128 protein-coding genes and 1 tRNA gene (1 of these 129 cut by a window edge) are annotated in these 107,350 nt (G+C 72.0%); 48 read left to right on the top strand and 81 right to left on the bottom strand.

Features of this window, described 5'->3' with window-relative positions:
• The 33 genes from WFI00_RS09490 to WFI00_RS09330 all read right to left on the bottom strand — a co-directional run.
• Positions 1–280: the 5' portion of a hypothetical protein gene (locus tag WFI00_RS09490; RefSeq protein ID WP_336642317.1), read on the bottom strand. The gene continues 59 nt to the left of window position 1, outside the view; the window shows 280 of its 339 coding nt (coding positions 1–280); its start codon is at positions 278–280; its stop codon lies beyond the left edge, outside the window.
• Entirely contained in the window at positions 277–891 is a 615-nt protein-coding gene (locus WFI00_RS09485; RefSeq protein WP_336642316.1) for a hypothetical protein, read from the bottom strand. Before WFI00_RS09485 ends, WFI00_RS09490 begins: the two co-directional genes overlap by 4 nt.
• On the bottom strand, positions 888–1,304 hold the full coding sequence (locus WFI00_RS09480; RefSeq protein WP_336642315.1) for a hypothetical protein: 417 nt from the start codon (positions 1,302–1,304) through the stop codon (positions 888–890). The genes WFI00_RS09485 and WFI00_RS09480 overlap by 4 nt, the downstream gene beginning before the upstream one ends.
• On the bottom strand, positions 1,301–1,993 hold the full coding sequence (locus WFI00_RS09475) for a hypothetical protein (RefSeq protein WP_336642314.1): 693 nt from the start codon (positions 1,991–1,993) through the stop codon (positions 1,301–1,303). The genes WFI00_RS09480 and WFI00_RS09475 overlap by 4 nt, the downstream gene beginning before the upstream one ends.
• Complete coding sequence (locus WFI00_RS09470; RefSeq protein ID WP_336642313.1) at positions 1,990–2,859, bottom strand: hypothetical protein; 870 nt, start codon at positions 2,857–2,859, stop codon at positions 1,990–1,992. The genes WFI00_RS09475 and WFI00_RS09470 overlap by 4 nt, the downstream gene beginning before the upstream one ends.
• Positions 2,860–3,080: 221 nt before the next feature.
• A complete protein-coding gene (locus WFI00_RS09465) occupies positions 3,081–3,263 on the bottom strand; it encodes a hypothetical protein (RefSeq protein WP_336642312.1) in 183 nt (60 codons plus the stop codon).
• The gene (locus WFI00_RS09460) at positions 3,263–3,481 is read right to left on the bottom strand and encodes a hypothetical protein (RefSeq protein WP_336642311.1); all 219 of its coding nucleotides are present in this window, start codon (positions 3,479–3,481) and stop codon (positions 3,263–3,265) included. Before WFI00_RS09460 ends, WFI00_RS09465 begins: the two co-directional genes overlap by 1 nt.
• Positions 3,478–3,777 carry a hypothetical protein gene (locus tag WFI00_RS09455; RefSeq protein ID WP_336642310.1) on the bottom strand — a complete coding sequence of 100 codons (300 nt, stop codon included), beginning with the start codon at positions 3,775–3,777 and terminating at the stop codon, positions 3,478–3,480. The genes WFI00_RS09460 and WFI00_RS09455 overlap by 4 nt, the downstream gene beginning before the upstream one ends.
• On the bottom strand, positions 3,774–4,046 hold the full coding sequence (locus WFI00_RS09450; RefSeq protein WP_336642309.1) for a glutaredoxin family protein: 273 nt from the start codon (positions 4,044–4,046) through the stop codon (positions 3,774–3,776). Before WFI00_RS09450 ends, WFI00_RS09455 begins: the two co-directional genes overlap by 4 nt.
• Complete coding sequence (locus tag WFI00_RS09445) at positions 4,043–4,678, bottom strand: hypothetical protein (protein ID WP_336642308.1); 636 nt, start codon at positions 4,676–4,678, stop codon at positions 4,043–4,045. Before WFI00_RS09445 ends, WFI00_RS09450 begins: the two co-directional genes overlap by 4 nt.
• Positions 4,675–5,043, bottom strand: coding sequence for a hypothetical protein (locus WFI00_RS09440; protein ID WP_336642307.1), 369 nt, complete (start codon positions 5,041–5,043; stop codon positions 4,675–4,677). Before WFI00_RS09440 ends, WFI00_RS09445 begins: the two co-directional genes overlap by 4 nt.
• The gene (locus WFI00_RS09435) at positions 5,033–5,359 is read right to left on the bottom strand and encodes a hypothetical protein (RefSeq protein ID WP_336642306.1); all 327 of its coding nucleotides are present in this window, start codon (positions 5,357–5,359) and stop codon (positions 5,033–5,035) included. Before WFI00_RS09435 ends, WFI00_RS09440 begins: the two co-directional genes overlap by 11 nt.
• Complete coding sequence (locus tag WFI00_RS09430) at positions 5,352–5,588, bottom strand: DUF4148 domain-containing protein (RefSeq protein ID WP_336642305.1); 237 nt, start codon at positions 5,586–5,588, stop codon at positions 5,352–5,354. Before WFI00_RS09430 ends, WFI00_RS09435 begins: the two co-directional genes overlap by 8 nt.
• 15 nt (positions 5,589–5,603) lie before the next feature.
• The gene (locus WFI00_RS09425) at positions 5,604–6,845 is read right to left on the bottom strand and encodes an AAA family ATPase (protein ID WP_336642304.1); all 1,242 of its coding nucleotides are present in this window, start codon (positions 6,843–6,845) and stop codon (positions 5,604–5,606) included.
• Positions 6,842–7,147 carry a hypothetical protein gene (locus WFI00_RS09420; RefSeq protein WP_336642303.1) on the bottom strand — a complete coding sequence of 102 codons (306 nt, stop codon included), beginning with the start codon at positions 7,145–7,147 and terminating at the stop codon, positions 6,842–6,844. Before WFI00_RS09420 ends, WFI00_RS09425 begins: the two co-directional genes overlap by 4 nt.
• The gene (locus WFI00_RS09415; protein ID WP_336642302.1) at positions 7,144–7,341 is read right to left on the bottom strand and encodes a hypothetical protein; all 198 of its coding nucleotides are present in this window, start codon (positions 7,339–7,341) and stop codon (positions 7,144–7,146) included. Before WFI00_RS09415 ends, WFI00_RS09420 begins: the two co-directional genes overlap by 4 nt.
• Positions 7,338–7,658, bottom strand: a complete 321-nt coding sequence (locus WFI00_RS09410; protein ID WP_336642301.1) for a hypothetical protein — start codon at positions 7,656–7,658, stop codon at positions 7,338–7,340. Before WFI00_RS09410 ends, WFI00_RS09415 begins: the two co-directional genes overlap by 4 nt.
• The gene (locus WFI00_RS09405; protein WP_336642300.1) at positions 7,655–8,413 is read right to left on the bottom strand and encodes a hypothetical protein; all 759 of its coding nucleotides are present in this window, start codon (positions 8,411–8,413) and stop codon (positions 7,655–7,657) included. Before WFI00_RS09405 ends, WFI00_RS09410 begins: the two co-directional genes overlap by 4 nt.
• Entirely contained in the window at positions 8,413–8,814 is a 402-nt protein-coding gene (locus WFI00_RS09400; RefSeq protein WP_336642299.1) for an HNH endonuclease, read from the bottom strand. Before WFI00_RS09400 ends, WFI00_RS09405 begins: the two co-directional genes overlap by 1 nt.
• The gene (locus tag WFI00_RS09395) at positions 8,814–9,158 is read right to left on the bottom strand and encodes a hypothetical protein (protein WP_336642298.1); all 345 of its coding nucleotides are present in this window, start codon (positions 9,156–9,158) and stop codon (positions 8,814–8,816) included. The genes WFI00_RS09400 and WFI00_RS09395 overlap by 1 nt, the downstream gene beginning before the upstream one ends.
• On the bottom strand, positions 9,158–9,643 hold the full coding sequence (locus WFI00_RS09390; RefSeq protein ID WP_336642297.1) for a hypothetical protein: 486 nt from the start codon (positions 9,641–9,643) through the stop codon (positions 9,158–9,160). The genes WFI00_RS09395 and WFI00_RS09390 overlap by 1 nt, the downstream gene beginning before the upstream one ends.
• Complete coding sequence (locus tag WFI00_RS09385; protein WP_336642296.1) at positions 9,640–9,846, bottom strand: hypothetical protein; 207 nt, start codon at positions 9,844–9,846, stop codon at positions 9,640–9,642. Before WFI00_RS09385 ends, WFI00_RS09390 begins: the two co-directional genes overlap by 4 nt.
• Positions 9,843–10,655: a hypothetical protein gene (locus WFI00_RS09380; protein WP_336642295.1), complete on the bottom strand. Its 813-nt coding sequence runs from the start codon at positions 10,653–10,655 to the stop codon at positions 9,843–9,845. Before WFI00_RS09380 ends, WFI00_RS09385 begins: the two co-directional genes overlap by 4 nt.
• Positions 10,652–11,458, bottom strand: a complete 807-nt coding sequence (locus WFI00_RS09375; protein ID WP_336642294.1) for a hypothetical protein — start codon at positions 11,456–11,458, stop codon at positions 10,652–10,654. Before WFI00_RS09375 ends, WFI00_RS09380 begins: the two co-directional genes overlap by 4 nt.
• Complete coding sequence (locus WFI00_RS09370; RefSeq protein ID WP_336642293.1) at positions 11,458–11,673, bottom strand: hypothetical protein; 216 nt, start codon at positions 11,671–11,673, stop codon at positions 11,458–11,460. Before WFI00_RS09370 ends, WFI00_RS09375 begins: the two co-directional genes overlap by 1 nt.
• A 47-nt stretch (positions 11,674–11,720) precedes the next feature.
• A complete protein-coding gene (locus WFI00_RS09365) occupies positions 11,721–12,110 on the bottom strand; it encodes a DUF7432 family protein (protein ID WP_336642292.1) in 390 nt (129 codons plus the stop codon).
• Positions 12,110–12,433 (bottom strand): hypothetical protein, encoded by a 324-nt coding sequence (locus WFI00_RS09360; protein ID WP_336642291.1) that lies wholly within the window; start codon positions 12,431–12,433, stop codon positions 12,110–12,112. The genes WFI00_RS09365 and WFI00_RS09360 overlap by 1 nt, the downstream gene beginning before the upstream one ends.
• A gap of 24 nt (positions 12,434–12,457) precedes the next feature.
• Entirely contained in the window at positions 12,458–13,048 is a 591-nt protein-coding gene (locus WFI00_RS09355; RefSeq protein ID WP_336642290.1) for a hypothetical protein, read from the bottom strand.
• On the bottom strand, positions 13,045–13,170 hold the full coding sequence (locus WFI00_RS09350; protein WP_336642289.1) for a hypothetical protein: 126 nt from the start codon (positions 13,168–13,170) through the stop codon (positions 13,045–13,047). Before WFI00_RS09350 ends, WFI00_RS09355 begins: the two co-directional genes overlap by 4 nt.
• Before the next feature lie 187 nt (positions 13,171–13,357).
• The gene (locus WFI00_RS09345; RefSeq protein ID WP_336642288.1) at positions 13,358–13,660 is read right to left on the bottom strand and encodes a hypothetical protein; all 303 of its coding nucleotides are present in this window, start codon (positions 13,658–13,660) and stop codon (positions 13,358–13,360) included.
• Complete coding sequence (locus WFI00_RS09340) at positions 13,657–13,899, bottom strand: hypothetical protein (RefSeq protein ID WP_336642287.1); 243 nt, start codon at positions 13,897–13,899, stop codon at positions 13,657–13,659. Before WFI00_RS09340 ends, WFI00_RS09345 begins: the two co-directional genes overlap by 4 nt.
• A 1-nt stretch (position 13,900) precedes the next feature.
• The gene (locus tag WFI00_RS09335; RefSeq protein ID WP_336642286.1) at positions 13,901–14,125 is read right to left on the bottom strand and encodes a helix-turn-helix transcriptional regulator; all 225 of its coding nucleotides are present in this window, start codon (positions 14,123–14,125) and stop codon (positions 13,901–13,903) included.
• Entirely contained in the window at positions 14,122–14,379 is a 258-nt protein-coding gene (locus WFI00_RS09330) for a helix-turn-helix domain-containing protein (protein ID WP_336642285.1), read from the bottom strand. The genes WFI00_RS09335 and WFI00_RS09330 overlap by 4 nt, the downstream gene beginning before the upstream one ends.
• A gap of 107 nt (positions 14,380–14,486) precedes the next feature.
• Here WFI00_RS09330 and WFI00_RS09325 point away from each other — a divergent pair, with 107 nt between their 5' ends.
• The 3 genes from WFI00_RS09325 (at position 14,487) to WFI00_RS09315 (ending at position 16,558) form a co-directional block, all read left to right on the top strand.
• Positions 14,487–14,846, top strand: a complete 360-nt coding sequence (locus tag WFI00_RS09325; RefSeq protein WP_336642284.1) for a hypothetical protein — start codon at positions 14,487–14,489, stop codon at positions 14,844–14,846.
• Positions 14,836–15,291 (top strand): ImmA/IrrE family metallo-endopeptidase, encoded by a 456-nt coding sequence (locus WFI00_RS09320; RefSeq protein WP_336642283.1) that lies wholly within the window; start codon positions 14,836–14,838, stop codon positions 15,289–15,291. Before WFI00_RS09325 ends, WFI00_RS09320 begins: the two co-directional genes overlap by 11 nt.
• Before the next feature lie 109 nt (positions 15,292–15,400).
• The gene (locus tag WFI00_RS09315) at positions 15,401–16,558 is read left to right on the top strand and encodes a tyrosine-type recombinase/integrase (RefSeq protein WP_336642282.1); all 1,158 of its coding nucleotides are present in this window, start codon (positions 15,401–15,403) and stop codon (positions 16,556–16,558) included.
• Positions 16,559–16,642: 84 nt separating this feature from the next.
• Here the strand turns inward: WFI00_RS09315 and WFI00_RS09310 are convergent.
• Both WFI00_RS09310 and WFI00_RS09305 read right to left on the bottom strand, forming a co-directional pair.
• Positions 16,643–16,724: transfer RNA gene (locus WFI00_RS09310), tRNA-Tyr, on the bottom strand.
• Between the two features lie 118 nt (positions 16,725–16,842).
• Complete coding sequence (locus WFI00_RS09305; RefSeq protein WP_336632863.1) at positions 16,843–17,328, bottom strand: FBP domain-containing protein; 486 nt, start codon at positions 17,326–17,328, stop codon at positions 16,843–16,845.
• A 73-nt stretch (positions 17,329–17,401) separates the two neighbouring features.
• On the opposite strand from WFI00_RS09305, the gene WFI00_RS09300 reads away from it, so the two are divergent.
• Positions 17,402–18,244, top strand: a complete 843-nt coding sequence (locus tag WFI00_RS09300; RefSeq protein WP_336632864.1) for a GNAT family N-acetyltransferase — start codon at positions 17,402–17,404, stop codon at positions 18,242–18,244.
• A gap of 53 nt (positions 18,245–18,297) precedes the next feature.
• Here WFI00_RS09300 and WFI00_RS09295 read toward each other — a convergent pair whose 3' ends face one another.
• Positions 18,298–18,861 (bottom strand): hypothetical protein, encoded by a 564-nt coding sequence (locus WFI00_RS09295; RefSeq protein WP_336632865.1) that lies wholly within the window; start codon positions 18,859–18,861, stop codon positions 18,298–18,300.
• A gap of 55 nt (positions 18,862–18,916) precedes the next feature.
• On the opposite strand from WFI00_RS09295, the gene WFI00_RS09290 reads away from it, so the two are divergent.
• Positions 18,917–19,408 carry a YajQ family cyclic di-GMP-binding protein gene (locus tag WFI00_RS09290; protein ID WP_336632866.1) on the top strand — a complete coding sequence of 164 codons (492 nt, stop codon included), beginning with the start codon at positions 18,917–18,919 and terminating at the stop codon, positions 19,406–19,408.
• 27 nt (positions 19,409–19,435) lie between these two features.
• On the opposite strand, the gene WFI00_RS09285 is transcribed toward WFI00_RS09290, so the two are convergent.
• A complete protein-coding gene (locus WFI00_RS09285) occupies positions 19,436–20,059 on the bottom strand; it encodes a DUF1684 domain-containing protein (RefSeq protein ID WP_336632867.1) in 624 nt (207 codons plus the stop codon).
• Between the two features lie 71 nt (positions 20,060–20,130).
• On the opposite strand from WFI00_RS09285, the gene WFI00_RS09280 reads away from it, so the two are divergent.
• Positions 20,131–21,468 (top strand): D-alanyl-D-alanine carboxypeptidase family protein, encoded by a 1,338-nt coding sequence (locus tag WFI00_RS09280; RefSeq protein WP_336632868.1) that lies wholly within the window; start codon positions 20,131–20,133, stop codon positions 21,466–21,468.
• A gap of 4 nt (positions 21,469–21,472) precedes the next feature.
• Here WFI00_RS09280 and WFI00_RS09275 read toward each other — a convergent pair whose 3' ends face one another.
• From WFI00_RS09275 to WFI00_RS09265, 3 genes are all read right to left on the bottom strand, one after another.
• Positions 21,473–22,345: a DUF1295 domain-containing protein gene (locus WFI00_RS09275; RefSeq protein ID WP_336632869.1), complete on the bottom strand. Its 873-nt coding sequence runs from the start codon at positions 22,343–22,345 to the stop codon at positions 21,473–21,475.
• 33 nt (positions 22,346–22,378) lie between these two features.
• Positions 22,379–24,133, bottom strand: a complete 1,755-nt coding sequence (locus WFI00_RS09270) for an AMP-dependent synthetase/ligase (RefSeq protein WP_336632870.1) — start codon at positions 24,131–24,133, stop codon at positions 22,379–22,381.
• Positions 24,134–24,316: 183 nt separating this feature from the next.
• A complete protein-coding gene (locus WFI00_RS09265; protein WP_336632871.1) occupies positions 24,317–24,721 on the bottom strand; it encodes a hypothetical protein in 405 nt (134 codons plus the stop codon).
• 71 nt (positions 24,722–24,792) lie between these two features.
• Between WFI00_RS09265 and WFI00_RS09260 the strand changes: the two genes are divergently transcribed.
• Entirely contained in the window at positions 24,793–25,203 is a 411-nt protein-coding gene (locus WFI00_RS09260; protein ID WP_336632872.1) for an SIP domain-containing protein, read from the top strand.
• 32 nt (positions 25,204–25,235) lie between these two features.
• Here the strand turns inward: WFI00_RS09260 and WFI00_RS09255 are convergent, their stop codons facing one another.
• Complete coding sequence (locus WFI00_RS09255) at positions 25,236–25,859, bottom strand: TetR/AcrR family transcriptional regulator (protein ID WP_336632873.1); 624 nt, start codon at positions 25,857–25,859, stop codon at positions 25,236–25,238.
• Between the two features lie 253 nt (positions 25,860–26,112).
• Between WFI00_RS09255 and WFI00_RS09250 the strand changes: the two genes are divergently transcribed.
• Positions 26,113–26,964 carry an oxygenase MpaB family protein gene (locus WFI00_RS09250; RefSeq protein ID WP_336632874.1) on the top strand — a complete coding sequence of 284 codons (852 nt, stop codon included), beginning with the start codon at positions 26,113–26,115 and terminating at the stop codon, positions 26,962–26,964.
• 4 nt (positions 26,965–26,968) lie between these two features.
• On the opposite strand, the gene WFI00_RS09245 is transcribed toward WFI00_RS09250, so the two are convergent.
• The 6 genes from WFI00_RS09245 to WFI00_RS09220 form a co-directional block, all read right to left on the bottom strand.
• Positions 26,969–27,934, bottom strand: coding sequence for an alpha/beta hydrolase (locus WFI00_RS09245; RefSeq protein WP_336632875.1), 966 nt, complete (start codon positions 27,932–27,934; stop codon positions 26,969–26,971).
• A gap of 33 nt (positions 27,935–27,967) precedes the next feature.
• On the bottom strand, positions 27,968–29,338 hold the full coding sequence (locus WFI00_RS09240) for a glutamate decarboxylase (protein WP_336632876.1): 1,371 nt from the start codon (positions 29,336–29,338) through the stop codon (positions 27,968–27,970).
• Between the two features lie 29 nt (positions 29,339–29,367).
• On the bottom strand, positions 29,368–30,738 hold the full coding sequence (locus WFI00_RS09235) for an FAD-dependent oxidoreductase (protein ID WP_336632877.1): 1,371 nt from the start codon (positions 30,736–30,738) through the stop codon (positions 29,368–29,370).
• Between the two features lie 65 nt (positions 30,739–30,803).
• Complete coding sequence (locus tag WFI00_RS09230) at positions 30,804–31,865, bottom strand: polyprenyl synthetase family protein (protein WP_336632878.1); 1,062 nt, start codon at positions 31,863–31,865, stop codon at positions 30,804–30,806.
• Positions 31,866–31,907: 42 nt separating this feature from the next.
• Complete coding sequence (locus WFI00_RS09225; RefSeq protein WP_336632879.1) at positions 31,908–32,690, bottom strand: demethylmenaquinone methyltransferase; 783 nt, start codon at positions 32,688–32,690, stop codon at positions 31,908–31,910.
• Entirely contained in the window at positions 32,687–33,232 is a 546-nt protein-coding gene (locus WFI00_RS09220) for a DUF402 domain-containing protein (RefSeq protein ID WP_336632880.1), read from the bottom strand. The genes WFI00_RS09225 and WFI00_RS09220 overlap by 4 nt, the downstream gene beginning before the upstream one ends.
• Before the next feature lie 39 nt (positions 33,233–33,271).
• Here WFI00_RS09220 and WFI00_RS09215 point away from each other — a divergent pair, with 39 nt between their 5' ends.
• Positions 33,272–34,534 carry an isochorismate synthase gene (locus WFI00_RS09215; protein WP_336632881.1) on the top strand — a complete coding sequence of 421 codons (1,263 nt, stop codon included), beginning with the start codon at positions 33,272–33,274 and terminating at the stop codon, positions 34,532–34,534.
• A gap of 19 nt (positions 34,535–34,553) precedes the next feature.
• Here WFI00_RS09215 and WFI00_RS09210 read toward each other — a convergent pair whose 3' ends face one another.
• Genes WFI00_RS09210 through WFI00_RS09200 form a run of 3 tightly spaced genes read right to left on the bottom strand, consistent with a single transcriptional unit; the run spans position 34,554 to position 37,696 of the window.
• Positions 34,554–35,417 (bottom strand): polyphosphate kinase 2 family protein, encoded by an 864-nt coding sequence (locus tag WFI00_RS09210; RefSeq protein WP_336632882.1) that lies wholly within the window; start codon positions 35,415–35,417, stop codon positions 34,554–34,556.
• A 55-nt stretch (positions 35,418–35,472) separates the two neighbouring features.
• Complete coding sequence (menD, locus tag WFI00_RS09205) at positions 35,473–37,278, bottom strand: 2-succinyl-5-enolpyruvyl-6-hydroxy-3-cyclohexene-1-carboxylic-acid synthase (protein ID WP_336632883.1); 1,806 nt, start codon at positions 37,276–37,278, stop codon at positions 35,473–35,475.
• A 1-nt stretch (position 37,279) separates the two neighbouring features.
• Positions 37,280–37,696, bottom strand: a complete 417-nt coding sequence (locus WFI00_RS09200) for a PLDc N-terminal domain-containing protein (protein WP_336632884.1) — start codon at positions 37,694–37,696, stop codon at positions 37,280–37,282.
• A gap of 86 nt (positions 37,697–37,782) precedes the next feature.
• Here WFI00_RS09200 and WFI00_RS09195 point away from each other — a divergent pair, with 86 nt between their 5' ends.
• The gene (locus WFI00_RS09195) at positions 37,783–38,046 is read left to right on the top strand and encodes a DUF4229 domain-containing protein (RefSeq protein WP_336632885.1); all 264 of its coding nucleotides are present in this window, start codon (positions 37,783–37,785) and stop codon (positions 38,044–38,046) included.
• Between the two features lie 40 nt (positions 38,047–38,086).
• Here WFI00_RS09195 and WFI00_RS09190 read toward each other — a convergent pair whose 3' ends face one another.
• From WFI00_RS09190 to WFI00_RS09180, 3 genes are read right to left on the bottom strand one after another with little or no spacing between them, the layout of a single operon-like run.
• Positions 38,087–39,100 (bottom strand): 1,4-dihydroxy-2-naphthoate polyprenyltransferase, encoded by a 1,014-nt coding sequence (locus tag WFI00_RS09190; RefSeq protein ID WP_336632886.1) that lies wholly within the window; start codon positions 39,098–39,100, stop codon positions 38,087–38,089.
• Between the two features lie 36 nt (positions 39,101–39,136).
• Positions 39,137–40,273 (bottom strand): AMP-binding protein, encoded by a 1,137-nt coding sequence (locus tag WFI00_RS09185; protein ID WP_336632887.1) that lies wholly within the window; start codon positions 40,271–40,273, stop codon positions 39,137–39,139.
• Positions 40,273–41,184, bottom strand: a complete 912-nt coding sequence (locus WFI00_RS09180; RefSeq protein ID WP_336632888.1) for a 1,4-dihydroxy-2-naphthoyl-CoA synthase — start codon at positions 41,182–41,184, stop codon at positions 40,273–40,275. The genes WFI00_RS09185 and WFI00_RS09180 overlap by 1 nt, the downstream gene beginning before the upstream one ends.
• A 66-nt stretch (positions 41,185–41,250) precedes the next feature.
• On the opposite strand from WFI00_RS09180, the gene WFI00_RS09175 reads away from it, so the two are divergent.
• From WFI00_RS09175 to WFI00_RS09150, 6 genes are all read left to right on the top strand, one after another.
• Positions 41,251–41,544, top strand: coding sequence for an antibiotic biosynthesis monooxygenase family protein (locus tag WFI00_RS09175; RefSeq protein WP_336632889.1), 294 nt, complete (start codon positions 41,251–41,253; stop codon positions 41,542–41,544).
• A complete protein-coding gene (locus WFI00_RS09170; RefSeq protein ID WP_336632890.1) occupies positions 41,541–42,008 on the top strand; it encodes a GNAT family N-acetyltransferase in 468 nt (155 codons plus the stop codon). The genes WFI00_RS09175 and WFI00_RS09170 overlap by 4 nt, the downstream gene beginning before the upstream one ends.
• 127 nt (positions 42,009–42,135) lie before the next feature.
• Positions 42,136–42,531, top strand: coding sequence for a glucose-6-phosphate dehydrogenase (locus tag WFI00_RS09165; protein ID WP_336632891.1), 396 nt, complete (start codon positions 42,136–42,138; stop codon positions 42,529–42,531).
• Positions 42,532–42,560: 29 nt separating this feature from the next.
• Positions 42,561–43,322 (top strand): SDR family NAD(P)-dependent oxidoreductase, encoded by a 762-nt coding sequence (locus WFI00_RS09160; protein ID WP_336632892.1) that lies wholly within the window; start codon positions 42,561–42,563, stop codon positions 43,320–43,322.
• A 64-nt stretch (positions 43,323–43,386) separates the two neighbouring features.
• Positions 43,387–43,875, top strand: a complete 489-nt coding sequence (locus tag WFI00_RS09155; RefSeq protein WP_336632893.1) for a hypothetical protein — start codon at positions 43,387–43,389, stop codon at positions 43,873–43,875.
• 150 nt (positions 43,876–44,025) lie between these two features.
• Positions 44,026–45,024, top strand: a complete 999-nt coding sequence (locus WFI00_RS09150) for an o-succinylbenzoate synthase (protein WP_336632894.1) — start codon at positions 44,026–44,028, stop codon at positions 45,022–45,024.
• A gap of 7 nt (positions 45,025–45,031) precedes the next feature.
• On the opposite strand, the gene WFI00_RS09145 is transcribed toward WFI00_RS09150, so the two are convergent.
• Entirely contained in the window at positions 45,032–45,655 is a 624-nt protein-coding gene (locus WFI00_RS09145) for a TetR/AcrR family transcriptional regulator (RefSeq protein ID WP_336632895.1), read from the bottom strand.
• Between the two features lie 128 nt (positions 45,656–45,783).
• Here WFI00_RS09145 and WFI00_RS09140 point away from each other — a divergent pair, with 128 nt between their 5' ends.
• From WFI00_RS09140 to WFI00_RS09130, 3 genes are all read left to right on the top strand, one after another.
• Positions 45,784–48,696: an MMPL family transporter gene (locus WFI00_RS09140; RefSeq protein ID WP_336632896.1), complete on the top strand. Its 2,913-nt coding sequence runs from the start codon at positions 45,784–45,786 to the stop codon at positions 48,694–48,696.
• Positions 48,693–50,669, top strand: a complete 1,977-nt coding sequence (locus WFI00_RS09135; RefSeq protein WP_336632897.1) for a YhgE/Pip family protein — start codon at positions 48,693–48,695, stop codon at positions 50,667–50,669. The genes WFI00_RS09140 and WFI00_RS09135 overlap by 4 nt, the downstream gene beginning before the upstream one ends.
• 468 nt (positions 50,670–51,137) lie before the next feature.
• A complete protein-coding gene (locus WFI00_RS09130; RefSeq protein WP_336632898.1) occupies positions 51,138–52,031 on the top strand; it encodes an endonuclease domain-containing protein in 894 nt (297 codons plus the stop codon).
• A gap of 387 nt (positions 52,032–52,418) precedes the next feature.
• On the opposite strand, the gene ccsB is transcribed toward WFI00_RS09130, so the two are convergent.
• Genes ccsB through WFI00_RS09100 form a run of 6 tightly spaced genes read right to left on the bottom strand, consistent with a single transcriptional unit; the run spans position 52,419 to position 58,053 of the window.
• Positions 52,419–53,552, bottom strand: coding sequence for a c-type cytochrome biogenesis protein CcsB (gene ccsB / locus WFI00_RS09125; RefSeq protein ID WP_336632899.1), 1,134 nt, complete (start codon positions 53,550–53,552; stop codon positions 52,419–52,421).
• 22 nt (positions 53,553–53,574) lie between these two features.
• On the bottom strand, positions 53,575–55,335 hold the full coding sequence (gene resB / locus WFI00_RS09120; RefSeq protein WP_336632900.1) for a cytochrome c biogenesis protein ResB: 1,761 nt from the start codon (positions 55,333–55,335) through the stop codon (positions 53,575–53,577).
• Positions 55,316–56,074 carry a cytochrome c biogenesis CcdA family protein gene (locus WFI00_RS09115; protein WP_336632901.1) on the bottom strand — a complete coding sequence of 253 codons (759 nt, stop codon included), beginning with the start codon at positions 56,072–56,074 and terminating at the stop codon, positions 55,316–55,318. The genes resB and WFI00_RS09115 overlap by 20 nt, the downstream gene beginning before the upstream one ends.
• Positions 56,075–56,096: 22 nt before the next feature.
• Positions 56,097–56,729 (bottom strand): TlpA family protein disulfide reductase, encoded by a 633-nt coding sequence (locus tag WFI00_RS09110; RefSeq protein WP_336632902.1) that lies wholly within the window; start codon positions 56,727–56,729, stop codon positions 56,097–56,099.
• Positions 56,726–57,355 (bottom strand): histidine phosphatase family protein, encoded by a 630-nt coding sequence (locus WFI00_RS09105; RefSeq protein WP_336632903.1) that lies wholly within the window; start codon positions 57,353–57,355, stop codon positions 56,726–56,728. The genes WFI00_RS09110 and WFI00_RS09105 overlap by 4 nt, the downstream gene beginning before the upstream one ends.
• Before the next feature lie 44 nt (positions 57,356–57,399).
• Complete coding sequence (locus WFI00_RS09100) at positions 57,400–58,053, bottom strand: DedA family protein (protein WP_336632904.1); 654 nt, start codon at positions 58,051–58,053, stop codon at positions 57,400–57,402.
• Between the two features lie 243 nt (positions 58,054–58,296).
• On the opposite strand from WFI00_RS09100, the gene WFI00_RS09095 reads away from it, so the two are divergent.
• Positions 58,297–59,235, top strand: a complete 939-nt coding sequence (locus WFI00_RS09095) for an NmrA family NAD(P)-binding protein (protein WP_336632905.1) — start codon at positions 58,297–58,299, stop codon at positions 59,233–59,235.
• 24 nt (positions 59,236–59,259) lie between these two features.
• On the opposite strand, the gene WFI00_RS09090 is transcribed toward WFI00_RS09095, so the two are convergent.
• Positions 59,260–59,748 carry a winged helix-turn-helix transcriptional regulator gene (locus tag WFI00_RS09090; RefSeq protein ID WP_336642281.1) on the bottom strand — a complete coding sequence of 163 codons (489 nt, stop codon included), beginning with the start codon at positions 59,746–59,748 and terminating at the stop codon, positions 59,260–59,262.
• A gap of 58 nt (positions 59,749–59,806) precedes the next feature.
• Between WFI00_RS09090 and aspS the strand changes: the two genes are divergently transcribed.
• The 6 genes from aspS (at position 59,807) to WFI00_RS09060 (ending at position 66,055) form a co-directional block, all read left to right on the top strand.
• Positions 59,807–61,162 carry an aspartate--tRNA(Asn) ligase gene (gene aspS / locus WFI00_RS09085; RefSeq protein WP_336632907.1) on the top strand — a complete coding sequence of 452 codons (1,356 nt, stop codon included), beginning with the start codon at positions 59,807–59,809 and terminating at the stop codon, positions 61,160–61,162.
• 16 nt (positions 61,163–61,178) lie between these two features.
• Complete coding sequence (locus WFI00_RS09080) at positions 61,179–61,973, top strand: tyrosine-protein phosphatase (protein ID WP_336632908.1); 795 nt, start codon at positions 61,179–61,181, stop codon at positions 61,971–61,973.
• Between the two features lie 146 nt (positions 61,974–62,119).
• On the top strand, positions 62,120–63,250 hold the full coding sequence (locus WFI00_RS09075) for an ABC transporter substrate-binding protein (protein WP_336632909.1): 1,131 nt from the start codon (positions 62,120–62,122) through the stop codon (positions 63,248–63,250).
• Positions 63,247–64,167, top strand: a complete 921-nt coding sequence (locus tag WFI00_RS09070; protein WP_336632910.1) for an ABC transporter permease — start codon at positions 63,247–63,249, stop codon at positions 64,165–64,167. The genes WFI00_RS09075 and WFI00_RS09070 overlap by 4 nt, the downstream gene beginning before the upstream one ends.
• Positions 64,164–64,958: an ABC transporter permease gene (locus tag WFI00_RS09065; protein ID WP_336632911.1), complete on the top strand. Its 795-nt coding sequence runs from the start codon at positions 64,164–64,166 to the stop codon at positions 64,956–64,958. Before WFI00_RS09070 ends, WFI00_RS09065 begins: the two co-directional genes overlap by 4 nt.
• The gene (locus tag WFI00_RS09060; protein WP_336632912.1) at positions 64,955–66,055 is read left to right on the top strand and encodes an ABC transporter ATP-binding protein; all 1,101 of its coding nucleotides are present in this window, start codon (positions 64,955–64,957) and stop codon (positions 66,053–66,055) included. Before WFI00_RS09065 ends, WFI00_RS09060 begins: the two co-directional genes overlap by 4 nt.
• Positions 66,056–66,095: 40 nt before the next feature.
• Here the strand turns inward: WFI00_RS09060 and WFI00_RS09055 are convergent, their stop codons facing one another.
• From WFI00_RS09055 to WFI00_RS09035, 5 genes are all read right to left on the bottom strand, one after another.
• On the bottom strand, positions 66,096–66,395 hold the full coding sequence (locus tag WFI00_RS09055; RefSeq protein ID WP_336632913.1) for a Dabb family protein: 300 nt from the start codon (positions 66,393–66,395) through the stop codon (positions 66,096–66,098).
• Positions 66,392–66,670, bottom strand: a complete 279-nt coding sequence (locus WFI00_RS09050; protein WP_336632914.1) for a glutaredoxin family protein — start codon at positions 66,668–66,670, stop codon at positions 66,392–66,394. The genes WFI00_RS09055 and WFI00_RS09050 overlap by 4 nt, the downstream gene beginning before the upstream one ends.
• A gap of 88 nt (positions 66,671–66,758) precedes the next feature.
• A complete protein-coding gene (locus tag WFI00_RS09045; RefSeq protein ID WP_003792170.1) occupies positions 66,759–66,857 on the bottom strand; it encodes a 30S ribosomal protein bS22 in 99 nt (32 codons plus the stop codon).
• An 82-nt stretch (positions 66,858–66,939) separates the two neighbouring features.
• Positions 66,940–67,131, bottom strand: coding sequence for a helix-turn-helix domain-containing protein (locus tag WFI00_RS09040; protein WP_336632915.1), 192 nt, complete (start codon positions 67,129–67,131; stop codon positions 66,940–66,942).
• A 98-nt stretch (positions 67,132–67,229) separates the two neighbouring features.
• Positions 67,230–67,637, bottom strand: a complete 408-nt coding sequence (locus WFI00_RS09035; protein WP_336632916.1) for an ArsR/SmtB family transcription factor — start codon at positions 67,635–67,637, stop codon at positions 67,230–67,232.
• A 78-nt stretch (positions 67,638–67,715) separates the two neighbouring features.
• Between WFI00_RS09035 and WFI00_RS09030 the strand changes: the two genes are divergently transcribed.
• Positions 67,716–69,158, top strand: a complete 1,443-nt coding sequence (locus tag WFI00_RS09030; protein ID WP_442928317.1) for a TrkH family potassium uptake protein — start codon at positions 67,716–67,718, stop codon at positions 69,156–69,158.
• Positions 69,151–69,822, top strand: a complete 672-nt coding sequence (locus WFI00_RS09025) for a potassium channel family protein (protein ID WP_336632917.1) — start codon at positions 69,151–69,153, stop codon at positions 69,820–69,822. The genes WFI00_RS09030 and WFI00_RS09025 overlap by 8 nt, the downstream gene beginning before the upstream one ends.
• 505 nt (positions 69,823–70,327) lie before the next feature.
• On the opposite strand, the gene WFI00_RS09020 is transcribed toward WFI00_RS09025, so the two are convergent.
• Both WFI00_RS09020 and proC read right to left on the bottom strand, forming a co-directional pair.
• Positions 70,328–70,852 (bottom strand): hypothetical protein, encoded by a 525-nt coding sequence (locus tag WFI00_RS09020; RefSeq protein ID WP_336632918.1) that lies wholly within the window; start codon positions 70,850–70,852, stop codon positions 70,328–70,330.
• Positions 70,853–71,110: 258 nt separating this feature from the next.
• Entirely contained in the window at positions 71,111–71,944 is an 834-nt protein-coding gene (proC, locus tag WFI00_RS09015) for a pyrroline-5-carboxylate reductase (RefSeq protein WP_336632919.1), read from the bottom strand.
• A gap of 113 nt (positions 71,945–72,057) precedes the next feature.
• On the opposite strand from proC, the gene WFI00_RS09010 reads away from it, so the two are divergent.
• The 3 genes from WFI00_RS09010 (at position 72,058) to upp (ending at position 74,345) form a co-directional block, all read left to right on the top strand.
• Entirely contained in the window at positions 72,058–73,170 is a 1,113-nt protein-coding gene (locus WFI00_RS09010; protein ID WP_336632920.1) for an alpha/beta hydrolase, read from the top strand.
• Between the two features lie 64 nt (positions 73,171–73,234).
• Positions 73,235–73,666 carry a nucleoside deaminase gene (locus WFI00_RS09005; protein WP_336632952.1) on the top strand — a complete coding sequence of 144 codons (432 nt, stop codon included), beginning with the start codon at positions 73,235–73,237 and terminating at the stop codon, positions 73,664–73,666.
• A gap of 46 nt (positions 73,667–73,712) precedes the next feature.
• Positions 73,713–74,345 (top strand): uracil phosphoribosyltransferase, encoded by a 633-nt coding sequence (gene upp, locus WFI00_RS09000; protein WP_336632921.1) that lies wholly within the window; start codon positions 73,713–73,715, stop codon positions 74,343–74,345.
• A gap of 24 nt (positions 74,346–74,369) precedes the next feature.
• Here the strand turns inward: upp and WFI00_RS08995 are convergent, their stop codons facing one another.
• Complete coding sequence (locus WFI00_RS08995) at positions 74,370–77,915, bottom strand: TM0106 family RecB-like putative nuclease (protein ID WP_336632922.1); 3,546 nt, start codon at positions 77,913–77,915, stop codon at positions 74,370–74,372.
• 91 nt (positions 77,916–78,006) lie between these two features.
• On the opposite strand from WFI00_RS08995, the gene WFI00_RS08990 reads away from it, so the two are divergent.
• Positions 78,007–80,088 carry an NAD(+) synthase gene (locus WFI00_RS08990; RefSeq protein WP_336632923.1) on the top strand — a complete coding sequence of 694 codons (2,082 nt, stop codon included), beginning with the start codon at positions 78,007–78,009 and terminating at the stop codon, positions 80,086–80,088.
• A gap of 9 nt (positions 80,089–80,097) precedes the next feature.
• Here WFI00_RS08990 and WFI00_RS08985 read toward each other — a convergent pair whose 3' ends face one another.
• Positions 80,098–80,685, bottom strand: coding sequence for a hypothetical protein (locus WFI00_RS08985; protein ID WP_336632924.1), 588 nt, complete (start codon positions 80,683–80,685; stop codon positions 80,098–80,100).
• 129 nt (positions 80,686–80,814) lie between these two features.
• Between WFI00_RS08985 and WFI00_RS08980 the strand changes: the two genes are divergently transcribed.
• From WFI00_RS08980 to WFI00_RS08970, 3 genes are read left to right on the top strand one after another with little or no spacing between them, the layout of a single operon-like run.
• The gene (locus WFI00_RS08980) at positions 80,815–81,369 is read left to right on the top strand and encodes a nucleosidase (RefSeq protein ID WP_336632925.1); all 555 of its coding nucleotides are present in this window, start codon (positions 80,815–80,817) and stop codon (positions 81,367–81,369) included.
• Between the two features lie 52 nt (positions 81,370–81,421).
• On the top strand, positions 81,422–82,375 hold the full coding sequence (locus tag WFI00_RS08975; protein WP_336632926.1) for a hypothetical protein: 954 nt from the start codon (positions 81,422–81,424) through the stop codon (positions 82,373–82,375).
• 45 nt (positions 82,376–82,420) lie between these two features.
• The gene (locus WFI00_RS08970) at positions 82,421–83,434 is read left to right on the top strand and encodes an FUSC family protein (RefSeq protein WP_336632927.1); all 1,014 of its coding nucleotides are present in this window, start codon (positions 82,421–82,423) and stop codon (positions 83,432–83,434) included.
• Between the two features lie 25 nt (positions 83,435–83,459).
• On the opposite strand, the gene WFI00_RS08965 is transcribed toward WFI00_RS08970, so the two are convergent.
• From WFI00_RS08965 to WFI00_RS08955, 3 genes are read right to left on the bottom strand one after another with little or no spacing between them, the layout of a single operon-like run.
• On the bottom strand, positions 83,460–86,459 hold the full coding sequence (locus WFI00_RS08965; protein WP_336632928.1) for an SMC family ATPase: 3,000 nt from the start codon (positions 86,457–86,459) through the stop codon (positions 83,460–83,462).
• The gene (locus tag WFI00_RS08960) at positions 86,456–87,619 is read right to left on the bottom strand and encodes an exonuclease SbcCD subunit D (protein WP_336632929.1); all 1,164 of its coding nucleotides are present in this window, start codon (positions 87,617–87,619) and stop codon (positions 86,456–86,458) included. The genes WFI00_RS08965 and WFI00_RS08960 overlap by 4 nt, the downstream gene beginning before the upstream one ends.
• A gap of 35 nt (positions 87,620–87,654) precedes the next feature.
• The gene (locus WFI00_RS08955; protein ID WP_336632930.1) at positions 87,655–89,148 is read right to left on the bottom strand and encodes an MFS transporter; all 1,494 of its coding nucleotides are present in this window, start codon (positions 89,146–89,148) and stop codon (positions 87,655–87,657) included.
• 103 nt (positions 89,149–89,251) lie between these two features.
• Here WFI00_RS08955 and WFI00_RS08950 point away from each other — a divergent pair, with 103 nt between their 5' ends.
• Complete coding sequence (locus WFI00_RS08950) at positions 89,252–90,121, top strand: alpha/beta fold hydrolase (protein WP_336632931.1); 870 nt, start codon at positions 89,252–89,254, stop codon at positions 90,119–90,121.
• Between the two features lie 19 nt (positions 90,122–90,140).
• Here the strand turns inward: WFI00_RS08950 and WFI00_RS08945 are convergent, their stop codons facing one another.
• The 4 genes from WFI00_RS08945 to WFI00_RS08930 all read right to left on the bottom strand — a co-directional run bounded on the left by WFI00_RS08945 (position 90,141) and on the right by WFI00_RS08930 (position 91,622).
• Positions 90,141–90,353, bottom strand: a complete 213-nt coding sequence (locus WFI00_RS08945; RefSeq protein ID WP_336632932.1) for a hypothetical protein — start codon at positions 90,351–90,353, stop codon at positions 90,141–90,143.
• Positions 90,350–90,634, bottom strand: coding sequence for a hypothetical protein (locus tag WFI00_RS08940; protein ID WP_336632933.1), 285 nt, complete (start codon positions 90,632–90,634; stop codon positions 90,350–90,352). The genes WFI00_RS08945 and WFI00_RS08940 overlap by 4 nt, the downstream gene beginning before the upstream one ends.
• Positions 90,635–90,741: 107 nt before the next feature.
• Entirely contained in the window at positions 90,742–91,041 is a 300-nt protein-coding gene (locus tag WFI00_RS08935; RefSeq protein ID WP_336632934.1) for a GNAT family N-acetyltransferase, read from the bottom strand.
• Entirely contained in the window at positions 91,038–91,622 is a 585-nt protein-coding gene (locus WFI00_RS08930) for a toxin (RefSeq protein ID WP_336632935.1), read from the bottom strand. The genes WFI00_RS08935 and WFI00_RS08930 overlap by 4 nt, the downstream gene beginning before the upstream one ends.
• 420 nt (positions 91,623–92,042) lie before the next feature.
• Here WFI00_RS08930 and WFI00_RS08925 point away from each other — a divergent pair, with 420 nt between their 5' ends.
• The 8 genes from WFI00_RS08925 (at position 92,043) to WFI00_RS08890 (ending at position 98,966) form a co-directional block, all read left to right on the top strand.
• Entirely contained in the window at positions 92,043–92,747 is a 705-nt protein-coding gene (locus WFI00_RS08925) for a winged helix-turn-helix domain-containing protein (protein WP_336632936.1), read from the top strand.
• Between the two features lie 139 nt (positions 92,748–92,886).
• The gene (locus tag WFI00_RS08920; RefSeq protein WP_336632937.1) at positions 92,887–93,828 is read left to right on the top strand and encodes a DNA-3-methyladenine glycosylase family protein; all 942 of its coding nucleotides are present in this window, start codon (positions 92,887–92,889) and stop codon (positions 93,826–93,828) included.
• A gap of 20 nt (positions 93,829–93,848) precedes the next feature.
• Positions 93,849–94,079, top strand: coding sequence for a hypothetical protein (locus tag WFI00_RS08915; protein WP_336632938.1), 231 nt, complete (start codon positions 93,849–93,851; stop codon positions 94,077–94,079).
• 138 nt (positions 94,080–94,217) lie between these two features.
• On the top strand, positions 94,218–95,198 hold the full coding sequence (locus tag WFI00_RS08910) for an ABC transporter substrate-binding protein (protein WP_336632939.1): 981 nt from the start codon (positions 94,218–94,220) through the stop codon (positions 95,196–95,198).
• 204 nt (positions 95,199–95,402) lie between these two features.
• Positions 95,403–96,338, top strand: coding sequence for an iron chelate uptake ABC transporter family permease subunit (locus tag WFI00_RS08905; protein ID WP_336632953.1), 936 nt, complete (start codon positions 95,403–95,405; stop codon positions 96,336–96,338).
• Positions 96,328–97,362: an iron chelate uptake ABC transporter family permease subunit gene (locus WFI00_RS08900; protein WP_336632940.1), complete on the top strand. Its 1,035-nt coding sequence runs from the start codon at positions 96,328–96,330 to the stop codon at positions 97,360–97,362. Before WFI00_RS08905 ends, WFI00_RS08900 begins: the two co-directional genes overlap by 11 nt.
• Complete coding sequence (locus WFI00_RS08895) at positions 97,359–98,126, top strand: iron ABC transporter ATP-binding protein (protein WP_336632941.1); 768 nt, start codon at positions 97,359–97,361, stop codon at positions 98,124–98,126. The genes WFI00_RS08900 and WFI00_RS08895 overlap by 4 nt, the downstream gene beginning before the upstream one ends.
• Positions 98,127–98,174: 48 nt before the next feature.
• Positions 98,175–98,966 (top strand): siderophore-interacting protein, encoded by a 792-nt coding sequence (locus WFI00_RS08890; protein WP_336632942.1) that lies wholly within the window; start codon positions 98,175–98,177, stop codon positions 98,964–98,966.
• 81 nt (positions 98,967–99,047) lie between these two features.
• Here the strand turns inward: WFI00_RS08890 and WFI00_RS08885 are convergent, their stop codons facing one another.
• From WFI00_RS08885 to WFI00_RS08875, 3 genes are all read right to left on the bottom strand, one after another.
• Positions 99,048–99,215 (bottom strand): hypothetical protein, encoded by a 168-nt coding sequence (locus WFI00_RS08885; RefSeq protein WP_336632943.1) that lies wholly within the window; start codon positions 99,213–99,215, stop codon positions 99,048–99,050.
• Between the two features lie 116 nt (positions 99,216–99,331).
• The gene (locus WFI00_RS08880) at positions 99,332–100,162 is read right to left on the bottom strand and encodes an aldo/keto reductase (protein WP_336632944.1); all 831 of its coding nucleotides are present in this window, start codon (positions 100,160–100,162) and stop codon (positions 99,332–99,334) included.
• Positions 100,163–100,192: 30 nt separating this feature from the next.
• The gene (locus tag WFI00_RS08875) at positions 100,193–101,005 is read right to left on the bottom strand and encodes a Cof-type HAD-IIB family hydrolase (RefSeq protein WP_336632945.1); all 813 of its coding nucleotides are present in this window, start codon (positions 101,003–101,005) and stop codon (positions 100,193–100,195) included.
• 945 nt (positions 101,006–101,950) lie between these two features.
• Here WFI00_RS08875 and WFI00_RS08870 point away from each other — a divergent pair.
• The 4 genes from WFI00_RS08870 to pgi all read left to right on the top strand — a co-directional run bounded on the left by WFI00_RS08870 (position 101,951) and on the right by pgi (position 106,856).
• Positions 101,951–103,357: a sensor histidine kinase gene (locus WFI00_RS08870; RefSeq protein WP_336632946.1), complete on the top strand. Its 1,407-nt coding sequence runs from the start codon at positions 101,951–101,953 to the stop codon at positions 103,355–103,357.
• A complete protein-coding gene (locus tag WFI00_RS08865) occupies positions 103,345–104,034 on the top strand; it encodes a response regulator transcription factor (protein WP_336632947.1) in 690 nt (229 codons plus the stop codon). Before WFI00_RS08870 ends, WFI00_RS08865 begins: the two co-directional genes overlap by 13 nt.
• A complete protein-coding gene (locus WFI00_RS08860; RefSeq protein ID WP_336632948.1) occupies positions 104,031–104,879 on the top strand; it encodes a hypothetical protein in 849 nt (282 codons plus the stop codon). Before WFI00_RS08865 ends, WFI00_RS08860 begins: the two co-directional genes overlap by 4 nt.
• 300 nt (positions 104,880–105,179) lie before the next feature.
• Complete coding sequence (gene pgi / locus WFI00_RS08855) at positions 105,180–106,856, top strand: glucose-6-phosphate isomerase (RefSeq protein WP_336632949.1); 1,677 nt, start codon at positions 105,180–105,182, stop codon at positions 106,854–106,856.
• A 134-nt stretch (positions 106,857–106,990) separates the two neighbouring features.
• Here pgi and WFI00_RS08850 read toward each other — a convergent pair whose 3' ends face one another.
• On the bottom strand, positions 106,991–107,251 hold the full coding sequence (locus WFI00_RS08850) for a cupin domain-containing protein (RefSeq protein ID WP_336632950.1): 261 nt from the start codon (positions 107,249–107,251) through the stop codon (positions 106,991–106,993).
• Positions 107,252–107,350 lie beyond the last annotated feature (99 nt).

Below are 107,350 nucleotides of genomic sequence, written 5' to 3'. Positions count from 1 at the left end.
TCCCCATCCGCACACCGAGCGCGATCGCCCGGAGCTGCTCCGCTGTGACCTGCGTTGCCGCTAGCTCCAGGAGCGCGGTGAGGCGAGCATGGTCGCAGCGCGCGACCAGTCCAGCCAGTGACTCGATGGTCTGGGGATTCGGTGCGACAGCAAGCAAGCGAGCGACCGCCGTCTCGCGATTGGTCGCGTGGCCCACGAACAGCGCCCGGAGCGTCTCCGCGTCGTCGTAGTCGATCTCCGCCCCAGCCTGCTGCCCCAGGGGCTTGACGATGTCGTTCATGCTGCTTCTCCTTCGCTGTAGACCTGTCCGCAGACCTTGCACACCTTGCTCAGCTGCGCTGTTCCCCCGGGCCCGTCGACCCAGTCGACGAGCACGCCCTCCTGCGCGCACACCACGCACAGCTCTGGCCGCGCCCGGCGCACTGTGCCCGCGTCGACCCGGGCCCGCGCCCGCCTGATGAGCCGGAAGAGCGCTTCCTCGAGCTCGTCGAGGTCTGGCCAGGCGAGGATGTGCGGCGCGATCGCCGCGAGCCATTCGTTCGCTGCGTACGCCCAATCGCGGGCGAGCTGGACATCGTCGGGCAGCACAGGCGGGAGGATCGGACCTTCCATTCCGAGATGGCTGCTCGCCTTCGCGATGTATGCGCGGGTCGCGTCCCACACCGCGCGCGCGTTGCGCGATTCGGGCCCGTCGACGAGAGGCATGTTGTCGACGTAGCCGCCGCCGGTGAGCCGCTCCTGGATCGGCGCGGCGCGGACCCCGCGGGCGGCGACGACGATTGTCCCTGTCGCCTCGACGAGGTTGGGGAGCTGGTCGACATGCCAGAGGAACCGCTGCATCCACGAGCGGTAGCCGGCGTCGGGGTCGATCGCGTCGAGAGGAATCGTCACGCGATCGCCTCCAGCACCCGGATCTCGGTCTCGGCGTCGAGCCTGCGGAGGCCCTGGCCACCCGTGAACGGGATCGGCGTGGGGAGCGCCCGAACGTCCGAGAACACGAGATGCCAGGACTCCGGGTCGGACCAGGGCGTGCACCAGCCCGCGTCGTTCTCGCACGTGTCCGCGTGGTGCACGTCGACGAGCTCCGCGACGCCCGCGATCATCCCGAACACGAGGGGGAGTGACCGCACCGATGTCAGCTCGAAGATCGTCGAGAACCCGACGTGGTCGTGCGGGCCCTTGCTGGCGTGCAGCGCGACCGGGCCGCGGTAGGAGCCGGCGATGTTGCGGCTGCGGTTCTCGACCGGCTTCACGCCGGCGACGAGCGCCCAGAGCCAGGGCTGGCGGATGGTCAGGATCCTCATCGGGTTCCCCTCTCGTACGGTCCCGGGGTCGGGAAGATGCGGCGGAGCATCGGGCGCACCCACCGGAAGGACGCGTCCGACGTCGACAGGAACGGGCCGGCGGGGATGCGGTCGGAGGGTCGGGTCACCTTCACGTCGTCGGCGCGCTCGCCCGTGATGCCGGCGACGGCTCCATAGGCGGTGCGTCGGTGCCACCGCTGCACGCCCTCACCGAGCGCGATCGCGGCCTCCATGAGGCCCTTGTCGACGACGATCGGCAGGTGCAGCTCGAACGACAGCGGTTCGACGCCGAAGTGCTCGAGCAGCCGGCGGCGGGTGTCGACCATCGACGCGACGTACCCGGACGCGGCACCCCTGTCGTGGAACTCGGTGAGCACGTCGACGACGAGGCCGCGGTTCAGAGCCGGCACGGCGGGAATCGGCTCGGTGACGTAGAAGTCGTCGTTGAACAGGATGAACGGGTCGGAGATCTCCGGGTCTGCGCACGCGGCGAGCAGATGCCCCGCGACGGTGTCCGACTTCTGCGTGGCGCGCGGCTGCGGGAACACTCTCACGGCGGAGCGGTCGACCCACGACGGAGCGGCGCCGACGATGTGCACCTGACGGTGGGGGACGTTGATGAGGGAGCGCAGCGCGAACCGCAGTTCCTCGTTCGGGCCCGGCCGGACCGGGATGACGATGTCGATCACGCCGCACCCCGCTCGCGGAGCTCGCTCTGATCGAACGCCTCGAGCCCGAGCTCCTCGCGGATGCGAAGCACGGTGCGGTCTGCGCAGTGGATGGTCTCGGCGATGCGCCCGTCGGACCAACGGGAAGCGTGCAGCCGCCGAACGCACTCGCGTCTCTCGGCCGGGGTGAGACGAACGCGGTCGCCTGAGATCGCGAGCTCGACGGCCATCTCATCGACATCGACGCCTTCCTCGTCGGTCTCTTCGACGGCAACGGGCGGCTCGATGTCGTTATCGATGTCGTCCCAGGCGAGAGGCGGAAGCCAGCGGCGCTGGGTCGCGTAGGCGATCGTCCGGGAGTACGCGATCTTGTCACGCCACTCCTCGTTCGGGGGAAGCTGGTCCCAGAGCTCGTCGAAGAGCTGCGCGACGCGACGGTGGAGGTCCGCGGTGACGTGGTCCCGATTCATCATCAGACCGAAGTTCCCGCGCCCCTGGCCGAGACGATCGGAAAGCTTCGACTGCGACCATCCGCGCGCGACGAGCGCCTGCAGGCGGCGGTGAGCTCCGCGGGCCGGGATCCTGGCACCCCCAGCGAGCAGCGAGATGTCGGGCTTGACCGCGAGGATCGCCTCGGCCGTCTCGCGCTTGATGCGCTTCTGCATCTCGCCCTTCCGCGGGCCGGGATCCTGGCGCCCCCAGATCACGTTCCGGACGGGAGTGATACCGAGGCCGGCGATCGCGGCGACACGCTTGTAGCCGAGACCGAACTCGCCGAGCATGATCAGGTGCTCGCGGACGGGATCCGCGTCGACGAGGCCTGTGTCATATCGGCCGTACGCCTTCAGCTGCAGGCGCCGGTAGTTCCGGCGTGTCTCCGAGCTCACGCAGTCATCGCAGCGGCACTGATGATGCACGTAGCACGTGCCGACCTCTCCATGTCGGTGATCCGGCGGGCAGATCTTCGGGTCCTTCACGCGTGGCGGGAGCTTCGCGTGCTGGTCGAGAGTGCCCGCGACCATCGCGGCTTGGTAATGCTTTCGGCACAGTCGGCGGGCGACGGTCGTGCCGGTGCAGCCGTTCTCGGTGCAGGTCCGGGGCTTGCCGGTCATCGGGTCTCTCCTCTCGTGCAGTGCTTCTCGGGCCCATGCGCCCGGCGCATCTCGTCGACGGCGGCCTTGACGACCTGGGGGCGGCTGCAGACGTCCTGTCCGCAGGTGCGGCAGGTGGCCTGCCACTTCGTCGCGCCGTTCACGACGACGGGCCGGATCGGTGGGAATGAGAGCGGCATCAGCCCACCGCCTCGTCGGCGGCGCGCGCGGCCCGGCAGTCGGCGCACGTGACCGCGACCCACGACGTCGCCCGCGTCGCCTTCGAACGGCCGCAGTACGACCGGCCGAGAGTTCTTCCCGCGGCGGTGCCCGGGGCGCACACCCGGTCCTTCGCGGACGTCGACACCAGCGGCGCCGCGTGCGCCTGACGCTCCTGGCGGATCGGCCCGGCGCTCACAGCCGCACCACGCGAACCAGGTTGGCGAGGTCGCAGTAACGCCAGAGATCGGCGCCGCAGTGGGCACACGTGAGGTTGAACCTCACCGATGCCACGGCGACCTGGGCGCACCACCGCTGGAAGCACGGCTTGCAGAGCAGAGCATCCTCGTTGCAGCAGCGCATCTCGATCCGCAGCTCCGCGGTGGCAGCGCAGACCACGCAGGGCGGGACTTCCTCGAGACGGCTCTCAATCTCCGCGATCACGTCGTCATCGAAGATCGGCGAGTCCAATGGAGTGAGCACGGGAACTGTCATCGCGCTACCTCCTGCCGCTGCGCCGCCCGCCACGCGTCGACGACGTGATCGATCTCCGAGGGCACGAACCCCGGCACGGCGAGCTCGCCGAACTCTGTGATCGGCGCGGACCGGTACCCGAGGCCGACGAAGTGCGCGAGGTCCTTCGCGTTGCGCGGGTCGGTGAGGTCACGCTCCTCGAAGGGCACATCGGCGGCCTGCAGGCGGAACTTCACCATCCGGCACTGCTGGCAAGAAGGCTTCGTCCAGACGACGATCTGCGCACTCACAGCAGGCCCTCCGCCCGCAGCTTCGCCTCAGCGAGCGACACCCGCTGGAACGTCGCCGCATCGCCGCCGAAGTCCGGATGCGTGTCGCGCTGCGCACGACGCAAAGCGCGCGCCGGCGCACTGAGGATGACCTTCATCTCGGCGACACCCAAGCCGATGAACGCCCCGAGGAACGCGAGCGCTTCGTCGGCAGTCGCGAATCCCTCCGGCGCTGCGGTCGCTTCCAGAGCGAGGAACCCGCGGTACTGCTCACCCCGCTTCGTGACGCCGTAGCGGTCGACCTTGCGCAGCGCCTCGAGGGCGAGCGTGATCGCGCGGACGTTGTCCTGCCAGCGGGTGAAGGTGTCGCACGGGTACGAGAGGTGCCCGACCGACGAGTCGAAGCTGAGGATCACGCCCGGGTGCTCCTGTTTCGCGTTCGCGCGCGGCTTGCCATCGCGGCGGAAGTCGTCGGGCCGGACCGCGACGAGCAGCTCCCCGTTCCGCGCGTTCAGGTGTCGCATCTCGCGGGACAGCTCGGCGAGTGTCGCGGACCATGACGCCGAGAAGTTCGACGGCGTGCGCCGCGGCGTGAGCGCACCGGGCCACTCCCGAATCGGCGCGACGGTGAGGTTCGAGGGCCAGTCGCTCATGACCGACCCCGATGCCCGGGCGCGGCGCACTGGCAGTCGACCTCGTCGATGTCGTCGCCACGCTCGACGTGCGCCGAACCGATGCACGCACCGTGCTTCCCCTCCGCGCAGTCCCGGCAGATCACCGCGACACGGTCGAACCCGTGCACGACGACGGGACGCTGCGCCTCGTCCTCCGAGAACGCAGTCACCGCGTCACCCTGCGCCGTGAGCAGCTCGTCAACGAGGTCCTGCGTCTGCGACCAGGAGAGCGACACCGTCGCGAGCTCACCGCTCAGCGAGTCGCGCACGGTCAGCTCGACCTGGTACGCGTCGGAGACCTCGACGGTCGCGAGGGTGATCGTCTGCTGCTGCTCAATCGCCACGGGACACCTCCCGGATGCCAAGCGCCGCCGCAACGTCGTCACGGACCCGCATGTTGCTCTCGGGGGTCTCTCCGTACGACAGCAGAGTCCCGAACCCGCCGGCCTCCCCCGCATAGTTGCCGAACTCGCGACGGGCAAACTCAGCGAGTGCGATCAGATTGGCAATGCGCTGCTGCTCCACGAGCGCCAGAGTCGCGTGCACCTGAGCGGCGATCATCGACAGGATGCCGCCGGCATCGTCGCCGTAGTCCCCGTAGGACAGGGTCTGCTCCATCGTCTTCCGCGATTCGCGGGTGTGGTCGACACGGTCAGCCACGATCCGTCCTCTCCCAGATCTCGATCCCTTCACGGGCCACGCGACGCAGCTCGTTCCGAACCTGTGCGCGCGCCTTCGTCGACTCGGAAGGTGACGCCTCCCCCTTCGCGTCGTGCTCGAGCGCCGCCGCTCCCAGCGCGAGCGCCGCCAGCGCGTTCGCTGTCCGCAGCTCCCTCACGACGTCATCGACCGCGTCGACCAGCCGTCGCCCCTTCGTTGCCTGTGCCATGCCCTCATCCCTCTCTCAGTAGCCAGCCAGTGGTTCCCACGGCCAGATCTGTCCGCGCGTGAACTTCGCAGGGAACGGGCGCGCGTCCCGGTCCCCCCGCCAACGGATCAGCGAGTACTTCGAGAACCCGCCGAACGACGACTTCTCCTGGTCCTTCTGCAGCCCGAGACCGAACTCCGGCCACCCGAGCAGCGCCGACGATCCGCGGGGCCGCAGATTGCGGACACCGTTGCGGGCGGTCTCGTGGCCGGCGTGGGCCTCGATGAGCATCGCGACCCCGCGCTCCCGGATCGTGTCGAGCGCGGCGAGCACCGGCGACGCGTCCTCCTCGTCCTTCATCGCCGGGGCCAGCCGGTACATCGGTCCGATGACGACCAGGTCGGGCTGCACCTCGTCGATGCGCCGGTGGATGTCGCCGAGGACCTGCGCCTGCGTGATGTCCGACTTCGGGAGGAACTCGACGGCCACGTGGTCGCGGGGGTCGCGGGGGCCGCGGATCGCAGCCTGGTCAGCCATGCGCCGGATCGCGCGGCGCCACTGCCGCTCGGAGTTCTCCACGTCGACGACGAGCGCCCGGATCGGCTCGATGACCCCGAACGTGAACGGGTGGATGCCCGCTGCGGGCAGCACGGCGAGCTGCCGGAGCATGACCGACTTGCCCACACCCTCGCCGGCGGTGAGCATCAGGCGGTCCCGACGCTCGACGACATCGGGGATCACCCAGTCGTAGGTGTCTTCCTCCTCCGGCACGGCAAGGATCTCCCGAAGCGTGCGCGCCGGCGTCGACGAGACCGTGTCGCGATCGCGGATCTCGGCGAGCGCGGTGAGCGCGTTCGAGAGCGCCACCGCGGGCTCGGCCGTCCCGACGAGTCCCTGCCCGACCCGCTCCAGCGACCGCGCCAGCGCGCGCTCTCGGACCGCCCGGGCGTAGTAGCCGACGTTCGCCGTCGACGGAACCTCCGAGGACCACGCGGACAGCTGGGAGAGGTCCACACCGCGCACGTCCCACCCGGCCAGGTGGTCGAACACGGACAGGTAGTCGATCGCCTCCTTCGCGACGACCATCCCGCAGATACCGCGGTAGATGCTCCCGAGGCGGAGGTCCTCGAAGTCCCCCGGGACGAGCACGACCTGCACATCGCGGAGCACTCGGGGGTCGGCCATGATCGCGCCGAGCACGTACCGCTCCGCGAGCTGCGCGGGCGAGACGGGCGCGGGACTCCCCTGGTCGGCGTACGCGTCGTCGTAGTCGCTCATGACACCGGCCCCCAAACCCCGTGCGGGAGGCGTCGGCGTTCGACACGCGAACCCCAATCCCCCTCGCCAGCACGGCACCCGAAACGCTCCATGCACCAGGCGTCAGCGGCCCGGCGATCGCCAATCTGCTCGCGCGTCGATCCTGAGTTCCACGCGTACTCCCACGGGTGAGCACCGTCGCGGTGCGCGTCGGCATCGGCCATGGCCTCCGACCTGGTGAACCGCTCCGGCGCCTCCCACTCGCACAAGGGCTCCCAGCACGTCGTGCCGTAGGTCTCGATCTCGTCCAGCAGCGTGCTCACGACACCGCTCCGCACATGCACGCACCCGACACCGACACCTGCGTGAAGCACACCGGGCATGTCTGGCGCTCAGCAGGGCAGCGCGTGTGCTCCCACCCGCCGTCGAGCGTCGGCGAGATCTTCTGCCCAGGCCGGATGCCGAACGCGCAGGCATCGCACTCGCCTGCCCGCTGAGCCTCGATCACGACCGTCATGACGTCACCGCCCGTCGCGTCGCGGCGAGCCGCTGATGCGCAGCGAGCGCCGGCTCGTCGACGTCGAGGACGTTCCCGAACTCGTCTTCGCGCGCACCGAGCCCGGCGAGCAGGATCCGTTCCACGCCCTGCCGCACGTGCGCCGGCACGAGGTACGCGGTCGACTCCCGGAAGTGAAGCTGCACCGCCTCCACCGCGGCCGCGTAGTCGAGATCCCCGACGAGCACATGCCACGCGAGGACCGTCGCTTCCTCGAACCGCCGATTGTCGATGATCTGGATGCGGACCAGGAGGTCCGTGGTCTCCCTGATGTTCACGCGCCGATCCCCCGCTGCGCGTCGTACTCCGCCTGCAGACGATCCCCCATCGCCATGCCCGCGCGGAGCCGGTCGTTGGGACCCATGCGCGCACTGCCAGGAGCCTCCGGCAGCGGGTCGTTCCACCGCTCACCGTTCAGCCACGTCGCCGCGTAGGGAACGAACTGCCGCTCCGGGAGGAACGGGGACGCCGCGTACGCGGATGCAGCCTGCAGCACGACCTCCGGGGCGACCTTCTTGACCGCGCGACCCCATGCGGCGAGCGCCGTCCGCTTCGAGTCCTTGCGCGGCCACACCGCCCAAAAGTCCTCGAACGAGACCGCTGCGATGAGCATGATCTCTTCCTGATGGTCTTCTTCAGGATGGTCTTCTGATGAGATGTTCTTCTTTGTGGCGGATTCACCGTCCACGGCAAATCCGGCCACGGCTGAACCGCGGTCGGCAAACCCGGCCACGGTGGGCGGGTCGCACAGCTCGTACTCGATCTCGCCGAACTTGCCCGCCGCCGCCCGCGACTGCGACCTCTTGACGTACCCGTACTCGAGCAGCTCGTCGATCGCCGACCGGATCGCGTCGCGACCCTCCGGGCCCGCACCGGCGAGCGACCTGGTGGTGATGTGCCAGCCGATGCGGTGCGACATGACCTCGACCAGCAGGCCCCGTGCGCGCCGAGACAGCCGCGCGTCGCGCGCCCACTCGTTCGGCACGGCGGTGAAGTGCTCGTCGATCGACAGCCGCCCTCGTGTGATGCCCATCAGCTCGGCATTCCTTCCTCTACCTCGACGGCGCGGCCGCTCTCTGTGAGCAGCCACCACGTCTTGTCCAGTCGCCGCACCCGCACAGCGGTGGGCGCGAAAGTCTCGGTGGTCGCGTTCGTGGGGATCAGGAGCCCCACCCGCAGCGCGACCTCGCGGTTTCGTTCGATCCGGCCGTGGCACCCGGTGGTGCCCGACCCGCACAGGACGAGGCAGTTCGCGATCGACCCAATGCGGGGGTCCGAGGTGCCGCCGGCTCCCCGCGGCTTCCGGTGGTGCGCGGACCACTCCACGCCGCGGCCCTCCCAGCGCAGTCCCCGCCTGCAGAGGAAGCACGCCTCGCGCTCGCGCTCGAAGAACGCCTTCCGGACGATCGCCGGGGTGAAGTCACCGACGCCCATCACGAGCCCTCCGCTCTCGCGTCGATGATCTGGACCCACTTCGCGGCGACGGCCGCCACCTGGATCAGCTCCTCGCGAAGGCGCGCGTCGTCGCTCTCGGCGAGGGCTTCGAACACCTCCTCGAGCAGCACCCAGGACATACGCGAGGCGCCGAACGGTGCAGCAGCGTCGACGATCGCCTGGATCTCGTCGCGGAGCTCGAGGAAGGTGTCCCCGCCGGGGAACGTCACACCCGGCCCGGTGCCGTTCGGGACCTCGTGCGGCTCGCCCCACTTCTCGTCCTGTCGAGCGCGTTCGCCGACGATCTCCGCGACGATGCTCAGCACACGCGACCGGCCACTCATCACAGCCCCCTCGCGGCGTCGCGGAAGAGGATCTCCACCTGACGCCCCATCGACTGCACGGTCGACTTCCGCTCCGCGACGAGGTCAGCGATGTGACGCGCGTACTCCTCCGCGATCGCTGCCTCGTCGTACTCGGCCTGCTCGTCGACGACGTCCAGATCGACGGCCGCGGTCTGGTCCGTGCCCTTCAGGGTGCGGTGGCGGCCGCGAGATCTGGCGCGAGCATGCTTCAGTGCCCGCGACCGCACCCGCCGCAGCGCGCCCGCGTTCTTCACGACCACGACCATCTGCCCCGCCATGTGCGACACCAGGTCGAGTTCACGAATCACCCAGTCCGGCCCGCGCACCTGACCGTCGTCGGCGAGCTGCGCCGGCGTCACCGACAAGCGAGCGTGCTCCGACCAGGCATCGATCGACTGCACAGTCACGAGATCACCGTTCGGCCAGACGATCTCCGTCTCGTCGAGAACATCGAGGTCGCTCATCGCTCCCTCCACACCGAGACCGGCTCGCCCGGGTCCCGCTCGACGACGACGGGCGCTCCGCCTGCAGTCACGGTCGCGATGTAGATCTGCCGGTTCGCGCCGCGGGTCACGCGAGTGACGAGGGGACGCTCACCCGCCACGGCGTCCAGGCGATCGCCCGCCTGGACAGCCGCTGCGGGCGTGCGAGTCAGGACCGCGGTCACCGCGGCTCCTCCGCCTCGAGCTCGGCGAGCTCCTCAGGTGTTAGCTGCAGCGGGTCATCGTTCTCGGGCTCGATGGGCGCCGGTTCCTCCAGCGCGGGTGCTTCACCGGGGTACTGGGCGCCTGGGCGCGGCTTGCGCGCAGCGGTCCGCGTCGCCCGCGGCTTGGCTTCGGAAGCGGGCTGCGGATCCGGCACCACGCCGTCCTCGAGCTCCTCGATCGAGTACGCCATGCCGAGTAGCGCGTCGGCTGCGATCAGCCGGCCGACCTCGGTCGTCGCGCGAGCGACGAGCATCGCCTCGGGCTGGTTCTGCCAGTTCGTCTTCCCCGTGAGCTTCAACCGGCGCGCGCGGTCCATGTCCCACATCGACGTCTCGACCTTGTCGGAGCCGCGACGCCGGCCCTTCACGATCGCGCGCTGCTGGTTCGACTCCTCGACCCACATCTCGTGCCCCCGTGCCTGCACGAGAGCGCGGATCGTGATCGCGCGGAACGCGGGCGTTCCCTGGATGACGTCCATCGAGCGCAGGGACGCGAGCGGATCCAGGCCGAGGCCTTGACCGGTGACGATCGCCGCCGCGGCCTCGGTCGCCTTGCCCGAGTAGGACTGAGGGACGAACGATGTCGACACGAGCATCTGCGCGGCTTGGTAGGCGAGCTGAAGGTCGCGCACGAAGCGGAGCAGCTCCTCCGACCCGTGCTCGGACCCGCCCGCGGACACCGAAGCGCCCGCCGACATCTGGCCGCCCGGCTGGTGGACCTCGACCGCCGTGCCCGGCTCATCCACGGGAGGCTCCTGCTGCTCGCTCATGCTGCAGCCCCCGGGAGGTACATCGCGTCGCCGCGGAGCGAGCGGATACGATCCGAGTCGCGAGTGTTGCGAGTGTTCTCGATGATCGTCTTCGTGATCGACCAGACCTGCTCGCCACGCTCCATCGGGTACACCGTGTAGGCGTCCGACTGCACGTGGATCGCGACGTGGTCCGTGATCCCGAGCGCAGCCATCGCCTGCTCGTTGCCGTCGGCATCGAGGAAGAAGTCCGACCGCGAGTACGCCTCGAGCTGGAAAGCGACCTCACCGTAGATGTCCTTCGAGGTCTTCCAGTCCGCCAGGAACGTGCGGCCCGGGAACAGCGGCGAGCGGAAGATCAGGTCCAGCGTCCCGCCGAGGCGCTCGCTGATGTTGCAGCACGATGCCTCGGCGACGACGTGCTCCACCTGCCACTCGTCCATGAACCGAACCGCCGCCTCGACGTGCCCGGCGAGCTCGTCGGGAACGGCGACCTCGGCGCCCTGGAGCACGAGCTCCGCCAGGCGGTGGACCTCGGTGCCGCGGCGTGCGGCGGAGTCGCGGACCTCGTACCGCGCCTTCTTCAGCACGTTGAGGCGCTGCGAGAAGGGCATGAGGGCGAGCTCGTCCCAGTGGTCGACCGCGTAGTCGGCGGTCACGTTCCCGGCCCACTCCTCGAGGGCCTTCTTGCGGACGCCGTCGCCGAGCATCGTGGTGACGCCGTCGAGCTTCTCCCCGTCGAGGTAGTACGCGTGGCCGCGCCCGAACTGGCGGCGACGGAACCGGCCGGCGCTGATGCCCTTCATCTCGGTCTGGGTACCCATCAGACGTGCTCTCCCTTGGTGTTGATGACGTTGCGGAATTCGGGTGCCCCGTAGATCGGGACGGTGGACGTGCGGATCACGCCCTTGCTGTCGGGCTTCGCGCCCGGCGGGACGGTCACGCGGGTGCCGATCACCGGGCGGCTTGCGAGCATGCGCTCGACGAGCGGACCGGCGAGGTCACGCGCGGAGGGGCGGAGCTTCGACTCGACCCGCATGCGCTCGACTACCAGCGGTCGGGGCGCGGAGTAGTGGCGTGCGCGCATCACAGCACCGCCCCAAGTTCGGTCGCATCCCAGGCGATCGGGTCCAACCCCTCGCCCTTCGCCCAGTAGTCGATGGCGGTGCGTCGCCATTGCTCGACGGCGGTGACGTCGCCCGCGGCCTTCGCATAGTCGTCGCGGTTGTACTCCCAGATCCGCTGTGCTGAGCGGAGCCGGCTGTCGAGTTCGGCCGGTGTGAGCGGCACCGTGATCAGGAACTGGCCGTCCTCGTCGACTGTGAACACGGGCGACCTGCGCGCGACGTCGATCAGAGTGAGTAGCGCCGCGCCAACCGCGATGTCGGCGGTGATGAACTGCGGGTCGGCCCTCACGAACTCGTGCGCCTTGCGCTCGTGCTCGTGCAGCTCCTCGACCGCCTCGGGGCGGGCCATCAGCTGTCACCCCGCGAGTCGTCGTCGAAGTCGCCGAGGTCGAGCGCGTTCATCCCCGTGCGGGTCTTGTACGCGCTGTCGCGCAGCTTCAGCGCCGCCGCGATGTCCTTCTCGACGTGCAACGGCTCGATGTGCGTGAGCTTCACCACGGGGTACTGCTCCCCCGCGATCTGCTTCTGCACGATCTCGTCGACCGAGTACGTCACCACCGCGACGATCTGCTGACCGCCGGCGCCCTCGATGAGGTCCTGCTCGATCCCGTAGAACCCGTTCCGCTCCTCCGCGGGAACGCCCCGCGCGAAGCTCGTCGGCTTGATGTCCATGTGTGCTCTCATCCCTTCCGGCCGTTACGCGGCGACCGAGTCCGCCGGCCACGCGACCTTCGCGTGAGCCGCTGCTTGCTTCTCGTTCAGCCGCGACGGCATCCCGAGCTGGTGCGCCCCCGCGAGCGCCAGGGCGATCGCGTCGGCGACGTTGTGGTCGGGCACGTGCGCGGTCGGCGCCGCAGCGCGGATCGCGTCCACGACAGCCGTCTTGCGCACGGCGGACTTCGTTCCTCGCGCGAACCCGTGACCGACCGCGAGGAGCTCGCGGGTCGCCGGCGGCACGATCGCCACCGGTCCGCGGGCGAGCAGCTGATCGATCAGCAGCCAGCGCAGCCCGGAGCGTTCGTCAGCGAGCGCCGCGTGCTTCGCGTTCATCGACGGACCCTCGATGACGCTGAGGTCAACGAAGTCGGGGACGAGCGCGAGGATCTCGCGCAGCATCACTCGGATCCGCCGACGCATCCCGTGCACCGTGCCGCCGTCGTTGATGGAGCGGGCACGCCACGTCTCCCAGCGGAGCGCCTCGAGCTGACCCTCCGCACCGACGCAGAGGTCGACGCGGGCGCACCCGGTGACGGTCAGCGACGTGTCGATTCCCAGGACGACGGTCACGACTCGTCACCGCCGTCCGTGATCTCCCCGCCGAGGATCGCCTGGTAGCGCTCGGCCTCGTCCTGCGTCTCGACTCGGACGGCGGCTTCCCCGCGACGCGAGTGCACGATCAGAGCGGCCATGACGTCACCCCGACTCCGACGACAGCGAGTGCCAGAGCGATGAGCCCGGTCACCGAGGCGAGAGCCTGCGCAGCGCGCCCCGACGCCGGAACGCGCACGAGACGCGCCACGGGACCCGACACGGCACGACGAGCCGGCATCGGACGGTTCTGGGACAGCCGGGGCGCACGCACCCGCACGCGGCCGCTCACGACGCCACCGCCGCAGAGAAGTCGAAGCCCCGCTCGCGGCCGTCGAGATCCGCCTTGACGATGCCGCGGAGCCAGTCCAGCCCCCACGGCTGCATCTTCACGGCGTCGACCGCGGCGACGTGCTGCGGGAACGCAAGGGCGAGCAGCGCGCGGTTCTGCAGGTCCGCGCGGGTCATCGCGACCAGCTGGGCCTTCCAGAAGTCGCCGGGCTCGAGGCCGAGGCGTGTGTCGCCGAAGTGCCAGAGCACATGCTGGGCGACTTCGAGGGTGATGGCGGGTCGGGCGATGCTGTCGGTCATCGGTCCTGTCCTTCCTGGTTGGTCCCGTCGAGGCCCCGGCTGGGGATGTCCTGGGGAAGACGGCTCGGAGCCTCGACGGGTGTCTTGGGGCGCCGGGCAACGCACACAGTGAGGAGTGCGAGGGGCGCGAGGATGCAGATCAGGTCTGCGGAGTTGATGCCGGGCGCCTGCGCTGCCGGCATGCAGGCGATCGCGACGCCGACGACGACTGCAGCGGCGAGCAGACGGCGGAGGCTCACGTCAGGCCTCCGGGTCTGTGATGCGCCCGCTGAGCCACGCGTCGAGGTCGGCGGAGTAGAACACGGTCAGCTGGCCGTGCTTGTACGGCTTCGGCGCCGCATCGGCGTCGCCGGCGTGCCGCAGGGACAGCAGGTTGTAGAGCGTCTTCACCGAGATCCCGCAGTACTCCGCAGCGCGCTTCGCGGACAGCACCGGCCCGGTGCGCGCGACGGTCGCGGTGCTCACGACGCCACCGCTTCCTCGACCGCGCTGGGCACCTTCACGGCGTCCGCGGCGGACAGCAGCTCAGCTACGGTCACGCCGAAGACCCGGGCGATCTCGTCGAGCGTGTTCGAATCGAACAGAACGTCGCCCGACATCCGGCGTCCAATCCAGAACACCGAGCGCTTGAGCTTCTCGGCGAGCCACGACTGGTTCTTGTTCCGAGCGGCCAGGTGCAGCCGAATGGCTGTTGTTGCCGCTTCCTGAGTGCTTCGCATATCCGAAGCTTCGCATACCCGAATCGCGACGGTCAAGCGGGATTCGCAATTGCAAAGCGAATAGCGCATATGCCAAGCTCTAAGGCATGGCTGCAGAGTTTCCCCCTATGAGTCCGTTCGCTCTCGCGTTCGCCGCGGAGTACAAGGGCTTCATGCGAACGCACGGCGTTTCGGGCGCCCAGATCGCCGAAGCGCTCGGACGAGGCGAGGGGTACGTCTCGGAGCGGGTCAACGGCAAGAGAGCGATCGACACCAACGACGTCGACGCGCTCGCGTCCCTTGTCCCCCAGTGGGACGGTCTTTCGCTGATGATCGAGCTCTCCCGCCGAGCCGACGCGAACAAGGCCCCGCGCGGCGAACTCATCGAAGCCGCGTTCGGCCGTGATGTCAGCGGCAACGACGAGGATCTCCCTGCGGCCGCGCGCCGCCGCGATGCCGACAGCGGAGAGGACACCGATGCACCCTGAAGCCACGTTGCGCGAGGATCTCGACGCGCTCGGAGTGCGGATCGAGTACGTGCAGCTGCCCGAGGACCGCGACGGCGAGTACGTCCACCAGCGGCGAGTGATCCGGCTCCGCCCTGGGATGACCGCTCGCCTGCACCTATCCGTGCTCGCTCACGAGTGCGCGCACGCAGTCTTCGGTGACGAGCCCTCCGCCTTCGGCCCCGTGAACGCGAAGCAGGAGCGGCGGGCTGACGAGTGGGCAGCGCTGCGGCTGATCAAGCACGACGCGTATCGGCGAGCCGAGGCCATCCACCACGGCCACGCAGGCGCGATCGCGCACGAGCTCGGCGTCGTCCGCAGCATCATCGAGGCGTACCAGCGTGTGCTCCTCCGCGTCGGTGACACCGTCTACGTGAAGCCTCGCCAGGGCGCAGGGCAGTGGCACCACAGGGAGAAGGTCGCATGACCCCGCGGGCGACCACACACGACCACGTGCCGGGCGTTCAGGCCGCGACGGTAGCGCGACACCACCGCGCCGCCCCATCGACGCTCACGGGCGCGGGAAGGGCCCACTGATGGCCCGGCCGCCGCTCGAGCTCGAAACGTGGGGACGGATCCGCCGCACCGTCGTCGACGGCAAGCAGACCGCTGTGGCCCGCTACCGCGACGTCGACGGAGTCACCCGCGCGATGCAGCGACAGGGCCGGACACCCGCCGAAGCGGAGCGGAACCTCATCAAGGCCCTCAAGCAGCGGCTCACGCCCGTGCAGAGCGAGCTCGGCCGCGACACGACGATCGCGCAGCTCTGCGCGCAGTGGCTGACCGAGATCGACGCGTCCGACCTCGCCGACGGCACGAAGAACCAGTACCGGAGCAACGCGAGCATCATCGCTCGCGAGCTCAAGGGCGTGCGGATCTCCGAGGCGACGGTGCCGCGGATGGACCGGTACATCGCCGGCGTCCGCGACAAGCGAGGCCCCGGCGCGGCACGCTCGGCGAGGCTCGTTCTCAAGCTCATGCTGGCGATCCCGGTGCGCCACGGCGTGATCGACGCGAACCCAATCCGCGAGGTGCCGGCTCCCGCTCGCGCGAGGAGCACGGTGACGGCATTGCGTGCACGCGACATCGCGACGATCCGTGAGCTCCTGCACACGTGGGACGCCGGCACCACGAAGTACAACAGGCCCCGCAACGGATCACTCCGCGACATCGCCGACATGTACATCGCGACCGGCGCGCGCACGTCCGAGGTCCTCGCGATCGAATGGCCCGACGTGACCCTCGACACGACGCCCCAGACCGTCGAAGTCACGAAGACTGTCGCGAAGAACACCGCGGGCAAGCTCGTGCTGCAGCCGGTACCGAAGTCTGAGTCCTCGAATCGGCTTCTGCTCCTGCCTCCCGCGGTCGCCGGGATGCTCGTGCGCCGGCGGGTCGAGTCGTACACCTCGCTGGTGTTCCCATCGGGGGTCGGCACGCCGATCTGGCCGGACAACCTGCGCCGGCAGTGGAAGCTCGCGCTCGAGGGAACGGACTACGCGGCGCTCACGCCGAAAGCGTTCCGGAAGGCCGTAGCGACGCACCTGCGCGAGCAGCTCGGCATCGAGGCGGCGTCGGCGCAGCTCGGGCACTCGGACACGATCGTCACCCAGCGGCACTACGCGGAGAAAGTGCATCGCGGCCCTGATGCGGCGGCCGTACTGGACTCGCTTTTCACGCAAAACGGCGAGTAATCGGCGAGTCAACGCAAAAAGCGCCCCTCCCGGACGAATCCGAGAGGGGCGCTTTTGTGTTGCTGGTCTGGGATTTCTCCCGGGTGGCGAGTGAGGGATTCGAACCCCCGAAGTCGAAGACGGCTGATTTACAGTCAGATCCCTTTGGCCGCTTGGGTAACTCGCCAGGCGCACCCGACCGGCTTTTCCAGCCAAGCGGAGGCGCGATCAATCATCTTACCCGTCCGCGGCTCATCCGAAAAACCGAGGGCGCGATCCGCCCGTCCCGGCCGTGCGAAACGGCTCTACTCCGCGGCGACGACGCGTTCGACGAAGGCCTCCACGCGCTGGCGGGTGCCGTCGATCCGGCGGTCGACGCTCGCGCGCACCTCACTGGGAGCGAGCGGGGGAGCCAGGCGCACGTTCTCGTGACAGCCGAGGTCGGCGCACATGTACGTGCCGACGCTGTCTCCGCGATCGCCCGCCGTGCCCGCGCGCCGCGCCGTGAAGAGGGCGACCTGGTTCCCCGGTTGCATCGTGTGGCAGAGGTTGCACATCGCGGCATGCGAACGGGCACCGGATGCCGCGCGCACGACGACCCCGGTCGGCGCTCCCCCGCGCTCGACGACGACATAGCCGCGACCGCGGGTGTCGGGGTCGATCCAGGCGAGGAAGTCGAGGTGGTCCCAGTCGGCCAGGACGAACGAGAGCGGCACTGCGAGCCGGGCGCGCTCGTCCGCCGATGCGTTCACGAGCGCCGCACGGACCTGATCCTCGGTCATCGGCAGCATCGGTCCAGTCTACGAGCGCGCCCCGAACGGAGGGCGTCCGCCGCCCGCCGCCCCCTGTGGCACGGTTGTCGGCATGGCTTACCACCCACTGTCGCAGGATGCCATCGACACCGCCCCCGACTGGATGCGCGAGATCCCGCTCCGCCCGGACGGCTGGCGAGACCGGCATACGAGGTCGCTGATCGACGTCGACGGCGGCGAGGCCCGCGCCGTCGGCATCCTCTGGACCTCCCGCGTGCACGGAGATCGCTACTGGTTCGAGATCGCCGTGGACCCCGCGCACCGCCGGCGGGGGGAGGGTCGACGGATGTTCGCACAGCTCAGCGCGCTACGCCACGACGACCTGCCCTTCATGGCCCGCGGGTACGTCGACGAGGAGCGCACCGCGTTCGTGCGGGCACTCGGGGCGCGGACGATCCAGGTGGTGCCGCCGGCCCTGATAGACACCGGGCGTCGGACCCTCCTCGCGCCGCATCCCTCGGTGGTCGGTGCGGGCAGCCTCGACGACGCGCAGCTGCGCGCCGCGAACGCGTCCACGTACGCGTGGACCCACGCGGACTGGAGCCCCGTCTCGCCGGACTTCGCCGACGCGCTCAACGAGGACCTCGCCGACGAGCTCGATGTGGACGCCAGTTCGGCGGCGCTCCGCGACGGCGAGGTGGTCGCGCTCTGCCTCGTCTACAGCGACACCTCGCCGCCGGTGATCACGGCGGAGACGACGGCGCGGACGACCGCCGACGGCGAGCGGCTCGTCGAGGGATGCATCCGGCGCTCCCTCGACGTCCTCGCCGCCCGTGGAATCACCGAGGTCGAGTTCGACGGCCACGTCAGCGACCCTCATCTGCTCCCGGTGTGGACGCGGCTCGGACCGACGGGGCGGTGGTTCCACCTCTTCGAGGTGCCCGCGGCGTTGTGACCGCGAGGTGATCCCCGAGGGTGCCCGCCCCTCGGGCGGGGGGCGTCGGTGGTTCAGATGCCCGGTGGCCGGTCCCAGGAGACGGTGGACGCGCCGTCCAGCGGCACCGGGCGAGCCGTCAGCACGTGCGGGGTGAGGTTGAACCAGGCGCCGCGGCGCCCGCTCGCCGCGAGACGGCGCAGCCAGGCTCTGTTCGCGTCGGTCGTCCGAGAACTCGCCCGGTAGGCCTCGCGTACGAGCGGGACGACCTCCGCGTCGTGGATCGGGTCGCCGACGGCGCTCGTCGTCCGATCGAACACGACGGCGTCGCGCGGCACGGCATCCAGCGGAATCGCCCAGAAGTCGCGCGGCGGCAACTCCTCTCCGGTGATCTCGCGCCACGCGGACCAGAACGCGTGCGGATGGATCGGAGAGAGGAAGACGACCTCGGTCCAGCGCAGCCCGATCACCGGTACCACGGTGTCGCGCAGCCGGCGGCGCTCCGGCGAGTCGTCGTACGCGGCCATCATCCGCCGATACGCCGCGTCGTCGATGGCCGCGATGGCCGAGGCGGGCAGGAGCGCGTCGGTCCCGGGGAGGAGGGTCGTGGCCGCATGGAAGAGGAACGGTCCCGTCATGCTCCGACGCTAGCGCTCGGGCACACGTCCGCGGGGCGGTGGGTAGATTGAAGGCATGGCAAGTGACAGCTCCTTCGACATCGTCTCCAAGATCGATCGCCAAGAGGCGGACAACGCCCTCAACCAGGCCCGCAAGGAGGTCGAGCAGCGCTACGACTTCAAGGGCACCGGCGCGTCGATCGAATGGTCCGGCGAGTCCATCCTCATCAAGGCGAACACCGAGGAGCGGGCGGCGGCCATCCTCGACGTGTTCCAGTCGAAGCTGATCAAGCGCGGGATCTCGCTGAAGTCCCTCGACTCGGGCGAGCCGCAGGCCTCCGGCAAGGAGTACCGCATCACCTCGACGCTGAAGGAGGGGATCTCGTCGGAGGACGCGAAGAAGATCGGCAAGATCATCCGCGACGAGGGCCCGAAGTCGGTCAAGTCGCAGATCCAGGGCGACGAGCTGCGCGTCCAGTCGAAGTCGCGTGACGACCTGCAGGAGGTTCAGCGCTTGCTGAAGGCGGCCGACCTCGACGTCGACCTCCAGTTCGTCAACTACCGCTGACACGGATCGCCGATCGCCCCGAGGCGACTACCCGTACAGTTCCCCCGCGGGAACCGGCACGTCGAGCACGTTCCCGGCCGGTGCGAGCGGGCACGCCCAGGCCGGGTCGTAGGCGCACGAGGGGTTGTAGGCGAAGTTGAAGTCCAGGACGATCGTGCCGACCGCGGCGTCCGACCCGAGATCGGCGCCCTTGATCGTGTCGATCAGGTAGCGGCCGCCGCCGTACGTGCCGCCGGGGACACCGGCGAGCGCGTCGCGGACGGGAACGAACAGCCCCCCGCCATACGTCGTCAGGCGCCACGCATCGAGGCTTCCGATCCCGGGGATCTCCACGACGGCGACGCGCTCGAACGGCACGACCCCGTCTGTGCCGGTCGGGAACTCGAAGCGCGCGGGATCGGCGGCAGAGAGCGACACCTCGAACCGCCACGCCGGATCGTAGGGAGCGACCGGCAGGCCCGTGAACGTCGGTCGATCCTCGGCGAGCAGGGGGCTCGCCGGATGCCGCAGCATCAGATCGTCGCGCTCCGCGCGCCAGCGCTCGTGGGCGCGCGCGGGATCCGGCGCCTCCCGCACGGCGGCGTAGAGGGCGAACACCCGTCGCCGCCAGTCGACGACCTCCGCCGCGGTCCGGGCCTTCGTCTCGTCCATCCGTTCAGGCTACGCGCGGCTCAGGCTCCGCGGGTGGCGGCGTGGGTGCGGCGGCCGACTACTGTGGGAGCGTGAGCGACCCCGACGAGCCGTCGGGGATCTCGGATCTGTTCGAGGACGGGCCCGAGGACGACGGCGACGATCTCGATCCCGTCGCGCGATCGCGGCGGCGACGTGTGCGGAGGGTGCTGCTCACCGTCGGCGTGGTGCTGCTCGTGGCCACCGCGGCCGTCGTCGGATACGTCGTGTGGGCGCTCAACGCGCCGCTGCCCGCGCCCGTGGCATCCACGCGCAGCCTGGACGCCCCGACTACGCAGGCCGCGACGTTCGCGCTGCCCGGAGACGGCGCCACCTCCGTGTCCGTCTCGGGGGCCGCCGACTATCTCGGCGCGGACGGTCTGCACCTCGTGGCCGGCGACGACGAGCCCCGGTCGATCGCGAGCATCAGCAAGATCATCACCGCGCTCGTCGTCCTCGACGCGCACCCGCTGGCGAACGCCGACGACCCCGGTCCCACGATCACCTTCGGGAAGGCCGACCACGACCTCTACGACGTGTACTACGTGCAGGATGCCGCGGTGGCGACCATGCCGACCGGCAGCCAGATGTCACTGCACGACGCGCTCGCGACGATGCTCATCCCGTCGGCGAGCAACTACGCCGACGCCGTCTCGACATGGGCGTACGGATCGCGGGATGCGTTCCTCGCGGCGACACGGGACTACCTCGCCCGCGAGGGTCTCACCGGAACCAGCATCGTGGAGCCGACGGGGATCAGCCCGCGCAACGTGAGCACACCGACCGACCTGCTCCGCATCGCCCAGCTCGCCGCCGCGGACCCCACGATCGCGCGCATCGCCGCGACGACGGACCTCACCCTGCCCGGCCCCGGACACATCACCAACACGAACATGCTGCTCGGGCAGGACGGAGTGACCGGGCTGAAGACCGGCAACCTCGGTGAGGGCACGTTCAGCCTGCTGTTCACCGCCACCCTCGACGGCGGCGTGGGCGAGCCCGTGACCGTCACGGGTGTCACGCTAGGCGGCGCGTCCCGTGAGGCGCAGGATGCCGGGGTGCTCCGCCTGCTCGACAGCATTCGGGCCGGCTTCCACGACGTGCCCCTGGTGGACGCGAACACGGTCGTCGGTTCCTACACCACGGTGTGGGGCGCGTCGGCGCAGCTCGTCGTCGCCGACTCCGCGTCGATCCGCACCTGGTCGGACACCCCGATCACGGTGTCGACGCAGGTGGGCAACCCCGTCGAGTACCGCGACGGCGAGCGCGTCGGCACCGTCACCTGGACGGCCGGCCCCGCCACCGCGACCGCCGAGCTGCGCGTGCGCGGCACGATCGCTCCGCCGACGGACTGGTGGCGCCTGACGCACCCGAGGGAGCTCCTGGGCTGACCGCTCAGCCGCGACCGATCCCGGGGACCAGCACGGGGGTGCGGGCCTTGTACTCCCGGTAGGCGGGCTCGTCGCCCCATCGCTCATCGGCGCGCTTCTCCAGCAGCGGGATGCCGCTGACCCGCGTGAGCAGGAGCACGACGAACACGGGCGAGATGACCGTCACCCACTGCCATCCGGTCGCCGCGGGCAGAGCGACGATCGCGACGCCGATCCACACCAGGATCTCCCCGAGGTAGTTCGGGTGCCGCGACCACGACCACACGCCCGTGTCGATGAAGCGGCCCCAGTGCGCCGGGTCACGGCGGAAGGCGGCCTTCTGCGCATCGGCGACGATCTCGAGCAGGAGCCCGGCGAGCCACACGACTGCGCCGACGACGACCCACGCGTCGAACCCGCGCCGGTCGAGGGCGGTGATGCCGACCCATGCGGCGGACGAGGTCACCGCGACCCACAGGCCCTGCATGAGCCACACGCGCAGGAAGGCCAGCGGGTTCCCCTTGATGTCGTCGAAACGCCCGTCGGAGCCCTGCGCGCGCACGCGGATGAACAGGAACGCCGAGAGCCGGACGCCCCAGATCACGATCATCGCGGCCAGCACCCATCCGCGCACGCCCGCGGGCGACGCGACCAGCAGCGCCACGGCGACGACGGCGAACGTGAGCCCGCCGGTGAGGTCGAAGAACTTCTCGGTGCGCAGCAGCACGGCCGGGATGTAGGCGACGATCTGGATCGCGAAGGCGGCGACGACGGCCAGCACGAACAGCGGGATGCCGCCGAGCGTGCCGCCGGCCGAGCCGCCGGCGGCGGCGAGACCCGCGGCGAGGGCGAGGACGACGACGATCGTGAGGACGATGGCGCCGGGGCGCTGTGACATGGAGGTCTCCAGGGTGCGGAACGGGACGGAGGGTCAGGCGTACAGGGAGTCGATCGTGCTCGCCTCGCGGTGGAGCAGCTCGCGACGGCGGATCTTCAGCGTGGGGGTCACGAGCTCGCGGTCGTCGCTGTCGGCGACCACGAGGGCGAACCGGCGCACCTGCTCGCTGCGCGAGACGAGCGCGTTCGCCTCGTCGACGGCGCGCTGCACGTCTGCACGCAGCGCCGGGTCCTCCGTCGGCGACGATGCGCGGGGCCGTGCGGCCACCGCATCGGGGTCGAGCACGATGAGCGCGGTGAGATAGGGGCGACCCTCGCCGACGGTCACGGCCGACGAGACGAGCGGATGCTCTTCGATCGCCGCCTCCCACCGCGCGGGGGCCACGGTCTTGCCGTTCGAGGTGGTCACGACGTCCTTCACCCGCCCGTCCAGCACGAGGTGGCCGCGCTCGTCCAGGCGTCCCAGGTCACCGGTGCGGAAGAAGCCGTCGACGAAGGCCGCCGCGTCGTCGACCGGGTCACGATACCCGGCGAAGACGCCGACTCCACGGGCGAGGACCTCGCCGTCGGCGGAGATCCGCACGGTCGACCCCGGCAGCGGGAGCCCGACCGTGCCCGAGCGGATGCGCCCGGGGAGGTTGCCGGTGAGGGGAGCCGTCGTCTCGGTGAGTCCGTATCCCTCGATGACGGGCACGCCCATGCCACGGAACAGCAGCGACAGCCGTGCCGGCAAGGTGGCGCCCCCGGAGAGCACGTACCGCAGGCGACCGCCCAGGAGCCCGCGGATCCGCCGGTAGAACAGGAGATCGAAGATGCGGTGGCGCAGCGCCGCGGCGCCCCGCATCGGCCCGCCGGTGTCGGCGTCCGCCCGCTCGGCGGCCGCTCCGGCATCGATCGCCGTGCGCACGGCCGCCGCCCACAGCCGCCCGAGGTGCTTGTCCGACGCCTTGCCCGCCGCGGCGGACGCGATCTTCTCCAGCACGCGCGGCACGACCACGAGGAACGTCGGCCGCAGCACGGCGAGCGAGGCGACGACCTCGGACGGCGCGGACAGGTGGGCGATGCGCATCCCCCCGGCGAGGCAGATGAGCTGCAGCCCCCGAGCGAGCACGTGGGCGAGCGGCAGGAAGATCACGGTGTTCCCGTCGGGACGCACGATGTCGGAGTACGCGGCCGCGATGTTCAGCACCTGGCCGAGGAAGTTCTCGTGGGTGAGCACGACACCCTTCGGTCTGCCCGTCGTGCCCGAGGTGTACACGATCGTCGCCGGCGACGCGGGCCCGGCGTGCACACGGGCTCGCTCCACATCGGCGTCCGCGACATCGGCTCCCCGCTCGACGAGCCCGGGCAGCCCCTCCGCCAGATCGATCACGACGGGCACGCCGGCCTCGGCGAGCACCGCGCGCGAGCGCTCATCGCCGGCGAAGGCGATCCGGACGCCGGCGTCGGCCACGATCGCCGCCACCTGGCTCGCCGCCGACGATTCGTACACGGGCACGACGACGCCCCCGGCGAACCAGACGCCCAGATCGGCGACGGCCCATTCGTAGCGGGTCGGCGACATGATCGCGACGCTCTGGCCCGGCTCCAGCCCGGCCGCGATCAGGCCGCGAGCGACGCCGCGCACCTGATCGGCGAACTGGGCGGTCGACACCGCACGCCACCCGCCGCTGTCGGCCACATCGAAGGCGACGTGATCCGGCGCCTCGGCGACGCGACGGACCAGCAGATCGGTCACGTTGCGGTAGCCGGCGAGATCGGCCAGCGGCGGCGTGGACACTTCTCTCACGGGCGGAGCTCTCCTTCGTCACGGGGCGGTCACGGGGTCTTCGGAGCCGAGCCCGAATCGGATGTCCGCGCCGGCGCGCGGACTGCTGCGGCGCCATCCTGTCACGGACGGCGAAAGCGGCTCGGAGGCTTGCATTCCGCAGCGGGCATGTGCAACCTGCGTTACACGGCGGGCGGAGGACCCTCAGGCCGTCGGCGATGCGGCGGAGCCCGCGGCGAGGCGGCGCAGCGCGACCGCCTGACTGATCGCGAAGGCGGCGATCTCGACGGCGACGACCACGACCGCGGCGGCGACGATCCCGTTCACGGCGGCGAGGGCGGCCGCGGCGACGACGACGCTCGCGGGGACGTTCGCGCACATCACGATCGAGAGGGCGCGCCGGATCGGCAGCCGCGCGGACATCCAGAGCACGAGCAGCGCCCACGCGACGACCGCGAGGCCGACAACCCTCAGCACGTCGGCGGGGAGCACCACGGCCGTCGCGATCCATGGCGCCGCCAGCGCCACGAAGAGGCCGAGCACCAGGCAGTAGGCGGCGTCCAGGCGCAGGCTCCAGAGGCCGAGCGAGCGGCCGTCGATCCGAGGCATGCCCCCCAGTGTGGCAGACCCGAGGCCGCTCCTCCCTTCTAAGGTTAGGCAATCCTTAGTAGGATGCCATCATGTCGGACGCACCCCTCGCCTCCCCGCCCTCGCACTTCCTCATCGCGGGCGACATCACCGACCTGTCGCTGCTCCATCAGCTGGTCGGCAGGCTGCCCGTCGACGCCTACGGACAGGTGTTCATCGAGGCATCCGACGACGTCCAGATCCGCCCGCTCCCCGCACCCCCGGGGCTGGTGGTGCACTGGCTCGTCGACGACGCCTCGCCGCTCGGCCTCCCCCGCGGCGAGCGTGCGGCGCAGGCGGTCATGGCGTGGGTGTCCGAATGGATGCCGGAGGAGACAGCCACGCACCTCACGCCCTACGTGATGTGGATCGGGTGCTCCACGAGCACGGTGATGGACCAGCTGTACGACCGCCTCGGCGACACCCTCGACGATCTCCACCTGCACCACCGCTCCCACGACTGAGCGTCGCCGCGGGGCGAGCCCACTCGGCGCGCTCAGCCGCCCGCGACGCGCCGGACCGCGTCCACCTGCGCGCGGAACAGCTCTTCCGACAGCTCGACGTCGGTCGTCTCACCGTCCTGCGCGGCGAACAGGGCCGACATCGCGGTCATGCCGACCCCCACGGCCAGCGACGCCTCGTCCTCGGGCGACCGCTCCGGCAGGCGACGCACCGCGGGGTTCTCCCGCAGCCACCCGGCCAGGAAAGTCGTCAGCTGCAGGGTGATCGCGGCGTACTGATGCCGGATCGACTCGATCGCGCCGGGCTGCTCCAACGCCAGCCTCGCCCGCCCCTGCGCCACGGCGGGATTCATCCGCGCGTGGCCGATCGAGGCGAGGAGCAGGTGCAGCACGGCGATCACGGGGTCGACGACGGAGCGGGCGGCCAGCACGGCTCGCGCAGCCTCCTCGCCGACGAGCTCGACGGGGCGCCCGAAGATCGCCGCCTCGCGCGTGGGCATGTAGTTGAAGAACGTGGCGCGCGAGATGTCGGCGCTCTCGCAGATGTCCCGGACGGTGACGGCGGCGTGGCCGCGCTGCAGAGCGAGGCGGACGGCCGACTGCTCGATCGCGTTCTCCGTCTGCCGCTTCTTGCGCGCCCGCATCCCCTCTTCCGGCATGCGACCATCGTACAACTTTGGATATAGTCTAATCTTGGATGGGGTCCGCGGCTCTGAGAGGGTGCGCGGCGCCTCGCCCCACCGCTCGCACGGCCGACGAGCGGTGTCGGGCGTGCGAGGGGGTGCACGTCCGTGCGGGAGGCGCGTGGGGGCGCGCAGCGATCGACGTCGATGCAGGCCCGTCGACTCGATCGCACCCACCGCACGATCTGTCTGCCAGTTCGACCCGAGCATGATTTCCAGGAGCCCCCCCATGACCTCTCCCGCCGCCGAGCACGACGGATACTTCGCCCCCGACAGCGTCTCGTGGCGCGTCTTCGCCGACCCCGCCGCGAAGCTCGGGGGCATGGCCGCGCTGCTCCTGCAGGCGCTCAACCCCTACATGATGCGGGTGTTCTACAACACGACGGTCTCGCACGACGATGCGGCGGGGCGCGACGAGCGTACCGGGAGGTACTTCGACACCGTCGTCTTCGGCGACAGGGCCCACGCCGACACGGCCAGTGCGACCGTCCGCCGGATGCACGCCCATGCCCGGTGGACGGACCCCGAGACAGGCGACGTGCTCGCCGCCGACAACCCGCGCTGGCTGGCCTGGACGCACAACACGTTCGTGTTCGCACTCATCCGTGCGAGCGAGCAGTTCGGCGTCCGCCTGACCGATGCCGACGCGGAGCGCTTCATCGTCGAGCAGCACGTCGCGGCGCGCCTCATCGGCATCGAGGACGACACACTCCTCCCCCGCACACGGGCCGAACTCGATGCGTACATCGACGCGCAGACCGGATGGCTCGCGCTCGGCATCGAGGCGGCCGAGGTCACCCGCACGCTGCGGCGGCCCCGCCTGTCCGGGAACCCCGCGGCGGCGTGGACGACCGTGATCGTCCAGGACGGCGTTCTCAGCCTGCTTCCCGACTGGGCACGACTGCTCTACGGCATCGAGGGCCGCCCGATGAACCTGCGCGCGGCGGCGCGCACGACCGCGTGGCTCATGACGCTCGCCCGGCGCTCGCAGACGGCGTCCGAGCTGGTCGCCGCGGCGTCCCGGCGCGTGCAGGACCATCCGTACCGGCGGGTGCGCGGCGAGGCGACCCGGCGCGGCTGACGCGCTAGGTCAGCGCCCCGCCGCAGGCCCAGTCACGCACGGCCGTGTACGCGACGTGCCGCGCGACCTCCCCGGACAGGAACACGTCGTGGATCGCATCGGGGATGCGGGCGATCGTCACCCGCGTTCCGAGACGGGTGGCCGCGCCGGCGATGTCGTCCACGACGAGCACGCTGTCGGTCGTCGTCATCGCGGGCGCCCACTGCACGGGGGCGGTGGACCCGCGCGAGAGCAGGACGAGCACCGGGGCGTCGATGTCGAGCCCTGCGGCGACGCTCCGATGCCCCGCGATCACGGCGGCCAGCCACCCCGGATGCGTCGGGAATCCGCGCTCCGGCCGCCACCCGTCCGGACTCTCGGGCAGCGTGCCGAGCTCGCGCTGAGCTCGCGTGTAGTAGCCGAGATCGACCACGGGATGCGTCCCCAGGGGGTCGAACCTGGCGCGCGCCGCTATCAGAGGAGCGATCGCCTGCCGCCCGATGGCACCGGTCTGCAGCTCCAGCCAGGGACTGTTCAGCACCACCGCGGCCGCCTCCGCGGGGTGACGAGCGGCCCACAGGCTGAGCGTGAGACCGCCGGTCGAGTGGCCCATCAGCACGAGACGCCGCCGCCGGCCCTCCGCGCGGATGACCTCCAGCGCCGCGGCGATGTCGGCGTCGTACACGTCGAGGGAGGTCACGTAGCCGGGGGTCTGACCGGGTCGCTGACTGCGCCCGTACTTGCGCAGATCGAGGGCGTGGAAACGGGCACCGAGCCCGTTCCAGAACCGGGCGAGGCCGGTCTGGAAGAAGTAGTCCGACCAGCCGTGCACGTACAGCACGTCGACGTCGGCGAGGGGGCGGAGCGCCGCGAGGCGCGGGCGCGAGCGGACGAGCGTCGCGACGACCGGCCCCTCGGTGTCCTCGCCGAGATCGAGCGTGCGCTGCTCGAACGGCGCCCCGAGGATGTCGGGACTCCAACCGGCGGCCATGCCGTCAGCCTAGCCAGCGGGCCGCGCGCACCGTCAGTGGTGGAACCCGGGCGTCTGCCCGACGACGGGCATCGGCGACTCGAGCTCGTCGAGGTACGCCGTGGCCTCACGGATGTCCTCCAGCAGCTGCGCGGCGAGATCCATGCTCAGCCCGTTGCGCACGACGATGCGCTGGACGGTGAGATCGCTCAGATCGTCCGGCATGGGATACGCGGGCACCAGCCAGCCCTTCATCCGCAGGCGGTCGGACAGGTGGTGGAGGTTCCAGGTGCGGGTGTGCCCGGGGCGCAGCTGCCACGCGAACACGGGGATGTCGGTGCCGTCGTTCCAGAGGTCGAAGGCGCCGATCGCGGCGATTCCGCGCGCCAGGAACCGGGCGACGTCCTGCGCGGCCTGCTGCATCTGCACGTAGCCCTCGCGTCCGAGACGCAGGAACAGGTAGTACTGCAGCAGCACCTGGGCACCGGGGCGCGAGAAGTTGAGAGCGAACGTCGGCATCTTCCCGCCCAGGTAGCTCACCTGGAACACGAGATCGTCCGGGAGCCACGCCGCGTCGCGCCACACCACCCATCCCACGCCCGGGTAGACGCCGCCGTACTTGTGCCCCGAGGTCGAGATCGAGTGCACGCGCTCCAGCGCGAAGTCCCACACGAGGTCCGGCTGCAGGAAGGGTGCGACCATCGCGCCGGACGCCCCATCGACGTGGATCGGGATGTCCAGCCCCCGCTCCGCCTGGATCCTGTCGAGGGCCGCCGCGATCTGCGCGACGGGCTCGTACATGCCCGTGTAGGTGACGCCGAGGATCGCGACGACGCCGATCGTGTTCTCGTCGACGTACGCGTCGAGGTCGTGTCCGTCGAGCACCCGACGCTCGTCGGTGATCGGGACGAAGCGGGGCTCGACGTCCCAGTAGTTGCAGAACTTCTCCCAGCACACCTGGACCGCCGAGCTCATCACGAGATTGGGGCGATCCGCCGGCTTGCCCGCCGCCCGGCGGGCGTGCTGCCAGGTGCGCTTGAGGGCGAGTCCGCCGAGCATGCACGCCTCGGACGACCCGGTCGTCGAGGTGCCGACCGCGGCGGAGACGTCCGGCGCGTGCCAGAGGTCGGCGAGCATCCGCCAGCATCGCGACTCGATCGCGGCGGTCCGGGGGTACTCGTCCTTGTCGATCATGTTCTTGTCGTACGACAGCGCGTACAGCCTGTCGGCATGGTCGTCCATCCACGTCGTCACGAACGTCGCGAGGTTGAGGCGCGCGTTGCCGTCGAGCATGATCTCGTCGTGCACGACCTGATAGGCGGTCTCGGGCAGCATCGCCGCGTGCGGGAACGCGCTCCCGGCGACCGGTGACGCCTCGCCGGGCCTGTCGAACAGGGGCGTCCGCTCACCGTTGGTCGTGTCCATGTCACCCACCGGTCCCGACTCCCGCGCCGTCACTCGCCGCGCGAGACGCGCACCATCTCGTCGCGGTCGACGAGCTTGATGCGAGCGCGCTCCTGCGCCGCACCCAGCCCGATCTCGTGCTCGTCCAGGCGGTGCCATCCGTCGAGGTCCGTCCAGCGCACCCCGCGCTCGGCGAGGAGTGTCGGGATCGCCTCGGGCGACGGGTCCTCGGGGGTCCACCACGAGCCCTGGTCGTTGATGAGGTGGCTGATCGTCTCCATCGCGTCCGACTTCGTGTGTCCGATCAGCCCGACCGGCCCGCGCTTGATCCAGCCCGTCGCGTAGACGCCCGGCACGCGCTCGTTGGAGTCCTTGCGCAGCACCTGGCCCTCGTGGTTGGGGATCACGCCGTGCTTCTTGTCGAAGGGGACGCCCGGCAGCGGCGAGCCGAAGTAGCCGACCGCCCGGTACAGCTGCTGCAGGGGCACCTCGCGCAGTTCGCCGGTGCCGACGACGCCGCCCTGTCCATCCGGTCGGGTGCGTTCGTAGACCAGCGCGCTGACGCGTCCGTCCTCGGTCTTCACCTCGACGGGCTTGGCCCAGAAGTGCAGGTGCAGCCGTCGCGACGCCTCACCGCCTGAGTTGTTGACGCTCGGCCGCTGGCGCCAGGACTGCAGCACGCGGTCGATGACCATCACCTGCTTGTTGCTCGCGATCGCCGCCTGGGACGCCTCGTCGTAGTCGAAGTCCTCGTCGTAGACGACCATGTCGACGTCGCGCAGCTCGCCCAGCTCCCGCAGCTCGAGGGGCGTGAACTTCACCTGCGCCGGTCCGCGGCGTCCGAAGACGTGCACGTCGGTGACCTGCGAGGCTTCGAGCCCCGCCTGGACGTTCGCGGGGATCTCGGTGACGAGCAGGTCCTCGGCGTGCTTGGCGAGCACGCGGGCGACGTCGAGCGCGACGTTGCCGACGCCGACGACGCCGACGGAGGCGGCATCCAACGGCCACTCCCTCGGGAAGTCGGGGTGACCGTCGTACCAGCTGACGAAGTCGGCGGCGCCGTACGAGCCGACGGCGTCGATGCCGGGGATGTCGAGGTCCGCGTCGCGGATCGCGCCCGTCGCGAAGATGACGGCGTTGTAGTGGCGCGTCAGGTCATCCATCGTCAGGTCCTCGCCGAAGCGCACGTTCCCGAAGATGCGGATGTCGCCCCGGTCGAGGACGTCCCGGAGCGCGGTGATGATGCCCTTGATCCGGGGGTGATCGGGCGCGACGCCGTAGCGCACGAGGCCGTAGGGGGCGGGGAGGTGGTCGAACAGGTCGATCGAGACGTCGAACTTGCGCTCGGCTTTCAGCAGGATGTCCGCGGCGTAGATGCCGGCGGGTCCCGCGCCGACGATGGCCAGCCTGAGCTTGGTCATGAGTGTTCCTTTGCGTCGCGGGACCGCGTCGTCAGGTCCCTGAGCTTGTCGAGGAGTGGCGGTGGTCAGCTCGACCGGTCGACGACCACGTGCGCGAGCTTCACGAGCGCGTCGCGCACCGCGCCGGCCGGCAGCGGATCGATCGCGGCGATGGCGGCATCGGACCATTCGTAGGCCTGGCGGCGCGTCTCCTGGGTCGCCGGATGGTCCCGAAGCTGCGCGATCGCCTCGTCGAGGATCGCGGGGTCGGCGCCGTCGGCGATCCGCGCGACGCCGTCGTCGATCGTGGCGGTGAGCGCGCGCGAGGCGGGGTCGGCGGCGCGGCCGAGGAGCAGATACGGCATCGTCGGGACGCCCGCGCGCAGGTCGGTCCCGGGGACCTTTCCGGTCTCGCCGGGATCGGCGGACAGATCGATGACGTCGTCCAGGAGCTGGAAGGCGACGCCGACCTTCTCGCCGTATTCGAGGACGGGGCGACGGTACTCCGCGGGGGCGTCCGAGAACAGGATGCCCGCCTGCGCGGAGGCCGCGATCAGCGACCCGGTCTTGTCCGCCAGCACCTGCAGGTAGAACTCCACCGGGTCTTCGCCGCCCTGCGGGCCGACCGTCTCGTGCATCTGTCCGAGGACGAGGCGCTCGAAGGTGTCGGCCTGCAGCCGGATGGCGCGCTCGCCGATCTGCGCCATGAGCTGGCTCGCGCGCGAGAACAGCAGATCGCCCGTCAGGATGGCCACGTTGTTGCCCCAGACGGCATGCGCACTGGGGACGCCCCGGCGGACGTCGGCGCCGTCCATCACATCGTCGTGGTAAAGCGATCCGAGGTGGGTCATCTCGAGCGCGGTGGCCCCCGCGATGACGGTGTCGGTGGTCCCCTCCCCGAGCTGCGCGGTGAGCAGGGTCAGCATCGGACGCACGCGCTTGCCGCCGGCCTCGTAGAGGTAGCGGGTGGTGGCGTCGGCGAGCGAATCGCTCACCTTCAGCTCGAGCGCGAGCGCCTTCTCGACCCGGTCGAGGCCGTCCTCGACCACGCCCAGCAGTCTGCGCAGGCGCGGGCCGGCCAGGACGCGCTCGGTGAGACCCAATCGGGCCGACAGGCGCTCGCCGGAGGCGGGAAGGCTCGCAGTCACCCGTTCAGCCTACCCGGCCGCGCCGGGAGGGCGGTGGGCCGCTCAGGCACCGGGTGCACTGTGCGCGGGCGCCGAGCCCAGGGGCGGCTTGACGGCCCGGTGCAGCGCGACGATGCCGAACGTGAGGTCGCGGTGCGCGACATCCGTCCATCCGGCCCCCCGGATCCACGACGACAGCCGTGCCTGGTCCGGCCAGTCGCGGATCGACTCGTTGAGGTAGTCGTAGGCGTCCGCGTTCGAGCTCACGGCCTTCGCGACGATCGGGAGGACCCGGTCGTTGTAGAACCCGTACAGTCCGGCGAAGGCGGGGCTCTGCGGATGCGAGAACTCGCACACCACGAGGCGTCCCCCGGGGGCGGTGACCCGGAGCATCTCGGCGAGCGCCGCCCGCGGATCGTGGACGTTGCGCAGGCCGAACGAGATCGTGACGGCGTCGAAGGAGTCGTCCTCGAAGGGGAGCGCCATGGCATCCGCCTCGACGAACGTGACGTTGGGCACGTGCCCGTGCCGCCGCCGCCCCTCGGCGATCATTCCGGGCGAGAAGTCGCCCGCGACGACCTCCGCACCGGAGCGCGCCAGGGCGACCGAGCTCGCGCCGGTCCCCGCGGCGAGGTCCAGGATGCGCTGCCCGCGCCGGGGCGCCACGGCGCGCGTCGTCGCGATGCGCCACAGCCTGTCCTGGCCGAGGCTCAGGACCGTGTTGGTGCGGTCGTACGCGGCGGCGACCTCGTCGAACATGCCGCTCACGCGCGACGGGTCCTTGCCGAGGTCCGCCCGGTTCCCGTCGGCGGCGGACGGATCGGTCGGGCCGGGTGCGTCGCTCATCCTTCGATCCTAGGTCGGTGCCCGGCGAGCTCGGCGAGCCAGTGCGCGGCGGTCGCCCCGTCGAAGGGGGCGACCTCGCGGGTGACCTCGTCCTCGAGCTCGACGGCGACCCGTTCGAGCCGGGCGACGACGTCGACCGGGTAGCCGTACCGGACGCGGTGATCGTCCCACTCGTCCCTGTCGTCGATCCAGATCCCCCGGCCGTCCCGCGCGCGGACGACGTCGAGGTCCATGTCGATCCCGACCGGGTCGCCCGCCTGCCATCGCACGTCCCACGCGATGTCGATGTAGATCGCCACGCGCGGGTGGGTGGCGTTGAACGTGGCGGCGTACTCGCCGCCGGGTGGGATCAGCGTCACGTTGTCGCCCTCGGAGGCCAGGTCGCGACCCGGGCGGGCGCTGCGCCAGCCGTCGCGCTGACCGACCCAGTCGCCCCAGCGGTCGCTGCCGAGGAAGACCGCCTCGTGCTCCCAGTGCGCCGATCCGTCCCACTTCCGCCAGCGGAACACGACGGGAGTGCCGGGGGCGGGGCGATCGGTCATGCCGCAGAGCCTAGCGCGGAGCCGGATTAGGCTGGTCGGATGGATTCCCCGACCTCCGGCAGCCCCCGGCTGCGGGTGATCAGTCGCGAGATCGCTCCGGTGGGCGACCTGCTGCCGTACGCCGATCCCGTCGATCCGCTCGTCTGGAGCCGCCGCGGCGCATGGCTGGTCGGCGCCGGCGAGGCGCTCACCCTGACGGCGCCCGGCACCGGATCGGCGCAGCTCGCCGCGCGCTGGCGCGACGCGGTCGCCCACGCCGAGATCGACGACCACGTGGGCGAGACGGGGTCGGGCCTCGTCGCCTTCGGCGCGTTCCCCTTCGACCCCGCGTCGCACGCCCGCGCCCTGCTCACCGTCCCGCGCCTCACGATCGGGCACCGCGGCGATCGCACGTGGGCGACCTGGGTGCTCACGGATGCCGACGACGCCGACCCGGACGAGCCGGCCGCGGTCCCCCTCGGTCCGCACTGGTCGGCCGCGGTCGGCCCCGGAGCGCTCACGCCGGAGGGCTACCAGGATGCGGTGCGCTCGGGCCTGTCCGCCATCGCCGCCGGCGAGGTCAGCAAGGTCGTCCTCGCCAGAGACCTCCGCGGCACGGTCCCCGGCGGTGCGGATCTGCGACGGCTCGTGCGGAGCCTCGCCTCCGGCTATCCCGACACCTGGGTGTACGCCGTCGACGGTCTCATCGGCGCGAGCCCGGAGACCCTCGTCACGGTGTCGGGCGGGACCGTCACCGCGCGCGTGCTCGCGGGCACCGTCGCCCGGGGTGCGGATCCGGACAGCGACCGCGAGGCCGCCCTCACCCTGGCATCGAGCGCCAAGGACCTCGACGAGCACGGCTACGCCGTCCGCAGCCTGGTCGACGCGCTGAGCCCGTACGCGTCGGCACTCGTGGCGGGCGAGCAGCCCTTCACGCTCGCCCTGCCGAACGTCTGGCACCTGGCCACCGACGTCGAGGCGACGACCGCCGGCGACACCTCGGTGCTCGACCTCCTCGCCGCCCTGCACCCCACGGCGGCGGTGGCGGGCACGCCGACGGCAGCCGCCCTCGCGGCCATCTCGCGCATCGAGCCCTTCGACCGCGGGCGCTACGCCGGTCCGGTCGGCTGGGTCGACGCCCACGGCGACGGCGAGTGGGCCATCGCCCTGCGCGGCGCCCAGTTCGACCTCGACGCGCGCACCGACGAGGGCATCCCCTTCACGGCCTACGCCGGAGCGGGCATCGTCGCCGGGAGCGACCCCGAGACGGAGCTCCTGGAGACGCGGGTGAAGTTCCGCCCGATCGTCGACGCTCTCGCCTGAGGCGTCCCGGGCGAACGGATCAGGTCGCGGCGAGCCGGGCCTTCTCGGCGGCCACGTCGTAGTCGGCGGCGGGCCAGCGCGGATCGATGTCCTCGAGGGCGTCGAGCAGCAGCGCCTGGACGGCGATCCGGGCGTACCACTTCGCGTTCGCGGGGATCACGTACCAGGGCGCGTGCGGCGTCGACGTGCGCTCGAACACCGTCTGGTAGGCCGCCATGTAGTCGGGCCACAGCTCGCGCTCGTCGACGTCACCCGGGTTGTACTTCCAGTTCTTGTCGGGTCGGTCGAGCCGCTCCATGAGACGCGCCTTCTGCTCGTCCCGCGAGATGTGGAGCATCACCTTGACGATGCGCGTGCCGGCATCCGTCAGCCGCTTCTCGAAATCGACGATCGCGCCGTAGCGCCGCTCGATCTCGTCCGGGCTCGCGAGACTGCGCACGCGACCGATCAGGACGTCCTCGTAGTGGGACCGGTCGAAGACGCCGATGAACCCGGGCCGCGGCACGTGCTTCTCGATGCGCCAGAGGAAGTCGTGGGCGAGCTCCTCCGGGGTCGGCTTCTTGAATGCGACGAGCGACACGCCCTGCGGGTCGACCGAGCCGACGACGTGGCGGACGATGCCGCCCTTGCCCGCCGAGTCCATCGCCTGCAGGACGAGCAGCACGGCGGGGGTGTCCTCGACGACCCTGCTCTGGGCGTACAGACGCTCCTGCAGCTCATCGAGCTGATCGGCCCCGTCGGCGAGGTCCTGGCGCCCCTGCTTCTTGCCGCCGCCGTAGCCGGGCCTCGCCGCGGGATCGACGTCGGCGAGCCGGAAGCCCGGGCCGACCCGGAGGAGGTCGGCAGGGTCGTCCGTCCAGTGCACCTGGCTCTTCGCGGTCATGGTCTCATCCTGGCGGACGCGCGCGCCGCGCGCGAGCGGCCGGTCGCGGGCCCCCTCACCGCGCGAGCGCGACCTCGATCAGCTGGCGTCCCGCGACCGCTCCCGTCAGGGCCTGGTCGAGCTCGGCGCGCGTCGCCGCCCGCACGTACTCCCAGCCGTAGGCGGCCGCGATCGCGTCCAGCGCAACGTCCTGCGGCGTGTACAGCACCCGCTCCATCGCGGCGGGGGACGCGGTCTCGGCGACCTCGAGGCCGTCGAAGATGGTGCCCCCGCCGTCGTTGCCGACGATGACCTGGATGCGCGGCGCCAGCTCCCCCACGGGCAGCAGCATCGCGCCGACGTCGTGCAGCAGCGCGAGGTCGCCCATCAGCACGCGCGTGACGCCCGCGGCACCGTCCGCCTGGCTCGTGATCGCGACGCCGAGGCCGGTGGCGATCGTCCCGTCGATGCCGGCGAGGCCGCGGTTGGCGTGCACCCGGATCTTCTTGCCCCCGAGCAGCTGATCCGCGACGCGGACGAGGCGCGACGAGGCGAACAGCAGCCGGTCGTGCGGCCACGTCGCCCGCCAGACGGCGTCGACGAGGCCGGCCCGGTCGAGGGGGGCACGCACGATCTCAAGCTCCGCCGCGACGGCGTCCCGCCTTTCCCGCGGCACCGTCGAGGCGAGGCCGTCCGCGTCCGGAGCGGGCGGGGCGAGGTCGACGGCCGCCTCGCGCGACGCCCGCATCCACGCCCCGAACCACGCCCGATCGAACTCGCCGACCGCCGCGATCACGGCGTCGACGGCGGTCGTGGCGCCGTTGAGGTTGAGCGGTTCGCCCGGGCCGCGGACGGCGAGCACCTCGACGTCGGGGGCGGACAGGAGGGCGGTCACCTCACGGCTGAGGGTGGGGTGCCCGAAGACGACGGCGCGTTCGATCCGTCCGCCGAACTCCGGATCCGACAGCAGGCGCCGGTATCCGTGCACGAGGTTGCGGCCGTAGCGCGAGCCCGAGACGATCTCGGCGACGAGAGGCCACCCGCCCGCGTGGGCGAGCGCCTCGGCCGCGGGCCCGGCGTCCGCACCGGCGATCACGATCGTCCGCGGACCCCGCTCCAAAACGTGCGGGTCGACGTCGGGGTCGGTCGGCAGGTTCGACTCGCCGATCCCGCCCCCGCCCTGGTACAGCGCTCCCGACGGATCGGGGCTCGGCGCCGGCGCGACCGGGGCCGCGTCGTCGGGGTCGGGCTCGGTCGCCGCCAGCTCGACGGTCGGCATCCCGAGCCAGTCCGGGAGCGCGCCGGCGAGCGGCTCGCGGTACGGGAGGTTCAGGTGCACGGGCCCCGCCTGACGCGTGCCCGCGCCGAGCGCCGCCGCCACCGCCTCCTCCGCGACCCGGCGCAGCATCTCCGAGGACTCCCCCGTGCCGTCCTCGTCCACCTCTTCGGGCACGGGCAGGTCGGTCTCGAACCGCATGCTGGGGGCGAACAGGCCGGGCTGACGCGTCGTCTGGTTCGCTCCGACGCCGCGCAGCTCCGGCGGACGGTCGGCCGTCAGCAGCACCATGGGGACGCCGGCGTGGTGAGCCTCGAGCGCGGCGGGGAGGAGGTTGGCGACCGCGGTGCCCGACGTGCAGATGACGGCGGCGGGCATTCCGCTCTCACGGCCGATCCCGAGCGCGGTGAACCCCGCGACGCGCTCGTCGATGCGGACGTGCACGGAGGCCGCACCGCGCGCCTCGAGCTCGGCGGCGACGAGCGCGAGGGCCTGCGACCGCGAGCCCGGGCTCACCACCAGGTGCCGCACGCCCAGTTCGACGAGCCGGCCCAGGAGGGCGGCGGCGGCGTCCGTCGCGGGCGCCGCCCGGCGCTGGTCGTCCATGTCAGCCGTGCGCGCGCGGCGGGGTCTCGCCGTCGTCGTCCGCGGACGGGGTGGCCGTGCCCGATCCGCCGTGCCGCGACCGGCCGGGGCCGTCCTGGTCGGGATCCTCGGCGTCCAGGGCGGCGAGCTCGGCCTCGAGGCGGCGGATCCGCTCGTCCTGATCGCTGACCGATCCGATCCTGCCCAGGAAGTCGGGGTTGTCGTCCGGCGCTCGGTACGCGGGCGCGACACGGATGCGGCCGCGACCGACGACGAACCAGAGGATGCCGCCGAGCACCGGCAGCAGCACGACGATGAGCAGCCACACCGGCTTGGAGACGCCGCGGTGGCGCGTGGGCGACAGCAGGGCGCAGTCGACGATGCTGTAGACCCAGAACGCGATCAGCAGCAGCAGCGCCGGAAGGAGGATGCGCACCATCGTCCCATCCTAGGCGCGCGGGCACTGTACGAGCGCTGAGCGCGGGCCCCGTGGGAGGCCGTCCGCCGCGCGCGTAAGCTGGAGACATGCGTGCTCGCTCGGCCCTCGTCTACACGGTGCTTCGCCTGGCGGCGTTCCTCGTGCCGTTCGGATTGATGATGCTGCTGCCGGTCATGCGCGAGTACTACTGGCTGTCGGCGATCTTCGCGGCCCTCATCGGCCTCTCGCTGTCGATGCTGTTCCTGCGACGCCCCCTCGACGCCCTCACCTCCGGCCTCGCCGAGCGCCGTCGGCGCGTCCCGAGCGACGAGCAGGTCGAGGACGTCGCGACGGAGTCCGACGAGCGCTGACGCACGGAGCCGGGGCGGCGCGAGCCGGGTGCGGCGACGCTCAGGCGACGAACGCCCAGCAGAGGAACCCGGCGAGTCCGAGCGACGTCAGCGAGGTCAGGCTGAGCGCGACGACGAGCTCGCGCGGCGCGCGGTAGGTCCAGACGATGAGGATCGCGCACGCGGCGGGGATCAGGGCGAGCAGCGACAGCCACGCGATGGGATAGAACTGCGCGAGGAAGACCGCGATCGCGAAGGGCACGAGCACCAGCACTGAGAACAGCACCTGCGTGGCGCGACGGCCGATCCGCACCGTGAGGGTGCGCTTGCCGGCGAGGCGGTCCTGATCGATGTCGCGGATATTGTTGGCCAGCAGCACGGCGCAGGCGAGGAGCCCCGCGGCGACCCCGCCGAACCACGCCTCCTGGGGGACGGTCCCCGCCTGGACGAACGTCGTCCCGACGGTCGCGACGAGACCGAAGAAGACGAACACGAACAGCTCGCCGAGCCCCGCGTAGCCGTACGGTCGCTTGCCTCCCGTGTAGAACCACGCGGCGACGAGGCACGCCGCACCGATCAGCAGCATCCACCAGTGACCGGTGCGGACGACGATGGCGACGCCCGCGACGGCGGCGATCGCGAAGAAGGCCAGCGCCGCCGTGAGGACGGCGCGGGGCGACGCCTTACGAGAGGCGGTGAGCCGCGCCGGGCCGACCCGGTGGTCGTCGGTGCCGCGGATGCCGTCGCTGTAGTCGTTCGCGTAGTTCACACCGATCTGGATCGCCACCGCGACCACGAGGCAGCACAGCGCGATGACCCCGTGGAACGTGCCGTCGGGCAGCAGCGCCGCACCGGTGCCGATGACCACGGGGGCGACGGCGAGGGGCAGGGTGCGCAGGCGTGCGGCGCCGATCCAGTCGCCGAGGGTCGCCCGCGCGACGTGGCCGGGATCGCCCGAGACGCGGGCCTTCTGCGGGTTGCCCGAGACCGACCGGGGGTTCTGGCGCTGTGCGTGAGCCTTGCGGTTCGCCTTGACGGATCCGGAGTGCTTCTTCTTGCGGGTGCTGCCTGCCACCCGAGCATCCTATTCCGGCGCGGCCGGGGGCTTTCGTCAGGCGCCGGCCGCGCGGGCGCGGATGGCCGTGCGGTCGGGCTTGCCGCTGAGCAGCAGAGGCATCGGGTCGAGGTGCATGATCTCGCGGGGGCGGGCGGGCTTTCCGAGCTCGTCCTCCACGACGGCGCGCACCCGGGCGAGATCGGCCGACCCCGCGGTGACGACGACGGATGCCTGGCCCCAGCGCTCGTCGGGGACGGCGACGACGACGGCGTCCTCGAGCCCTGCGATCGACCGCACGGCCCGCTCGACGCGGTCGAGCGAGACGTTGACGCCGCCCGAGACGAGGACGTTGTCGAGGCGACCGGTCACCCGCACCCGGCCGTCGAACGTGCCCGCGTCGCCCGTGCGGTACCAGCGGGTGCCGTCGGGGTCGCGGATGAACGCGGCGTCCGTGCGCGCGGGGTCGCCCAGGTAGCCGTCGGCGAGAGTCGGGCCGGAGAGCTGCACCTCGGCATGCACGATGCGGACGCCCACGCCCTCGAGGGGCACGCCGTCATAGACGCAACCGCCCGCCGTCTCGCTCGACCCGTAGGTGCGGACGATGCGCACGCCCGCGTCCGCGGCGCGGGCGGCGAGCGCCGGGGCGAGGGCCTGCCCGCCCACGAGCACGGCCGCGAAACCCGCGAGCATCCGCGTCGCGGCGGGATAGTCGAGGACCGTCTGCAGCTGCGCGGGCACCAGCGACGTGAAGGTGGGCACGGGCGTGCCGCCGACGCTCGAGGCCATGGAGGCCGCGGCCGCCGCGAACGCCGACGCCGAGAAAACGCCCGAGAGGATCGCCGGCTCGCGACCGGCGACGAGGGAGCGGACGAGCACCTGGACGCCCGCGATGTAGCCGGGCGGCAGGGCGAGCAGCCACGCGCCCTCCCCGATCCGCTCCGCGGTGGCGAGGGCCGACGCCGTGAGCGCCGAGCGGCTGAGCGCGACCGACTTGGGGTATCCGGTGGAGCCGGAGGTCGTGACGACGACCGCCGTCCCGGCGGGCACCTCGGCGGGCAGCCCGTTCGCCCCGCCGGGCTCACGGTCGTGCGCGGCCCCGAGGGCGAGGGCGGGTCCGGCCCCGAGGACGGCATCGCGCAGTCCGCGCAGGACGGCCCGCGCGTCGGCCGGGTCGACGGTCGCCAGCCGCATCAGTAGTGGTAGGGGTAGGGCGACCAGTCCGGATCGCGCTTCTCGAGGAACGCGTCCCGCCCCTCGACGGCCTCGTCGGTGCCGTAGGCGAGGCGGGTGGCCTCACCCGCGAAGACCTGCTGGCCCATCAGGCCGTCGTCGATCGCGTTGAAGGCGAACTTCAGCATCCGGATCGCCGTCGGCGACTTGCCGAGGATCGTCCGCGCCATCGCGATCGCCTCGCGCTCGAGCTCGGCGTGCGGCACGACCCGGTTGACGGCGCCCATCTCGTACGCGCGCCGGGCCGAGTACTCCTCGGCGAGGAAGAACACCTCGCGGGCCACCTTCTGGCCCACCTGGCGCGCCATGTAGGCCGAGCCGTAGCCGGCGTCGAACGACCCCACGTCGGCGTCGGTCTGCTTGAAGCGGCCGTGCTCGGCGGATGCCACGGAGAGGTCGCACACGATGTGCAGCGAGTGACCGCCGCCCGCCGCCCACCCGGGGACCACGGCGATGACGACCTTCGGCATGAAGCGGATGAGCCGCTGCACCTCGAGGATGTGCAGACGTCCCGCCCGCGCCGTGTCGGGCGCCGTCGCGTCGTCGGCGGCGTAGGTGTAGCCGTCACGCCCACGGATGCGCTGGTCGCCCCCCGAGCAGAACGCCCATCCGCCGTCCTTGGGGCTCGGGCCGTTGCCGGTGAGCAGCACGACGCCGATCCGCGGGTCCTGCCGCGCGATGTCCAGCGCGCGGTGCAGCTCGTCGACGGTGTGCGGGCGGAAGGCGTTGCGCACCTCGGGCCGGTCGAAGGCGATGCGGGCGATCCGTCCGTCGACGGAGACGTGCGCGGTGATGTCGGTGTACTCGCCGCCGCCCGGGGCGAGCACCCACTCGGCCGGATCGAACAGCTCGGAGACGAAGGTGTCGGTCACCCGCCCAGCCTACGCGCGCACCCCGGCCGCGATCGGGGCGCCGCGGCTCGCCGCTAGGGTCGACGGGTGATCCTCGAACACGCGATCCTGCCCGTCCGACCGGGTCGTGACGACGACTTCGAGCGCGCCTTCGCGCGCGCTCGTCCCCTCATCCAGCAGCAGCCCGGATGCCGCTCGGTCGCGCTGCGGCGCAGCCTCGAGACCCCGTCCGCCTATCTCCTGCTCGTCGAGTGGGACAGCGTCGAGGCGCACACGGACGGGTTCCGCCGCTCGCCGGAGTACGAGCGCTGGCGGGAGCTGCTGCATCCGTTCTACGACCCCTTCCCGGTCGTCGAGCACTTCGTGGAGGTGACGGCGTGACGCGGGCCATCCGCACGCTGACGACGGCCGAGATCGGCACGGCCGCCTTCCTCGCCCTGCTGTGGGAGGCCGCCGGCGTCGAGACGGAGGAGCTGCGGCGCATCCGCGACGCCGAGCTGCCGACGCTGCGGGTGATCGGCGCCGTGTCCGCCGAGGTCGACGGCTTCGCGGCCTTCGATGAGCGCGATGGCCACCTCGAGCTGCACTACATCGCGGTGTCCGACACCGCCCGCGGGAGCGGCCTCGGCTCGCAGCTGGTCGACGCGGTCCGCCGCGCCGCGCCGCACCGCGAGCTCCACGCGGGGACGGACGACGACGCCGTCGAGTTCTACCGCCGAATTGGCTTTCGGATCACCCCGGCGCCGCGCGATGCGCGCTGGCCCGACCGGCCCCGCTACCTCTGCGCGGTCGCACCGCGTGGCGATGCGACCGACGAGACGGCGCCGCCCCGGCGCCCCGCCTGAGAAGGCCCGCTCGGCCGGTGCGCTCTGCCGGTGCGCTCGGCCCGGGGGCGTTCCGCGGGTGCGGGCGGCGTGGGACAATGAGGCACGGCGGATCCCACCCGAACGGATCCCGCCGGAAGGGCTCGTCGTGCAGATCAGAAACTCCTCCGACTGGCGGGACGCCCTCCCGTTCGAGCTCGCGGTGGCCGCCGCCGACGCCGTGCCCGGAGACGCGACCCGGTGCGCCGGATGCGGACCCGACAGCGAGCCCTGGCCGCGCGAGGCGCTCTGGGTCGTCAAGCACCGGCATCCGACGAATCCGGCCGGCTTCGTCCGCTTCTACTGCGCCGACCACAAGCCCGTCGCGAAGCTCGCCCCGGCTCCGGCCCCCGAGCGCGCCCGGCGTCCCCGGTCGGCCGTCGCCGCACCGCGCAAGGCCGCCGCGCCCACGATCCCCGAACGCCCGGCCGTGTTCTGCCCCGACTGCTTCGTGCAGGTGCCTGCGACGGGCGTCTGCGGGATGTGCGGCACGCAGGTCGCCTGACCCCCGCATGCCCGCGCTAGCGTGAAGGGATGAGCGCTCTCGAGGGCACCGTCGCACTGATCACCGGAGCATCCAGCGGGATCGGCGCGGCCACCGCCCGGGCCCTGGCTGCAGAGGGCGCCGCCGTGGCCCTCGTCGCACGCCGCGCCGACCGTCTGGACGCCGTCCTGGCCGGGATCGCCGCCGCGGGCGGCAGCGGCACCGCGATCGTCGCAGACATCACGGAGCGCAGCGAGGCCGACGCGGCCGTCGCCCGTGCCGTGGGGGAGCTCGGACGCCTCGACATCCTCGTCAACAACGCCGGCCTCATGCTCGTCGGGCCGATCGAGCAGGCGCCCATCGAGGAGTGGGACCGCATGATCGACCTGAACCTCACGGCGGCGCTGTCGATGACGAAGGCCGCGCTCCCCCACCTGCTGGCATCCGCCGAGGACGATCCGCGCCGCGTCGCCGACGTGGTGAACATCTCGTCGACCGCCGGCCGGCAGGTCAAGCGGGGGTCGGCCGTCTACAACCTCACCAAGCACGGGCTCGGCGCGTTCAGCGAGTCGTTCCGGCAGGAGTTCAGCGCCCGATACGTGCGCATGGCCCTCGTCGAGCCGGGCGCCGTCGACACCGAGCTGCGCGACCACATCCGCGACGGGGTACGCGAGGGCAACCTCGACCGGATGCGCACGCTCGACCCGCTGCAGGCGGACGACATCGCCGAGGCCGTCGGCTACATCGTCACCCGCCCGCGCCGCCAGACGATCAACGAGCTGCTGATCCGCCCCACGCTCCAGAACGACTGATCACCCGACCGGCTTCCGCCGGGGGCGTCCCCGGGGGCGGGTCGCGATCGGCCAGACTGATCCCATGAACGCGCCGAACCCGACCGCCGTGGTCCTCGCCGCCGCCGGAACGCTCCTCGTCGCGGGCTACGCCGCGTGGGCGGCGTTCCAGATCCTCGTGCTCAGCCCCTCCGCGGCAGTGCCCGGGATGCCGATCGAGGCGATCCACGCCGAGATGACCTCCGCCCAGCAGTGGAACGGGCCGCTGAACGTCTACCTGACGCTCGGCGTCGGCGTCCTGCTGGCCGTCGGCGTGTTCCTCGTCGTCGTGTCGACGGGGATGCCGCCCACCGCGACGGTCGTCGCCTACCTGGCGCTTCTCGTGCTCGGCGCTCCCGGCTACTTCTTCGCCTCGTTCGGCGTCCGGATGGGCGTCGCCGACACGTTCGCCACCACCGGCGCCGACCACTCGCCGTGGGCGGTCCCGCTGCACCTCGTGAGCCTCGCCGCGCTCGTCGCACTCCTCGCCGTCGGCGTCTCGAGCCTGGTCCGGGGTCGCCGGCAGCCGGCATAGCCCACGCCGCCCGCCGGGTTACCGGCCCGTCGTCGGAGAGGAGGGGCGGGTGTCGCCTCCGGCGCCGCACGGACCCCACCCGCACCACCGTTCCGACGACCCGCCCGCCTCCGCCGCCCGCCGTCGACTCCGAGCGGGCAGGATGAGGTCATGCCCACCCTCGCCGACTTGTGCGCGTCGGCGCACGTCGTCTCCCTCCCCCTGGTGACCCGCTTCCGCGGCGTGGACCACCGCGAGGCCGTGCTGTGGGAGGGCCCGGAGGGCTGGACCGAGTTCTCCCCCTTCCTCGAGTACGACGACGCCGAGGCTTCGGCATGGCTCGCCGCAGCCCTCGACTTCGGATGGCGACGTCAGCCCGCGCCGGTGCGCAGCGTCGTCCCGGTCAATGCGACGGTGCCCGCCCTCCCCGCCGACGAGGTGCCGGCCGTGCTCTCGCGGTTCGACGGCTGCCGGACGGCGAAGGTCAAGGTCGCCGAGCGCGGCCAGGGCCTCGCCGACGACGTGGCGCGCGTGCGGGCCGTGCGCGAGGCGATGGGGCCGGAGGGCCGCATCCGGCTGGACGCGAACGGCGGGTGGAACGTCGACGAGGCCGAGCACGCCGCGCACGCGCTCGCCGAGTTCGACCTCGAGTACCTGGAGCAGCCGTGCGCCACGGTCGACGAGCTCGCGGAGCTGCGGACCCGGATCGCCGATTGGGACATCCCGATCGCCGCGGACGAGAGCGTGCGCAAGGCGGCGGACCCGCTGGCCGTGGCGCGGGCGGGCGCGGCGGACCTGCTCGTCGTGAAGGCCCAGCCGCTGGGCGGCGCGCGGCGCGCGCTGCGGATCGTCGCCGAGGCCGGGATGCCCGCCGTCGTCTCCAGCGCCCTCGACACGAGCGTGGGCCTCGCCATGGGGCTGACCCTCGCCGCTGCTCTCCCCGACCTGCCGTACGACTGCGGGCTCGGCACCGCCTCGCTCCTCGCGGCGGACGTCACGTCCGAGCCGCTGCGCCCCGAGCGGGGAGCCCTGGCAGTGCGGCGCGTGACGCCCGACCCCGCCCTGCTGGAGGCGCATGCCGCGGGCGGCGACCGACGCGACTGGTGGCTCGCCCGCATCGAGCGGTGCCACGCCCTGCTGCCCCCGGACGGGGACGCCGCGACCGGCTGAGCGCGGCTCAGTCGACGTCGACCAGCGCGACGACGATCCGGGTGATGCGCTCGTTGAACAGCGCGGTGGCCTCCTCCGCCGAGCGCTCCTCGATCGCCGCGCGCACGCACGTCTCGACGTTGATGTCGAGGATCAGCTGGGCGAGCTCCGGCACGCCCACCCGCAGGCGGAATCCGTAGGTCGCGACGACGTGCGCGATGATGTCCTCGACGCGCTGCTGCAGCACGCCCTGCCAGGCCAGGTACGCGGCGCCGAGGCGGGCGTCGCGGAGCGCCTGCGTGCGGATCTCGCTCATGAGCTGAGGCTCCATCTGCTGATCGATCGACGCTCCGACCAGCTGACGCACGAGGGTGGGCGGATCCACGACCTCGCCGGGCCGCAGGTCGCGGACGCGCACCGTGACCTCGTCCAGCTTCTGCTCCGCGAGGTGCGTGATCAGGGCGAGGAACAGCTCGTCCTTGGAGTCGAAGTTCGAGTAGAAGGCGCCGCGCGTGAAGCCGGCACGCTCGCAGATCAGCTCGACGGAGGCGGCATCCATCCCGACCTCGCCGAAGACCTCGTGCGCGGCATCGAGCAGGCGCGCGCGCGTCTGCTCGCGGCGGCGCGAACCCGCGCGCGACGTGGTCTCCATCTCGGCTCCTCCTCGGGCCATGATTCACATCGACTCCCCAGGATGACGGGGAGGATGCCTCTCAGAATACACCCGCGTATCCGATACAGTGTTGTATCGAGACCTTCCCCGACGTTCCCGGAGCACCTGTGTCCACTCTCCTCTCCTCTCTCGGCCGCTGGTCGTACCGTCACCCCTGGCGGGTCCTGGTCGCCTGGCTCCTCCTCCTCGGCGTCGTCGTCGGCACCGTCGCGGGCGGGATCGCCGCCGGCGCCGTGAAGGGCTTCGACAACTCCTTCTCGATCCCCGGCACGGAGGGCGAAGAGGGCATCCAGCTGCTGAACCGCACGTTCCCCCAGGCGAGCGGGACGAGCGCGCAGTTCGTCGTCGTCGCCGCCCCCGGAGACCGCATCGACGCCGAGCCGTACCGCACGGAGATCGGTGACACCGTCACCCATCTCGACACGCTCGACGGCGTCCTCGCGGTGACGGACCCGTTCGACGACCGGGTGTCCGGCATGCTCAGCGACGACGGGCAGGCCGCCCTGATCCGGCTGCAGTTCGCGGGCAACGTCACCGACGTGCCGGCGGCCACGAAGACCGCACTGGAGGATGCCTCGGCGAGCCTCGGCGCACAGCTGCCGGCCGGCTCGACGGTCGTCGTCGGCGGCGACCTGTTCTCGACCTCGCTCCCGGGCCTGTCCCTCGTGGAGATCGCCGGCGTCCTGATCGCCCTGTTCGTCCTGATCGTCACGTTCCGCTCGTTCGCGGTGGCGTGGTTCCCCCTCGTCAGCGCCCTCATCGGCGTGGCGCTGGCCGTCGTCCTCATCTATCTCTCCACGGCCGTGGCGACCGTCTCCTCGACGACGCCGATGCTCGCGATCATGCTGGGCCTCGCCGTCGGCATCGACTACGCACTGTTCATCGTCGCGCGGCATCAGGATCAGGTCCGCAGCGGCATCGAGCCAGAGGAGTCCGCCTCACGGGCCACCGGCACGGCCGGGTCGGCGGTGCTGTTCGCGGGCGTCACCGTCCTCATCGCCCTCATCGGGCTCAGCTTCGCGGGCATCCCCTTCCTCACGACGATGGGCATCGCCGCGGCGGGCGCCGTCGCCGTCGCCGTCCTCGTCGCCGTCACCCTCACCCCCGCCCTGCTCGGCTTCGCGGGGCCGCGTGTCGCGGGCTGGGGCCGCGGTCTCGGCCGCGGCGTCGCGATCCGTCGGCCCCGTCGCGGCGCGCCCTCGGCGTCGGCCGACGCAGCCGACGACGACGCGCCGCGACCGACGGCGGCCTCGACCCCGCGCCAGAACCGCTGGGCGCTGCTCGTGACGCGGCATCCGATCGTGACGACGATCGCCGTCGTGGTGACGCTCGGCGTCGTCGCGATCCCCGCGGCGAGCCTCCAGCTCGCGCTCCCGAACGCGGGGATGCAGCCGACGTCGAGCCAGGCACGCCAGGCGTACGACCTCACCGCCGAACACTTCGGACCCGGCGCCAACGGTCCGCTCATCCTTACCGGGACCATCGTCACCTCGACCGACCCCCTCGGCCTGATGGCCGACCTGAAGACCGCGGTGGAGCGGATCCCCGGCGTCAAGGAGGTGGTCGTCGCGACCCCCAACGAGACCGCCGACACGGGACTCGTGCAGATCGTGCCCACGACCGGGCCGGCCGACCCCGCCACCGCCGACCTCGTCCGCACCCTCCGCGCCCACCACGACGAGTGGCTGAAGACGTACGGCGTGGACCTCAAGGTCACCGGGTACACGGCCATCGCCATCGACATCTCCGACCGTCTCGGCGCCGCCCTGTTCCCGTTCGGCCTGTTCGTCGTCGGTCTGTCGTTCGTGCTCCTCATGATCGTGTTCCGGTCGATCTGGGTGCCGCTGAAGGCGACGCTCGGATACCTGCTGTCGATCCTCGCCGCCTTCGGCGTGGTGGCGGCCGTCTTCGAGTGGGGCTGGATGGCCGACGCCCTGCATGTCACACGCACCGGCCCGGTGATCAGCTTCATGCCGATCATCCTCATGGGCGTCCTGTTCGGCCTGGCGATGGACTACGAGGTCTTCCTCGTCTCGAGGATGCGCGAGGACTTCGTCCACGCCCGGCGCGCCGCGCGGGCATCCGGCGAACGCGTCGCTGCGCGGACGCTCGCGCTCGACGCGATCCGCAGCGGCTTCACCGCCTCGGCCCGCGTCGTGACGGCCGCCGCGGTCATCATGTTCGCCGTGTTCGCCGCGTTCGTCCCCGAGGGCGACACCTCGATCAAGCCGATCGCGCTGGGGCTCGCCGTCGGCATCGCCGTCGACGCCTTCCTCGTGCGGATGACGCTCGGCCCCGCCGTCATGGCGCTCCTCGGCGACAAGGCCTGGTGGATGCCCCGCTGGCTCGACCGGATCCTGCCGCACTTCGACATCGAGGGCGAGGCCGTCGAGCGTGAGCTCGCGCTCGCCGACTGGCCCGAGCCGGGATCTCGCGCGGCGCTGGTCGGCGAGGACGTCGCCGTCCATGTGGAGCGCGGCGGAGCGGGCGATGTCGACCTGTTCTCCGGTGCGGACTTCCGCGCCGAGGAGGGCGACACCCTCGTCGTGACCGCCGCCGACCCGCGGGCATCCCGGGCGTTCGCCCTCATGATCGCGGGCCGGGTGGCTCCGAGCACGGGTCGGCTGCGCGTGGCCGGTCACCTGTTGCCGGGGCGCGCCGCGTGGGTGCGGGCGCACGTCTCGGTCGCGCTGCTGGACGGATCGCCCGATCCGCTGCGCGAGCTGCGGCGAGCGCTGGCGGGGCGCACCCGCCTCGTCGCGATCGACGGGCTCGACACGCTCACGGGCGCGGAACGGGATCAGGCCGCCGCGCTCCTGCGCGACGCCGCCGAGCGACTCTCCCGCCGCTCGTCGGACGCGCTCACTCTGGTCGTCTCCGCACGTCGCGACGGCCCGGCCCTCGAGCTCCTCGCCGAGGCGCACCGTCCGGGTGTCATCGCCCTCTCGCTCGCCCCGGCCCCCGAGAGCCCCCTCTCCGCCCCGGTTCCGCCCTCGTCCCCGACCCAGGTGATCTCATGACCCTTCCCTTCGAGCGCGCACGCTCCCGCCGCCCCGTGACGTGGCTGACCCTCCTCGGCATCCTCCTGCTGCCCGTCGTCATCGGCGGCATCCTCGTCGCCGCGCTGTACAACCCCGTGGACCGGCTCGAGGGGATGCGCGCCGCGATCGTGAACAACGACGAGCCCGTCACCATCAACGGCCAGTACGTCCCGCTGGGGCGCCAGCTCACGGCCGGCCTCGTCGAGGGCTCGGACGATCTGCCGAGCAACCTGGACTGGACGATCTCCAACACCGAGGATGCCGCGCAGGGCCTCGCCGACGGCACGTACGACGCGGTCGTCACGATCCCGGCGAACTTCTCCGCCGCGGCGACCTCGACCGCGGGTGCCTCCGACGGATCCGGCGGCACGCCCGAGAAGGCGACGATCCGGGTGCAGACGCCGCCCGACGGGCGCATCGTGGACGGCGCCATCACGTCGCAGCTGTCGCAGGCCGCGGCATCTGTCATGGGTCAGCAGCTGTCCAGCACGTACCTCGAGAACGTGTTCCTCGGCTTCACGACACTCGGCGACAAGCTGGGCGAGGCCGCCGACGGGGCGCACCAGCTCGCCGACGGCGCGCATCAGGCCGCGACCGGCGCGGCGAAGCTGCCCGACGGGGCGACCCAGCTCGCCTCCGGCGCGACGCAGCTCGGCGACGGAGCATCCCAGCTCTCCTCGGGGCTCGGGCAGCTGGCGGACGGCACGCGCACCGCGGCGGACGGCGCCGGTCAGCTCGCCGGCGGCGCACGCACCGCCCAGGGACAGATGACGTCGACGGCGGACGGCACGCTCGGGGGCGCCGCGGCGACCAGCACGCGCTTCGCGTCGGATGCCGCGGCCGCCACGGTGCGCCTGGCGACGACCTACCAGGGCCTGCTGGCGCAGAACAGCTGCACCGCCCCGACGACGCCGGAACAGGTCGCCACCTGCACCGCGCTCGGCGCCCTCGCCGCCGACGTGCAGAGCGCGGCCACGAACGCGGGATACGCCTCGGGGTACGCCTCCGGCGTCCAGGGCGGGCTCGCCGAGCTCGCGGGCGGCGTCGGCCGACTCGCCGAGGGCGCCGACGGGCTGCAGTCGGGGCTCGGGACGATCGCCGGTCACCTCGACGAGTCGGCGACCGGGGCGACCGGCATCGCGACCGGGGCAGGTCAGCTCGCCGACGGGGCGACCCAGCTCGCGGACGGCTCCCAGACCCTGTCGGACGGCGTGGCCCAGCTAGCGACGGGAACCTCGTCGCTCGCGGACGGCCTCACCCAGGCATCCCGCTCGCTGCCCTCGTACACGCAGCAGCAGGCGACCGACCTCGCGTCGGTGGTCGCCGACCCGGTGACGGCGGAGGGGACGAGCACCAACATCTTCGGTGCGTCGGCCATCCCGCTGCTGGCGATGCTCGCGCTGTGGTTCGGCGGCCTCGCCTCGTTCGTGGCGCTGCAGGCCGTGCCGCGCCACGCCCTGAGCTCGCGCCGCCCGTCGGTGCTGCTCGCGCTGCGCAACCTGGCGCCCGCCGCGGTCATCGGCGCGCTGCAGGGTCTGCTCGTCGCCGTGGTGGTCCAGCTCGCGGCGCAGTACGACCCCGGCGTGTGGGCGGGCTTCGCGGGGCTCGCGGTCGTCGCGGGCGTCTCGTTCGCCGCGGTGAACCAGGCCCTCGTGGCGGTGTTCGCCGGCGCCGGGCGCTGGATCGGGGCGCTGGTCGGCGTCCTCGCGGTGGCGACCGGGATCGTGTCGACCGTGCCGGGCATCCTCTCCGCGATCGCCTCGCTCATGCCGACGACGCCTGCGTACACGGCGATGCTCGCCGTGCTCACCTCGTCGGGCGGGCTCGGCGCCGGCCTCGCCGGGATGATCGTCTGGGCGGCCCTCGCCTTCGTGGTCACCGTCATCGCGGTGGCCCGTCGCCGCACCGCCACGGCCCGCATGCTGCTGGAGCCCGCCCCCGCCCTCGCCTGACCCCCCGGCCGGGTCCGGGGCCGGGGTCCGGGCCCGGGGCCCGGGGGTCGGGCTTCGGGTCCCGCACCTCTGCCGAGTGTCCACGACCCGCGGCGCGACAGGTGGTCGATCCCGCATGTCGTGGACACTCGACCCCGCCCGAGGGTACCCCGCCCGAGGGTGCCCCGCCCGAGGGTGCCCCGCCCGAGGGTGCCCCGCCCGGCGAAGGCAGGCGCGAAGCCCGCCCGGGCGACGATCCCGTCGAATCCCCGCCGCAGGCCATCCCACCAGCCGAGTGTCCACGACCCGCGGCGCGACGGGTGGTCGATCCCGCATGTCGTGGACACTCGACCCCGCTGCACGGAGGGCGAGGCGCGGGCGTTCGCGCGCCGGAAAGAGGGTCCTCCACCTGCGGGGAGATCGGCGTTCTGTCCACAGATCGCGCGGCGGGCGGTCTGCGCGTTGGGCGGATCCGGTCCACTGGATGCCATGCAGCCGACACCGCTTCCCCTCGAGATCCAGGGCGTGCCGTTCCGGGTCCGCGACGCGGAACTCCTCGGCGTGCCCGCGGGACGATTGCGGGCCACGGACCTCTTCGCCCCGTACCGAGGCGTGCGGGCGCCGCACGCGACCCCGATGTCGACCGTCCTCGATCGGTGCGTCGTCCTCGAGCCCCGCCTGAGCGGCGCCCACGTCTTCAGCCACCTCACGGCGGCGGCACTGTGGGGCATGCCGTTGCCCGCCTGGTGCGCACACGAACCGCTCGACCTCTCGGCGTTGCCCGGCACCCGTGAGCCGCGCCTCCCGGGCATCCGAGGACATCGTCTGCGACTACGGCACGATGAGCTGACCCTCGCGCAAGGAATGCCCGTTCCCCACCCGACCGTGGTGTGGGCGCAGTGCGGGCGGATGCTGCGACTGGACGATCTGATCGTGCTCGCCGATCACCTGCTGAACGAGGATCGGACAGCGGATGACCTCGCCCAAGCCATTCGCCCGGGCGTCCGCGGCGCGGTGACCCTGCGGGCCGCCGTGGCCGAGGCGCGGGTGGGGTCCGAGTCGCCGCGCGAGACGCTCACTCGCCTCGCGCTCGTTCGGGGAGGCCTCCCCGAACCCGAGCTCAACATGGAGCTGCGCGGACCCGACGGTCGATTCATCGCCCGACTCGACCTGGCCTATCGACAGTGGCGCGTCTGTGTCGAGTACGACGGTCGCCAGCACGCCGACGGCGACCAGTTCCGTCGCGACGCGGATCGATGGGCCGAGATTGAGGCCAACGGATGGGTGATCGTTCGTGTGCTCGCGCACCACTTCTCGGATCCCGGACGTCTCATCGTCGGGCGGACGCGCGCAGCCCTCGCCGCTCGCGGATATCGCGCCTGACACGCACCGACGGTCCGCTCCCCGCCGCCTCGTGTTCGCGCTCCGCCCCTTCCGGACGCTCTCCCCCTCCTCCCGCCGTCTTCACGCCCGGCTTCCGCCACCGCCGAGTGTCCACGACACGCTGCGGCAGCACCCCGGCGCACCGCGCGTCGTGGACACTCGGCAGATGTGCGCGGGGCGCCGGGCGGGTGCGGCGGACGGGCGCGCGCGAGCGCGGGCACGCCGGAAGGCTACGCGGATGCCCGGCGCCGCGCCCCAGGCCGCACACCCGCCGAGTGTCCACCACACGCCGCCGCAGCACCCCGGCGCGCCGCGCGTCGTGGACACTCGGCAAGCGTGCGCGGGGCGACCCCGACGACCCAGGCGGCGGGGCGACCCGGGCGGGGATCAGGTCAGGCCGCTGTAGACGTGCAGACCCTTGAAGAACATGTTCACGATCGTGAAGTTGAACATCACGGCCGTGAAGCCGATGATCGACAGCCATGCGGAGCGGGTGCCCCGCCAGCCGCGGGTCGCGCGCGCGTGGATGTAGCCGGCGTAGAGCACCCAGATGACGAAGGTCCACACTTCCTTGGTGTCGAAGCCCCAGTAGCGGCCCCATGCGTCGTTCGCCCAGATCGAGCCGGCGATGAGGGTGAAGGTCCAGAAGATGAAGCCGATGATCGCGAAGCGATACGCCAGCGACTCGAGCATGTCGGCGGAGGGCAGGGTCCGCAGGAACCGGGGGCCGGTGCGCACCGGCGCCCCCGACGAGGTCGGCGCACCCGTAGCGACGGCCGCGGCATCCGAGACATCCCTGCGAGCGGCATCGTCGGCGGCGACCGCCAGACGCTCGCGCCGGGCCTGCAGCAGCTGCATCACCGACAGGGCGAACGCGAGGGCGAACAGCGCCGTCGCGAGCGACGCGACGAACACGTGGATGACGAGCCAGACGCTCTTGAGCGGATCGGCGAGCGGCACGACCACGGTGTAGAACCAGATCGCCGTCGCCCCCAGCAGCACCGTGACCAGTCCCGTGATGAACGTCCCGAGGAACCGCAGGTCGTACCGCAGCAGGACGACGAGGTACACCGCGACGATCAGCATCGTCCCCGTGAGGGCGAACTCGTACATGTTCGACCACGGCACGCGGCCGGCCGCGATCCCGCGGGTGATGTCGGCGGCGACGTGGAAGAGGAAGCCCAGGACCGTCAGCGACGTGCCGATGCGCGCCCACAGGTACCGGCGCCGCGCCGCGGGGCGCGCCTCGAGGTCGGTCGCGGCGATCTCCTCCTCGGCGCGGACACGCGAGATCGAGGACCCGCCCGCGGCCTCGCCGGATCCGCCCGCGGACGCTGCCCCGACCCCGACGAGGTGGCGGTCGGCGGATGCCCGCGACGCGGCATCCTTCGCCTTCACGGCCAGGTCGGAGCGCCGGGCCAGGTCGACGGCGTAGGCGACGAACGCCAGGGCGTAGATCGCGATCGTCGTCCAGACCAGGAGGACCGAGACGCTGTCGAGCGAGGGTTCGGCTGCGGGCATGCGGTTCAGTCTACGCGGGGGCTCACGCGCCCGGCCGGTCGGCGTCGGCGGTCGGCGAGCCGACGCCCGCGTCGTCGAGGGCCTTCCCGTGCTCGCGCACGAGCTCGGCGACCGCGACGGCGATGGCGGGGTCCTCGCCGCGGGCGAGACCCGCGTACTCCAGCGCGATGCCGCCCTCGGTCGGGGTCGCCTTGACCCACATCCGCCGCCGCGGCACGAACAGGGCCGCGAGCAGTCCGAGCAGTGCGATCACGGCGAAGACGAGCACGAACGGCGCGCCCACGTCACGGTGCACCGAGAGCGACACGTAGCGCTTCACCTGTTCGGGCGCACCCCCGGCGGTCGCGTCCTCCAGCGTCACGGTGCCCAGGCCGTCGGGCAGGTCGACGGTCTTCCCGGGCTCGAGCTCGAGCGACGCGACGTCGATCGAGCGCCCGGTGAGCTGCGTCATCCCCGAGGTGTCCAGCGCGTAGACGTTGCGCGGCGTGCCGTCGTCGATGCCGAGGTCGCCGATGTACACGTCGAGGGTCAGGAGCGGATTGGCGAGAGCCGGGTAGATCGACGTGAAGGCGCCCGAGTGCAGGGTCGCCGCGGTCGGATAGAAGAATCCGACCAGACCGAGCTGCTCCTTCTGCCCGTCCCGGGTGATCCCGTCGGGGACCTTCACGACGCCGAGCGAGGTCATGCTCGTGTCCTGCGGCAGGAACTCGACGTCCTCGCGGAAGACGACCTCGCCCGCGGCGTTGCGCACCGTGATCGTCGGCGCGTATCCATTGCCCATCAGGTAGACGCGGTCTCCCGCCATATCGATGGGGTGGTTCACACGGATGGTCTTCTGCTCCGGGTCGTGACCGGGTTCGCGCGTCGTCAGGTGCGCGGCGAAGTCGCCCGCCATGCCCTGCCCGGCCTGCCCGACGGGAACGTACGAGACGTCGAACCTGTCGAGGGTCAGGGAGTAGGGCGGGAGGTCCTCGGTGTCGACGAATCGGCCGGGATTGAACGAGGTGTAGCCCAGAGCGAGGGAGTTCACGAAGTTGTCGCCCTCGACGACGACGGTCTGCCCCGTGTAGGTGAGACCGCCGCCGACGCCCACCGACAGCAGCACGCCGACGAGCGCGGCGTGGAAGACGAGGTTGCCCGTCTCGCGCGCGTACCCGCGCTCCGCGGAGACGGATGCCATGCCGGCGGCGCGCCCCGTGGCGGGCCCGTCGTACCGCTCGACGCGGTATCCGCCCTTGCGCAGCTGGGTCTGGGCGAGGTCGATCGCGCGCGCGGCCGCCGACGCCGCGGCGTCCGCGTCGGCGCCCGGGAGCGCCCGGAACGCCTCCGCGTGGTCGTCCAGGCGCGAGAGCCGGACGGGTGTGCGGGGCGGCCGGGCACGCAGCGCCTTCGCGTGGTGGGTCGTGCGCGGGATCACGCAGCCGATCAGCGAGATGAACAGCAGGATGTAGATCGCCGAGAACCAGGCCGACGAGTAGACGTCGAACAACTGCAGATGATCGAGCACCGGGTAGAGGTCCGGGTTGTCGACCTTGAACTGGGAGACCCCGTTCGGGTCCGCGGTGCGCTGCGGGACGATCGAGCCCGGGATCGCGGCGATCGCCAGCAGGAGCAGCAGCACGAGAGCGGTGCGCATGCTGGTGAGCTGCCGCCATCCCCACCGCAGCCAGCCCACGAGGCCGAGCGCGGGCGAGACGGGCCCCGACGGCTCCCCGGCGTCGGCGTGGTCGGTGGGCCGGAGGGGGTCGGTGGCGTCGACCACGTCAGAGCGGGAGCTGGACACTGCCGATCACCCCCTGGAGCTGGGACATCACGGAGGTCCACACCCCGGTCACCATGAGCAGGCCGAGTGCGACGAGCAGCAGTCCGCCCAGGATGTTCACCGTCCGGATATGCCGGCGCAGGAATGCGACGGAGCGGGTCGCCCAGCCGAACCCCAGCGCGAGCAGGAGGAAGGGGATGCCGAGGCCGAGCGAGTACGCGACCGCGAGGACGACGGCCCGTGCCGGGTCGCCCCCCGTCAGCGAGATCGACAGGATCGCGGTGTAGGTCGGGCCGATGCAGGGCGCCCAGCCGATGCCCATCGCGATGCCGAGGAGGGGCGCGCCGACGAGGCCCAGCCCCGAACGCACCTGCGGCTTGACGACCCGCTGGGCGAAGCCGAACACCCCGAGGAACACGAGGCCCATGAGGATGACGACCACGCCCAGCACGCGCGTGATCGCGTCCTGGTACTGGAGGAAGAACCGGCCGACGGACCCCGCGAGCACGCCCATGGCGACGAACACGACGGTGAAGCCGGCGATGAACAGCAGCACGCCGCCGAGGAGCCGACCGCGCCCGCCGCGCGCGGGGCGTCGCCGATTCCGCGCGGACGCATCGACGGCGCCGCCGAGGAAGCCCAGATATCCGGGCACGAGCGGAAGGACGCACGGCGAGAGGAAGGACACGAGCCCGGCCAGGACCGCGATCGGGAGGGCGAGCCAGAGCGCCCCGTCGAAGACGATCGATCCGGCGCTCACGGGGTGCGTCTCCGCGCCGCGCTCACGAGGCCTCCGCCGCGACGCTGGTGACGACGGTGCGCAGGTTCGACTCGCTGTCGACCTGGCCGATGAAGCGCGCCGCGACACGCCCCTCGCGGTCGAGCACGAGCGTGATGGGCACCGACTGCAGCGGGGTCCACGCGGCGAAGGCGAGGCGCAGCTCGGCGTCCTCCTTGGCGAGCAGCGAAGGGTACGTGATCCCGTACGTCTGCTCGAACGCCGTCGCCTGCTCGGGTCCGTCGTAGATGTTCACCCCGAGGAAGTGCGCCCCGAGGTCGGCCGTCGCCTGCGACGTCCCCTCCAGGACGGGGGCCTCCGCGCGGCACGGACCGCACCCCGCGTACCAGAAGTTGAGGACGAGCACCTCGCCGGCATAGTCGGCGCTGCCGACGGTGGAGCCGTCCACCGCGGTTCCGGTGAAGGCCACGGCGTCGCCGCGCTCGGCCGCGGGGATCTCCTGCACGCGTCCGTCGCCGGAGATGAAGCCCTTGTTGCTGCCCTGCTGGTACGAGTCGATGAGGTCGTCGTTCGCGCTCGTGCACGCCGCGAGGCCGAGGACGAGCGCGCCGGCGGCGAGGGATGCGGCGAGCGCGCGGCCGAGTCGGCCGGGCGCCCGCGAGGAGAGCCCGGTCATACCGCCCCCACATCGATGCCGTGGGCGGTCGACGCCGGCTCGACGTAGCCGACCTCGCGCCAGGCCGTGCCCCGCCGCTCGAAGCTGGTGATGCTCGAGAGGGCGCATCGGCGCCGGCGCGGATCGTGCCGGAGGCGTTCGCCGGCCACCGCGAGGTGGGTGATCCAGATCGGCAGCTGGTGCGACACGATCACGACGTCGCCCGAGGGCACGGCGTCCCACGCGTCGCGCATCGCCGCATCCATCCGTTCGACCACCTCGAGGTAGGGCTCGCCCCAGCTCGGGATGTCGGGATCGGTCAGGTACCGCCAGTTCGCCGGGTTGAGCACGGCGCGCTTCATCCGTTTGCCTTCGAAGACGTTGGTCGGCTCGATGACGCGCTCGTCGATCACGGGATCGAGCCCGAACGCGGCGCGGAAGGGCTCCGCGGACTCGCGGGTGCGCTGCAGCGGGGAGGCATGCAGTGCCGTGACGGGCCGGCCCGACGCGCGCAGGTGATCGGCGGCGGCCTGCGCCATCTCGCGCCCGGCGTCGCTCAGGCGGAACGCCGGCAGCCGCCCGTACAGCACGCGGTCGGGGTTGTGGACCTCCCCGTGGCGCACGAGGTGGAGGCGATCGGCGGGCACCCGCCAAGTCTACGGGGGCGGGGTCTGTGGACGGGCTGGGAGGCTCAGGCGACGTCGGTGTCGGCGCGGCGTCCGCGCAGCTGGCGCACGCGTGCCGCGGTGAACCAGACGAGCGCCGCCGCGACCGCCGCAATCACGACGTACTGCAGAACGCCCGCGTACTCCTCGACGATGTGCCACTGCTCACCGAGGAAGAAGCCGGACAGCACGAACACGGCGTTCCAGACGAACGAGCCCGCCAGCGTCAGCAGGCCGAAGCGCCACAGCGGCATCCGGGTCACCCCCGCCGGGATCGAGATGAGACTGCGGAAGATGGGGAGCATCCGGCCGAAGAACACCGCCTTGCCGCCGTGCCGGGCGAACCAGGCGACGGTGCGGTCGACGTCCTCGACGTGCAGGAGCGGCATGCGCCGGGCGAGGGCGCGAAGGCGCGGCAGACCGAGCCACGCGCCGAGCCCGTAGAGCGCGAAGGCGCCGACGACGGAGCCCGCCGTGGTCCACAGAAGCGCCTCGGCGAGGGTGAACGAGCCGCGTGCGGCCGCGAGACCGGCCATCGGCAGGATGGCCTCGCTCGGCAGCGGCGGGAAGAGGTTCTCCAGCGCGATCGCGAGGCCCGCGCCGGGCGCTCCGATGAGGTGCATGAGGCCGACCACGCCGTCGACGAGAGCGGTGAGCCAGGAGCCGTCCGGGGTCGTCATGCCCTCGACGCTACGGGCGGCAGGTGACGGGAACCTGGACGGATGCCGGACGGCGGGCCCCGCCGCCGGTCCGGGGCGGGGCGGCGCGGATGCCCCGCACGGGAGGTCCCGGACCGGTCACCGTCCGGTGCCCGGGCACCGGAAAGTGCCCTCTCGTGTGGTCAGACCACGCTGTCTAGCGTGGAATCGGACGCCAGGTCGGCGACCCGGTCGGCCCGCCGACCGTCCCTCACGGAGAGAACCATGTACGTCATCACCGGCGCCGACGGCCAACTGTCGGGAAAGATCATCGAGAACGTCCTGCGCGAGGACGACGGCGACCAGGTGATCCTCACCTCGCCGGTGCCCGAGCGCATCGCCCCCGAGCGGGTCGAGCGGTGGACGGCGCGGGGAGTCACGATGCGCACGGCCGACTACGCCGACCCGGAGGGCCTGGTCCGCGCGTTCGACGGAGCCGACGTCGGATTCATCGTGTCCGGCATGATCGTCGGCGAGGTGCGCCAGCAGCAGCACCGCAACGCCGTCGACGCCTTCGCGAAGGTCGGCGTCGACCGCATCGTCTACTCCTCCTTCCTCGGTGCGGATGCCGAGGAGACGACCCAGGTCGTGACGGTCGACCACCACGCCACCGAGGAGTACATCCGCGCGTCGGGCCTGACCTGGAACGTCTTCCGCGACAACCTCTACCTCGAGAACTACCTGTATGCGTTCGGCCAGATCGCCCTCGACGAGGGGCGCTGGCGTACCTGCGCCGGCGACACGCAGGCGACCCTCGTGGCCAAGGACGACTGCGCCGCGGTCGCGGCGGCGCTCATCCTCGGCCGCGGCGAGCGCAACCGCGGCTACGACGTGACGGGGCGGGAGCTCATCAGCGTCGGCGAGATCTGCGCACTCGTCGCGGAGCGCTCCGGCATCCCGCTCGTCTACGACTCGATGCCCGAGGACGACCTGTACGCCTACTACGACTCGCTGCACATCCCGCGCACGGCGACGGGCGACTTCTCCCGCTCGCCCTACCCGTGGTGCAGCGAGGACATCGTCACCAACGAGGCCGCCATCCGCGACGGCGTGATGTCGCGCCTCTCCGGCGACGTGGAGCTGCTCACCGGGCGCGCACCGAAGACCGTGCACGACCTGATCGACGCCGCCGCCGCGCAGTGGCGGCTGCCCGCCACCCGCTGATCCGGACCTATGCCGCCGCGCACCTCACCCGTCGAGGTGCGCGGCGGCGTCGTAGCGCGCCCGGGCGCTCTCGACGACCGCCATGTTGTCCCTCGACCACGCGCACAGCACGTCGATGGGCTCGAGGGCTCCCCGGCCCAGGGCGGTGAGGGCGTACTCGACGTGGGTGACCCGCCCCGGATGCACCGTGCGCGAGACCATCCCGTCGCGCTCGATCGAGCGCAGGGTCTGGGTGAGCATCTTGCGCGAGACCCCGGGCAGCTGCCGTTCGAGCCGACCGAAGTGGAGCGGGCCCTGAAGCTGGAGAACCCGCATGACCGCGAGGGTCCAGCGGTCGGAGATGCGCGCGAGGACGTCGCGCGCGGGATCTCGTCGACCTCGCTCTCGCGGGACGACGGCGCGTGGGATACGGACACCCCTCCATCGTCCGCTCCCCGCCCGCCCTCTCGCAACCGCACCCACCGCCTCGTGAGACCGCCCGAATGTGACCTGAACCGCCCGATAAGCGTGCATTCGCGCAGTCTCGGGGGCTCGGCAGCGGGGGCGGTGCCTCCGCGTAGACTGGACCCTCGTGAGTGAACGCACCCTCGTCAGCCAGCTGCAGTCCCGCGAAGACGGCACCGTCCAGGTGTCCGGATGGGTCGAGACCGTCCGCGACCAGAAGAAGGTGCAGTTCGTCATCCTGCGCGACGAGACCGGCGCCGTGCAGCTGGTCAACCCGGCCACCCGCCCCGACCCCGCGCTCGTCGACGGACAGGGCGCCGAGCAGGATGCCGCGGCCCTCGCCCTGACGGCGCTCATCTCCGAGCTGTCGACCGGCACGTTCCTCACCGTCACGGGCGAGCTGAAGCACGACGAGCGCGTGAAGCTCGGCGGCGTCGAGATCAAGGTCTGCACGCTGGAGATCGCCGCTGCGGCCCTCCCCGAGACCCCGATCGCCGCCGACAGCGGCCTCGACAAGCGCATGGACTGGCGCTTCATCGACCTGCGTCAGCGCCGCAACAACCTGGTCTTCCGCATCCAGACGACCCTCGAGCACGCGATGCGCACGTACTGGGTCGAGCGCGACTACGTCGAGATCCACTCCCCCAAGCTCATGTCGACGCCCGCCGAGGGCAACGCCGAGCTGTTCGCCCTCGAGTACTTCGGCGAGCAGACGGCCTACCTCGCGCAGAGCCCGCAGCACTTCAAGCAGATGGCGCAGGCGGCCGGCTTCGGCAAGGTGTTCGAGATCGGCGACGTGTTCCGCGCCGACCCCAGCTTCACGAGCCGTCACGCGACCGAGTTCACCTCGATCGACGCGGAGCTGTCGTGGATCGACTCCTACGAGGACGTCGCCCGGATGCAGGAGGAGCTCCTCGCGTTCGCCTTCCAGGCCGTGGCCGACAAGCACGGCGCCGAGATCAAGGAACTGTTCGACGTCGACGTCGTCGTGCCCGCACTGCCCTTCCCGCGCATCCCGCTGGCGGAGGCCCGCGAGATCGTGAAGGCACGGGGCTACGACATCCCGCGCACCGACGGCGACCTCGACCCCGAGGGCGAGCGCCAGATCTCCGCGCACGTGCAGGAGACCTACGGGCACCAGTTCGTCTTCATCACGGACTACCACCCCGAGATCCGGCCGTTTTACCACATGCGCAATGCGGAGACGGGGCTCACCGCGAGCTACGACCTGCTCTTCCGCGGCACCGAGATCACGACCGGCGCTCAGCGCGAGCACCGCATCGACGTGCTCGAGGCGCAGGCTCTCGAGAAGGGGCTGTCTCTGGAGGGGCTCGAGCACTACCTCGACTTCTTCCGCTACGGGATCCCGCCGCACGGCGGCTTCGGGATGGGCCTCGCGCGCGTGCTGATGCTGATGCTCGGGCAGGACTCGATCCGCGAGGTCACGTTCCTCTTCCGCGGCCCGACGCGCCTCGCGCCCTGACCTCTGGGGGGACGCCATGACGCACGGGGAGATCGACGGACTGCACAACTTCCGCGACACGGGCGGCCTGCCGCTCACCGGCGGCGGCGCGACCCGGCATGGCGTGCTCTACCGTTCCGACGCCCTCAGCGCGATCACGCCCACCGGCCGTGACGCCCTCGCGGCGACCGACATCGGGACGATCGTGGATTTCCGCACGCCCGACGAGCGCCGGATGGCCCCGGACCTCCTGCCGGATGCGCGACCGCTGCACGTCGTGGAGCTGTCGATCCTCGAGGGCGCGATGGCCCAGCTGGCCGAGCGGTTCCTGGCGGCCGGCGGCGCGGCCGATCCCACCCTGATCGCGCAGGCGACCGCCGCGCTTCCGACGCTGGAAGCCCTGTACCTCGGCATGCTGGAGCACGGCGCGACCTCCTTCGCCGAGGTCGCCCGCCTCGTCGCGGCGTCCCACGACGACGAGCCGACCGCCGTGCTGGTGCACTGCACCGCCGGCAAGGATCGCACCGGCGTCGCGACGGCGCTGCTGCTGGATGCCGTCGGCGCCGACCGCGAGGCCGTGATCGCCGACTACGCCGCCTCCGAGGAGAACCTCGCCGGCGCGTGGGCCGACGGCATGCTGCAGATGATCGCAGTGCTCGGGATGCCGATCACCCCGGCGCTTCGCACCCTCGTCACGGGGACCCCGCCCGAGGCCATGCGCACCGCCCTCGCCTGGGTCGACGACCGCTTCGGCGGCGCCGCCGGATACCTGCGCTCGGGCGGCCTCTCGGACGCCGAGCTCGACGCACTGCGATCCCGCCTGCGCGCCTGAGCCATCGCGGCGCGGCCGGTCACGCGCGCGTCGCACGCCGTTCACCGGGGTACCGCCTGCGCGTCATCCGCTGTCCGTACCGTCCCTCTCATCCCCCTCGTCCGGCGCGTCAGCGCGCGCCCCGAGGATGACCCGAGAGGACCAGCATGACCCGCATGTTCCCGCGTCGCGCCGTCGGCGCGACCATCCTGGCGACCGTCGCCGCCCTCGCCCTCGCCGCGTGCAGCGGCACCGCGGAGGCCGGCCAGAGCGGCACGGCGAGCGCGGCCACCGCGACGAGCCTGAGCGATGTCGGCACCCTCGCCGACCTCGAGACCGCCGCCAAGGCCGAAGGCCAGCTGAACGTCATCGCGCTCCCCCGCGACTGGGCGAACTACGGCGAGATCCTGGATCTGTTCGCCCAGCGCTACCCCGAGATCACCGTCAACGAGCAGTCCCCGGATGTCTCGAGCGCCGAGGAGATCCAGGCGGCGAAGACCAACGAGGGCCTCGACACCGCGCCCGACGTCTTCGACCTCGGCCTCGCGGTCGCGCTCAAGAACACCGCCGAGTTCGCCCCGTACCAGGTGCAGACGTGGTCCGACATCCCCGACGCCCTGAAGGAGCCCACGGGCCTGTTCGTGGGCGACTACGGCGGGTACATGTCGATCGGCTACGACTCGTCGAAGTTCCCGGCGCCGAAGACGCTGGACGACCTCCTGACGCCCGCCTACAAGGGCGCGGTCGCCATCAACGGCGACCCGACCCAGGCCGGCGCCGCCTTCGCGGCGGTCGGCATGGCGACCGTCCAGTCCGGCGGCACCCTCGACGACTTCCAGCCCGGCATCGACTTCTTCGGGAAGCTCCAGAAGGCCGGGAACCTCCTCAAGGTCGACGTGACGACAGCGACCGTCGCGAGCGGCGAGACCCCGGTCGTCTTCGACTGGGACTACCTGAACGCGGCGCACCAGAAGGACAACCCCAACTGGAAGGTCGTCGTCTTCGACGGCACCGGCTACGCCGGCTACTACAACCAGGCGATCAACAAGAACGCCCCGCACCCCGCGGCGGCCCGCCTGTGGCAGGAGTTCCTCTACAGCGACGAGGTCCAGAACCTGTGGCTCAAGGGCGGCGCCCGTCCCGTCCGCATGGAGGCGATGACGGACGCCGGCACGATCGACGCCGCGCTCGCCGCCAAGCTCCCGGAGGCACCGGCCGACACGGTCGTCCCGACCGAGAAGCAGTCCACCGCCGCCGGCACGCTCCTCGGCGAGAAGTGGGCGACGGCGGTCCAGTGACCGTCGCGTCTCCGGCGGGGGTGGATGCCACGGCATCCGCCCCCGCCCCCCGCGTGTCGCCGGTGCGGCGCCGTGCCTCCGTCGCCTGGCTCGGTCTCGTTCCGTTCGCCGCCTACGTGCTGCTGTTCCTGGCCCTGCCGACCGTCCTCGCGGTCGGCTCCGGCTTCGTCACGCGCGACGGCTCCTTCACATGGCAGAACCTCACGGCTCTCGGTGATCCCCTCGTGCTGACGACGTTCGCGAACTCGGCCGGGCTGTCGGTCCTCACCGCCGTGATCGGCGCCGTCGCCGGCGCCCTCGTCTGCTACGCCCTGCTCGGTCTTCCGGCCGACGGCATCGTCCGCTCGACGGTGGACGCCGCCTCCGGCGTGCTCGCCCAGTTCGGCGGCGTGATGCTGGCCTTCGCGTTCATCGCGACCATCGGCATCCAGGGCGTCGTCACGCTCCTGCTCAAGGACACGTTCGGCATCGACATCTTCCCCAACGGCACGTGGCTCTACGAGCTGCCGGGCCTCGTCCTGCCGTACATCTACTTCCAGATCCCCCTCATGGTCATCACCTTCATGCCCGCCCTGACGGCGCTCAAGCCCCAGTGGGCCGAGGCGAACCTGACCCTCGGCGGCTCGCCGCGCAGCTTCTGGCTGCGGATCGGCATCCCCGTGCTCGCCCCCTCGTTCCTCGCGAGCCTGCTGCTGCTGTTCGCCAACGCGTTCTCCTCGTACGCGACCGCGGCCGCGCTCGCGAGCCAGGGATCGCAGATCGTCCCGCTGCAGATCCGCACGGCGCTCACGAGCGAGACCATGCTCGGCCGGGAGAACCTGGCGGGAGCGCTCGCGCTCGGGATGATCGTCGTGGTCGGGATCGTGATGGTCGCCTACTCGGCGGTCCAGCGCCGCGCGGCGCGGTGGCAGGCATGACCCGTTTCGGGCCGGGGCGCCCCACCCGCATCCTCATCGGCGTGATCGTCGGGGCCTTCTTCGCGATCCCGCTGGTCTCGACCCTCCTCTACACGCTGCGGATGCCGGACGGGTCCCTGTCGTTCGAGCGGTGGGCGGGTCTGTTCTCCCCCGCCGTCGCGGCCACCGCGAGGCCCATCTGGACGGGCCTCGGCAACTCGCTCGTCCTGTGCGTGGTCACGGTCGCGATCGTGCTCCTGCTGCTGGCCCCCACGATGGTGCTCGTGCACCTGAGGTTCCCGCGGCTGCGCCGGGTGTTCGAGTTCGCCGTGCTGCTGCCGATCTCGATCCCCGCGATCGTCCTCGTCGTGGGACTCGCCCCCATCTACCTCCAGATCGGGCGCGCGGTGGGCACCGGCACGTGGACCCTCGCCTTCGCATACGGGATCACGGTGCTGCCGTTCGCGTACCGCTCGATCCAGGCGTCGATCGAGGCGACCGATCTGCGCACCCTCGCCGAGGCGGCGCGCACGCTCGGGGCGGGCTGGACCGCGATCGCGATCCGGGTACTGGCGCCGAACCTCCGGCAGGGCCTGCTCGCGGCCTCGCTCATCTCGGTGGCGGTCGTCCTCGGCGAGTTCACGATCGCGTCCCTCCTGAACCGGCAGGTCTTCCAGACCGCGATGGTCGTCGTGCAGAAGCAGGACGCCTACCTCCCCGCCATCTTCACGCTGCTCGCCCTGCTCTTCTGCTTCGCGCTGCTCCTGCTCATCGGCCGCCTCGCCCGCGGCACCCGAAAGGCCCGTCCATGACGATCGATCCCCTCCCCCGCACCGCCGACAACCTCCTCCTCACCGGAGCGGGAGAGGGCACCCGCGTCCAGCTGCGTACGATCGAGAAGAGCTTCGGCGCCACGCAGGTCCTCCACGGCGTCGACCTGGACATCGCGCCCGGCGAGTTCGTGTCGCTGCTCGGGCCCTCCGGCTGCGGCAAGACGACCGCCCTGCGCGTGCTGGCCGGGCTCGAGTCCGCCGACGGCGGCACTGTGCTCCTCGGGGGCACCGATGTCTCGCGCGTGCCGACGCACCGGCGCGACATCGGCATGGTGTTCCAGTCCTACTCGCTGTTCCCGCACCTGCGGATCGTCGACAACACCGCCTTCGGCCTGCGGCGCCGCGGGACGGCGCGACGTCCGGCGGAGGCCCGTGCGCTCGACGCGCTCGCCCTCGTGGGGCTGGACCACCTCGCGGACCGCTATCCGCACCAGCTCTCCGGCGGCCAGCAGCAGCGGGTCGCTCTGGCGCGCGCCCTCGTCACCGAGCCGCGCGTGCTGCTCCTCGACGAGCCCCTCTCCGCTCTCGACGCGAAGGTGCGCGTGCAGCTGCGCGACGAGATCCGCCGCCTCCAGCTGCGGCTCGGGATCACGACGGTCTTCGTGACCCACGACCAGGAGGAGGCCCTCGCCGTCTCCGATCGGATCGCCGTCATGGACCGCGGTCGCATCGAGCAGATCGGGACCCCGGAGGACCTCTACCTCCGCCCGCGCACCCCCGGCGTGGCCGCCTTCGTGGGGCTCTCCAGCGCCCTCCCGGGCGTCGCCGCCGGCGAGAGCGTCCGGGTGTGGGGCACGGACCTGCCGATCGAGGGCGCGCCGGCGACGGGGCCCGTCGAGGCGCTCGTGCGTCCCGAGAACATCCGCCTGGTCGCCGTCGAGGGCACGGATGCCGACGGCGTCCTCGGGCAGGTGGAGGAGAGCACGTTCCTCGGCAGCTTCCGGCGGTCGCTGCTGCGCGCCGACGACGGCACCCTCGTGCGGCTGCAGCACGGCGCCGACGAGCGGCTCCAGTACGCGCAGCGCGTGCGGATCGCCCTCGCGCCCGTCGCGGTCGCCGTCCGCCCCCGGGGCTGAGCCGGGCGCTCCGCCCCCGACTCACGTCTCGCGTCCGGGATCAGATCTCGAAGTCCACCGCGACCCGGTCGACCACGACGGACCGGACGAAGCCGACCACGGCCTGGTGGGCGGGATGGGTCTGGTAGGCGTCGAGCGCGGCCGCGTCGGCGAAGTCCGCGACGAGCGCGAGGTCCCAGTTGCCGCCGCCGACGACGTCCGGACCGACCGAGAGCTCGATGATCGACGGGACGACGCCGCGGAGCGCCAGGAGGTCATCCGTGATCCGCTGCGCGTGCGCCGCGCGTTCGACGGCGTCCTCGCTGCCGAGCTTCCAGGCGACGATATGGCGGATGGTCATGCGTTCTCCTCGGGCGAGCGGGTGGGGGCGGGATCGGTCAGCGCCGTGCGCAGGCGGGCGGCGTCGAGCCTCCAGTGGGCGTGCAGCTTCCCGTCGATGAGCACGACGGGGATCTTCTCCCGCCAGGCGGCGAACAGGGCGGGATCGTCGAGGATGGAGAACTCCTCGACGTCGACGGTGTCGTCGGGGAGGTCCGCGAGGACCCCGTCGACGATCTCCCGCGCGACGTCGCACAGGTGGCAGTGGGGCTTCGAGATGATCGTGAGGGTCGTCACCCCTCCATCCTGCCCATCATCGGACGGAAACACGAAGCGCCCGTCCCGGATCTGATTCCGGGGACAGGCGCTCGGTGTCGGTGCCGCGTTACTTCTTGTTGCGGCGCTGGTGGCGAGTCTTGCGAAGCAGCTTGCGGTGCTTCTTCTTCGCCATGCGCTTGCGGCGCTTCTTGATGACAGAACCCACGGAAAACCTCACTATGTCAGGGGTCTGGACGAGCCTGGAGACCGTCCGGGAACGGGCACCACGAAAATGCCCTCGGAACAGTCTAGCCGACGTCGGCGATCGGCCGCTGCAACGCCTCGGTCACGGCCCCCTCGGGAACACGGTAGCTGCGCCCGAAGCGCACCGCGGGGAGCTCGCCCGAGTGCACGAGCCGATACACCGTCATCTTCGACACGCGCATGATGTCGGCCACCTCCGCGACGGTCAGGAAGCGCACGTCCGACAGCTCTGCCATGTTTTCCTCTCCCCAGGCCCGATCCCCCACGGGGCCGTCCTCACAGCGTAGAGGCCACGTGCGACGCGTGTAAACCTCTGTGACCGCTGTGAACTGGCTCAGCGACCGGGGATCTTCTTCAGCACGCTCTCGAAGGCGTGCTTCGTCGAGGCCGCAGCCCGCCCGACGAGGTCCGCGGCGGCGGCGGCCGACTCGGTGAGTCCCGACCCCGCGGCCTCCGCGGCGGCCAGTCCGTCGTCGAAGAAGGGGACGAGCCAATCGTCGACCTCGTCCAGCGGACCGACCGAGAGGCTGTAGTAGCGATGCTGGCCCTCCTCGCGCACCGAGACCAGTTCGGCCTCGCGGAGGACCTTCAGGTGCTTGGACACGGTCGGCTGGCTCACCCCGAGCTCTCCGACGATCTGCGACACGCTCGTCCCGTGCTCGCCGGAGGCGGCTCGTTCGCGCAGGAGCTGCAGGATGTCCCGACGGGTGCCGTCGGCGATCACGTCGAAGATGTCGGCCATGACGATAGGTTAGCCCGCGCCGCGCCCCGAGTACCATGACAACGACCAAGCGGGACCGGACGAGACGAGGAGGCGGTCATGGCGGACGATTCCGTCGTCGTCCGCGCGACGCGCCGCCTGCGGTCGACGGCCCCCGTGGTCGTGCACGCGATCCGCGAGCTCGCGATGGCATCCCCGCCCCGGTTCGCCGTCCTCGTGTTCACCGCCCTCGTCCTCGTGTTCACGGGGCTCTTCTCCCTGCCCGCGGCCTCCGCCGACGGCGTCCGCACCCCGTTCGCGGACGCGCTGTTCACCGCCGTGTCCACCATCTGCGTCACGGGCCTGTCCACGGTCGACATGGCCACGCACTGGTCGCCGTTCGGCCACGTCCTCGTCTTCATCGGGGTCAACGTGGGAGCGCTCGGCGTGCTGACCCTCGCCTCCATCCTCGGCCTCGTGATCTCGAAGCGACTGGGGCTGCGCGCGAAGCTCCTGGCCGCCGGGGACTCGAATCCGCTGCGCGCCCACGGCGGCCCGGTCAACGAGGGGCAGACCGTGCGACTCGGCGAGGTCGGACAGCTACTCGCGACCGTCGCCCTGTCGACGCTCGTCATCGAGGTCGGGCTCGCCGTCCTGCTCTACCCGTCGCTGCTGATCGGCGGCGTCGATCCGCTCACCGCACTGTGGGAGGCGCCGTTCTACGCGGCGATGTCGTTCACCAACACGGGGTTCACCCCGAACGCCGGGGGCCTCACGCCCTTCGCCGGGGACTACTACTTCCTCACCGTGCTCATGGCGGGCGTCTTCCTCGGCTCGATCGGCTTCCCCGTGATCTTCACCCTGTGGCGCCACCACCTGCACCTGCGCCGCTGGTCGCTGCACGCCAAGCTGACGCTCATCACGACCGTCATCCTCTTCTTCGCGGGCGCGGCCGTCTTCCTCCTTCTCGAGTACGACAACCCGAAGACGCTCGGCGGGATGGATGCGTGGGACACGACGTTCCAGGCCTTCTTCCTGTCCGCCATGACGCGCTCGGGCGGATTCTCGGTGATCGACATCTCGCAGATGAACGGGTCGTCGCTCGTGGTGGGCTCGATGCTGATGTTCGTCGGCGGGGGGTCCGCCTCGACCGCGGGCGGCATCAAGGTCACGACTCTCGCGGTGCTCGCCCTCGCGGTCTGGTCCGAGGCGAAGGGCCGCCCGAGCGTCCAGGCGTTCGGCCGGCGCATCCCGAGCGACGTCCAGCGCGTCGCCCTGTCGGTCGTCGCGTGGGGCTCGACGATCGTGGCCGTCGCCACGATCACGATCGGGCAGATCACGCAGGCACCCATCGAGGAGGTGCTGTTCGACGTGATCTCGGGCTTCGCGACCGTCGGGCTGTCGACCGGGCTCACGGCGACCCTCCCCGATCCCGCCGTCTACGTCCTCGCGCTCACCATGTTCATGGGGCGCGTTGGTACAGTGACTCTCGCCGCGGCCGTGGCCGCGACCAGCCGTTCGCAGCACTACTCGCTGCCCGTGGAAAGGCCCATCGTTGGTTGAGCAGCTGCGCAGCGACGCCCCTGTCCTCGTGATCGGCCTCGGACGGTTCGGAGCCGCCTGCGCCGGCGAGCTGGACCGACTCGACCGCGAGGTCCTCGCGATCGACGAGAACCTCGAGCTCGTCCAGAAGTGGTCGGAGCGCGTCACCCACACCGTCCAGGCCGACGCGAAGAACCTCGACGCCCTCAAGCAGATCGGCGCGCAGGACTTCCAGGTGGCCGTCGTCGCCGTCGGGTCCTCGATCGAGGCATCCGTCCTCATCACGGCGAACCTCGTCGACCTGAAGGTGCCGCAGATCTGGGCGAAGGCCGTCTCGCAGAGCCACGGCAAGATCCTCGCCCGCGTGGGAGCCAACCACGTGATCTACCCCGAACGCGAGGCCGGCGAGCGCGTCGCGCACCTCGTCTCGGGACGGATGCTGGACTTCATCCGCTTCGACGACGACTTCGTGCTGGCCAAGATGTATCCCCCGAAGTTCATCCGCGGAATCGGCCTGAACGAGTCGGGCGTGCGCTCGAAGTACAGCGTGACCGTCGTGGGCGTCAAGAGCCCCGGCAAGCCGTTCCGCTACGCGGAGGCCGACACGGTCGTGACCAACCACGACCTCATCATCGTGTCCGGGACGAACTCCGACATAGAGCGCTTCGCCTCCCTCGACCGCTGACCTGCGCGCCGCGCCGCCCCGCGCGCCCGCGAGAAACACCTTCGCGCGCGAGAAACCACGCCCGCACGTGTTTCTCGGGGCGGCGATGGTTTCTCGTCGCGGTGCGCCGGGTCCTCCCCTGTCGCGCGGTGGGGGAAGTTGTGCACAGGGGGGAGGGAGGAGAGGAGCCTGGAGGGCGGCGAGCGCGCAGACTCGGCGGATGCCGCTCCTCCTCCGTGATCGCGCCGCGACCCGCCCGCCGCTGACCCTCGTCACCTCCGCCGAGGCGAAGGCGCGGCGTCTGCCGGTGTCGGATGCCTCGTGGGTGCGCGTGCGGCGCGGCGTGTACGCGGATGCCGCGGCGACGGTCCGGCTCGCCCCGTGGGAGCGCTACGCGCTCCGCGTCCACGCCTTCGCCCTGACGCATCCGGACAGCATGCTCTGCCTCGAGTCCGCCGCGGTGCTGCACGGCCTGCCGCTGTTCGGCGAGGCGCGCGATATCCACGTCTTCGACGAGGAACGCACCTCATCCCGCCGCTTCGGCGACGTCTGCGTACACACGAGCAGCGACCCGCGCGAGCGGGTCCGGATCGCCGGCATCCCCGTCACCTCCCTGCTCGACACGGTCGTCGACCTGTGCCGCGTGCTTCCTCCCGCCCCGGCGCTCGCGGTCGCGGATGCCGCCCTGTCGACGGCCCAGGGCGGCACGCTCGACCTCGACGGCGTGCGCACCCGCGCGGCCGGTCAGGTCTCGCGTCGGGGCATGGCGAGGCTCGCCTGGATCTGGTCGCGCGCGGACGGCCGCGCGGAATCGCCCGGTGAGAGCGTCAGCCGCGCGGTGATCGCGTGGTGCGGCTTCGAGGACCCGGTCCTGCAGGCGGAGTTCGCATACGAAGGGGCTGACGACCGGGTCGACTTCCTGTTCCCGTCGTGTCGCGCAATCGGTGAGAGCGACGGGTGGGGCAAGTACGAGCTGCACGACGCCCGGCGCGCCGAACAGCGTCTGCGCGACGAGAAGCGGCGCGAGGACCGGCTGCGGCGGGCCGGGCATCCGTTCGCCCGATGGGACCTCGCGGATGCGTTCCGCGTCGCCCCTCTCGCCACCGCCCTGCACCGCGCCTCCGTCCCCCTCGTGCGCCCCGTGACCGCGCCGCCCTGTCCACGCTCTCCCGCACCCCGCGCGCACTCCCCCTCTCCCGCACCCGGTGAGAAACCATCGCGACCGCGAGAAACACGCGCGGGCGTGGTTTCTCGCGCGCGAAGGTGTTTCTCGCGGGCGCGCGGCGCGGGCGCGGCGGGAGAGGGGGGGTCAGGCGCCGGAGGCCAGCTCGCGGGCGCGGGCGAGGGCGGCGTCGGTCGCCTCGGCGAAGATGCCCGAGAGGTTGGCGCCCTGGAGCACCGCGACGGCGCGCTCGGTCGTGCCCTTGGGGCTCGTCACGCGGCGGCGCAGCTCTGCGGGATCCTCACCCGTGGCATCCAGCAGCGCCGCGGCGCCGATGAAGGTCTGCTCGGCCATGAGGCGCGCGTCCTCGTCGGAGAATCCCTTGCCGCGCGCGGCCTCGGTGAGCTCCTCGATGAGCAGGAAGACGTACGCGGGGCCCGAGCCCGAGATCGTCGACAGGGCGTCGATCTGCGTCTCGGGGACGTCGATCACGACACCGCACGTCTCGAAGAGCTCCCGCACGAGCGCGACGTCGGCGGCGGATGCGGCGGCGCCGGCGGACAGTCCGGTGACAGCCTTGCCGACCACGGCGGGAGTGTTCGGCATCGCCCGGACCACGGGGATGCCCTCACCGACGATCTCCTCGAAGGTCGCGATCGTCACGCCCGCTGCGAGGCTCACCACGATCGTCCCCGGCCGCAGCACGGGGGCGATCTCGCGCAGGAGGTCGGGCACCATCAGCGGCTTGACGCCGACCAGGACGATGTCGGCCTCCGCGGCGACGGCCGCGTTGGCCCCGGGGTCGTCGGCGAGGGCGTGGCTCGTGACGCCCGGCAGGTCGGCGAGATCGGCCGCCTTCGCCGCGGACCGATTGGTCACGCTCACGCGGGGGGCGAGGCCCGATCCGACCAGTCCGTGCAGGATCGCACCCCCCATCGAGCCGGCACCGAGGATCGCGATCGAGGGGAGAGGGCGGGGCATGGCTCCATCCTAGGGATGCCTCGTCCGGGCGGTCGCGGATCGTCCACCTGAGAGCCCGTTCGGACACCTGAAATCCTATTCAGGTTCATCGAAGGCGGGGGTAGGATGCGGGCATGACCCTCCTGGACGGCATCGCCTCGCGCCTCATCGACACCGACCGGCTGACCGTGAACATCCTCGAGCGGGTCGCCGACGACCCGTCGACCGCCGCCGATCAGACGATCGTCCTCGTCCACGGGAACGTCTCGTCGAGCCTGTTCTGGCAGGAGCTCATGCAGGACCTTCCGGGAGATCTGCGTGTGATCGCGATCGACCTCCGCGGCTTCGGCGGCACGGAGAGCCTTCCCGTCGACGCGACCCGCGGGGTCCGCGACTTCAGCGACGACGTGCACGCGACCCTCCGCGCCCTGGGGCTCGAGACCGCGCATCTCGTCGGGTGGTCGATGGGCGGCGGCGTCGTCATGCAGTACGCGATCGATCACCCGGTCCTCTCCCTGACGCTGCAGGCGCCCGTCTCGCCCTACGGATTCGGCGGCACCCGTCGCGACGGCTCCCGCCTGACCGCCGACGACGCGGGGTGCGGCGGGGGCGCGGCGAACCCCGACTTCGTGCAGCGGCTCACCGACCGCGACATGGGCGAGGACGCCCCGACGTCGCCGCGCAGCGTCTTCCGCTCGGGCTACGTCGCCCCCGGCTACGCCAGCGAGCACGAGGACATCTGGATCGAGTCGATGAACACCACGTCGACGGCGACCGGCAACTACCCCGGCGACTCCGTCGCGAGCGAGAACTGGCCGGGGTTCGGGGTGGGCGCCGTCGGCGTGCTCAACACGATGGCGCCCCGGTACTTCGACACCTCGGGCATCGTCGACGTGGCGATCAAGCCCCCGGTCCTCTGGGTGCGCGGATCGGCGGACGCCATCGTGTCCGACACCTCCTTCTTCGACCTCAACCACCTGGGCGCCCTCGGCGTGATCCCGGGATGGCCCGGCGAAGACGCCGCACCGGCGCAGGAGATGGTGTCGCAGACCCGCGACGTGCTGGATGCCTACGCGGCGGCCGGCGGGACGGTGCGGGAGGTCGTGCTCGAGGGCGTCGGCCACTCCCCCCACCTGGAGCGGCCGGCCGAGTTCCGCCGCGCGCTGCTCGAGGTCGTCGGCTACATCGGGCACCCCGCCGACCCGGCGCCCCCGACCGAGGCGATCATCCTGAGCTCCTCGGACTGAGCTTCCCGATGACCTCTACGCTGTCTGCGTGACCCTTCCCGTGCGCCCGGCCGACGACGGCGCGATGGCGCGCGCCCTCGTGCTCGCGGCGGAGGCCGCGGCGTCCGGCGAGATCCCCGTCGGTGCGGTCGTGTCGGACGCCGACGGCGCCGTCCTCGGCGAGGGGCGCAACCTCCGCGAGGAGACCGGCGACCCCACCGCCCACGCCGAGATCGTCGCGCTGCGTGCCGCGGCGCGCGCGATCGGCTCGTGGAACCTCGAGGGGGCCACGATCACGGTGACGCTCGAGCCCTGCCTCATGTGCGCGGGGGCGATCCTCCAGGCGCGCGTCGGACGGGTGGTGTTCGGCGCCTGGGACGAGAAGGCCGGCGCCGCCGGGTCGGTGTACGACGTGCTGCGCGACCGGCGCCTCCCCGTGCGCGCCGAGGTCGTCGGCGGCGTCCGGGATGCCGCCGCCCGCCGACTGCTCGGCGACTTCTTCGACGCGCGGCGGTGACGCGCCGGGCCCGCGTGCACGGTTCCAGCCGCGTAGGCTGATCACCATGCGCGTGCACGTGGCCGACCACCCCCTCATCACCCACAAGCTGACGGTGCTGCGCGACCAGCGCACCCCCTCGCCGGTGTTCCGCCAGCTGACGGAGGAGCTCGTCACCCTCCTCGCCTACGAGGCGACCCGCGCGGTGCGCGTCGAAGAGGTCGAGATCCAGACTCCGGTGACCACGACGACGGGTGTGCGCATCGGCGAGCCCCGCCCCCTGGTCGTGCCGATCCTCCGCGCCGGCCTCGGCATGCTCGACGGCATGGTCAAGCTCCTGCCGACGGCGGAGGTCGGCTTCCTCGGCATGGCGCGCAACGAGGAGACCCTGCAGCCGTACACCTACGCAGAGCGCCTCCCCGAGGACCTGAGCGACCGCCAGTGCTTCGTCCTGGATCCGATGCTCGCCACCGGCGGCTCCCTGGGCGCCGCCATCGACTTCCTCTTCGCCCGCGGCGCGCAGGACGTCACCGCGATCTGCATCCTCGGCGCCCCCGAGGGCGTGGCGAAGATCGAGGAGCAGGTGGGCGACCGCGACGTGACCCTCGTACTCGGAGCTCTGGATGAGCGGCTGAACGACAAGGGATACATCGTCCCTGGCCTCGGCGACGCCGGCGACCGCCTCTACGGCACGGTCTGAGCTCGGCCCGCACCGGCCACCGCCTCACGCCGCCCCGACCAGCCGGGCGAAGGCGCTGAGGCGGGCCACGCCCTCCGGTGTGCGGGGCAGATCGTCGAGCAGTCCCGTCCCGTACACGATGACGGCGGTGTGCTGGGCGCGCGAGACTGCGACGTTCAGGCGGTTCTGCAGCAGCAGGAACTCGAGGCCGCGCGGAGCATCCCGCCCCGACGACGCGGCGAGCGAGACGATCGCCACCGCCGCCTCCTGCCCCTGGAACTTGTCGACGGTGCCGACGGGAACCTCGCCGAATCCCGCCTCGGCCAACGCCTCCTCCACGAGCACCTGCTGCGCGTTGTAGGGCGTCACGACGATCAGGTCGCGAGGGGCCAACGGGCGGGGCGCGGCCCCGTCGTCCGGCATCCACTCCCGCCCGACGAGGTCCGCGACCAGCCCGACGACGGCCGTCGCCTCCTCCGGCGAGGCGGTCGCGTTCCCCGTGTGGGCGAGCGGCACCGTCACCACCCCGGGAGAGATCCCCGCGAGCCGGCGCCCCGAGGTCGACGGGTGCGCGGCCAGGCGCCCCTCGTAGGAGAGCTCGGAGACCGGCGCGGCGACCTCCGGACGCATGCGCCGCGTGCGGGCGAGGAAGTACCCGCGATCATCGGGGATGACCGCGGCGCCGTCCATCACCCAGCCGAGCGCCGAGGTGTCGATCGGCTCGGGGTGCGTCCCCTGGCTCACCTGCGGAAGCTGCTGCGGGTCGCCCAGCAGCAGCAGGCGCCGGGCGGCGACGGAGACCGCGATCGTCGAGGCGAGGGAGAACTGACCCGCCTCGTCGATGACGAGGAGGTCCAGGCTCCCCCGCGGCACGCGGCCGCCGTGGCTGAGGTCCCATGCCGTCCCCCCGATGACGAACCCCTCGGGGTGCTCGGCGGCGAACGCGGCGTAGCCGTCCTTCGCGATCGGCGTGAACGACGGCTCGGCCTCCCCCGTCGCCTTGAGCGCCTTCGCGACGCGGCCCCGCGGCACCCCGGCGGCGACGATCCGGTCGAGCATGTTCTCCACCACGGCGTGCGACTGCGCGACGACGCCCACCCGGAAACCGCGCTCGGCGACCAACCGCGCGACCACGTGCGAGCCCACGTAGGTCTTCCCCGTCCCCGGGGGGCCCTGCACGGCGAGGTAGCTGTGGTCCAGGTCGTCGACCGAGCGGAGGATGTCCTCCACGTCGTCGGCGCCCGAGCGCGCCAGCCGGCCCGAGCGGGTGCGCGGAGGGCGACGCAGGAGCAGGTCGGTCGCGGCGTCGCGCGGGAAGCCGTCCGACCCCGTCGGCGCCGCGGCGAGCACGGTGTCCGCCCACTCGTCGATCGCCGCCTGCTGGCTGCCCGCCCGCGGCGGAGCCGGGGGCGTCGAGGCGATCGGGAGCTCCTGCCAGGTATGGCCGCCCACCGAGGTCTCCTCGACGATCATGCCGTCGTCGAGGACGTCGGCGATGCGCACCGCCCGCGCCGCATGGATCCACCGCGGGCTCGTCTCGAGCGGGAAGGGCACCGGCAGCTCGTACAGGAGGAAGGCCGATCCGTCGCGCGTCAGCTTCGTGCCCGGAGCCAGGTCCCCGCGGAGCTCGACCACCCGTCTGGGCGCGCGCGCCCCCTCGGGGATGTGCCAGTCGGTGAGCACGCGGCACCGGTCGTGGTCGAACACGACGACGTCTCGGGTGTCCTCCCAGATCGAGACGGGTTCGCGCAGCCGCAGGAAGTGCGTCGCCCAGAACGTCTTGGCTTCGCGCGGATAGTAGTCGATCGCGGCGGCGGCGAGCCTGAGTGCGACGACGGCGGCCTCGTCGGGCATCGCCGCGGCGGCGGACTCCGCGAGCCGCCGCAGCGCATCCGCCCGCGGGGACGGTTCGTACGGACGCTCCGCGGAGTCGATGTCGGCGGAGGGCCGCAATCCCGCCTCGCGTGCGCGCTCGACGAGCCAGTCCCGCAGCCGCCTCGTCGACACGCAGTCGTAGCGGTTGTAGTCGGCCAGATCGGCGAGGACGGCGGCCCCGGCGTCGGCGTCGCCGGCCTCGATCAGCGCGCGCGCCTCCACGTACTTGACGATCGAGTCGTCTCCGCGCTGCACATCGCTCGTGCGCACCTCGTCGCCCATGTACAGGGGCTCGAGCTTCTTGATGGAGTAGGAGCGCGATCCGACCCGCAGCGAGCGGCGGACGATCGGATAGAGGTCGACGAACACGCCGTCGCGCAGGAGGGCGTCCACCTCGGCTTCGCGCACGCCGTAGGACGCGGCCATCGCCAGCAGGTGGGTCGTCTCGTACGGGGCGTAGTGGTAGATGTGCATGCCGGGGTGGGTCCGCCGTCGCAGCGCGATCAGATCGAGGAAGGTCTCGAACGCCTCGCGCTCCTCCGCGTGACTGTGCGCCCACAGCGCCGTGTACTCCTCGCGGTCGTCCACCCATCCGAACAGGTAGTCGATGCCCCACTGCGGCCGTCCCCCGGGCCGCGGGGCCTCGGTGTACAGCGGGTCGCCCTCGAAGTCGAAGAAGATGTCGCCGCGATCGGGGCGCGGCAGCGCGCCGATCGCCTTCGGGAAGACGACGTCGTAGGTCGGCACGGGCGGATGCGATGCGTCCGCCCCGTCGGCGACCGCGAGCTCGACCCCGCCGGCCGGGCTCTCGCGCTGCAGCCGAGCCTGGGTGCGCAGGCCCGTGAACGTGTCCCAGGACATGCGCGGGGGTGCCTCGCGTGCGGCGGCGAGATCGTCGATGGTGCGGATGCCGGCGGCGCGCAGGCGGTCCCGCTGCACCGGCCGCATCCCCGCCACCAGCAGCAGGTCGCGGTGGGCGACGACCTCGGCGTCGCACGTGGCGCAGCGCCCGCACGCCACGACCCGCAGCGCCCCGCGATCGTCCCCCCACGCGAGGGCGGCGCCCCGGTCACCCGCGCTCAGATCGCGATCCGCCACGAGGGCGCGCAGACGCTCCCGGCGCAGCGCGAACACCGGCATGAGGTCCCGGACCTCGTGGGCGGAGGTCGTGCCGTCGCCGAGAAGCAGCTCGACCCGATCGCTGCGGGCGGCGCCGACCCGGTCGAGCTGGTCGGCGTATGCCGCCAACTGCATGAGAGCCGTCACACGGGCGTGGCGCGCCAGCTTGGTGTCCTGCACCACCCATCGCCCGTCGTCGCCCTCGTCGCGCACGAGGAAGTCGGCGAACCCGACGAACTCGTCGGTCGCGAACACCGCCTGATAGATGACGGCGACGCCGGGGTCGGCGAGGGCGTCCGCGGTCGCGGCCGTCGCCGCCGCGATGCCGTCGACGTCCGATGACCGGGTCTCGGGCAGCTCGACGACGCGTCCGGGATACTGCGCACGGTACTGCTCGAGCTGGCGCAGCTCGTGCTGCGTGCCCAGTCGGCCGGCCCGCTCGAGGGTGAGATCCTCGGGTTCCTCGACGGCCGCGATCCGCCCGAGCTTCGCGTCGATCGCGCGCAGCCACGCGAACTCGCACTCGGCCGCCGCCTTCAGGTCGCTGGCGCTCCAGACGATCCGGGCGCCGCCGGCGCCCCCCTCGATGATTCGCATGTCACCCTTCCGCCTTCGACGTTAGCCGGGTGGACCGACATCGCGCCGCCTCCCCCGACCGGCACGGCCCGTCACCTGACAGACTGGGGACGTGATCGAGAGCCTGCCGTTCGAGAGCGTCTACCGGCACGGGTTCGCGCGCGTCGCCGCGTGCACCGTCCCCGTGTCCGTCGCCGATCCCGCCGCCAACGCGGCCGCCGTCGTCGCCGCGGCGCAGGAGGCGCACGACGCGGGCGCGGCGGTCGCGCTCTTCCCCGAGCTGTGCCTGTCCGGCTATGCGATCGACGACCTGGTCATGCAGGACGCCGTCCTGGATGCCGTCCGTGCGGCGATCGACACCGTCGTGGCCGCGTCCCGCACGCTCCGACCGCTTCTCGTGGTGGGCGCGCCGCTGCTGATCGGCGCGCGCCTGTACAACTGCGCCGTGGTGATCCATCGCGGCCGGGTGCGGGGCGTCGCGCCGAAGAGCCATCTGCCCACCTATCGCGAGTTCTACGAGGCGCGCTGGTACGCGCGCGGGGCATCGGCACCGCGGACGGCCCTCGTCGCCGGCGACGAGGTGCCGGTCGGGACGGACCTCCTCTTCGAGGCCACCGACGTGCCGGGGCTCGTCGTGCACGCCGAGGTCTGCGAGGACATGTGGGTCCCCGTGCCGCCCTCGTCGACGGCTGCTCTCGCGGGCGCGACGGTCCTGCTGAACCTGTCGGGCAGTCCGATCACCGTCGCCCGCGCCGAGGACCGGCACCTGCTCGCGAAGTCGCAGTCGTTCCGCTGCCTCGCCGCCTACGCGTACGCCGCGGCGGGTCTGGGCGAGTCGACCAACGACGTCTCCTGGGACGGGCAGACCATGGTCTACGAGGCCGGGACGCTCCTCGCCGAGACGGAGCGGTTCCCCGACGGCCCCCGCACGGCGCTGGCCGACGTCGACCTCGACCGGCTCCGCCAGGACCGCCTCCGCCAGGGCACGTTCGACGACAACCGGACCGACGCCGCGCCGGAGGGCCGCCGCATCCCGTTCACGCTCGGCCTCGACGCCGACGGGTTCGGCGCCGAGGTGCGGGGACTGCGTCGTCCGCTCGACCGCTTCCCCTTCGTGCCGGACGACCCCGCCCGGCTCGACCAGGACTGCTACGAGGCGTTCAGCATCCAGGTGTCGGGACTCGAGCAGCGGATGCGTGCGATCGGGGGTCCTCGCCCGGTGATCGGCGTCTCGGGGGGCCTGGACTCCACGCACGCCCTGCTCGTCGTCGCGCGCGCGATGGACCGGATGGGACGGCCGCGCAGCGACATCCTCGCGTACACGATGCCGGGGTTCGCGACGAGCGACCACACGAAGTCCAATGCGATCGCCCTCGCGGAGGCGATCGGCGCGACCATCGAGACCATCGACATCCGGCCGATGGCGCGCGAGCTGCTGACGGGGATCGGGCATCCGTTCGCCCAGGGCGAGCCGGTCTACGACGTCACGTTCGAGAACGTCCAGGCGGGGGCGCGCACGGACTTCCTGTTCCGCCTCGCCAATCAGAACGGCGGGTTCGTCGTGGGCACCTCCGATCTCTCCGAGCTCGCGCTCGGCTGGGCGACCTACGGCGTCGGAGACCAGATGAGCCACTACGCCGTCAACGCCGGCGTGCCCAAGACCCTCATCCAGCACCTCATCCGCTGGGTCATCGCGCACGCCGCGGACGACGCGGCCACGAGCCTGTCCGACGAGGCGAAGCAGGTGCTCCGGTCGGTGCTCGACACGGAGATCAGCCCCGAGCTCGTCCCCGCCGGTCAGGACGGCAAGGTCCAGTCCACCGAGGACACCATCGGCCCCTACGCCCTGCACGACTTCGCACTGTTCCACGTGCTGCGCTACGGCATGCGCCCGTCGAAGATCGCCTTCCTCGCCGAGCAGGCGTGGGCGGACGCCGAGGCGGGCGCATGGCCGCCCGGCTTCCCCGACGGCGACCGCTACGCCTACGACCGCACCACGATCGTGCGATGGCTGCGGGTGTTCCTCTCGCGGTACTTCGGATTCGCCCAGTTCAAGCGCACGGCCATCCCCAACGGTCCGAAGGTCCTGCCCGCGGGCGCGCTGTCGCCGCGGGGCGACTGGCGCGCGCCGTCCGACGGCAACGCCCGGGCGTGGCTCGCGGAGCTGGCGGCCGCGCTGCCCGAGGACGACTGACGCCGCGCGTCACTCCTCGGGGAGTCGGCCCACCGCGATCGTGATGACCCAGCCGTCGCGCGACGCGTCGGTCAGCTGGTACTTCATGTTGCGGTCGGGCACCCATCCCTTGTGACGGCCGCTGTCGAGGCGCACGTGGTCCGGGGGAACGCGCACGCCCCGGCCGTCGGCCTCGAGGACGGCCTGGACGCGGACCCAGTGGTCGAGGAGGTCGGCGACGTTCGTGCCGTCCACGAGGTGCGAGTGCTTCTGCATCTGCCGGACATCGGCGGGCTCGGGGTGCATGTCGCGGATGTCGATGCCGACCGGCAGGGCGGGGTCGCAGATCGCGACGACGGTCGCCGCGCGGTAGCTGGCGGTGACGATCGCGATCGGGAGCTCCACGCCGCCGCGCGAGGCGATCAGGCGCGTGTGGTAGCCGAAGCCGCGGGGCGCCTCGCGCTCGATGGCGACGTCCTTCGTCTCGCAGCCGAGCTTGGCGGCGATGAGCTCCTTGGCGATGATGCGGCGACGGTCGTGCACGCTCGTCCCCGGGTCCCAGCCCAGGCGAGCCGTGACGCCCGACGGGGCGTCCAGGAGAACCGTCTGCAATGTCATTGCCACTCCGTTCGTCGGCGCAGGGTACCGGTCGGATCCGGTGCACCTCATCATTGCGCACTCGCCCGCGGATCGCCCGCGGCCGCTCCGGGAGAAAGCGGGGACGCGAACGGATGCGAGAATCGGACGGTGAAACTCCTCGTCGCCGCCCTCGCCTCCGAACTGGTCGCCTTCGAAACCGACCTCGCCGGATTCGAACGGCTCGTCACCGGTCCGGGCAAACTGCAGGCCGCCTACGCGCTCACCCGCCGCCTCGACGAGGGCGGCATCGACGAGATCGTCGTCGTCGGCACCGCCGGGTCGCTGGACCCCGAGGTCACCGGCGTCCACGACATCTCCGGCGCGATCCAGCACGACGTCACCGATATCGACGGCATCGCGGGCCAGCACGTCTCGCTCCCGGCGCTGGTGACCACGGGGCGGGGCACCGCCACGATCGCCACCGGCGACCACTTCGTGGACGACGCCGAGGCGGTCGCCGCGATCCGCGCACTCGGGGCCACCCTCGTGGACATGGAGACCTACGCGTACATCTGGGTCGCGGAGCGCTTCGGGGTGCCCGTCACCGTGTTGAAGGCGGTCTCGGACAACGCCCAGGACGACGCGATCACCGACTGGCGCGAGACCGTCGCGGCGTGCAGCGCCGTCCTGCGCGAGGAGATCCGCGACCGCTACGGGGTCTGACCGGGGGCGCTCCGGGTCTGACCGGTCGTCATCGGACCGGGTAGCCTCGAGGGTGCCCGCGGCAGCCGTCGCGGCACGAACCGGAGGCCTCATGTCGACCACCCCGCCCCCCGTCCCGTCCGACCCCACGGACCCGGCGCGGGATGCCGAGCAGACCGAACGGATCACCCCCGCCGCCCCCGTTCCGCCGGCCTACGACGCGAACGCGCCCTACACCGCCCCGTCGGCTCCTCCGCAGTCGTCGCCCGACGCGCAGCCGACGCTGCCCTATGCGCCCCCTCCCGCCTACGGGGCGCCCGCGGGCCATCCCGCCGCCTACGCACCGCCGCCCGCCCCGGCGTCCGGACCGGACACCCGCCCGCGAGGCCTGGCGTGGACGGCCCTCATCCTCGCGATCGCGGGCACCGTCCTCTCCCTCACGGGCTTCCTGCCGGTGCCGTGGGTGGGGCTGATCCTCGTCTTCGTCGGCGGCTTCGTCCTCCTGGCGGCCTTCGTCGTCTCCCTCGTCGCACTCATCGCCAAGCGTCACGGCGGCACGGCGCTGAGCGTCACCGGTCTCGTCCTCTCGGTGCTCGGCGGGGTCGTCGGCGCGTTCGCGCTGATCGTCGCCGCGGTGTTCACGGGCCTGTCGGTGAGCGCAGCGACCAGCACGTCGGGTCTGCCCGCTCCGAGTGCGACCGCCCCGGTCGAGGACGGACCCGACAGCGACGACACGGATCTCGTCCCGCTCACGGGAGACGAGGCGGCGTTCATCGAGGAGGTCCGCCCGGCGGTGAACGAGATCATGGCCGAGATCGACCCGACGCTCACCCCCGAGGTCGTCGAGGCCAGCCTCCCGGACGAGACTCTCGTCGGCATCGGTCAGACCCTGCTCGCGACGGGCGACGAGGGCATCGACGCGTACGTGACGCAGATGCAGTCGAGCTTCGGCGAGACGGTCAGCACGGAGAGACTGCGCGAGCTGTTCGAGACGATCTACGACGCCGCGGAGGCCCACCTCGAGTGATCGGGCGCGACCGCGCGGGCGCAGGAGCGCGCGTAACGTGAAGGCATGAGCCTGTCGCTGCGCGCCGCCCGCCGCTCGCCTCTCCTGCAGGTGCTGAAGTCCGCGGTCGCCACGCTCGCCGCGTGGCTGATCGCCGGGTGGCTCGTGGACGGGCCGCCGCCGGTGTTCGCCGCGATCGCCGCGCTGCTGACGGTGCAGCCCAGCATCAGCGAGTCGTTCGGCCGCGGGGTCGAGCGCACGATCGGTGTCGTTGCGGGCGTGATCGTCGCCTCCGCGATCGGGATGCTCCTCGGCTCGCAGTTCTGGGGCGTCGCCCTCGCCGTCGTCTGCGCCCTGCTGGTCGCGTGGGCTCTGCGCGCGACGCCGGGGACGGCGAACCAGATGGCGATCAGCGCCATGCTGGTGCTCGCCCTCGGCACGGCGACGCCGGACTACGCCCTCGACCGCATCGTGGAGACCGTCATCGGCGCGGCCATCGGACTCGTCGTCAACGTCGCGCTCGTCCCTCCGCTGGCCCTCGAGCCCGCCCGCGCGCGGGTCACCGCCGCGATCGAGGAGACCGCGGCCGCTCTCGACCGCCTCGGCGACGCCCTGACGACCCCGCAGGATGCCGCATCGCTCGCGGATCTGCTCGCGCGGGCACGGGGACTGCGGAGCATGGTCGGGGCGGCGGAGGCCGCGATCGTCGATGCGCGCAGTTCGCTGATGCTCAACCCGCGGCGCCGCCGTCGCGCGGACGAGGTCTCGCGGCTGGAGGACGAGGTGCGCCGCCTGTCCGCGATCGCGACCCAGGTCATCGGGATGACGCGCGCCTTCACCGACGAGGAGGACGCCGCGATCGCGACGGACCCGCACGCCGCCGCCATCGCGGAGCAGCTGCACCGGGCGGCGCACGACCTCCGGCTCGGCCTCATCCGAGCGCACGAGCCGGCCGCCGAGCCGCCCGCCCTCACCCGTCCCCTGGAGATCGCCGCCGCGCCCCCCGCGCACTGGCTGCTGATCGGGTCGCTCCTGGTCGATCTGCGTCGCATCCACGACGGCCTCGCCGACGCCGCCTGACCGTGGCCGGCGGTCCGGACGGGCGTCAGGTCGAGACGGCCACGTCCTGGAGGATGATGCTCGGCCCCTCGGGCGTGGCCTCGACGACCAGCTGTGCGGGGAGCTGTTCCTTCATGGCCTCGACGTGGCTGATGACGCCGACGACACGACCGCCGGCGCGCAGTTCGTCGAGCGTGCGCATCGCGAGCTCGAGGGTCTCCGGATCCAGCGAGCCGAAGCCTTCGTCCACGAACAGGGTGTCGAGCCGGATGCCCCCCGCTCGGGAGGTCACCACCTCGCCGAGACCGAGGGCCAGGGCGAGCGACGCCAGGAACGTCTCTCCGCCCGAGAGCGACTGGGGACTGCGCAGTCGCCCCGTGTGCGCGTCGAGGACCTCGATGCCGAGCCCCGACGCACGCCCCCGCGCCGCCCGCGCATCGCTGTGCCGCAGCGTGTAGCGACCCGACGACATCTCGGACAGGCGCAGGTTGGCCGCCACCACGATCTCCTCGAGCTCGGCGGCCAGGACGAACGTCTCGAGGTCCATCTTCATCGTGTTCGGGGCGCGACCGGCGACGGTGTCGGCCAGGCGGGTGATGACGGCGGTGTCGTCGGCGAGATCCTCGACGCCGGCGAAGGCGGCATCCGCCTGCTGCACGAGATCGCGGATTCGCCGGGCGGCGATCTCGGCGTCGCGCAGATCCGCGATGGCGGCCGACCGGCGCTGGTCGGCGTGCTCCGCGGCCTCGGCCGAGGCCGCGAGCTCGTCGTCGGTCACCTCCTCGCCGAGGACGGCGAGCTCGAGGTCGAGCAGCCGTGACCTCGTGGCGGCGAGGTCGGCGTCGTACGCCGCGATCAGGGTGTCGAGCTCGCCGAGGGCCGCGTCGGTGAGCAGCGCGGCGCGCGCCTCGTCGAGGGCGTCGAACGGGCTCACGGCCAGACGCTCGTCGAGGTCGGCCCGAGCCGCGTCCCGCGCGCCCTCGCACTCGCGGAGCCGGTCCCGGGCATCCCGCAGACGGCGGGCGCGCTCGCGCTCCGCCTCACCCGCGGCGATCCGCGCGGCGACGCTCGAGAATCCGGCGCGCGCGTCGTCGATGACGACCTCGGCGCGCTCCTCCTCCGCGCGCAGCGCGGCCAGGTCCTCGGCGAGTGCGGCGCGGCGATCACGCAGTGCCGCGAGGTCCGCCTGGGCCTCGACGGCGGCGCGGTCGAGCTCGGCACGTGCGGCCTGCAGCCGATCCACGTCGCGCGCTGCGCCCTCGGCGGCCTCGGTCTCGGCGTGCAGCCGGGCGAGTGCCGCGTCGGCAGTGTCGGCGTCCTGTCCCGCCGCACGGGAGAGCGCCTCCGTCCGTCGCTCGCGCGCGTCCCGAGCCGCGTCGGCGGCGGCGGACGCGGCGCGCGCCGTGCGATCGCGCACGGCCTCCGCTCCCGCGAGGTCGGCGTCCGTCACGGGCTCGGCGGTCGGCGACGCGGGCTGCGGGTGGGCGAGCGAACCGCACACCGCGCACGGCTCGCCGTCGGCGAGTGCGGCCGACAGCTCACCGGCGTAGCCGTCGAGGCGTCGCTGCAGAAGGCGGGTCACCTCCGCCGCGGCGGAGGCCGCCGCCTCGCTCGCGGCGAGATGCGCGGCCTCGGCGTCCGCGTGGGTCCGCGTCCAGACGATCGCCTCCTGAGCGGCCTCGCGCTGCACGGACAGTTCCGCCGTCCGGCGCCGCAGGTCGTCGAGGCGGGCGGCGACGGTGCGTGCCTCGCCGATCAGGGTGTCGAGCGTGGCGCGCTCGGCGGGGATCCCCGCCGCCCGCGCCTCGAGGCCGGCGATGGTCGCGTCGGCCTCGGCGTGCGACCGCTCGACGGAGCGACGTCGCTCCCGCCGCTCGTCCCGCACGCGCTCGAGTTCCGCCGCGTCCGCCGCCCGCGCCAGGTCGGCCGACAGCTGCTCGATCCGCCCGGTCGCGTCGACCGAGGCCGCACCGCCCGCCTCGACCCACACCGACATCGCGGCATCGGCCGCCGCCGTGGCGTCCTGAGCGGCCGCCGCCGCGCGATCCGCACCCTCGATCGGCGCGCGCAGCAGCCCCGCGGCGCGGGCGAGATCGCGACGCTCGCGCTCGGCGTCGATCTCCGGCGCCCGCGCCTCGAGCTGCGCGAGACGCTCCCGCGCACGGGCGCGCTCCCGGCCCCGTTGGGCGCGGTCGGCGAGCGCGGCGTGTGCGGCCGCGGCGGCGCGGTGGGCGAGGTCGGCCTGCTCCCGCTCGGTGATCGCCTGCTCGACGCGGTAGTCGGAACGTGCCGTCGCGGCGAGCAGAGCGCTCCGACGCGCGCCGACGTCGCCGGTCGCGGACCGGGCGTCGTCGGAGGGGTGCCCATCGGCGTACGCATCGGCGACGGCCCGCTCGGCGACCTCGAGCAGGGTGCGGGCGTGCTCCGAGGCCGCGTCGAGCCGCTTCTGCCCGTCGCGACGCCGCTGCTCCAGCTCATCGCGATACTGCTCGAACCGACGCGTCCCGAACAACGCACGCAGCAGGCCCTGCCGCTCGTCGCCGGGCGCGAGCAGGAACCGGGAGAACTTGTTCTGCGCGAGCAGGATCACCTGCTGGAACTGCTGGGCACCCAGACCCAGCAGCTCGCCGAGCGCGAGACCGACGTCGCGCGGGCCGGCAGCCCGGCCCACCCAGCCGTCACCGACCCGCTCCTCCAGTTCGGCACGTGCCGGCTCGGTCGTGAGGCCTCCTCCGCGCTTGGCCGGGCGGTCGTAATCGGGCGCGCGCGTCACCCGCCACCGCGTGTCGCCGACCGTGAACTCGAGACGCACCTCGGTCGGATCCGTCAGGGCGCTGTGGTCGCTGCGCAGGCGCCGGTCGGCGCCGTCGTAGCGGGGGACGGTGCCGTACAGGGCGAAGCTCACCCCGTCCAGGATGCTCGACTTCCCCGCACCGGTGCGTCCGGTGATGAGGAAGAGGCCGTCGTCCGCGAAGGCGTCGAAATCGACCCGCTGCGTCTGCCGGAACGGCCCGAACCCGGTCAGCTCCAGGGAATGCAGCCTCATGCGCGGGCCTCGGCGCGCGTCCGCTCGTCGAACACGTCGCGCAGCGCCTCCGCCTCCTGCTCGCTCGCGCCTTCGCCGTCGCGCACGTGCACCAGGAAGGCGTCGACGAGCTCACGGTCGCTGCGCGCCGCCCGGACCCGTTGCGCGTAGGTCTTCGTGTCGCCCGAGCGCTCGACGAGCGGCGCGTGGACGACTTTCGCGCAGTGCGGGAAGCGCTCCTGCAGACGCCGGAGCGGATCGGCCTGCGGCAACGCGTCCGTGTACTCGACGCACACCCACGCGTCCTGCGCGGACGCGAGGTCGGGATCGACGAGCAGGTCCTCGAACGGCCCGCGGAGCGTCACGAGCCGGCGCGGCACGGGAAGCTCGAGCCACTGCGCGCCCGCGAAGCCCGTGGCATCCAGGTCGACGAGCCATGCGCCGCGCGGCTTGTCCCCCTCGCCGAAGGAGTAGTGCAGCGGAGCGCCGGCGTAGCGCACCGCGGGCGCCAGCTGCTGGCGCCCGTGGATGTGCCCCAGCGCCATGTAGTCGACGCCGGCGAAGGCCGACAGCGGAACGACGTCGAGACCGCCCTGCTGGATGTCGCGCTCGAGGTGCGGGGTCGGCTCGACGCCCGCGGCGAAGCAGTGCGCGATCGCGACGGAGCGCGCCCCGGGGTCGTCCGCCGCGCGCTCCGCGAGATCGGCGCGGACGAGGCCCATCGCGTGCGCGAGGACGTCCGCCTGCGACCGCGCACCGGTCCACACGTGGCGCAGCAGCGCCGGCTCGAGGAACGGGATGCCGTAGATGTGGACCGGCCCGTGCACGTCGCGCACCGTGATCGGCGTCGCGAGCCGGGCGGGATCCGTCAGGACGTGGATGCCCTCGCGCAGGAGCCCCGCCTGGAAGCCCAGACGCGCCGCGGAGTCGTGGTTGCCGCTGGTGACGATCACCTCGGCCCCGGTGTCGGCGAGCGCGCGCAGGGTGTCGGAGAGCAGGGTGTAGCAGGCGGCCGCGGGCGTCGCGGAGTCGAAGACGTCGCCCGCGACGATCACGACGTCGACGTCGTGATCGCGCACCTGGTCGGTGAGCTCCTCCAGCACGCCGCGCAGCGCCTCGAGCGTGGAATGACCGTGGAAGGTCCGCCCGATGTGCCAGTCGGAGGTGTGCAGGATGCGCATGTGTCCACGGTAGGCGGGGCCGCGGACATCCGTCGTCAGACCCGCGGGGGTGCGCCGGGCGCGGGCCGGTCGTGCCCGCGCCGCCGCGAGAGCAGGTCCGCCACGCCGAGCAGGAACGCCAGGGAGAGGAAGATCGCGACCGAGACCATGCCGTACGCGTAGGCGTCGTGGAATGCGTCGATGCCGTGACGGCCGGCATCCGCGTCGCGGTAGATCGCGGCGTAGAACAGGGACAGCGCCACCGCGGTCCCGACGGCGGTCCCGATCCGCTGCCCGAGCTGACCGACCGAGCCGGCGAGCCCGCCCTCGCGGGTGGGGATCTCCGCGAGGGTGAGCGCCTGGTTGGGGGCCACGACGAGGCCGGCCCCGACCCCGGCGACGAGCATCGTGGCGGCCATCGCGTACGCCACGACCTCGGCGGGGACCGTGAAGGCCACGACGGCGAGGATCACGACCGACACGAGGACGATGCCGATCCCCCACACGACGAGGGGACGGCCGAGCCTGCCGACGAGGTTGCCGCCGATCCACGCGCTGACCGCGCTGGCGAGGGCGAAGCCGATCGACACCATCCCCGCGAAGACCGGCTCCAGCCCGACGCCGAGCTGGAGGAACAGGGTCGTCGTGAGGAACATCGCGGGGATGGCGGCGAAGTAGGTCGTCGCGATGAGGGTGCCGTTGCGATAGGAGCCGATGTCGAACAGCCGGAAGGGCACGAGCGGGGAGCGACCGGACGCCTCGTACCGCCGCTCCCACCAGACGAAGGCGGCCGCGAACACGCCGAAGAGCACCAGGGTCCACCATCTGCGGGGGTCGTCGTCCGGCGAACCCGTGGTGAACAGGAACGGCCACAGGAGCGCCACGACCATGATGGCGAACAGGACGAGTCCGATCGGGTCCAGCTGCAGGCGGCCCGGCGCCGGTCGGCGGGTCCCTGGGAGCAGCCAGATCACGCCGGCGAGCACGGCGAGGCACAGCGGGACGTTGATCCAGAAGATCCAGCGCCATCCGTCCTGCGGACCGCCGAGGGCGATCATCAGGCCGCCGAGGGTGGGCCCGAAGGCGGTCGCGATCCCGATCGTCGCACCGAACAGCCCGAACGCGCGGCCGCGCTCGGCTCCGGTGAAGATCTGCTGGATGGTGCCGAGGACCTGGGGCATCTGGATGCCCGCGGCCAGGCCCTGCACGAGGCGCGCGACCAGCAGCACCTCGGTCGTCGGCGCGAGCGCGCACACGATGCTCGTCAGGGTGAACAGGGTGAGCCCGACGAGGAACAGCTGCGTGCGCGAGCGCTGATCGCCGAGGCGTCCGAACGGGACGAGCGCGAGCCCGAACATCAGCACGTATCCCGACACCACGATCTGCAGCTCGGTCGAGCTCGCGCCGAGCGCGTGCTCGATGGAGGGCAGCGCGACGTTCACCTTGCTCAGGTCGAGGATCGTCAGCGCGGCGACGGAGACGCAGACCCAGAACGCGCGCCAGCGCTGTCCGTGGCTGAGCGGGATGCTGGCCGTCGCGGGAGATGTCATCGTCCTCAGGCTATGCCCCGCGTGCGCATCCCGGCCGGTGCGCGCAGGAATCCCCTCACCGTTCGTTCAGGGACGCCGTGCCGCCGCGTTCTAGCCTCGAAGGGTGACCGAGGAGAGTGCCCGCCCCGCCGAACCCGCCCAGAAGGTCGCCCAGGCCGTCGACGAGGTCGTCGCCCAGGCCACGGAGGCCGTCGACCGCACGGTCGACGAGCTGACCGGGGTGCCGACGGACGGCGGCGAGCTCGAGGAGTTCACCCACGACGGGTCGACGCTCATCGCCGAGCGGCGCGGCGACGAGACGTCGGCGCGCACCCTCGTGCTCGTGCACGGCATCGGCATGGGCCGGAAGGTCTTCGCCGACCTCGTCCGCCGCTTCGAGGACGACGCGCTCGTCGTCGCCGTGGATCTGCCCGGCTACGGCGAGGCGCCCGAACCGCCGCGCACCCCGGCCATCGAACGGATGGCGGACCTCGTCGCCGCGTACCTCCGCCATCTCGGGCGCGGCCCCGTCGTCCTGCTCGGCCACTCGATGGGGACGCAGGTGGTCACCGAGGTCGCGGTGCGCCACCCCGCGTGCGTCGACCGGCTCGTCCTCGTGGCGCCCACCGTCGACCGGCGGCGACGCCGGCCCCTGGTCCAGTTGGCGCGTCTGGGTGTCGACCTGTTCGGCGAGAGCGGCAAGGTGCTGCTGCTCGGGTCGCGCGAGTACCTGCGCGCGGGGCCTCACCTGCGGCGGAAGATGCGGGCGATGCTCGTCCATCGTCCCGAGCACTCCTATCCGCGGATCGCGGTGCCCACGCTCGTGATCCGCGGCGAGCTGGACGTCGTCGTCCCGCAGGAGTGGTTCGACGAGGTCGTGGCCGCGATCCCCGATGCCACCGCGTTCGTCGTGGCGGGCCACCACCACGAGACCCTCATCCGCACCGCACGCCCCGCCGCGGACGAGCTGCGGCGATGGCTCGCCGCCGGCTGATCGCCTCGAGTCGGACCGGTCAGCCCGAGATGTCGGCGACCCACCCCCGAACGACCTCGTCGTCGACGGCGATCCCCGTGTCGGCGAGGCGTCGACGCACGGCCGCGTCCACCGTGGCGGCGTCCTCCCCGGAGAGGTCGGCGCGCAGCTGTGCCAGGAGGCCCGCGACGCGCTCGTCCTCCGACGGGGAGTTCTGTGCGAGCGCCGGCTCGTCCTGCGTCTCGTCGGTCACGACTGCGCGTCCTCGTCGACGGCGAGGTCGGGGTCGATCCCCTGCGTGACCTCGGCGGTCTCGACGGCGTCATCCGCCTCGGCCTCGTATCCCGTCGACTCCCCGTCGGCGTCGCGGACGTCACTGGGCAGCCCCGCGTCGGCCGTCTGCGCATCGGAGCGGTCCCTCGTCTCGGCGTCGGCCGTCTGGGCGCTCTCCCACCCGCCGGCGGGATCCGCGTCGATCACGCCCTCCGGCAGATCCTCCGCGTCTGCGGACCCGTTCACCTCGTGGTCGGACATGACAGCCCCTTCCCCCGATCGTCCGATCGGTGTCGTGGTGTCCAGTGTCGTGCGCGCATCGGGGAGAGGTGAGGGCCTTGACGGGGCCCCGCGCCGCCGGTAGCCCCTCAGCCCGCGCGACGCGGGGAGAGCAGGTCGGACCGCTCCGGGTGCGCCGCGAACCAGTCGGCGACGTACCAGCAGACGGGGCTGACGACGCGGTCGCCCCGCGCCCCGATCTCGTCCACGGCACGGGCGACGACCTCGGCGGCGTACCCGTGGCCGCGGAACGTCGGGATCGTGTACGCGCGGGTGAGCGCCACGGTGCGGCCGTCGTCCCGGTAGTCGAGCACGCTGACCAGGTCGGAGCCGCGGTGGAGGGTGTAGCGGGAGGCGTCCGTCTCGTGCGCGAAGGTGAGCTCGGTCATCCCCCCACGCTACGCCCGGGCCGGGACAGGTCGGCGAGCCACGCGTCGACCTGTCCCTGACCTCGCAGGTGGATCACGGGTTCGCCTGCCGCGATGCGGGCCTGCATCCGCTCGCGCACGACCGGGTAGTCCGTCCAGGCCCACCGCACGATGTTCTCCTCCGGCGACCAGCGCAGCCACGACGCCGGGCGCTCGCGGTTGCCGTGCCACAGCTCCTCCCGCGTGAGCGCGCGGCGGAGCGTGCGTCCGATGATGCGGCGCATCACGACCGGACGCGGGTGGTCCACCCACACGTAGGCGTCGGCTCCGCCGGGTCGCCCCGGGTCGAGGATCCCGCCGATGCGCGCGGTCCAGTTGCCGTCCGACACCCAGCCGTCGGGGTGGGCGGCCACGAAGTCGCGGATCAGCGCGTGCGCCTCGTCGAGGTCCCGATAGGTCCAGTCCACGTCCCAGAAGACGGCGTCCAGATCCAGGCGAGGCAGCCCCGTCGCCGCGGCGACCGCCGCCGCCAGACTGCTCTTGCCCGAGCCGGAGGTTCCGACGATCCGGAGTCGGCGGGGACGATCGGGCTCGGAAGACATCCCTCGATTCTCGCGCCGACCCGACGATCGAGCAATCTGTCATCCGCCGTCACAATCCCGGTCGCGCGACCGTGCAGTTTGACACGCGGGGACACGGTTCGTCATAATCAGCGCATGACTGACAACGCACGCACTCTGTCCGCCCGGGAGGCGAACGGATCTGCCGGCATCATGATGCCGCGCGTTGCCATGTGTTGCCGAATGTGTATCTGACGGTCATCCCCGCCGGGTCCCCCTCCGATCGACGCCCCGCGTCCGATGTCGGAGCGCGTTGACCCCCGAGTCACCGGACACCTCCGCCCACGACGCGGACGTCGGATGCCTCGCACATCGGCCGATCTCGGGCCGACTCACGCAACACCGCTCGAACCCGCTCCAGGCGCTCCGCCCGGGTTCCCGCCGCCGAAGGACTCTCTTCCCATGTCGACCACCGCCCTCCTCACCCCCGTCGCCCCCGCCCGTCGCCACCTGCACGCCGTCGACGCCCCGCCGATCGCGCCCGCCACCGGCAGCATCCCCGTGGGGACCGCGCCCCGGGGCTTCGCCCTCTACGTCGGCATCGACGAGGGCAAGGCCGCCGCCGACGGCGTCTCGCTCTCGACGCTCGTCGCGGCCCTGCGTCGCACACTCGGCGAGCTCGCCCCCCACGCCGAGACCTATGCCACCGTCGCCCTCGCCCCCGCCGGCGCGGGCGGCCGCGACGTGGACGTCGTGCGCCTCGCCCTCCACGAGCCCAGCGCCGTGGCCCGCACCAAGTCCATCGAGGAGGACGCCGACCACGTCCCCGGCGGTGTCACGATCGACATCTCCCGTCGCCGGGTGCACATCGACGGCGAGACGGCCGCGCTCACGTTCAAGGAGTTCGAGCTGCTGCAGTACCTCGTGCTGCGCGAGGGCCGGACGATCGAGCGCACGGAGCTCGTCTCGTCGCTGTGGGCGAGCTCCGACGGCGACGACGCCCCGGGCGAGCGCACGATCGACGTCCACGTGCGGCGTCTGCGCGCCAAGCTCGGCCGCTACGAGGACATCGTCCGCACCGTCCGCGGGATCGGCTACCGCTTCGACCGTCACGCCGACGTCGTCATCCGCTTCGGACACGGCACCCCGTCGCCCGACCGTTTCTGAGACGACCGCCATTGCGGTGCCGGTCGTCGGACCGGTGGGGCCCGTGTCACCTCCCGTCCATCGTGAGGCACCACCCGCCCCACGGCTCCGACGACCGGCCAGGCACCCCCGCGTCGGGGGTGTGACATAGGGTGACGGCATGACGGCACGGACGGGGCGGACGCGTGAGCGGCCGGCCCCGCCGCTCGAGACCGAGTTCCGCCCGAGGGTGCCGATCGACGTGCGGCGAGCGCTGGCGGCGCACCAGCGGGGAGCCCACGATCCTGCTCAGCTCGAGCACGGGGGTGTGCTCTGGCGCGCCAGCAGGACACCGGCCGGCGTGGCGACGCTCGCGATCCGCGTCGAGCGCGCCCGGGTCCGCGCCGCGGCGTGGGGGCCGGGTGCGCAGTGGGCGCTCGACCAGCTTCCCCGACTGTGCGGTGCCGACGACGACCCCGAGGGCTTCGTCCCCGCGCACCCCCTGGTCGAGAGCACGCACCACCGGTACCCGCACGTGCGGCTGGGCCGGACCGATCTCGTCTTCGACGCGCTCGCCAGCGCGATCGTCGAACAGAAGGTCACCGGGCTGCAGGCCTTCGGCGCCTGGCGGATGATCCTCACGTGGTGCGGCGAGCGGGCGCCCGGCCCGACACCGCGGCCGATGTTCGCCCCACCCCTCGCCTGGCATCTCATCCCGAGCTGGACGTGGCACCGCGCGGGCCTGGAGCCACCGCAGTCGCGTGCGATCGTCGACGCCGCACGGCGGCGGGACTCGATCGAGACGGCCGCTGCGGCGGCCCCCGACGGCGACGCCCGCGACCGGGTGCTCACGAGCCTGCGCGGCGTGGGTGCCTGGACGAGCGCCGAGACGCGCATCCGCGCGTTCGGCGACCCCGACGCGGTGAGCGTGGGCGACTACCACCTGGCCCACCAGGTCGGGTACGCGCTCACCGGCCACCGCGTCGACGACGACGGGATGCTGGACCTGCTCGAGCCGTGGCGGGGCCACCGCCAGCGGGTGATCCGGCTGATCATGCTCAGCGGGGCGTTCGAGCCGCGCCGGGGCCCCCGCCTCGCTCCCGAAGACCACCGGGCGCGCTGAACGCGCCCTACGCTGTGGAGATGGACTCCGACCCGCAGAACACCGGCTGGCCCCGCGGACGCTGGGGGTGGCTCGTCGGCTCGCTCGTGCTGCTGGTGGCGGGCATCGTGTTCGGCCTGGCGTTCGGCAGCGTGTGGCTCGGGCTCACGATCGCCGTCATCGTCTCGATCGGCTGGCTCATCGCCTACGAGTCCTGGCGCGGCCGCAACCCCGGCCTCGACGACCCGTGGGACGACGGCGCCCAGCTCTAGCCCCTCGTCGCCCACCGCACGGTGGGGCCCTCGCGTTGCATCCGGCCGTCGTCGTCTGGCATGGTGGATTTAGGTATGCCTAACCTTCCCTATCGACACGCGCGTCACATGCATCCATCACCGAGGAGTACCTTCACCATGCGCAGACCCACCCTCGCAGCATCCCTGGCCCTGGCCTCGCTGCTGCTCCTGTCCGCGTGCGCCAGCACGCCCGCGGCCACGTCGACCTCGGCGCCCGCCGCGGACTACTACCCCGTCACCGTCACCGACCTCGGCGGCAACGAGGTCACCATCACGAGCGCGGACAGCGTCGCCATCACGGACAACCGCCTCTTCCAGCTGGCCGCCGACTGGGACATCCCCGTCACGGTCGCCCCGCGCGACCTGATGAGCCCGAACAACCCGCTGAAGGACGACGACACGATCCTCAACATCGGCACGCACGGCGAGCCGGACTACGAACAGATCGTCGCCGCCGATCCCGACCTCGTGATCACCGGCTACCGCTTCGGCGGCGAGGAGACCGCGAAGGGCGTGCGGGATGCCGCACCGGATGCCGCGATCGTCGACACGAACACGCCGAAGGGGATGTCCGCCGACGAGTATCTCGTCAAGAGCGTGACCCTCATGGGCGAGATCTTCGACAAGAAGAAGGAGGCCGCCGCCGTCATCGACGAGTTCCACGACGCGGTCGCCACGGCCAAGGCCGCCTACGACCCCGCGACGACGGTGATGGGTCTGATCACGACGGGCGGCGAGATCAACTACGCCAACCCGACGGACGGCCGCGGCGCGAGCATCTTCTTCTCCCTCCTGGGCCTCACCCCGGCGCTGCAGACCAGCGGCTCGGAGACCGACAAGGGCGACAGCGTCTCGCTCGAGGCGCTCGCGGCGGCGAACGCGGACGTGTTCCTCGTGCTCGACCGGGACGCCGCGGTCGGTCGCGGCGACGTCACGCCGGCTCTCGATCTCATCAACGGCTCGGCGGCCCTCGCGAACGTCCCGGCGGTGAAGAACTCCGCGATCGCGGTCTTCCCGGCGGACTTCTACCTCACCGAGGACGCCTTCGCCTACATCGCGGTGCTGAACAGCCTGACGACGGTCTTCCAGACCTCGTGACGGGGCGACGCCCGGCGTCGCCCTGACTCCGCCGCCGCGCCCGTGCCGCGGGCGCGGCGGCCCGTTCATCCGAGCGGATCCGAGCAGATCCGAGAAGTTCCGAGAAGCCCCGTGACCGAGCCCTCCCCCGCGACCGTCCGACGCGTGACGAACGTCGACGCCCTCTCCGGGGCGCCCCGGCGCCGCTCCGCCCGCGGGTCCGCGATGGCCCTGGCCGCGGGCGTCGCCGCGACGGCGATCCTCCTGGCGGTGTCGGTGTTCGTCGGGGTCGCGGACATCACGGATCCCTCGGGTGCGGACTTCCTCTGGATCACCCGGGTCCCCCGTACGGCGTCGCTCATGCTCGCGGGCGCCAGTATGGCGATGGCCGGGCTCGTGATGCAGCTGATGACCCAGAACCGCTTCGTCGAGCCGACGACGGTCGGCACGACCGAGTGGGCGGGACTCGGCCTCCTGCTCACCTACATCCTGCTGCCCGCCGCCAGCGTCCCCGTGCGGATGATCGTCGCGGTCGCCTTCGCGTTCGCGGGCACCCTCGTCTTCTTCGCCTTCCTGCGACGGGTGACGCTGAAATCGTCGCTCATCGTGCCGATCGTCGGGATCATGTTCGGCGCCGTCGTCAGCTCGGTCACCGCCTTCCTCGCGATCCAGGCGAACCTCCTGCAGGTGCTGGGCGGGTGGTTCATGGGCCGGTTCACCAGCGTCGAGGTCGGCCGCTACGAACTGCTGTGGATCGTGCTGGCCGTAGCGATCGTGGTCGCCGTCACGGCCGACCGCTTCACCGTGGCCGGATTGGGCAAGGACGTCGCCACGACCGTCGGGCTGGACTACGAGCGCGTCGTGCTGCTCGGGGTCGGGCTCGTCGCCGTCACGACCGGAGTGGTCACGGTCGTGATCGGGATGCTGCCCTTCCTCGGGCTCGTCGTGCCGAACCTGGTGTCGATGGTCCGCGGAGACGACCTCCGTTCGAACCTCCCCTGGGTCTTCCTCGCGGGGATCTGGGTCGTCACGGTGTGCGACATCGTGGGCCGACTCGTCATCATGCCGTTCGAGGTGCCCGTGTCGCTCGTGCTCGGCGTCGTCGGCTCCGTCGTGTTCATCGCGATGCTGCTGCGTCAGAGGAGGACGGATGCTCGCTGAGCCGCTCGCCTCGCCCGTCGCGCCCCGTCGCGTCGGTGCCTACGCCACCCCGGCCCGGCACGCGCGCGCCCGACTCGTCCTCGTCGCCCTGGTGGCCGCCGCGGCGGTCCTGACGATCCTGCTCCTCACCTGGGACAACCGATTCGAGGTCTTCAGCGACCGCTGGTGGCGCATCACCTCGATGCGGGCGTCGACGCTCGTCGTGATCGCGGTCGTCACGTGCTGCCAGGCGCACGCGACCGTCGCCTTCCAAACCGTGACGAACAACCGCATCCTCACCCCGTCGATCATGGGGTTCGAGTCGCTCTACGTCCTCGTGCAGACGAGCGTCGTGTTCTTCTTCGGCACGACCTCGGTCGTCGGCCTCGATCCGCTCGCCCGCTTCGTGCTGCAGGCGGCGGCGATGGTGCTGTTCGCGGTGCTGCTGTACTCGTGGCTCCTCTCGGGGCGGTTCGGCAACCTTCACGTGATGCTGCTGGTCGGCATCGTCCTCGGCGCCGGGATGGGATCGTTGTCGACCTTCCTGCAGCAGATGCTCGAGCCCAGCACGTTCGACGTGCTGCGCGCGCGCCTGTTCGGCAGCATCGGCAACGCGAACACCGCCTTCCTGTGGCTCGTCGTCCCCGTGTGCGCGGCCACGGCCGCTGCCGTGTGGCTCTCGTCGCGGCGCCTGGACGTCCTCGCCCTGGGCGCCGACATCAGCACCGGTCTCGGCATCCGTCACCGCCGCCAGGTCATGCTCGTGCTGACGCTCGTGGCGGTCCTGATGGCGATGAGCACCTCGCTCGTGGGTCCGATGACGTTCCTCGGCTTCCTCTCGGCGACCCTCGCCTACAGCATCGCCGACACGCACGAGCACCGGAGCATCCTGCCGGTCGCCTGGCTCGTCGGCTACCTCACGCTCGCCGGGGCGTACTTCCTGCTGCGCCACGTGCTCTCGCTGGTGGACAGCGTCACGATCGTCGTCGAGCTGGTCGGCGGTCTCCTGTTCCTCGTCGTCGTCTTCCGGAAGGGGCGCCTGTGATCCGTCTGGACGGTGTCGTCAAGAACTACGGCGGGACCCGCATCGGCCCCGTGTCGCTCGAGCTGCCCCCGGGCGGCATCGTCGCGCTCGTCGGCCCGAACGGAGCGGGCAAGTCGACGGTGCTCACGATGATCGGGCGGCTCCTCGCGCCCGATGAGGGCACCGTCACGATCGACGGCCTCGACGTCCACCGCACCCCCTCCCGACGGATCGCGCGCGTCGTGTCGATCCTCCGTCAGGAGAACCACTTCGTGACGCGTCTCACGGTGCGTCAGCTCGTCGGCTTCGGACGCTATCCGTACAGCGCCGGCCGGCTCACCACGCACGACGAGGACAAGATCTCCGCGGCGATCGACCTCCTCGATCTCACCGCCCTCGAACAGCGCTTCCTCGATCAGCTCTCCGGCGGACAGCGCCAGCGCGCCTACGTCGCGATGGTGCTCGCCCAGGACACGGACTACGTGCTGCTGGACGAGCCGCTGAACAACCTCGACGCCGAGCACTCGGTGCAGATGATGACGCGGCTGCGGCACGCGGCGGATGCCCTCGGCCGGACCATCGTGATCGTGCTGCACGACATCAACTTCGCCGCCGCCTACAGCGACTACATCGTCGCCATGGAGGAGGGCGTCGTGGCGGAGCACGGCACCCCCGCGGAGATCATCCGCGACGACGTCCTCACCCGCGTCTTCCCCACGCCCGTCACCGTCATCGACGGCCCCACCGGCCCCGTCGCCGTCTACCACCGCACCGTCGGCGGCTGACGCCCGACCCGAGACATCGACACAGAGATCGACTGAGGAGAAGAGCCCGTGACCCCCGACCTGCCCGCCTTCCGTCTCGAACGCCGTCCCCTCGACCTGCGGTTCCGGCACGCCCGGCTCGCGGCGCGCAAGTGGATCACCCCGGGCTACGTGCGGATCCGCGTCGACGGACCCGACCTGCGTGGGTTCGCGTCACCGGGCGCGGACGACCACATCCGGCTGTTCTTCCCCGACGCGCCGCCGGCGTCCGTCGACGAGCTCCGCGCCGCGCCCAGCCGCGAGTACACGCCGCTGGACTGGGACGCCGACGCCGGGTGGCTCGACCTCGAGTTCGTCCTGCACGCCGCCGAGGACGGGGCGGGCGTGGCGGCGCCCTGGGCCGAGACGGCGGACATCGGCGCACCGATCGGCGTCGGCGGACCCCGCGGCTCGCTCGTGCTGACCGGGCGTCCGGACGGCTGGCTGCTCGCCGGCGACGAAACCGCCGTCCCCGCGATCCGCCGGTTCACCCATCTCATGGACGACGACGCCGTCGGGCGCATCGTCGTCGAGGTACCGGACGCCGCGCACGAGCTGGCCGTGCCCGCCCCTCCGGGCGTGGTCGTCGAGCAGGTGCATCGCGGCGATCGCCCGGCGGGCTCCGTGCTCGCGGGCCGGCTCGACGCCCTCGCGGAGGTCGATCGCCCCTCCGGCGACGTCTTCGCGTTCGTCGCGGCCGAGCAGACGATCGTGCGCCACGGCCGGGAGCTGCTCACCCGACGCTGGGGGCTGTCCGCCGACCGGTTCGTGGTCAAGGGGTACTGGAAGCGCGGCGAGAGCGAGTACCACGCGCCGCACTGAGCCCTCGGGAGGCCGTCGGCCCACCGACGCGCGGACCGACGCCCGCCGGTGGGCCGTGCCCTCGCGGGGGCCGGGAGGGCCTCAGGCCGGAGCCTGCTCGTCCTCTTCGGGATTGAAGTTCGACGGCTCGTCGGTGTGTCCCGCGGCGACACCGTCCGGGTCGGGCGGGATGGTCCCGTCCTCCCCCAAGCCGCCGGGCTCGGTCGTGACGTCCTCGCCGTCGGGTTCCTGGTTCGTCTGGTCGCTCATCGCGTGGCTCCCCTCGGTACGGCCGGTCGGCCGGGCGCCGCCGGTGCGCTCACGCTACGTCGCCCGCCTCCGTCGATCAGGGGGATTGACCGGGTCGCGCGAGCGTAGTACCCGCCTCACATCTCCTCGTGGGTGTCCGGGTCGCCGCCCCAGAGCCGGCCGCGTTCGAGTCCCGACAGGGCGGCGATCTCCGGCTCCGAGAGTGCGAAGCCGAAGACATCCGCGTTCTCCACCTGGCGCACCGGGTCGGCCGACTTGGGGATCGGGGTCGAGCCGAGCTGCGTGTGCCAGCGGAGCACCGCCTGCGTCGGGGTGACCCCGTGCGCGGCGGCGACATCGGCGACGACCTGCTCCGAGAGCAGTTCGCTGCGCCGGGCGAGCGGGCTCCAGCTCTCGGTGCGGATCCCGTGCGCGGCGTGGAAGGCGCGCAGCGCCTCCTGCGGGAAGTACGGATGCATCTCGATCTGGTTGACGGCCGGGGTCGTGCCCGTCTCGTCGATCAGGCGGGTGAGCATCGCCTCCGTGAAGTTCGAGACCCCCACCGAGCCGACGCGTCCGTCCTTCTGCAGGTCGATCATGGCGCGGAAGGTCTCCACGTAGCGGTTCACGCTCGGGTTCGGCCAGTGGATCAGGTACAGGTCGATGCGGTCGAGACCGAGTCGCTCGAGGGATGCCTCGGCGCTGCGCCGCGTCTCGTCGTACCCGTGGTCGCGGCCGGGGACCTTCGTCGTGACGATCAACCGGTCGCGCATCCCGCTGCGCCGGACCGCGTCGCCGACCTCGGTCTCGTTCTCGTAGTTGACCGCCGAGTCGAGCAGCCGGTATCCGTTCTCGATGGCCGCGACGATGGCGTCGACGCCCTCCGGCCCGCGCAGGTTGTACGTGCCGAAGCCGAGCTCCGGGAAGGCGGTGCCGTCGTTCAGGGTGACTGTGGGGATGGTGACCATGCCCTCCACGCTACGCCCCCGCCCGGACGCTCAGTCGGCGACGAGCTGCTCGATGACGGTGACCACGCCCGCCTCGGCGTTCGACGGTGCCCGATGACGGGCGACGGAGACGACATCCGGATGGGCGTCGGCCATGGCGTAGGACCAGTGCGCCGCCTGGAGCAGCTCGATGTCGTTGCGGTAGTCGCCGAACGCCGCCGTCTGCGCCGCGGTGACACCGAGCGCCCCCTGGAGGGCGCGCAGGGCGACCCCCTTGTTCACGGTGCTGTTCATGATGTCGACCCAGTGCCGGCCGGAGACCACGACCTGGTGCGACGCGGACAGGTCCGCGAAGGCGGGCGCCGTGTGGTCCTCACCGCCGTCGAAGTCGTAGATCGCGAGCTTCAGGACCTGATCGTCGACCTCTCGCAGGTCGTCGACCCGCTCGAGTCGCGCGTAGTACTTCTCGACCTCGGTGAGGAAATCGGGCGCGCCGTCCTCGATGTAGGCCGAGCGCTTCCCGCACACGACGAGGGCGGCGTGCAACGCGCCGGAGGCCACCCGCTCGCGGACGCGGTCGATCACGGATGCCACGAACGCGGCATCGAGCGCGTCGGAGCTCACCTCGGCGTCGCCGCGCACGACGTAGGCGCCGTTCTCGGCGATGTAGTCCAGCTCGCCGCCGACGCCGGAGAACATCCGCTGCAGCGTCGCGAGCTGTCGCCCGCTCGCCGGGGCGAACGCGATGCCGCGCTCGCGCAGCCGATCGAGCAGCGGCCACAGCGTCTCGGGGATGGTCCCGTCGGGCCGGAGGAGCGTGCCGTCCATGTCGACGGCGATGAGGCGGATGTCGGGCGAGGGCACCCCTCCATCCTGCCAAAGCGGATGCGGCGCCGGCCCGGAGGAGGGCGAGGGGGATCACGGGGCGGGGGCGCGGGGCGGGGGCGCGGGGCGGGGGCGCGGGGTGGGGTCGCCGGGCGGGGCCGCGGGGGCGCGTCTTGTCACTTGCGCAGGTTCGGGGTCGCCTCCGGTCAGGTCATCCCGAGTCCGGGGTCGCGTGTGGTCGGGGCTGCATGTTCGGGATCGCCTTTGGTCGCCCCAGCCCAGGTCCGGGCCGCCTCCGGTCGCCTCTGCATGTTCGGGGTCGCTTTTGGTCGCGCCAACTCACGTTCGGGGTCGCGTCCGGTCGCCTCACCCCGCCCGAGGCGACACCACGCGACCCCGAACGTGCAGAACCGACCCCGAGCCCGACACCACGCGACCCCCAAGCTCCGGAGACCCCGGCTTGGCACCCCCTCCACCAGAGCCCGAGGCCACCGCAGCCTGCTTGAGGTCACCACCCCCTCATCCACCGCGGGCAGGTTCGGGGTCGCCTTTGGTCGCCTCGGCACGTTCGGGGTCGCCTTTGGTCGCGCCAACTCACGTTCGGGGTCGCCTTTGGTCGCGCCAACTCACGTTCGGGGTCGCCTTTGGCCGCGCCGAGTCACGTTCGGGGTCGCGTCCGATCGCCTCACCTCGCCCGACGCGACACCACGCGACCCCGAACCTGCAGAGCCCACCCCGAACCCGACACCACGCGACCCCGAACGTGCAGAGCCCACCCCGAACCCGACACAACGCGACCCCGAACCTGCAGAGCCCACCCCGAACCCGACACCCGCCCGACCCCACCCCCGCCCGACCCCGCCCGGCCCCGCCCGACCCCGCCCGACCCCGAACCCGACACCGCGCGAGTTCGGGTTATCCCGACGCCGGATCGTCGGGGTGCCTCCCGTGCGACGCGGCCTGCCCCCGCCCTAGCGTGGAGTCATGCCCTCCTCGCCCCCCGCAGCCGCCGCACCACAGAGCGCCCCGGCGCCCCGCACCACCGCCGCACCCCACACCACCCCGGCGCCCCACACCGCCCCGGCAGCCCACACCACCCCCGCGCCCCACACCACCCCGGCCTCCGGCCGCGTCCGGATCCGCACCCACATCGGCGCGATCCTCCAGCTCGCCGCCATCGGCCTCGTGGGGTCGCTCACGTTCGCGCTCCTCGTGACGCTCCTGAGCCTGGGACTCTCGCTGGTCCTCGTCGTCGGCATCGGCCTGCTGTTCCTCGTCGCGTTCCTGTACGTCCTGTGGGCGAGCGCCTGGCTCGAACACGAGCGGGTCGAGGGCCTGTACGGGTTCGGCATCCCCGTGCTGGCCCTGCGCAGCAGCGGGCAGCCGGGATTCGCCGGCTGGCTGCGGACCCTCTGGGCGCAGTTCACCGACGGCGCGATGTGGCGCGGGGTCGCCTCGGGGGCGATCGCGACGATCCTCGGGCTCGTGGTGCTGTCGATCCTCGGGACTCTGACGACGGCCGCCGCCCTCCCCTTCGCCCCCCTCGTCGAGCACGAGCGCGCCGCGTGGCGGCTGCCGCTGCTCGGCGTGCCCATCCCCGTCGAGTGGTCAGTGTTCACCGGCATCCTCGGGGTGATCGTCTGCCTCGCGCTCCTGGCGGCGATCGCGCTCCTGCACGCCGTGCTCGTGCGGGCGATCCTGGTGCCGAGCCGCGAGGGCGCCTTGATCGAACAGGCCCGCACTGCCGGATCGCAGCGCGAGAGCGCCGTGCGCGCCGGCGAGGTCGAGCGCACGCGCATCGAGCGCGACCTCCACGACGGCGTCCAGCCTCGCCTTGTGTCGGTCGCCATGACGCTCGGCCTCGCCCAGCAGAAGATCGAGGACGACCCCGTCGCGGCCCGCGCGCTCGTCGACGAGGCGCACACCTCGACGAAGGCGGCCATCACCGAGCTCCGCCAGCTCGCCCGCGGCATCCACGCCTCCGTCCTCGACGACCGCGGGCTCGACGCCGCCCTCAGCGCGCTGGCGGCCCGGTCGCACGTGCCGGTCTCGCTCGACGTCCGCCTCCCGGATCCGGCCGCCGGGCGGTGCAGCCGCACCGCGGAAGCCGCCCTCTACTTCGCGATCGCGGAGTCGCTCACCAACGCGGCGAAGCACTCCCGCGCCTCCGAGGTCCGGGTCTCCGTCCGCCTGCGCGACGACGCGCCCGAGGGGCGCCCCGCCCTGTGGGCGCGGATCGAGGACAACGGCGTGGGCGGGGCCCGCGTGCTCCCCGGGGGCGGCCTCGACGGGATCGCGAACCGGATCACCGCCGCGGGCGGCACGAGCCGGCTGGACAGCCCCGCCGGCGGCCCGACCGCTCTGGAGGTGAGCGTCCCGTGCGCATCCTGATCTGCGAAGACTCCACCCTGCTCCGCGAGGGCCTGGTGCGCCTGCTCGAGGACGCCGGTCACACGGTCGTCGCGGCGCTGCCGGATGCCGGCGAGCTCGCCGAGACCGTCCGCGCGGCATCCCCCGACCTGTGCATCCTCGATGTGCGCCTCCCGCCGACCTATACCGACGAGGGCATCCGCGCCGCGGTCGCCCTGCGCGCCGCGCACCCGGGCCTCCCCGTGCTCGTCCTCAGCCAGTACGTCGAGGAGCGGTACGCCAGCGAGCTCATCACGGGGCAGTCGACGGCCTTCGGCTACCTGCTCAAGGACCGCGTGGCCGACGTCCGCGATTTCCTCGACGCGGTCGAGCGGATCGGGGCCGGGGCGAGCGTGCTGGATCCCGAGGTCGTCGCGCAGCTGCTCACGCGCCGCGCCCGCGACGAACGGATGGCCCGCCTCACCGACCGCGAACGCACCGTCCTGGCGCTGATCGCGGAGGGGAAGAGCAACCAGGCGATCGCGCAGACGCTCTTCGTCACCGAGGCGAGTGTCGAGAAGCACATCACCTCCCTCTTCCAGAAGCTCGACCTCGAGCAGGACCAGCAGGGCAACCGCCGCGTGCTCGCGGTCCTCGTCCACCTCGCCCACGGCCGCCCCCACGCCGACGGCACCCCCCTGAACGGAGCAGTCCGATGAGCATGACCCTCACTCCCCCGCCCGCCGCCGGCGGGCCCGCCACAGATCCGCAGCCCGGCCCGCCGCAGCCCCGGTCATCCGCGCGGGTGGTCGCGATCCTCGCGATCGTGCTCGGCGCCGTCCTGCTCCTCGGCGGCATCGCATCGACCGCCGTGACGGTCCTGCGCACGGCGGGGCAGGGCCAGCGCACGCTCACGGCCACCGCGGGCGGCATCGGAGACCTGCGCGTCGACGTCTCCGCCGCCGACCTGACCGTCGTCTACGAGGGCGACGAGGTGCGCCTGGACGTCACCGGTCACGCCGACGACTGGCGGCTCGAGCGAGACGGCGAGACCGTCTCCGTGCAGACCCACCGCGCCTGGTGGGGCGGATGGGGGCTCTGGGACGCCCAGGACCAGGCGGTGCTCACACTCCCCCGCGCCCTCGAGCGGACGGAGCTCGACGCCCGGGTCTCGCTGTCGGCGAGCGCCCTGCGCGCCGACGGACGCTTCGGGGCCGTGGACCTCGACCTCAGTGCGGGCTCCGCCGACCTCGGCGGAAGCGCCCGTTCGCTGGATGCCCGGCTCTCGGCCGGCCGGCTCGCCTTCGACCTCGATGGGGTCGCCACGGCCGATCTGCGTCTGAGTGCGGGGGAGGTCGTGGGCGCGATGACCGGCGACGCTCCCCGCGAGGTCGCCCTGGAGGCGAGCGCGGGCCGGATCGATCTGACCCTTCCCGACGAGACGTACGCGGTGACCGAGAACGTCGATGCGGGAAGCGTCGACAACAGGCTCACCGTCGACCGAACCTCGCCGAACCGCGTGTCGGTGGACGTCTCGGCGGGCCAGGTGACCCTGCGATCCTGACCGCGGGCTATGCGACGGATATGAGTCCGTCGCACCCCTGGACCTTCGTTACCCGTTCGTTATACAGTCGTGTCATCGCCGCTCCACTCCCCATCGGAGCGGCGGCGCAGAGCCTCCTCTGTGATTCCTCTTGGTGCAAAAGTGGTGCGAATGGGATGACGGGCCGGTCGGTGGATTCCACCGCCCGGCCCGTCTCCTCGTCTGCACCCGCCCGAGGCGCCGGCCCCGACCGCCGTGCGAGGCTGTTTCTCCCCCTCCCGCGGTCTGCCGCGCAGGCCGCCGCCGCGCTAGCGTGGAGCCGTGACCACGCCGATCGATCCCACCACCACGCCCGCCTGGACCGAGCTGTCCGCCCTGCGTGACGCCCTCGTCCCGGACCTGCGCAGCTGGTTCCGCGATGACCCGGAGCGCGCCCGCCGGTTGAGCTTCGAGCTCGCGGACCTGCACGTCGACCTGTCGAAGAACCTGATCGACGACGAGGTCCTCGCCGCTCTCGTGCGGCTCGCCGAGCAGACCGGCGTCACGGACCGCTTCGCCGCGATGCTCCGGGGCGACCACATCAACACGACGGAGGACCGCGCGGTCCTGCACACCGCCCTGCGCCGTCCCGCCGGGGCGACCCCGGCGCTCGTGGTGGACGGCCAGGACGTCGACCACGACGTGCAGCAGGTCCTGACGGCGATGTCGGCGTTCGCCGACCGTGTCCGCAGCGGGGCATGGACCGGGATCACCGGCAAGAAGGTGACGACCGTCGTCAACATCGGCATCGGCGGATCCGACCTCGGACCCGTGATGATCTCCGCCGCGCTCGAACCGTTCGGCGACGACATCGAGGCGCGGTTCGTCTCCAACATCGATCCGTTCGACCTCGCGCACAAGACGAAGGGGCTCGACCCCGAGACGACGCTGTTCATCGTCGCCTCGAAGACCTTCACGACCCTCGAGACCCTCACCAACGCGCGACTCGCGCGCGACTGGCTGTGGGCGGGACTCGAGGCGTCCGGCGCGATCGACGGCGGCGACGCGCAGCGCACGGATGCCGTGGCGCACCACTTCGTCGCCGTGTCGACCGCCCTCGACAAGGTCGCGGCGTTCGGCATCGACACCGACAACGCCTTCGGGTTCTGGGACTGGGTCGGCGGACGGTACTCGGTCGACTCGGCGATCGGCCTGTCGCTCATGATCGAGTTCGGCCCCGACGCGTTCCGCGAGCTGCTCGCCGGTTTCCACGCGGTCGACGAGCACGTCGCCTCGACGCCGCTGGAGCGCAACGTGCCGGTCCTCATGGGCCTGCTGAACATCTGGTACACGAACTTCCTCGGGGCGCAGTCGCACGCCGTGCTGCCCTACGCGCAGCAGCTGAGCCGCTTCGCGGCCTACCTGCAGCAGCTGACGATGGAGTCCAACGGTAAGGGCGTGCGCTGGGACGGCTCACCGGTGACCACCGACACCGGCGAGATCTTCTGGGGCGAGCCGGGCACCAACGGCCAGCACGCCTTCTACCAGCTGATCCACCAGGGCACGCGCCTCATCCCGGCAGACTTCATCGCCTTCGCGAACCCCGCGTATCCGCTCACCGACGGCGGCCGCGACGTCCACGGCCTGTTCCTGGCGAACTTCCTCGCGCAGACGAAGGCGCTCGCCTTCGGCAAGACCGCGGAGGAGGTCGAGGCCGAGGGGACGACCGGCCCGCTCGTCGCGGCGCGCACCTTCCCGGGCAACCGGCCGACGACCTCGATCTTCGCGTCGGCGCTCACCCCGCGCGTGCTCGGCGAGCTGATCGCGCTGTACGAGCACATCACGTTCGCGCAGGGCGTCGTGTGGGGCATCAACTCCTTCGACCAGTGGGGCGTCGAGCTCGGCAAGCAGCTGGCGCTGCAGATCGCTCCCGCGATCGAGGGCGACGAGTCCGCCTTCGCCGCGCAGGATGCCTCGACGCAGTCGCTCCTGACCTACTACCGCACCCACCGCGCCTGACCCCCCTCTCTCCCCCCTCGTCGCCGGCGAAAAATCAGATCCGGCGCGAGAAACACCCCCGTGCGTGGTTTCTCGCGCCCGCGATGGTTTTTCGCCGCGCGGGCGGGGGGCGAGGGGGAGGAGGGCGGGGGAGGTCAGGAGGGTGGGGCGTGCGTGTGGAAACGCTCGCCGTCGGCGCTGAAGATGCTCAAGACTTCGGCGGGGCCCGCCTCGGTCGCGCTGATGGAGTGCGGCAGTCGCGTGTCGAACTCGGCCGCCTCGCCGGGATCGATCAGGTGCTCGGTGCCGTCCAGCGCGAGGCGGACGCGCCCGCTCAGCACGTACAGCCACTCGTAGCCGTCGTGCACGCGCGGCGCGGGCGCCTCGGCGCGCGCGGGATAGATGGCTCTGCGCATTCTAGGTGGGGGTGAGGGGGTCAAGTCCGCCGGCGATCAGGAGCATGCGGAGCCGGTAGTTGTCGTAGTTGGTGAAGCCGCGGGCGATCCGGCGGGCGA

It is taken from the genome of Microbacterium sp. MMO-56 (assembly GCF_037146215.1).
Taxonomy (GTDB): Bacteria; Actinomycetota; Actinomycetes; order Actinomycetales; family Microbacteriaceae; genus Microbacterium.
This window is presented reverse-complemented; position numbering and strand designations above follow the sequence as displayed.

Coding starts and splice junctions, on each gene's coding strand:
- WFI00_RS09480 (WP_336642315.1), bottom strand. CDS start 1,304: ATGAGGATCCTGACCATCCGCCAGCCCTGGCTCTGGGCGCTCGTCGCC.
- WFI00_RS09465 (WP_336642312.1), bottom strand. CDS start 3,263: ATGCCGCTCTCATTCCCACCGATCCGGCCCGTCGTCGTGAACGGCGCG.
- WFI00_RS09455 (WP_336642310.1), bottom strand. CDS start 3,777: ATGACAGTTCCCGTGCTCACTCCATTGGACTCGCCGATCTTCGATGAC.
- WFI00_RS09445 (WP_336642308.1), bottom strand. CDS start 4,678: ATGAGCGACTGGCCCTCGAACCTCACCGTCGCGCCGATTCGGGAGTGG.
- WFI00_RS09430 (WP_336642305.1), bottom strand. CDS start 5,588: ATGGCACAGGCAACGAAGGGGCGACGGCTGGTCGACGCGGTCGATGAC.
- WFI00_RS09425 (WP_336642304.1), bottom strand. CDS start 6,845: ATGAGCGACTACGACGACGCGTACGCCGACCAGGGGAGTCCCGCGCCC.
- WFI00_RS09415 (WP_336642302.1), bottom strand. CDS start 7,341: ATGACGGTCGTGATCGAGGCTCAGCGGGCAGGCGAGTGCGATGCCTGC.
- WFI00_RS09405 (WP_336642300.1), bottom strand. CDS start 8,413: ATGGGCATCACACGAGGGCGGCTGTCGATCGACGAGCACTTCACCGCC.
- WFI00_RS09400 (WP_336642299.1), bottom strand. CDS start 8,814: ATGGGCGTCGGTGACTTCACCCCGGCGATCGTCCGGAAGGCGTTCTTC.
- WFI00_RS09395 (WP_336642298.1), bottom strand. CDS start 9,158: ATGAGTGGCCGGTCGCGTGTGCTGAGCATCGTCGCGGAGATCGTCGGC.
- WFI00_RS09390 (WP_336642297.1), bottom strand. CDS start 9,643: ATGAGCGACCTCGATGTTCTCGACGAGACGGAGATCGTCTGGCCGAAC.
- WFI00_RS09380 (WP_336642295.1), bottom strand. CDS start 10,655: ATGAGCGAGCAGCAGGAGCCTCCCGTGGATGAGCCGGGCACGGCGGTC.
- WFI00_RS09375 (WP_336642294.1), bottom strand. CDS start 11,458: ATGGGTACCCAGACCGAGATGAAGGGCATCAGCGCCGGCCGGTTCCGT.
- WFI00_RS09370 (WP_336642293.1), bottom strand. CDS start 11,673: ATGCGGGTCGAGTCGAAGCTCCGCCCCTCCGCGCGTGACCTCGCCGGT.
- WFI00_RS09365 (WP_336642292.1), bottom strand. CDS start 12,110: ATGGCCCGCCCCGAGGCGGTCGAGGAGCTGCACGAGCACGAGCGCAAG.
- WFI00_RS09360 (WP_336642291.1), bottom strand. CDS start 12,433: ATGGACATCAAGCCGACGAGCTTCGCGCGGGGCGTTCCCGCGGAGGAG.
- WFI00_RS09350 (WP_336642289.1), bottom strand. CDS start 13,170: ATGGCCGCTCTGATCGTGCACTCGCGTCGCGGGGAAGCCGCCGTCCGA.
- WFI00_RS09345 (WP_336642288.1), bottom strand. CDS start 13,660: ATGACCGACAGCATCGCCCGACCCGCCATCACCCTCGAAGTCGCCCAG.
- WFI00_RS09330 (WP_336642285.1), bottom strand. CDS start 14,379: ATGCGAAGCACTCAGGAAGCGGCAACAACAGCCATTCGGCTGCACCTG.
- WFI00_RS09325 (WP_336642284.1), top strand. CDS start 14,487: ATGAGTCCGTTCGCTCTCGCGTTCGCCGCGGAGTACAAGGGCTTCATG.
- WFI00_RS09320 (WP_336642283.1), top strand. CDS start 14,836: ATGCACCCTGAAGCCACGTTGCGCGAGGATCTCGACGCGCTCGGAGTG.
- WFI00_RS09315 (WP_336642282.1), top strand. CDS start 15,401: ATGGCCCGGCCGCCGCTCGAGCTCGAAACGTGGGGACGGATCCGCCGC.
- WFI00_RS09305 (WP_336632863.1), bottom strand. CDS start 17,328: ATGCTGCCGATGACCGAGGATCAGGTCCGTGCGGCGCTCGTGAACGCA.
- WFI00_RS09300 (WP_336632864.1), top strand. CDS start 17,402: ATGGCTTACCACCCACTGTCGCAGGATGCCATCGACACCGCCCCCGAC.
- WFI00_RS09295 (WP_336632865.1), bottom strand. CDS start 18,861: ATGACGGGACCGTTCCTCTTCCATGCGGCCACGACCCTCCTCCCCGGG.
- WFI00_RS09290 (WP_336632866.1), top strand. CDS start 18,917: ATGGCAAGTGACAGCTCCTTCGACATCGTCTCCAAGATCGATCGCCAA.
- WFI00_RS09285 (WP_336632867.1), bottom strand. CDS start 20,059: ATGGACGAGACGAAGGCCCGGACCGCGGCGGAGGTCGTCGACTGGCGG.
- WFI00_RS09275 (WP_336632869.1), bottom strand. CDS start 22,345: ATGTCACAGCGCCCCGGCGCCATCGTCCTCACGATCGTCGTCGTCCTC.
- WFI00_RS09265 (WP_336632871.1), bottom strand. CDS start 24,721: ATGCCTCGGATCGACGGCCGCTCGCTCGGCCTCTGGAGCCTGCGCCTG.
- WFI00_RS09260 (WP_336632872.1), top strand. CDS start 24,793: ATGTCGGACGCACCCCTCGCCTCCCCGCCCTCGCACTTCCTCATCGCG.
- WFI00_RS09255 (WP_336632873.1), bottom strand. CDS start 25,859: ATGCCGGAAGAGGGGATGCGGGCGCGCAAGAAGCGGCAGACGGAGAAC.
- WFI00_RS09250 (WP_336632874.1), top strand. CDS start 26,113: ATGACCTCTCCCGCCGCCGAGCACGACGGATACTTCGCCCCCGACAGC.
- WFI00_RS09245 (WP_336632875.1), bottom strand. CDS start 27,934: ATGGCCGCCGGTTGGAGTCCCGACATCCTCGGGGCGCCGTTCGAGCAG.
- WFI00_RS09240 (WP_336632876.1), bottom strand. CDS start 29,338: ATGGACACGACCAACGGTGAGCGGACGCCCCTGTTCGACAGGCCCGGC.
- WFI00_RS09235 (WP_336632877.1), bottom strand. CDS start 30,738: ATGACCAAGCTCAGGCTGGCCATCGTCGGCGCGGGACCCGCCGGCATC.
- WFI00_RS09225 (WP_336632879.1), bottom strand. CDS start 32,690: ATGAGCGACGCACCCGGCCCGACCGATCCGTCCGCCGCCGACGGGAAC.
- WFI00_RS09220 (WP_336632880.1), bottom strand. CDS start 33,232: ATGACCGATCGCCCCGCCCCCGGCACTCCCGTCGTGTTCCGCTGGCGG.
- WFI00_RS09215 (WP_336632881.1), top strand. CDS start 33,272: ATGGATTCCCCGACCTCCGGCAGCCCCCGGCTGCGGGTGATCAGTCGC.
- WFI00_RS09210 (WP_336632882.1), bottom strand. CDS start 35,417: ATGACCGCGAAGAGCCAGGTGCACTGGACGGACGACCCTGCCGACCTC.
- menD (WP_336632883.1), bottom strand. CDS start 37,278: ATGGACGACCAGCGCCGGGCGGCGCCCGCGACGGACGCCGCCGCCGCC.
- WFI00_RS09200 (WP_336632884.1), bottom strand. CDS start 37,696: ATGGTGCGCATCCTCCTTCCGGCGCTGCTGCTGCTGATCGCGTTCTGG.
- WFI00_RS09195 (WP_336632885.1), top strand. CDS start 37,783: ATGCGTGCTCGCTCGGCCCTCGTCTACACGGTGCTTCGCCTGGCGGCG.
- WFI00_RS09185 (WP_336632887.1), bottom strand. CDS start 40,273: ATGCGGCTGGCGACCGTCGACCCGGCCGACGCGCGGGCCGTCCTGCGC.
- WFI00_RS09160 (WP_336632892.1), top strand. CDS start 42,561: ATGAGCGCTCTCGAGGGCACCGTCGCACTGATCACCGGAGCATCCAGC.
- WFI00_RS09155 (WP_336632893.1), top strand. CDS start 43,387: ATGAACGCGCCGAACCCGACCGCCGTGGTCCTCGCCGCCGCCGGAACG.
- WFI00_RS09150 (WP_336632894.1), top strand. CDS start 44,026: ATGCCCACCCTCGCCGACTTGTGCGCGTCGGCGCACGTCGTCTCCCTC.
- WFI00_RS09145 (WP_336632895.1), bottom strand. CDS start 45,655: ATGGAGACCACGTCGCGCGCGGGTTCGCGCCGCCGCGAGCAGACGCGC.
- WFI00_RS09135 (WP_336632897.1), top strand. CDS start 48,693: ATGACCCTTCCCTTCGAGCGCGCACGCTCCCGCCGCCCCGTGACGTGG.
- WFI00_RS09130 (WP_336632898.1), top strand. CDS start 51,138: ATGCAGCCGACACCGCTTCCCCTCGAGATCCAGGGCGTGCCGTTCCGG.
- ccsB (WP_336632899.1), bottom strand. CDS start 53,552: ATGCCCGCAGCCGAACCCTCGCTCGACAGCGTCTCGGTCCTCCTGGTC.
- WFI00_RS09110 (WP_336632902.1), bottom strand. CDS start 56,729: ATGACCGGGCTCTCCTCGCGGGCGCCCGGCCGACTCGGCCGCGCGCTC.
- WFI00_RS09100 (WP_336632904.1), bottom strand. CDS start 58,053: ATGACGACCCCGGACGGCTCCTGGCTCACCGCTCTCGTCGACGGCGTG.
- WFI00_RS09095 (WP_336632905.1), top strand. CDS start 58,297: ATGTACGTCATCACCGGCGCCGACGGCCAACTGTCGGGAAAGATCATC.
- WFI00_RS09090 (WP_336642281.1), bottom strand. CDS start 59,748: ATGCACGCTTATCGGGCGGTTCAGGTCACATTCGGGCGGTCTCACGAG.
- WFI00_RS09080 (WP_336632908.1), top strand. CDS start 61,179: ATGACGCACGGGGAGATCGACGGACTGCACAACTTCCGCGACACGGGC.
- WFI00_RS09075 (WP_336632909.1), top strand. CDS start 62,120: ATGACCCGCATGTTCCCGCGTCGCGCCGTCGGCGCGACCATCCTGGCG.
- WFI00_RS09065 (WP_336632911.1), top strand. CDS start 64,164: ATGACCCGTTTCGGGCCGGGGCGCCCCACCCGCATCCTCATCGGCGTG.
- WFI00_RS09060 (WP_336632912.1), top strand. CDS start 64,955: ATGACGATCGATCCCCTCCCCCGCACCGCCGACAACCTCCTCCTCACC.
- WFI00_RS09055 (WP_336632913.1), bottom strand. CDS start 66,395: ATGACCATCCGCCATATCGTCGCCTGGAAGCTCGGCAGCGAGGACGCC.
- WFI00_RS09040 (WP_336632915.1), bottom strand. CDS start 67,131: ATGGCAGAGCTGTCGGACGTGCGCTTCCTGACCGTCGCGGAGGTGGCC.
- WFI00_RS09035 (WP_336632916.1), bottom strand. CDS start 67,637: ATGGCCGACATCTTCGACGTGATCGCCGACGGCACCCGTCGGGACATC.
- WFI00_RS09030 (WP_442928317.1), top strand. CDS start 67,716: ATGGCGGACGATTCCGTCGTCGTCCGCGCGACGCGCCGCCTGCGGTCG.
- WFI00_RS09020 (WP_336632918.1), bottom strand. CDS start 70,852: ATGCCCGGCCCGCCGCAGCCGGTCCTCGCGCCGCTTCTCGTCGCGCAG.
- proC (WP_336632919.1), bottom strand. CDS start 71,944: ATGCCCCGCCCTCTCCCCTCGATCGCGATCCTCGGTGCCGGCTCGATG.
- WFI00_RS09010 (WP_336632920.1), top strand. CDS start 72,058: ATGACCCTCCTGGACGGCATCGCCTCGCGCCTCATCGACACCGACCGG.
- WFI00_RS09005 (WP_336632952.1), top strand. CDS start 73,235: ATGGCGCGCGCCCTCGTGCTCGCGGCGGAGGCCGCGGCGTCCGGCGAG.
- upp (WP_336632921.1), top strand. CDS start 73,713: ATGCGCGTGCACGTGGCCGACCACCCCCTCATCACCCACAAGCTGACG.
- WFI00_RS08995 (WP_336632922.1), bottom strand. CDS start 77,915: ATGCGAATCATCGAGGGGGGCGCCGGCGGCGCCCGGATCGTCTGGAGC.
- WFI00_RS08985 (WP_336632924.1), bottom strand. CDS start 80,685: ATGACATTGCAGACGGTTCTCCTGGACGCCCCGTCGGGCGTCACGGCT.
- WFI00_RS08970 (WP_336632927.1), top strand. CDS start 82,421: ATGAGCCTGTCGCTGCGCGCCGCCCGCCGCTCGCCTCTCCTGCAGGTG.
- WFI00_RS08965 (WP_336632928.1), bottom strand. CDS start 86,459: ATGAGGCTGCATTCCCTGGAGCTGACCGGGTTCGGGCCGTTCCGGCAG.
- WFI00_RS08960 (WP_336632929.1), bottom strand. CDS start 87,619: ATGCGCATCCTGCACACCTCCGACTGGCACATCGGGCGGACCTTCCAC.
- WFI00_RS08955 (WP_336632930.1), bottom strand. CDS start 89,148: ATGACATCTCCCGCGACGGCCAGCATCCCGCTCAGCCACGGACAGCGC.
- WFI00_RS08940 (WP_336632933.1), bottom strand. CDS start 90,634: ATGTCCGACCACGAGGTGAACGGGTCCGCAGACGCGGAGGATCTGCCG.
- WFI00_RS08935 (WP_336632934.1), bottom strand. CDS start 91,041: ATGACCGAGCTCACCTTCGCGCACGAGACGGACGCCTCCCGCTACACC.
- WFI00_RS08930 (WP_336632935.1), bottom strand. CDS start 91,622: ATGTCTTCCGAGCCCGATCGTCCCCGCCGACTCCGGATCGTCGGAACC.
- WFI00_RS08925 (WP_336632936.1), top strand. CDS start 92,043: ATGTCGACCACCGCCCTCCTCACCCCCGTCGCCCCCGCCCGTCGCCAC.
- WFI00_RS08920 (WP_336632937.1), top strand. CDS start 92,887: ATGACGGCACGGACGGGGCGGACGCGTGAGCGGCCGGCCCCGCCGCTC.
- WFI00_RS08915 (WP_336632938.1), top strand. CDS start 93,849: ATGGACTCCGACCCGCAGAACACCGGCTGGCCCCGCGGACGCTGGGGG.
- WFI00_RS08910 (WP_336632939.1), top strand. CDS start 94,218: ATGCGCAGACCCACCCTCGCAGCATCCCTGGCCCTGGCCTCGCTGCTG.
- WFI00_RS08905 (WP_336632953.1), top strand. CDS start 95,403: ATGGCCCTGGCCGCGGGCGTCGCCGCGACGGCGATCCTCCTGGCGGTG.
- WFI00_RS08900 (WP_336632940.1), top strand. CDS start 96,328: ATGCTCGCTGAGCCGCTCGCCTCGCCCGTCGCGCCCCGTCGCGTCGGT.
- WFI00_RS08885 (WP_336632943.1), bottom strand. CDS start 99,215: ATGAGCGACCAGACGAACCAGGAACCCGACGGCGAGGACGTCACGACC.
- WFI00_RS08880 (WP_336632944.1), bottom strand. CDS start 100,162: ATGGTCACCATCCCCACAGTCACCCTGAACGACGGCACCGCCTTCCCG.
- WFI00_RS08870 (WP_336632946.1), top strand. CDS start 101,951: ATGCCCTCCTCGCCCCCCGCAGCCGCCGCACCACAGAGCGCCCCGGCG.
- WFI00_RS08860 (WP_336632948.1), top strand. CDS start 104,031: ATGAGCATGACCCTCACTCCCCCGCCCGCCGCCGGCGGGCCCGCCACA.
- WFI00_RS08850 (WP_336632950.1), bottom strand. CDS start 107,251: ATGCGCAGAGCCATCTATCCCGCGCGCGCCGAGGCGCCCGCGCCGCGC.